The sequence below is a fragment of the Sutcliffiella tianshenii genome, assembly GCF_016908565.1.
GTDB classification, from domain to species: domain Bacteria; phylum Bacillota; class Bacilli; order Bacillales; family Bacillaceae_I; genus Sutcliffiella_A; species Sutcliffiella_A tianshenii.
Genome location: NZ_JAFBED010000001.1, coordinates 1 through 115,343 on the forward strand (window position 1 = coordinate 1; position 115,343 = coordinate 115,343).

Here is a 115,343-nt window from a genome sequence, read left to right on the forward strand (position 1 = left end):
CAGATTTGAAGAAAAAAGTCCATGGAAGCTTCGCCAAAAAAATAATAGGGTTGAAATCATTGCCTGCAATTTTACACAATAATCAGGACTTGACTCTTTTTCCATCGATAATCACATTGAAAAGTCCTTTAGACCCCTTCTATTGGCCTTTTCTACCGACAATCCCTTTGAAAAGTCCTTTAGACTCCTTCTATTGGCCCTTTTTCCTCAGACAATCACCTTGAAAAGTCCTTTAACCCCTTCAAAAGCTTGCATAAAAAAAAGCTGCCAAAAAGTGAGTGCTAAATCACTTTCCAACAGCTATCCGGTGATTAATGCTTCAAATCATTAAAATCCGAAATGCACGACTGCACCAGTGTCACGGACTGGCTCATTGCTGCTCCGCCGCCGAAAGCCGCTGTCACACCGCATACTTCCAATATCTCTTGTTCTGTAGCTCCTTGATCAAGGCAACCCTTCGTGTGGTACACGATACAGTATTCGTCCTGAGAATAGACACTCACACCAAGCGCTATGAGCTGCTTCTGCTTTCTGTCCAGCACACCTTCCTTGAAACAGGCTTCCGTGAATTCATTATAGTGATGTGCAAGCTCCGGCATTTTTTCGGTAAAGACACCTAAACCCGCTTTATAGTCATGAAGTGCGCTTTCTGCATAGTTCTTCGGTTCATATTGTTGTTCCATTTGTAACAACTCCCATCCTGATTTTTCACAGTGTTAGTATTTGTTCAGGAAGGAGGAATGTATTCATCGACATGACCATCCGATAAAAAAAGCGCCCGATGAAGGACGCTTTTTCAGCTACCATCACTCCCCAGCAGGAATGACAGTGCCTTGGTATTTTTCTTCGATGAACTTTTTGATGTCTTCGGATTGAAGAACTTCCACCAATGCTTTGATCTGCTCATTGTCTTTGTCTTCAGAACGGACAACTACAAGGTTCACATATGGATTGTCTTCAGGTGACTCAAGTGCAATCGCTTCTTTGGCAGGGTCGATATCGGCACCAAGTGCATAGTTCCCGTTAATCAGAACTGCATCGCCATCACCATTCAAGTATGCTTGAGGAAGGAAAGCAGCTTCGAATTGTGTGTTGAACTGTAAATCTTTCGGGTTCTTCTCAATGTCTTCCACAGTTGCTGCTGTTTTTTCCACACCTTTTTTCAAGGTGATCAATCCTTTTTCCTGAAGCATGGAAAGAATACGGCCGTGATCGGCAACAGAGTTACTCATCAGGATTTCCGCGCCTTTTGGAAGATCTTCCAGGCTATCATGTTTTTTGGAATAAACACCGATTGGCTCGATATGGACACCACCGGCACTTTCAAACTCATAGCCGTTATCTGCGATTTGAGATTTCAGGTATGGCTCATGTTGAAAGAAGTTGGCATCAAGATCCTTATCTTTTAAAGCCTGGTTAGGAATTACATAGTCAGAGAATGTTTTAATTTCAAGTTCGATTCCTTTTTCCTCCAACAAAGGTGCTGCTTCTTCAAGAATTTCAGCGTGAGGTACATTTGAAGCACCTACCACCAACTTACCTTCTTTAATACCTTTACCATCGCCTGAACCGTTCCCGCCGTCCCCATTGGAACCGCAAGCAGCAAGTACTAGAACCAATAATGAAATGACTGCAAAGCTTAATAATTTTTTCATCTGTAAAATCCCCGCTTTCTTATCGTTTGTCTAATTTAGCTGTTATAAAGTCACCAATGAATTGGATAACAAACACAATGATTAAAATGATGATGGTACATACAAAAGTGACATCCCAGTTATTACGCTGGAATCCATCAAGGAATGCCAGGTTCCCCAGCCCGCCGGCTCCGACAAAGCCAGCCATTGCGGTATAGCTTACAATTGCGATGGCTGTCACCGTGATCCCAGAAACAAGTGCTGGCATCGATTCCGGCAACAAAACTTTCCATATGATCTCTGAGGTTTTCGCACCCATCGAACGGGCCGCTTCAATCACACCTTTGTCAATTTCCCTGAGGGCGATTTCCACCATGCGTGCGTAGAAAGGGGCTGCCCCGATAATCAATGCCGGCAAAGCTGCATCCGCTCCGATAATGGTACCCAGTATCGCCCTTGTAAAAGGAATCAACAATACAATCAGGATCACGAATGGAATGGAACGGAATATATTGACGACAGCTGCTACCAATTCATTGATGAATCTGTTTTGCCATATGTTTCCCTTAGCCGTTAAAAATAATAGAAGTCCAAGAATAATACCTAAGAAAAAGGTAATCAGCACCGAGATACTACTCATATAAAGTGTTTCCATCGTTGCATCGTACATCTTATCCCAGTTGACGCGTTCAAACATTCGTCATCACCTCCAACTCCACCTGCTGTTCACGGATGTATGCGAGCGCCTTATCCACTTCTGATTCTTCCCCGTCCAAGTGGACAAACAATGTGCCATATGCCCCGTTTTGGGTTTGAGAGATTTTCCCTTGCAGGATATTGACGTCTATTGCAAACTTGCGTATCAAGTTCGTGATGATCGGCTGTTCGGCAGATGCACCGACAAAAGTGAGTTGAATGACTCTGCCCTGCGGGAACTCGGCCAAGAGATGCTCTATCGTCTCCTGTGTTTCCTCAGGCTCAGTGACCTGTTTTACAAAGCGCTTTGTAATCGGTTGTTGTGGCTTACGGAAAACGTCGAGTACATTTCCTTGCTCCACGATTCTTCCTGCCTCCATGACTGCTACCCGGTGACAGATTTTCCTGATAACATGCATTTCATGCGTAATCAATACGATTGTCAGCTTTAATCTCTTATTGATATCCACCAGCAGCTCCAAAATGGAATCTGTTGTTTGTGGATCAAGTGCCGAGGTCGCTTCATCACAAAGAAGAACCTTTGGGTTATTTGCCAACGCCCTGGCAATACCGACTCTCTGCTTTTGACCTCCACTGAGTTGGGCTGGATAGGAATCCTCCCGTCCTTCCAGACCGACCAGCTTTACAAGCTCCGCTACCCGCTTGTTTCTCTCTTCACGATTAACGCCTGCAATCTCCAGTGGAAAGGCAATATTCTCTTTTACCGTCCTTGACCACAGCAGATTGAAATGCTGGAATATCATGCTGATTTCCTGACGTGCCTCACGCAACTGTCTTCCTCTGACTTTTCCTAAATCACGGCCGGCAACATCCACCACACCGCTTGTTGGAGTTTCCAATCCATTCAGCATACGGATCAATGTGCTTTTCCCTGCACCACTATAACCGATGATGCCAAAGATTTCTCCTTGATTAATCGATAAATCTATATCATCCACAGCAGTGACTTTTCCATTTCTCGTTTGAAATACTTTCTTTACACCCTGTAATGAAATCATACGAACACCTTCCTTCTAGCCTGCTTCTCTTAGCTTACCCACACCTGTCAATAGAAAACAAAAAATCCTTTCCGCAGCAATGAGCAGAAAGGATTAAATATTAAAAGAGTCCTTTCTCTCATCTATCAAAGCACATAATGCTTTGTGTGAATTGGCACCATTTCAACAATTCCTTGTTGACGGTTGCCGGGTTTCATCGGGCACGTCCCTCCACCTCTCTCGATAAGAGATTACAATATTTAGTTAAGTATTTGGGTAAATCAGATTATTTTTTAAGTAACGAGTGTTATCGTATCACGGTGATATTGGTCTGTCAAACAAAAAAATCATAAAATATGCAAAGCTTCTTTTTCCACCGTAAGTGCAATTGGATTATGTGCTACAATCTCCCCATCACACTGGATCACCAAATCTTTTTCAGGAGTTATAAAAATGTCTTTCCCTTTTAGCATCGTGACATTTTTATGAGTGATATGACTGCCTGAAAATGCACGAGGAAAGACCATCAACAGTTCCCATCTATTTACCCCATGCAGGATACAGATGTCCAATAAGCCATCATCAGCTATAGCATCCGGGCAAATTTTGATGCCCCCTCCATAAAAGGGAAGATTGGCAACGGATATCATCCACACTTCCGAAAAACGATGGATCCTTTCATCGATTTTTATTGTCAAAGTGGTAGGTTGATATGTAATAAGAACTTTTATCAGGCTATATATGTAAGATAAACTCCCCAAACTCATTTTATTAAGGAGCTTCTTCATCTTGGATTCATTTGTCACCTTGGCAACCTTCCCATCAAACCCTATCCCGGCAATGGTGATGAAATATTCCTGCCCGACCTTTCCAAGATCCATCGTTTTAACCTTTCCTGTAAGGATTCTATTTAAGGCTCCTTCATGATCCTTTGGTATTTGCAGACTTCTGGCAAAATCATTTCCTGAGCCTGCAGGGATGATCCCCAAAGGGACATTTTTATAGGCAAGCGCATTTGCCACCCCATGGATCGTCCCATCCCCCCCGATTACGACCACGGCTGTACATTCCAAACCAATTTTGCTTTCGACAAGCTTTCTGTCATTCTCGGTGCCATCTGTAAACAAAACCTGATATTCAACCCCTTTGGCTTTCAGGAGCTTTTGAACCTTACTCCAGACATTAGCGCCTTTTCCATTCCCCGAGGTCTTGTTTACGATAAAATAATACATAGGTTACCACTCCGCTCTGCTTCTCTTTATCTGTAAACTACTATTTCGCTAGTATGAAAGCATTATCCTTTTTTTCGGACAGATGAGTGGGACCTACCGTTAAGTGGCGGATTCCTTAGTTAGATTCAGAAGAGAATCCAAAAGCAGAAATTGGCGGAAACTTCCCCGGAAAACTAACTTTTCATCGGTAAGCTTACCAGCCCCGCTAAAGAGTTGACATAGGATTTCTGATGGACCTTCGACTTTTATATCCAAGGAATCATACTTGTCAATCAACTCTATCCTGCCTTTGCTTATGATGAATGCCGAACGCTCATTTTCTGAAATCATACAGCAGGTAAGTGAATAAGTAGGCAAAATTTCAAGAATATGAGTTTTCGTTCTTACTCTATCTAGAAATGGTTCTAACATGCTCCTCATTGTTTCTCCCCCTTTTCATACTAGAGATATTCATGAATAGAAGGGGGGAATCCTGCAATCTTTTTCCAACAAATATCGCACGAATCCACTTTGAGGGTTTCATTTCCCAAGAAATATGTCAGTCTATGATGTCTTAAGTCTGGCTTTTTGATAGGATGCCGTCGATTTTCCTCTGAATGCCAAATAAAAGTAAGTGGAACTTGTCAGATATAGGACAGCAGTAATGCTGAACACGATTGCGTAGCCCCAATATTCCCCGTACATCAATACAATGGTCATCGATACCGGTCCCATACTTGCCCAACCCAGCGAAAACACCATCTGGCTTATTGAATTCGCAAACCCCTTCAGCCTGTCATCCACTTTTTCCATCATCATGGAGGAAATGATCGGGTTGGCCGCGTTCATCAGTGCCTGACGGAATAGGAATCCGAGTGCGGCAAGCCAGAAGCTATGTGTAAATGCAGTGATCATCATAAACGGCAGGGATAAAAGCTGAAGAATAACGACTGCACGTATATCCCCTACCCGTCTCACCAAAGCCGGCCCGATGATCATCGCTACTGCGGTCACCGCCTGACCCAATGACAGTACTAGCCCGATGGATGAATTGGAGGTATCAAAACGATCTGCAAAGTATAAGTTGAGATATGGTATGACAAGCCCCGAACCAAATCCAATGAGAACCTGTGCTGCGGCAAACATGATGATCAACTTTAATTGGCCTTTTGGCATCGAGGTGAAAAGGCCTTTTAAGGAAAAGCTTGCTTTCTCCACTTTCCTTGGAGTTTCAGTTGTTTTTAAGAGCGGGAATATCCCGATGAAGAAAATGATGCTTCCTATCAATAATGTGAGCCTGACGCTCCATACAGGACTTAATCCGAAAAGGTGCAGGAACGAGTCTGTCAGCGTTCCTCCCAAGAGGTTGCCGACTACATTCGCCCCCATCATCACTGCAAAATGGTAGCTGAACAATTTGACCCTCTCGGACTTGGTGGAGATCTCTGCTAGCCACGGAACCCCTGTCACCTGGATGAACGCCATCGCAATCCCTGAAATGAAGGAGCTGATCAGAAGGAGTGACTGCAGTTCAAATATGCTTCGAAAAAGCATGAAGATGCCTGTGAACAGCACTCCATATATCATCATTCTCCGCCTGCCTAGCTTATCGCTCAAAATCCCGGCCGGAATGAGGACAATGGCCGCCGCCAGGGAAGCCATCGCAATCATGCTTCCATTGACTGTCTCGCTGTACCCCAGCTCCCTGATGTAGAAATTATAAACGATCATGAAAATCCCAAGCCCTATCTGGGTCAGGATATTTACCATAAACAACAATTGGATATTACGGTTATATTGTTTAAATGACTGAAGCCATCGTAAGTTTTTCATCATGTTCCCCTTGTTTCATTATTTCGTATCCCTAAATAAATTTACTCCTTTTTCTGAAAAATGGCAAGAGAAAAATTACTTGATTCACCTCGTTTATTTCGTCCAAAATAAAAAAAGACAGGAACATTTATCTGTCCTGCCTGCAACCTTTTTATCTGATTGTCTCATAATGCATTTCTGCAAATTGCTTATAGCGTCTTACATCCAGTAGTTTTAACCTGTTTTCATGATCACCTGGCATGAATAAGGGAATACCGCGACCAATGATGGATGGGGCAATTTGAATGATGAATTCATCCACCATTTTTTCTTTAAGAATCGGGTCCAGCACCTCTCCGCCACCGACTAACCATATTCTCTTACCCTCTTGACTCTTCAGTGTTCGGGTGAATCCTACCACATCTTCGTTGATGAAAGTAACATTCTCATTGGATCCGTTCATCGTCCGGGAAAATACATAACATTCCTTCCCGGAATACGGAAACTCGTCCGGTGATAGAATCTGGATTTGTTCATACGTTTTACGCCCCATCACGATGATATCTATGCTGTCGTAGAATTCCTGATATCCCGTGCTCTCCTCCCCTTCCGTTCCAATCAGCCAATCCAATGAATGATCCTCACGTGCAAGATATCCATCGACACTGATGGCTCCATAAAAAAAGATTTTGCTTTGGTTGCTCATTTATTAATCCTCCTTGAATGCATAGAACTCTGGAAAAAATTCACACCCTTAAAATTCCACGAAAACCCCTCGCACCATAATAGGAGTCTGCCCCGTTATGATAGACGAAAACGTGACCGAAGCGATAATCGCAAAAAAGCGCACCGCCTAGCTTCCTGATATCAGCTGGTGTCTGTACCCAGCTCGAAGTTTTCATATCGAAATTCCCTAGTTTCTGCAACGCCCGATATTCATCTTCCGTCAAAAGTTCGATGCCCATTGATGTTGCCATGTCCATAGCGCTATTTTCAGGTTTATGTTTTTTCCTTGCCTCCAATGCTTCCCTGTCATAACAAACACTTCGGCGTCCTTTAGGACTTTCAGCTGAACAATCACAAAAAATGTATGCATCCGCTTCTTGATCATAGCCCACAACATCCGGTTCGCCGCCTGTCCTTTCCATTTCATTGAGGGACCACAGTTTTTCACTATTGGCATTCAGCTTGGCATGGACCTTTTCCCATTCAAGTCCTTCATGGCGATCCATGTTTTTATCGAACCTTGCTTTTAATACTGTTAGTAATTCCTCAGTTTGTTCTTGTGACAGTTCTTTTTTAGCTTTGAGTTCACCTGTCTTGGTCAATTTACTTCCTCCCCTTACTTGATTGATTGTAAAACTAACTATTTGTTCTATTTCTGCATTTTATCCCAGAAACCTTCTTCAATCGATCATTCTTCCCTAAGCATGTAAAAAGCACTGCAAAATGCAGTGCTTGGGCATTTCTATTATACCTCTTTATATTTTTGAAATAACAAGAAGAGATGCTCGACCGAGTGGAAAGCGTATAATTTTTCTTGTATGACCCCGTTCCTGAAAATCATCAGGCAGGGGACACTTTCTATTTCCCACTGGATTGCAAGCTCCCGGATGTAATTGACGTCTAGCATACCATAATGAAAGTCAGGGAAAAGCTCTTTTGTCACCTCAAGCATCCGCTTTGCCACTTGGCATGTTCCGCACATGGGAGTGTAGAAGTATACCACTGAAACTTGGTCTTTCTCCATCTCATCTATTAGCTGTTCTCTTGTCCAATCCTTCATTTCCTCATCCTCAATGCATATTGCTTATTATAAATAGTGTGTATGAATATCGATATTTGCACTTAGAAGGACAGTCGCAATATGCTGATACGGCGCACTTGCCACTTCCCGATACATCCTATCGATATAGAGATGCTCCGCTTCCGGGAATTCCCGCTTGAAAAGCCTCCGGAGTTTGTCGCCGGAATCGTCGGAGTCCACCAATATATACACTTCCTTGTCATATAGGTCTTCCATCAGTTCGTCTAAACGCGTCACACTTATTGTGCCATTCGTACATATGATATGAACGGGTTCGTTGATAATCTGCTGAATCCTCTTTTTATCCGATTTCCCCTCGACAATGATGATTTTATCGACATCGATCAATTCCATACCCATCACCTGTTCTTAAAAGTGTATAAAGCAGCCATTCTTTATACTATTCATATTCTCCTTACTATGAATGTTCCCCTTTTTATTGAATATAAGTGCAGTTAATAGAAAAAAGGGGCGGAACTTATTAAGGTCCCAACCCCACCGATGGCTAACACCATCCATTTTCGTAGTCGCAATCTACATATTTGGCATCTTTTTCTGACGGGACTTGAACCTGTTGGAAAATACGGCTTCCTTCCTGTTCATACCCGTTCTTCAAGGAATATTGATTCCCTTGTTCCGTTAAGGTCATGCTACCGATGGATTCATTCTCTACATAGAGATTGAAGCCCTGATCGGACATCTTCCCGACAACTCGGTCTGTAATATCTAGTCGTTTTTTATCCAAAGTCATTCCATATCACCCTTTTAGACTGTATTGGCAGCTAAATTTATGGTGCCCGGAATGAGGATTTGTTATTAGTCTTCTTTTGTCATTGCCTCATACTGCTCAGCAGTCATAAGCTGGTCCACTTCGCCTGCATCTGTCGGCTCAACCACGATCATCCATGCTTTCTCGTATGGAGATTCATTTACGAACTCAGGGCTGTCATTCAAGTCTTCGTTCACTTCTACCACTTTCCCACTGATAGGAGTATAAAGCTCAGAAACCGTTTTAACGGATTCTACACTTCCAAATGGCTCATCTGCAGAAATTTCATCTCCAACTTCAGGAAGTTCCACAAATACGATATCTCCAAGCTCGGATTGTGCAAAATCAGTGATACCAACGCGTACTTTTTCGCCTTCTACCTTTACCCATTCATGTTCTTCGGAATAGCGCAATTCTTTAGGTGTGTTCATCATTCTTAACCTCCATAAAAGTGATAGTATTTAGAACTCATACCGCATAACGGTAAGAAATGAGCTTTCTTATTTCCAGGTGTCTTCAAACTGCTTTTCATTGTAGCCAACAGTCACTTTGCTGCCGTCCGTTGTGATCGGGCGTTTGATCAGCATGCCATCTGTTGCCAATGTATCCAGCATTTCAGCTTCAGACATGTTCTTAAGTTTGTCCTTCAAGCCAAGCTCGCGGTATTTCATGCCGCTCGTATTGAAGAATTTTTTCAGTTCCAATCCGCTTTTCTTGTATAGCTCTTCCAGCTCCTGGCGGGAAGGCGGATTTTCGACAATATGTACTTCATTCAGTGCTACATCATGCTGCTCCAGCCACTTTTTTGCATTCCGGCAAGTGCCGCATTTCGGATACCAGTAAAATGTCACATTCATTGCGTGTTGCACCACCTTACATACATGAATTTACTCATATATTGTAGCACAAAGGAGAAGATTACTCCTAATTTTCAACACGCTATTTTGTATTATTCGACCTATTTTGCATAAATCCTTCTTCAAATTATTTAACACAATACACCGCTGTTGATATCCGCACTAGGCTGCAGATTCCTTCATCTAGGATCAAGAGCGCTCGCACTTATTCGTTGGGAGATTAGGTTAGGTACTAGAGCAGATAAATAGACGGAGAAATTCCGCTTAATTTGTAATTACCATTAAAAACGGCAGTCAATAGACGGAGAAATTCCGCCTATTGACTCCAAAAATTCAAAAATGGATGATTTTGTTGTACTTAAGCGGAAAAACTCCCCTTATTTCTCCTGAAACAAGCTACATTTTGCATTTAACCGGAAAACCTCCGCTTATTTTACTTTTGCTGGCTCTGCGATAAGACAAGACATTTTAAATAAAAGATTAGGACGAATCGAATCAGTATTTATATTCATAATAAAGAAACTCGCCAATTCCTACGGCGAGTTTCCCTTTTTTGTATACCAATAATGATGACCAAACGATTTTCATTTCGGCACATATATTTAATTAAGCTCCTCAAAAAGGAACGGTTTAGAATTCCAAGCGCCGAATTCAAAAAATATTATACCGTATATTTCTGTGCATCCAATACGGATGCAGCGATCTCGCGTTTTTTGGCAACCACATTGATTGGTGTGTGGCGTGTGAATTTGCGGAGTGCGGAAAGCATCATGCGCAGTGTGTCTCCGGTTTCTGCTGCAATCAAGGTTTCTTTTGCATCCGCTTCGATCTGATTGAATGCTTCCTGGCAGAATACTTGCGTGTAAAGGATCTTTTGCTTGTTTTTCGCTTCACCGGACTTTGCAATCGCTTTTTCTGTACGAAGGACTGCAGATTCCATGGAGTACACATTGCTGATGATGTCAGCGATGTTGACAAGCAATTCTTGTTCTCTTTCCAACGCCTTGCCATATTTTTGTGCAGCCAAACCTGTCATCAGGATGGCAATCTTCTTCGCGTTCTTTACAAGATATTTTTCCTGCTCCAATACGCCATCGCCAACTTCCTCAGGCATGAGCATCATCAGTTCTTCCTGCAGGCTTTGCGCTTTTTGGATCAGTGGAAGCTCCCCTTTGAGGGCTTTTCGTAAAAAGGTGCCTGGCACCAATAATCGGTTGATTTCGTTTGTACCTTCAAAGATACGGTTGATACGGGAGTCACGGTACATTCTCTCCACTTCATATTCAGCCATGAAACCGTATCCACCATGGATTTGAACCGCTTCGTCCACAACATAATCAAGTGTTTCAGAACCGAATACTTTATTCAGGGAACACTCGATTGCATATTCAGCCACTGCTTTTGCAACTGCATTCGGATCTTTCTCTTCTTCCTTCGTCAGACGGCCCATGCTGTCTTCAAAAAGACCGACTGTACGATAGACGGAGCTTTCCGTTGCATATGTTTTTGTTGCCATGTTTGCAAGCTTCTCCTGGATTAAGGAAAACTTTGCAATCGGCGTTTTGAATTGCTGGCGCTGGTTGGCATATGTTGCCGCCAACTCGATCCCACGCTTGGATCCGCCTACAGTCCCAACTGCCAATTTGTAGCGTCCGATATTCAGAATATTGAATGCGATAACGTGGCCGCGTCCGATTTCACCTAAAAGGTTTTCTTTAGGAACCAAAGCATCTTCCAAAATCAGTGTACGGGTGGAAGAGCCTTTGATACCCATTTTCTTTTCTTCCGGTCCTGTGGAAACTCCACCAAACCCGCGCTCTACGATAAAGGCTGAGAAATGCTCGCCATCCACTTTTGCATAGACAACAAATACATCTGCAAATCCAGCATTCGTGATCCACTGTTTTTCACCGTTCAAAACATAGTGGGTGCCTTCTGCATTTAATTTAGCTGTTGTTTTTGCTCCAAGTGCATCGGATCCAGAACCTGGCTCTGTCAATGCGTATGCAGCCAATAATTCACCGGATGCAAGCTTTGGCAGATACTTTTGCTTTTGGTCTTCATTTCCGAAGAGGACGATCGGCAGGGAACCGATACCTACATGTGCCCCATAGGATAAGGAGAATCCGCCAGCTCTTGAGAATTTTTCCGTGATGAGGGAAGAACTGATCTTATCCAACCCGAATCCGCCGTATTCCTCTTGTACATCCGCTCCCAATAGTCCAAGCTCTCCGGCTTCCTTCAAAAGCTTTACAGAGATATCGAAATTATGGTGTTCGATCTGCTCCAGGTTCGGAACCACTTCATTTACCACAAACTCCTCTGTCGTTTTGGCAATCAGTTTATGCTCATCCGTGAAATCCTCCGGTGTGAACACTTTTTCAGCCGCAATATCATCCAGTAGAAAGCTTCCGCCTTTGACTACATTTTCTAATGTATTTGACATATCATTTTCCTCCTTGAAATGGTTTTTCTATGCTAATAATTCGAATACGCCTGCAGCACCCATACCGCCGCCGATGCACATGCTGACAATCCCGAACTGCTCATTGCGGCGCTTCATTTCGTGAAGCAGGGTCAGTGTCAATTTAGACCCCGTACACCCTAGTGGATGTCCGAGTGCAATGGCTCCACCATTTACATTCACCCTGTCTTCATCAAGCCCAAGCTCGCGCATGACCTGGATCGCCTGGGAAGCAAATGCCTCGTTCAGTTCAAGCAATCCGATATCGGAAAGCTCAAGGCCAGCAAGCTTCAATGCTTTAGGGATCGCAACCACCGGTCCGATACCCATCACTTCCGGTGGTACACCTCCTACTGCAAAGGAGCGGAATTTCGCAATCGGCTTCAGGCCAAGTGCTTCTGCTCTTTCCCTTTCCATCACAAGTACTGATGCCGCTCCATCACTTGTCTGGGAAGAGTTACCCGCTGTGACTGATCCTTTTACATTGAATGCAGGTCTGAGTTTCCCTAACACATCCATTGTCGTTCCTGCTCTCACACCCTCATCCTGACTGAAAGTAAAGTTGGATTCCTGGAGCTTGTGATTGGCACCTACTTTACGTACCGCTACATCAACCGGAACGATCTCGTCGACAAACTTTCCTTCCTGGATCGCTCTTGCCGCCCTCTCATGGCTTCTCACTGCAAATGCATCCTGGTCTTCACGACTCACGCCATATTTGATCGCAACCTGCTCTGCCGTGTGACCCATGCCCATATAGTACTCCGGCGCTGAATCTACGAGTCTTGCGTTCGGACGCACCGTGTGACCGACCATCGGCACCATGCTCATGGATTCCGCTCCTCCTGCCAGGATGCTTTCAGAATGCCCAAGCATGATGCGCTCTGCTGCATAGGCGATCGTTTGTAGTCCTGAAGAGCAGTATCTGTTGATGGTTATGGCCGGGACACTGGAAGGAAGTCCTGCCAAGCCACCGATATTCCTTGCCATGTTCAATCCTTGCTCCGCTTCCGGCATCGCACATCCGAAGATGAGGTCATCGATCGGACCATCGTAATTGCCGGCTCTTCTTAATGTTTCTTTTACCACCAATGCTCCTAGGTCGTCTGGACGTACTGTAGCCAAAGATCCTTTTTTCGCTCTGCCTACTGGTGTTCTAGCACCAGCAACTATCACTGCTTCTTTCAAAGTGCTCCCCTCGCTTTTCTAGTAGTTTAGTATTCTATGAAAAATTAGTTGCGTAATGGTTTTCCTTTTACAAGCATGTGCTGCATCCGCTGCTGGGATTTCGCTTCACCGACAAGGCTCAGGAATGCTTCGCGCTCAAGATCCAACAAGTACTGCTCATCAACTTCCGTGCCGTATGGTACATTTCCGCCAGCGATGACATATGCCAGTTTTTTGGCGATCTTCAAGTCATGCTCGGAGATGAAGCCTGAATACTGCATGTTATGGGCACCAAGCATCAATGTGGCATAGCCTGTTTCCCCGGTCACCGGAACCTTTCTGCGTACTGGAGGTGTGTAGCCTGCTTCAAACAAATGAAGTGCCGCCTGCTTTGCATCGTGTATGAGATGATCGCCGTTAAAGCTGATCTGATCTTTATTATTCAATAGGTGCAGGTCTCTTGCTTCTGCAGCTGATGTGGATACCTTTGCAGTCGCGATCTGCTCGAACACCTTGTTCGCCACTTTTTGCAGGTCATAGTCCAAGCCCTCTGGCATGCTGTTCAAGTGTTTGATATACAGTTCTTTGTTTCCGCCTCCGCCAGGGATGAGTCCGACACCGACTTCCACAAGACCCATATACGTTTCGCTTGATGCCTGCAGCTGGCTAGTAGGGAGGCATATTTCCGTACCGCCGCCGAGTGTCATGCCGAATGGTGCAGCGACTACCGGTTTTGGGCTGTATTTGATTTTCATCATCGCTTGCTGGAAGTGCTTCACAACCATATCGATCTCGAAATAGTTGTCATCCTGTGCTTCCATCAGAATCATCGCAAGGTTGGCACCTACACAGAAGTTCTTGCCCTGATTCCCGATTACAAGCCCTTTATAATTTTTATCCACTTCATCAATCGCGTAATTGACCATTTGGATGATATCAAGGCCGATTGCGTTGTTTGGTGATGTGAATTCGAGTAGTGCAACATCGTCGCCAAGATCAATCAGGCTTGCACCGGAGTTCTTTTTGATGACACCCTTCGTTTCTTTCAATGTTTTTAGGTGAATGACCTTTTTATTCACATCCATTGCTTTGTATGTGCCATTGTCATAGTAGCAAGTGGTCCCATTGTCTTTTTTATAGAAAGTGCGGTGGCCATTTGCCAAAAGCTCATCCACCCACTTTGGAACCGGGATTCCGTCTTCCTTCATTTTCATGACGGACTCTTCGACACCTATTGCGTCCCATGTTTCAAAAGGTCCATGATCCCAGCCGAAGCCCCACTTCATCGCCTGGTCGATTGCCACAATATCATCCGCTATTTCCCCAAGAAGTTCTGCAGAATAGCTCAGGACCGGCGCCAGGATGCTCCAAAGAAGATTGCCTGCACGATCGTCCGCGTATACAAGCGCTTTCATTTTATTGCTGTAGCCTTTTGCCTGCTTGCTCATTTCGAGAGCCGGGGTCTTCAATTTCTTTCTTTGCTCATATTCAAATGTCTCAGCGTTCAGCTCGAGGATCTCTTTTCCCTGCTTCAAGTAGAATCCTTGCCCGGATTTGCTTCCAAGCCAGCCGTTCGCCTGCATTCTTCGCATAAAATCAGGTACTTGGAAAACTTCTTTCTCCGCACCTTCCACCTTGTCGAATACATTGTTCGCAACATGGATGAATGTATCAAGTCCGACAACATCCAATGTGCGGAATGTCGCACTTTTCGGCCTGCCGATTGCCGGGCCAGTCACAGAATCCACTTCACCGACGCTGTAGCCGCCTTCAAGCATCTGCTTCACCGTCACAAGCAGCCCGTATGTCCCGATTCTGTTGGCAATGAAGTTAGGCGTGTCCTTCGCAAGTACAATTCCTTTACCGAGGACATCTTCGCCAAAAGTCTTGATGAAGCTTACGACCTCCGAATCTGTATCCTTTGTCGGGATTACCTCCAACAGCTTCAAATAGCGTGGCGGATTGAAGAAGTGCGTACCAAGGAAATTCTTCCTGAAATCATCCGAGCGTCCTTCTGCCATCGCTTCAATGCTAATACCAGAAGTATTGGAGCTGATGATGCTGCCCTGCTTACGATGGGCATCCACTTTTTCAAACAGTTGCTTTTTTATTTCCAGATTTTCCACGATGACCTCAATTACCCAGTCACATTCTGCGATTTTTGCAATGTCATCTTCGAGATTGCCTGCCTCGATCAGTTGAAGGTTTGATTTGGTTGTCAGTGGTGCAGGTTTTTGTTTTAGTAATTTTTGCAGGGCGGTGCTCGTATATTTATTACGTACCGCTTTATCTGAGAGTGTTAAGCCCTTCTGCTCTTCATCACTCGTAAGTTTGTTAGGAACGATATCTAACAGGATTGTAGGAATACCAACGTTTGCTAAGTGTGCTGCAATTCCGGACCCCATTACACCGGAACCTATGACAGCTGCCTTTTTAATACTATGTTTCATTCTTCCTCCCCCTTGATAGTTGAATTTCACTTCATTTCACTTGTTGAATGAATACTCATTCATTTTTACCGCAAAAAAATATCTCCTTTGCAAGAGTTCCTTTGATTTCAATAATAAAGTATTTATAGAATTTTCGCAATAAATAAATAGGGATTTTCCATTTTATTTTAATCCATCAACTGCATGTGTTTTTTATTGAGGGTAAAAATATGGATGACGGAGGTGATAATGATGGCAAAAATGAAAAAGCAACCCTCTCATGCAGCTAAAAGTGCTGCAAGCGTGAAAGGAAATGCGGGGCCGACGAACGAGATGGATTACCGTGGAAAGAAGACGAGCAACAATCAGCAGTATGGGAAAGCGAATATGGAGGACTGAGTAGATCCTCTTATTTTAAAAGCCTATCCATTTCCCGAATGGATAGGCTTTACTATTTAATAAGCAACTTAAGAACCGGGTATTAACCCGGCCTGCCTCCTCATATATTTCATTTGGAGGTGGGAAAATGAAAAAGCTGAATCCCGAAAAACTTACTGTGGAATTCAGGCCATATGTGACACCTCTCGCGCCGATTTGTCCCAGGGTCTATACGCTCACCCATTCCGATATAACAGCTGAGCTTTTTCTGACTATGGGATCTTGGATTGCGTATGATAAAGTGACAAGCATGAGAGATGAGGTTGTAGGCAGTTGGAGAGTGGAAAACAATTGCTATTACTTCAGTGTGTATGTGTATATCGGGAATTTCGGCCAAAAAGAAACCCATTTGCGTGATGCAATATTCAGGCGTGAACTCCCCTTGGCCCTTGAGGCTATCTTTTATGGGGACCGCCAATTCCTGCTTGCTCACCCACCCTTGGCCCAGGCACCAATATGGATTCATTTTGATTCAGAAGACCCCGCATTCAACAAATGGGAGTACTGGGGTAAGCCGTTGGAATACTCCTTTTAGCGAAAGAATGAAAAAGAGGAAAAGCATCGCTGCTTTCCCTCTTTTTTAATGTTATTTTTTGATCATGCCCTTCAGGACGAATGCCACGTTTGCAGGTCTCTCTGCGAGGCGGCGCATGAAGTAGCCATACCAGTCCGTACCGTATGGAACATAAACGCGCATTTTGTAGCCTTCTTTTACTAGCTCCAGCTGACGCTCCGGACGAATGCCGTATAGCATCTGGAATTCGAATTGGTCATTCGGGATATTGTGCTTTTTCACCAATTCTTTTGTAAACTCGATCATTGCATCATCATGTGTGGCTACAGCGGTATAATTACCGTTCAAAAGATGCATCTCGATGATTTTTTTGAAGTTGTCGTCTACATCCTTCTTTTCAGGGAAAGCAACATTCGGTGACTCCTTGTATGCTCCCTTTACTAGACGTAGATTTGGGTTGTATTGATTCAGATCCTCGATATCTGCAACTGTACGGTAAAGGTAAGACTGGATGACCGTTCCGACATTGTCGAACTCTTCCTTCAGCCTTTTGAAGATTTCAATGGTCTTGCCGCAGCGGGAATAGTCCTCCATATCAATGGTGACAAACACATTGTTTTCCTTCGCTGCAGTCAGGATCCTGCGCATATTATTCATGACAATCTCGTCTGAAATATCAAGGCCCATGCTTGTCATTTTTAATGATAGCTGGGAATCAAGCTTTTCCCTACCGATGGCACGGATCGCTTCGATGCTGTTATCTGCCATCTCATTTGCTTCCTGTTCCGTATCAATGAACTCCCCAAGATAATCAATGGTCACACACAGTTCTTTTTCATTTAATTCCTTGATGCATTGAACCGCCTGATCGATTCTTTCCCCGGCTACAAATCGCCCTGCTCCGAATCGCAAGCCATATTTTCTTGCCATTTTTGTCAGCGCTTTATTCTTTGATAAAAATAAAAACGCATTACGCATAACTTGTTCCATGATGTTGTTCCTCCCATTGCTTCTAGATGTTCTCTCTATATATCAAACTTAGCTACCAGCCTAGTAGTATCGTGATGCAGTAAACGCTTTCATCGCTTGCAAAAATTTAAATTACACCCTCATTTTATCACCTTTTCAAATATTTGAATACAAAATATTTGTCGGGAAATAGTTATTTTTGTCGCTTTTCATTTGAGATATCCTTCTACAAGAAGGTGACAACAACATACATAGAAATACGGTACTTGGGGATGATACAAGTGATATTGAAAAATCAGGAGGTCGTTGTATGCAACAACAACAGCAACAGCAGCCATCAACTGCACAACAGACAGGCTATCATCCGCAGCCCCCAGCCATTGTCACTGTCAAAGACTCATTATATTTTGCAGATATGCTTTCCTGGAATCTGCTTGCGATGAAAAAGGCACATTTCTTTGCAAGTCAATGTCAGGACCAGGAAGTGGTGCAGGCCATAGAGAAAGCCGGCCAAATGCATCAGCGCCATTACCAAAAAGTACTATCCCATGTTCAAGGGCAAAACCAAATGCAACAACAACAAACGCCACTTCAATAAAGGAGGGGAATCTGAATGAACCAGCAGAAGATTCAAAACCCGGAGACCCAAGTTGCAAAAACACCACAAATGAATGACCGTGATTTCATCAATGATATGCTTGCAACTGAAAAATACATGACCGCTTCCTACAGCACAGCTTTGAATGAAGCTAGCAATCAGCAGATCTATACGGATTTACTGGCAATTTTCAATGAGACGCAGAACTGCCAGCGTGAATTGTACAACCTGATGTTCCAGAAGGGCTGGTATGCGTTGGAGCAGGCTGACCAGCAGAAGCTTCAACAAGAATATCAGCAATTCCAGGGCTATACGAACCAGTTTCCTTATGGAAATAACGGGATGATGCAGTAGATGGGGAAAAGCAGCGATGTATGCTGCTTTTTTCTATGGAGATTTTTATATCAACAAACAGAAAAGAACCATCTCCAAAAAAGGAAGACGGTCCTATTTCTTCGCGCTGCCCGCACGATGAGCATCATTCAATTCTTTGATTTCTTTGATCAAGGTCATCATATCCTGTTTGGCATCAGGATATTGCTCGTTCCAATGCTTAACGAGAGGTGGCATGGACTTTGCGATGTAAGTATAGAGTACCCAGGCTTTGACGTTTTCCTTTTGTTCGTCCGTGCACTCCCCTAAAAGAAGCTCCGTATATTTTTCAAGCAATCCATCAAGCTGTTTTTCAAGTTTTTCATTCATAGAAATTCCCTCCTTGTCATGCTTTCTAGACTTTGCATTCGAGTGGACAGGTTGAACATCGCGATCCTGACGCATTTGCCTGATAGTAGAAGCAGCATGTCGATCTCACCCGTATTTCTGCCTGCTGCTTTTCCACGTATATTTTATCACTGTAGAATGAGGCTGCAGGATTTCGGTTCATTCCAAAGAATGATGCCGGTGCTTCCAGAAGTGCCAGAAAATCCTCCTCGGCATATTTGGTTTCACCAATCTTTGGAAGGATCGTTTCATATAGCCAGTACACATAGAGCATGACGTTTTCCCATAGGGTCTGCCTCGAAACCTTCGCATCTTTTGCAATCCGCTCAATCAATGGCATATACAGACCCTTGAACAGAGAATAAAAATGGCGTGTTCTCCAATCATTTCGATCTATAGCTGGGGCCGCCTCCACCTCAAGTACGCTGAAGCGGATTTTCGGCAGCCACGTCCCATTATCCATGGAGGAATCAATCCAGATGTTCCCTGAATCTATTTTAAAGGTTTTATTGTATGCAGACATGCTCATAAGGCAGTTGACCGCAAGAAAACCGAGCCTTTTCATCAGTAAGGATGCAGCTACATCATTTTTATCTGTGCCAAGATCTTCGCGGATCGTTGCCAAATAGGAACATACCGCACCCTCTTCCAATAAAGAGGCAAGCTTCACCGAATTCTGGGATGACGCTGAGCCTACCACCAAACGGCCATTCTCTTCCAAAAACCTTTGTTCAGCGTGGTTTAAGCTTTCAGTTTCTAACCTCATGCCCTTAACCCTTCCAGATTGGGCACGATGCATCGGCCCCTGCCGTGTGGGATACATAATGGTGTACCGAAAAGTGGATCGGTTGTAACCTGGCAGCTCATATCAAAGACATTTTTCACAAGATCACAGTTGATCACTTCCTCCGGTTTCCCCTGTGCATAAATCTGCTTATCACGGATGGCAACGATATGGTGGGCATAGCGGCAAGCCAGATTCAGGTCATGCAGGACCATGATGATTGTGCGGTTTTCTTTTTCATTCAACTCAAATAAAAGATCCAGTATTTCTATCTGATGTGTCATATCGAGATAAGTGGTCGGTTCATCTAGCAGGATGACATCCGTTTCCTGTGCAAGTGTCATCGCAATCCACGCTCTTTGGCGCTGTCCGCCTGACAGGGAATCGACTGTGCGCTCCGCCAATTCTTCCATCCCTGTTGCACGAAGGGAATCCCATACGACTTTTTCATCATGATCGGACCATTGCTTAAGCCAAGACTGGTAAGGGTATCTTCCTTGCTTGACGAGCTGAAGGACGGATAACCCTTCAGGTGCGACCGGACCTTGTGGAAGAATCGCAAGCTGTTTGGCGATTTCCTTTGTCGACTGCTTGGATATAGCTTTTCCTTCCAGTAGCACATTACCTTCAGCAGGCTTTAACAAACGAGCTAATGAACGAAGTAGTGTGGACTTCCCGCAACCATTTCCTCCGATGAAAACGGTAATTTCCCCTTTTGGGATTTTCAGGTCCAATTCCTCGATAATAATGGAATCACCATAGGATAATGTCAGGGACTGAGTTTCTAATGCGTTCATGTTTTTTCCACCTTTCGTTAAGCATTTCTCGTTTTATAAAGCAAATAGATAAAGTATGGTGCGCCAATGGATGCTGTAAATACCCCGGCAGGAATTTCAAGTGGCGAGAACATTGTCCTTCCGATCAAATCCGCCAGCATGACAAGGAATGCACCGATCAAAGCTGAGGTGGGGATCAATACCCCGAAAGAGGATCCCACGAGCCGGCGGGCAATATGAGGTGCCATCAAGCCGACAAATCCGATTCCCCCTGCAAAAGCAACCGCGCCTCCGGTCATTGCGGTACTCAGAAATAAAAGGCCCATCCGGTGTTTATGGACCGCTCCACCGACACCTGTGGCAATTTCATCACCAAGCTCTTGAATATTCAAATGTCGTACTACCATGATGCTTACTATTAAAAGCAGCAAGGTCCATGGAAGAAGTATTTTCACATGATCCCAGTTGGAACCGTAAACAGTCCCGGTGATCCATATATTTGCCTGGCTTGCGCGGTAGATCGGGCCAAGTATCATAAATAATGTCGTAAGCGCCTGCATCAGGGTGGAAATTCCGATCCCGATCAGTACTAGGCGAACCGGAGACAAACCATTTTTCCAAGAGAGGGTATATACCACGATCGCTATTGCCGTTGCACCGATAAAAGCGCTCAGTGGCAGCCATTGAATGCTGACTGTCAATGAATTGTTTTTATCACTGAAAAGTGCCAGAAAAAGGACAACCGCAGTGGATGCGCCCCCTGTAAGGCCTATAATATCAGGAGATGCAAGCGGGTTCCGAATTATGCCTTGTAAAATGGCCCCGGCAACCGCGAGAGATATTCCGACCAACAGGGCGATGATGATTCTCGGCAACCTGAAAGATTGGACGACAAGTGTCTCCATTTCGTCTCCATATCCAAAGAACACCTTGACCACATTCCAAGGGGAGATTTTCATGTCCCCCATCCCCGTGCTGATAACAAACAGTGCAATCACCGATAAGGCTAACCCCACAATGGCAAGCATTGCTTTTTTATCAAGAAAAAATGAAATCGAACTTTTTCCAAGCCTGAATGTTTTATACTTTTTCATTTGCCATGGAACCCCCTTCTAGCTATATAGATGAAGAAAGGAGTACCGATGATGGCAGTCATGACCCCAACAGGAACCTCTTGAGGCATGATGACGTAACGTGCCCCGATATCGGCCACCAACAGTAGGATCGCCCCTAAGATTGTGCAATATGGAGCAAGCCAGCGATGGTCCGTTCCAACAAAATATCTTGCAACATGCGGGATGACGATTCCAATGAACACGATCGGCCCTGCGATTGCGACCGATCCCCCTGCCAAAAGAATGATGACGACAGCAGCAACAAGCTTCACCAGGCCCGTTTTGACACCAAGGCTTGTCGCTACATCGTCCCCCATTGCCAAGAGGTTCATTTTTTTGCCTATGAACAGGGAGGCGATGAACGCTACGGCAATATAAGGGCCGACTGCAGTGACCACATCCAGTTTGCGACCTTGGACAGATCCGGCCAGCCAGAACAGCACCTGATCGAGTGCCGTTTCATTGACCACCAATAGGCCCTGCGTCAGGGATGAGAACATCGCGGCAAAAGCGGCGCCGGCAAGCGTCAGCTTCATAGGGGTCAGGCCCTCGCGCCCGATCGAACCGATAAAATAAACCGCGAAGGCGGCAACGGACGCTCCGAGGAATGCCAGCCATGTGTATGTCTGTAAAGATGTGACTGAAAAAAAGGAAACCGCAACGACAACGAAAAAACTCGCGCCTGCGTTGATTCCGAAAATCCCGGGTGATGCAAGCGGGTTTTTCGTCAAGGCCTGCATCCACAATCCTGAAACAGCGAGGCTTGCCCCGACAATTGCGGCGATGACGGCCCTTGGCAGCCTGACGGATTGAACGATGATATGCTCATTCGATCCATCGAAATTCCTGAATGCATCCAATGCCAGGCCAAGGCTTGTATCTGTATATCCATATATAATGCTTGCAACAAAACAGAGAAATAATAGGATGGAACCTACCAGCAACCCTATTATTTTTTGACTTGTTGTGCGTAATAACATAACGAGTACCTTCTATCTATATACCATTTTTATATCCACTATAAGTTTAGGAGAATACACCCATTGTGTCAATGACTTTGAAAATCATTCTCAAAAATATATTGACAACCATTCTCATTCCCAGTAATATCATACTTGTAAATGAAAATCATTATCACTATTAATGGGGGAAATACATAATGTTTAAGAACAAGAAGATCTTTACCTTATTTTTATTAAGCATCATTACTTCATTGTTACTTGCTGCATGCGGAAATAACAGCGGAAACAATAATGCAAGCAAAGATAACGAAGGTAACGGGGATGCGCCTAAAGAAGAAACTTCCTACACAGTGGAACATGCCATGGGAACAACTGAAATCAAAGGCACACCTGAGAAAGTGGTTATTTTGACAAACGAAGGAACTGAAGCCCTTCTTGCAATGGGAGTCAAGCCTGTCGGAGCGGTTCAATCTTGGTTGGGCGACACTTGGTACGATCATATCAAATCTGATATGGAAGGCGTAGAAGTTGTTGGAACGGAGAGCGCAGTTAACCTTGAAGCGATCGCTGCTCTTAAACCGGATCTAATTATCGGTAACAAACTTCGTCAAGAGGACGTTTACGAGCAACTGAATGCCATTGCTCCTACTGTTTTTGCTGAGACGTTAAAAGGTGACTGGAAAGAAAACTTTGCTCTATACTCTAAAGCATTGAACAAGGAAGAAGAAGGAAAGAAAGTGATGGATGACTTCGATTCACGTGTTGCAAGCATGAAAGAAGAGCTTGGCGACAAATTGGAGCAAGAAGTATCTGTCATCCGTTTCACAGCAGGTAACGTCCGAATCTATCAAAAAGATTCTTTCTCTGGAATCATTTTGGACCAATTAGGTTTTGCACGTCCGGAATCTCAGAATGTAGATAGTTTCATGGTAGAAGCTACAAAGGAAACAATTCCTTTAATGGATGGAGATATCATGTTCCACTTCTCCTATGAAACAGGTGATGGGGAAGCGACTAAGGTGAAGGATGAATGGTTGAAGGATCCTCTTTTCCAAAACCTTGAAGTGGTTAAGGCTGGTAACGTTCACGAAGTAAGTGACGCAGTATGGAACACAGCTGGAGGCGTTCTTGCAGCTAACCTGATGCTTGATGACATCGAAAAAATCATTCTTGAAAAATAAGAAACGATTCAAAAAGGAGACAGCGCTGGCTGCCTCCTTTTTTTCTATCATTTACACAAATTCTTTGATATCGTATACCCTTCCATTCTCCATTCCATCAGACCTAATCAAATCCAGCATCTTTTGCGCGACAAAGCCTGGTGAACGCAGCTCCCCTTTTTCGTGGTAGTTCTTGAAAACCTCTACATTGGTGAAGTCTTCCTTATCAGCTTGCCTGATGGTCCCCTGCATATCCGTATCCATGATTCCTGGTGAGAATGAGATGATGGTTGCGGGATTGGTCGCCGTCCCCTGCTCATGTCCGACAGATTTTGTGAACATATCAACCCCTGCTTTTGTCGTACCGTATGTATTCCAGCCGTAAATAGGACGATTGGCCGCCCCTGAGCTGATGTTGACTATCACTTTTTTACAATCCCAATCTCCCGTCAGCTTTAAAAATTCGTTTGTTATGAGCATAGGTGTGAGGAGGTTTAAGTGGATACTTTTCGTCATAAGTTCCGGGTCAGATTTTCCTGCAGGTTTGATGGGATCAACCATTCCGGCATTGTTGATGAAAAATACACTTTCCGCCTTTTCTTTATTGATGGAACCTATGATACTCTTGACCATGCCAGGGATCTTATTATGATTGCTAAGATCTTCATTAAGAAAACGCAACGATACTCCTGCTTCTTTAGCGTGCCTCACCAACTCTTCGTTCTCGTTTCTTGCGATGAGGATCAACTCGTTGTTTTCCTTTAGAAGAAGCTGCGCAGTTGCTTCCCCCAAGCCTTTGGAGGCACCTGTTATGATAAAAACGTTCAATTTTCATTCCCCCTTATTTTTACCAGTCTATATAATGATGTGGCTATTTGCCAGCCATCCGACCTGCGATTGCCCATTTTAAAAGGAACCAGATTTACCAAGCCGACCCAAGAGCTAAATAGGATAAATAAATGCAATAGTAGAAAGTCATATTCGCTTAGGAGTGGAAGCACCATAAGAATGGAGGCTATATTGAACAATGGACCACCAAGCGAAATGAAAGCAACTTCTACAGGAGACAGCACCCCTTCCCTGCTATTGGTCGAATATCCTCCGAGGAATACAAGATAATGAACTCTGTAACGGATGGAAGCATGAGAAAAATGGAACCACTCCGGCCCGATCCCGAGAACGATTTCCGTTTCCTTGATGCCGAACAGCTTGGCAAAAAGAACATGTCCCATTTCATGAATCAGATGGACGATTGGAACTATAAATAAGAAAAACAGCACAATTTCCCACATCAAATTGATAACCCTCTTTATTAAATGCCTTTAGTTACATTTATTATACATGACTTGATGATGAAGTTTGTGATGGGATGTGAATGAAATAAGAAAAAACCTGACCAGCAACTGCCGGTCAGGCATTTTATCATTTTTAAAGAATATCCAACCAGATCTTCACGGTTGTCGCTAAAATCAGAAGTGCCAATGTCCACTGCAGCACTTTTGTGTTCATCTTCTGCCCAAGCTTTGCGCCGATCGGGGCAGCAATGATACTTGCAACCACCATCACGATTGCCGGTATCAACAACACTTGACCTGTAGTGATTTTCCCCACTGTACTGCCTATGGAGGAAATAAACGTAATGGCAAGAGATGTGGCGATGGTCATCCTTGTAGGGATCTTCAGCACCACAAGCATGATCGGAACGAGAAGGAACGCACCAGCCGCTCCAACAATTCCGGAGCCGATCCCGACAATGAATGCCAGTATTGCGGCAACGGCCTTATTGAATGTCACCTGATCGAATGGAATATCATCTATACCTTTTTTAGGGATAAACATCATAATAACAGCAATCAGAGCTAATATTCCATACACCACGTTAATAGAATCCTCATTCATAAAGCCGGAGCCATACCCACCGATGAAGCTTCCGAGCAGGATGCTGACACCCATATAGATGATCAAATCCTTATTCAGGAAGCCGCCTTTTCGGTATGCCCAAACACCCGAAATGGTTGCAAAGAACACCTGAACCGCACTCACACCTGATACCTCATGGGCCGTCAAAGCGGTCAATCCTAGCAATGGTGGAATATAAAGCAGCATCGGATACTTAATGATCGACCCGCCAATCCCGACCATCCCGGAAACAAATGATCCCACAAACCCAATCGCAAACAACGTCACAATCCACATTAAATCAAACTCCATCATTCATTCCCCTCCTTCTGTTCGAGCTGTACGAGATGATGCATGAAATTCCTGCCGGGGTCTGGCCCCTCACAGGAATTTCATCTCATTGTCATCACTCTGTAATCTTATCCGTGTACGGCACAGCGGTTTGGACCGATTTCCATGTCGCGCTGTTCGTCGTCTGATGGGTTGATTTTACCCATGTTAAGTTCACGGATTTGTTGGTATGCATTCGGCTGTGGAGGAAGGTTTTCGGAAACCAGCTTGCGGAATTCCTCTTCGTCCTCGATGTTCAATCCAGCGTTGTTTGCAAACAGATCGCCTAAGCGAGCTGCCACAAGACCGCCTTCGCCTACTTCTGACATGTTCCCGAAGTGTGCAGGTAGAACCACCAATTCCTCTGAAAGCTCTTTATAGCGTGCATATAATGTTTCACGAAGATCTGCCACCCAGTCCTCCGCTTTCCCTGCAAGATCAGGTCGGCCGATGGATTCCACGAACAGGATGTCCCCACTTAATAGGAAGCGGTCATCCACTACAAAGGATGTACTTCCGATCGTATGGCCCGGTGAGTAGATAGCTTGAACCGTCACTTTGGTAGAACCAACAGTAATTTCTACACCGTCTTCCAGCTTTTCATAAGCAAATGTCACTTCTTCTGCATCTTTCGGAGGCAACCAGTATGTTGCATTTGTTGCTTCACGAAGCAAACGTCCACCAGAAATGTGATCGGCATGTAAGTGAGTATCCGCAACATGCACAAGCTTCAACCCTTTTTCTTCGATGAAAGATACATATTGATCAACCATGCGAGTGGAATCGATGATCATCGCTTCTCCATCAGACTCTACAAGGTAGGATAAGCAGCCTTTTCCGATACGTACGAATTGATACAATGTTCCGCCGTCAGCCAAGTCAGCCACCTTCACCGGCTCCAAGTACTCACTCCAAGCCTTCATTCCGCCTTTTAGATAGGATACATTCTTCACTCCGGCTTCCACGAGCATTTCACCAACAAATACAGAAGAGCCTTCTTTTGCACAAACTACAAGAACATTCTCAGCCGGAATATCTCCTAAGATTTCTTCCACGCCTTCCATAAGATCGAAATAAGGAATATTCTTATGCTTTACAGAAGCGCCTTCGATTTTCCAATCAGCAAATGCATCTTCATTACGTACATCCAAAATAAATAATGGCTCATTGTTTAAGATCTTCTTCGTTACTTCTTTTGCAGTCATTGCGTTTAACATGAGTAAATACCCCCTATGGTATAATTTTAGTTAAAAAAATTTATGCAGTAGGACCTTCCCACTTGGACATCCCAGGAATGACATTAATAACATTAGTAAAGCCTTTTTCTGTCAACTTTTGAGCAGCCAGATCACTGCGGTTTCCTGTACGGCAAATGATAAACGTTTCTTTTGTTTTATCTAAGCTTTCCGCTAACATTTCCAATTCACCAAGTGGCATGGAAACAGCACCAGGAATATGGCCGAATGCATATTCTGCAGGCTCGCGCACATCAATGACTGTTACATCATCGTTTAATTTTGCTTGTAGCTCATCATTGCTTGCTGTATGCGGGTGCTTCTGTTCCTCTTTTTCTTCTTCAGAACGTGCCTTACGGATGTAATGCTTCAGCACATCGCCTTCTTCCATCGTACCTAAATACTGATGGCCCACTTTTTCTGCCCAAGCAGCAATATCCGCCTTGGAGCCTTTATCTGTTGCCAATACTTCCAAAACTTCTCCAGCTTCTATCTGGTCGATTGATTTTTTTGTACATACGATTGGCATTGGACATGCCAATCCTTTTGCATCAAGCGTTAAATTTACTTTCATCTATAAACAGCTCCCTTGCCAGAATTATTTTACTTCGCCTTCCCAATCAAGCATACCGCCAACCATGTTCGTAACATCAAAGCCATGTGCTTCCAAAAACATCGTAGCTTGAGCGCTTCTGCCACCTGAACGGCAAACGATGATATGCGCTTTCGTTTTATCAATATCCTGCGTGCGGAACTCCAATAAGCTTAAAGGGATGTTGGTTGCTACAGGGATCTTGCCTGCAGCTACCTCTTCCGCTTCTCTTACATCTATGATTGAAACTTCCTCACCGGCAGCGAGCTTTTTTTCTAATTCTTTCGTAGAAATTTGCTTCATGACAGTTTCCCCCTTTATTTTTTACCAGGCGTTCATGCCGCCCTTTACATTTGCAACCTTTGTAAAACCAAGCTTTTTCAGCTTTTTGACCGCTGCATTGCTGCGCATGCCGCTTTGACAGATGACCACTACCTCTTTTTCTTTAGATAGCTTACCTGTCTCTGTGTGCAAGGTAGCGAGCGGGAGATTCTTGAACTGCTTAATATGATTTCCCTTGAACTCCATCGGTGTGCGTACATCAATGAATTGCTTGTTCTTATCGTTCAGTTCCTTTTTCAGATCAGCCGTTGTAAGCTGCCTTACTCCGGAAGCTGGTTTCATTTTCAATATAATAAATACTATGATTGCTCCAATCAGAACGTATTGAATGATTTCCATCGAACGTTTCACATCCTATATGAATAAGTTGACATTACCTTCGGATGCATCCGCTAAATATGCTCCTACTCCTGCATACTCAATTCCTTCAAGCATCTCTTCATGCTTCAAGCCTAATAAGTCCACTGTCATCTGGCATCCAACCAATTTCACGTCCAGATCTTTCGCCAATTCAATCAAGTTAGGAAGAGACTCTACATTATGCTTTTTCATGATTCCCTTGATCATTTTTGGACCCATTCCTGCCATATGCATGTTGGACAAACCTAATCTGTTAGCTCCACGTGGCATCATCTTGCCGAACATTTTTTCGATAAAGTTCTTCTTCACAGGCACAAGCTCATCCTTACGCAAGGCATTCAATCCCCAGAAAGTATGGAAAATCGTCACCTCATGATCGTATGCTGCTGCACCAGTTGCAATAATATAAGCGGCCATTGCCTTATCATAATCTCCACTGAATAATACGATGGTTGTTTTCTTTTTTTCGATTGTCATAGGTTAAATTCCTCCTTAGGCTTTCTTGATATAGAATGTGAATACGTCTTGCTCTTCTTTCATGTCCACTAATTCGTTACCTGTAGATTTGGACCATGCAGCCAAGTCTGTTTTAGCACCTTTATCTGTTGCAATCACTTCCAAGATCTCACCAGAGTTCAATTCGTTTAACGCCTTCTTTGTTTTTACTAATGGCATCGGGCAAGCTAATCCTTTAACATCTAATACTTTGTTTGCATTCATTTTTAATTTCCTCCTTGAGTGTTGGTTTAATATTTTCACCCATATACCTAGCGGGGTATATTTCTGATTAAAAAAATATAATTGCTTCGAATACCGCCAGGGGTATTAAAGCTTGTAAAAAAAATATCTTGTGTACATTGTATACCCCATAGGGTATTTTGTAAAGCAAAAAATTTTACCATCTCGTTATACCCTGTTGGGTATTTATCAGGGTAATAATATACCCGTACAGGTATACTATCAAGCATCTATGCTTTTGTCAACATGTTCGTTGTTATCTGCTTTTAATAAGAAGATCTACGGCTTGTTTCACAACTTCACTAGTATCTTCACCGTTGATTACATTCTGGCGGACGCATTGTTCAAGGTTTGTGCTGACAATGACGCCAATCGCACGGTCAATCGCCGTTTTAGCTGCATTCAACTGCGCTACCACATCGCGGCAATCCTCGCCCTGCTCCATCATATGAAGCACCCCGCGAATCTGGCCCTCAGCCCGCTTCAAACGATTCTTCACTTGGGAGTTATACTCCATAATCCTAACACCTCCTATATAACCTGAATGAGGTATGCCCTCACTCGCAGCTTCCATGTCCTTATAATATACCCCCATAGGTATTTTGTCAACACCTGAGATTTGATTCCAGTAAGGAAGCAAAATAGGGAGTGAACTTAAGGAGTGAAAGTAAGAAAAAATAAGGGGCCAGACCCCGGCAGGGATTTTGATTTACACGTCGAACGCTTTTTGTTATTTTGGATGTATGTTAGTTGTTTTATGTATGGAGGCGGATGTATGAAGTATAAACGGAATGAGCCGTTTCGATATGAATTTTGGATGCCGGTGCGCGTTAATTTTTATATCAGCAGGATCAATGGAAAAACGACCGCCTCTTCCGAAGGGGAGGGCAGGGTGCTCGATATCAGTCCGAGCGGTTTAAGGATGCAGACTTCCCTAGACATCCCTTCCAATCAGGATGTTGAGCTGACGATGCATATGACCATAGGCAGCAGGGAAATCGCCCTCATCGGTAACATTGTCTGGCAGAAGAAAGTCTTCCCATCTTTTCAATATGGGGTGGAAATGATTTCAGATGCATTTGAAGACCAGATCATTTATGCGTTAAAGGAATTCCAGAAACAGCACCGATCTAATAATGGTAATGATAAATAAGAAAGAGCGTCTCCTCCATTTCAAATTGGAGAAAAACGCTCTTTTTTTATTTTACCTTAACCACTCCAGGTATCTGTTCCAAAAAACGCTTGGCCATCAAGATTCCCTCTTGCGTCTTTTTCAGATCTCCGCCCCAAATCGGGTCTTCATGCTCGATACTGATTACACCGTCATACCCCACGTCCTGAAGCTCTGAAATGAACCTGTTCCAATCAAGCTCCCCAAGTCCGGGAAGGCGATATCGCCACCAGCTGAAGTCGGTGAGGAATCCGACTCGCTTCAATCGGTCCGCATCTATTTCCGTATCCTTTGCATGCACATGAAAGATTTTGCTTCCGAACACTTTAATAGGAAGATAAGGATCAATAAACTGCCAGATCAGATGGGAAGGGTCATACGCCAGCCCGACATATGGTGAGTCCAACCGTTTAAAAAGCTGGCTCATCAGCTCAGGTGAAATCGCGATATTCCCCATCAACGGACAGTTTTCAAAAGCGATTTTGACATTTTCCCTCTCCGCCAGCTCCACAATCTCTTCGAAAAAAGCTTCTACTCGATCTAAGCTATTCTCAGGCTTGGAACGGATGGCGTCGTAGCTATCATAGCGATCACCTTTGGCACTGTCCGAAATTCCGGTGGAAGTGACAACCGTGGGAATACCGAGTTCCCCCGCCTTTTTTATTCTTGTCATCAGTTCCTTGCGATGCCCGGCAGCAATTTCTGCATCTTCACTTAGGAAATTCCGGCAGTATGTCAAAGCGGCGATATTGATATTCCCATCTGTAACCACCCTCTCCAGGTGGTCAAAAGGAATGTTCGGTCCTATTTCCAGATGTCCGATTCCTTGCTGCAAGGACCATTCTACTATTTTGTTTATATCTGTTATCCCATGATGCACAATCGAATTCGTCAAATAACCGAGTTTCATCTGATCATCACTCTTTTTCTTTTTTTGACTTTCTAAACACCGCTGTTGATTTCCGCACTAGGCTGCGCTTTCCGCGGGGCGGTGCTGGAGCCTCCTCAGGCTTCGCCTTGCGGGGTCTCCAGCCTACCGCTATCTTCCCGCAGGAGTCTTCGCCTATTGCTCCAATCAACAGCTAGACGTAAAGGCGTTTTATGATAGCACCTATTACTTATTTATCGAAACAGTAAAGATGCTCTCCAATAAAGCGATGCTTGCAGCACCTATTATTCCTTGCTGATCTCCTAGAGCGGTGGTGGTGATTTCCACCTTCCTCTTTCTTGCCAAAAAGGAGTCGGCATTGGCCTTTTCCCTGATTTCCAAAAGCAGCGGCCCATCTTCCCGGGCCATGTCACCACCAATGACAATCTTCTGGACGTGAAACATATTAATGAAGGAAGAGAGTACTACCGCAATTTTCCCTCCTGCCGAGCGAAGGGCTTGCACTGCGTCGGCATCACCATTCCGGCATGCCTCCAACACACTGGTAATCGAATCCATGTTAAGCTCATGCACCACAGCTTCCTCTGAGGCATAACGCTCCAAGCAGCCTTTGTTGCCACACCAGCAAGCTTTCCCACCCGGCTGATAGGTCATATGCCCGAATTCACCTGCACCTGTTGTTTCACTGCGATAGAGCTGATCTCTTAGGAAAAGTCCCGAGCCTATCCCTTGTCCGATGTAAACACATAAGAAGTCCGATTGGTTCTTACATGCACCAAACATTTTCTCCGCTAAGGTCATGGCGCGGACATGGTGATCCACATATACAGGAAGATTGAAAGACCTAGAGAGCAGTGCCTCAATATCAACATTCTCCCAGCCAAGATGCTCCGCTTCCAAAATCCTTCCACTTTCATAATCCACCAGGCCGACAGATCCCACGCCGATGCAGGAAACAGGGAGTGCTTTGTTCTCTTGCAAAAAGCTCTCTAATTCCTTCGTCAAAAGCTCCAAAAAGTCGTCCTGACCAATGGTTGCAGGGAGATCAAAGCTTGTGGACTTCAGCACTTTGCCTCTCAGGGTAACAATGCCGAGTTCCACACGGTCACTTCTGATATGTACACCTGCGACCCTTTTTTTCTCTTCATTTAATCCGAGGACAACCGTTTTGCGTCCCGCCCTTTTCAGTTCGCTGACACCATTTCCAAGCTCCACCACATAACCGTACTCCATCAGCTCGTTGACGATATTGGTGATGGTGGCAGGCGTCAGCTTGGTGAAGGCTGCGATTTCCTGTCGGGTTGGCGCCTCGAGCCTCAGAAGTGTTTGGAACACGAGCGTTCTATTCAATTGTTTCGTTCTTAACGTATTCTGACCGATAAATGACATTTTCTAAATCCCCTTTTCCTTGGTAGCTCAGGTGTCAGGTAGGATTGTACGGCAAGGAGGATGCTCCTGCACTCTTACTACTCAGGGGTTTGAAAAGTTAACCTGCCAAGTATGGTTCCTTCTATAATCCTACCTTACATAATCGAAGTTCATGCGCCCCGTCTGCTCTTGTATATTCATAATAATACCATATATGTCCGTCATGGATAATGGCATCCACATAGCGCACAGCCTTCTTCAAGTTCGTTTCAAGGACAGGCCCCTCCACATTTATTTTTGCAAAAGTCTTCAGGTCGGCAGTTACAGCCAGAGCTACCTTTTCCTCGTAATTCTGCTCGACCCCGACACTTCCATCCCAAAGGACAGTGTAGGTACCTTCAAAAGGAATGATTGTGGTCACCCGGGATTGGTATTGATCCCATCCAGCTTCACTTACAGGGAGCACTGTATGCTTCCATTCAAAGTTCAATCCATCGCTGCTTACTGCAAGTCCTGTAGGTGCAACGGCAAGCCCGGTATTATGGACGTCGCCTGTACCATGCATACCGTTTTCCTCCGCTCCCTTCAGTCCTTCGGCATAAACGAAATACATATAATACATTTCCTCGTGCTTCATGATATAAGGATCTTTGACACCCTCCACTCCCTCTCGGTCGGAAGCCGTCAATACTTTCTGGCGTTTTTCCACATCAAAAGATGCAGGCGTCTCAGCTTCCACTACGTCTATTCTCCAGCGGTTGTCAGCCGGATCGACGTAGCTGATATACAGTCTGTATAGATCATCCTTCACCTTAACAAGAGAGGAACGCTCGATCGAACTGGAATTTAATTGCTTTTTATGCAAGCTCCACACATCCGTGAAGTTTTCGCCGTCCTTGCTGCTTGCTATCCTCACTTCAAAGCCACGCTCGTTTTCCCCATGGCCTCGCGGGTTTCTTAAGCGATAGTATAAATAGAAGGTTTCATCCTTTTCATCAAAAAGAACCGTCGGAGCTCCTGCCCAATAGCCTGTTTCGTTTCCAAGAGGTGACACCACTGCCTTCCCTTCCTCGGGATTGAATAGTGGAGCCAATTTTATTTGATTTGTCATTACTTCTATTTTCGTCATTCTTCATTCTCCTCACTGTCATTCTTTTATATTTCTGATATCTTAACTCTTCTGCCCTGCTCGCTCGAAAGGACTGCTGCATCAATGACCCGTGCCATTGCTGCCCCATAAGCGAAGGAAAGCTCGTGTTCTTTTCCAAAGGCTATTGCCTCAAAAAACTCCTTGTACTGTTTTCCACGGGCCAAACCGGAAAATTTGTGCTTTCCCTGAAAATCCACCCGTTCTGCTTCGGCAGCCCACGAACCGTCTTCTGTCCTGTTTCGGAAAAAGACTTCTCCCTGCTGATTCATCGAAACTGCACCTTTTGTTCCCACGATTTCCAGCCCGTCTCCTTCCGGCGGCAAAAGTCGTGAATTATTCAGTGTACAAATAGCACCATTTTGAAGCTTTAAAATGACAGCAGCGAGGTCGTCATTCGTGACAACCCCTTTTCCTTCATCAGCCTTGCGATATGGGATATATGTCGCAAGCTCAGCCTGGACCTCCTGGATTGGCCCACAAGCTTCTTGCAGGAAAAAGTGGATCAAATCCACTTGATGGATGCCAAAATCTGCGACTGCACCAGGTCCCGAAGTCTCCTTGTTCATACGCCATTCCATCCCCACATTGGGGTTTCCGATCCTCCAGCCCCCGAGCTTATGCCGATAGGAAAAGATTTCGCCCAATCTTCCGTCCTCGATGATTTCCTTGATAAGCTGTGCATAAGGATGATAGCGGTATTGCATGCCCATATAATTTACAATCCCTGCATTTTTTGCTTCCTCGGAAAGAATTCTGGATTCGTGATAATCAATCGAGAGCGGCTTTTCGCATAAAACGTGTACCTTCCGTTTCATTGCTTCCCTTGCAATGATTCCATGCGATAGATTGTCGGTGCAGATGGTGATCGCATCCACCTTTTCAAACACTTCCTCCAAGCTAGAACAGATGATGCTCTCTGATAGATTGTTCCTTTCCGTCCACCGTTTGGCATTTTCATACTTGATATCATAGATTGCCGTCAGTTCCCACTCCGCAACTGCCTGAATCCCTTTAAGGTGGTCCGTCGCCACTCCAATTGTTTGGCCTGTCCCAATAATCCCAATCCTTAAACCCATGACCATTCACCTCAATCCTCATGACTTATTAAAATATACATAATTGATTAATTCATTAAATTTATTTTAATTCAAACATCTCATTTACTCAATAATAATTTTATCTTATTTCCCTCTCCACTGGTTATCTATGGTTATTGATGATGAAGATACATTTCAATAAAAACGTTTCAACAACAAATGAAATATGATACTATTACTCTGTAAATACCCAATTAAATACTATGTAATAAAAGGAATTATTTTCTGTACTATTATCAATGTTAAGCGAAACGTTTCAACTTCTTTCTTTTGTAAGCGCTATTATTAGGGTGCCACATTCGGGGTCAGAGTGTGATACGGAAGAAATATATCTTTTTTGAGGGGATGAGAAAAAATGATTGAAATTAAAAACAAGCAGATCATCATCGATGGAAAACCTGTATTGATCATGTGTGGCGAAATTCATTACTATCGTCTGGAGCGCAAGGATTGGCAGGACCGGATTGATAAATTGAAGGAAGCGGGCTGTAATACAGTTGCCACTTATGTTCCTTGGCTTTGCCATGAGCCAGTGGAAGGCCAGTACGATCTGGATGGCCATACACGGCCAGAGCTTGACTTAGGAGCATTCATCGACCTTTGTGAAGAGAATGACCTGTATTTCTTTGTTCGTCCGGGTCCATTCATCATGGCTGAAATGAAAAACGAAGGAATCCCTTACTGGGTCTACGAAAAGCATCCGGAGATCATTCCTGTTGGATGGGACGGCAATGACGCAACCACCCCGACAATCGACTACCTGGCTCCAGGATTCCTGGAGGAGACCAAGAAATGGTACAAGGCTATCATGGGTGTCATCGCACCTCGTCTATACACCAATGATGGGAACATAATCGGTGTGCAGCTCGATAATGAGATCGGCATGCTTTCATGGGTGAGCAACTGTCCGGACTTGACGGAAAACGTCATTGAAGACTTTTCCGGATGGCTCAGGGAAAAATACGATGCAGCGACATTGGAATCCCGCTATCCATTCGACTTATCAAATCATGAAGTCTGCGTATCGAGCTTCCGCTCCCCTTCTGAAGAATATGCGGCCGAGCTGATGCGCGACCTTGGATATTATATGAGAAACCGTTTTGCACGTTATGTTGCAGTCTTGCGTGATTATGCAGAAGAATATGGTGTGAAGGACGTACCTTTCATTGTCAATATCCACGGAACTGGCGGAGGACGCGGCTTGACCTACCCGATCGGAATCAGCCAGCTTTACGAATCCTACACACAGGATGAGGGCTATATTTCAGGGTCAGACATCTATTTCGGCGACTTGGATGTTTCCACCTTCCAGGACCTTTATTTGATCAACGGCTTCATGGATGCTGTCCACAATCCGGATCAGCCCCTCACCTCCGTTGAATTCAACTGCGGGGACGGAAACTTCGGTGAGACGTATGGCGGACGCTATGATGTTTCCGCAGCGGATTTCAAGACGCGTATGTGTGTTGCACAAGGTAACCGCCTGATCAACTACTATCTTTTCACAGGCGGCTATAACTATCAGATTGATGAGGCAAAAGGAGATGGAAACGGGCGTATCGCTGCAACAGGGGAGCGCCACGGTTTTGCAGCCCCTGTCAACCCGGAAGGAAAGCTGAACTACACCTTCCCTAGGATGGCTAGATCCATCAAGACGATGATGGCCGTTTCAGATAAATTGGCAGCAATGGATGAAGATCGCGATGCGGTATCCTTCGCCTTCATTCCTGACTACTATATGACCGAATACCGTTATCCTTCCAGCACAAAAATGAAGAGCATCATCGATAACATCACGATGCACCGCGGTGCTGGGGCATGGGAGATCATGGCGCGTGCCATCCTCCTTGGAAGCTATCGATTCGGCTCAGTTGATATCCAGAATAAAGAGTTGAATCCTGAAGTGACTCCTTCCATCATCGTTCCTTCTGCAAGATACATGGATAGAGAGGTTCAGGAAAAGCTTGTGAAGTATCTAGAGTCCGGTGGCGGAGTCCTATTATATGGCGAGGTACCGACGTTCGATATGGAAGGTAAGCCATTCCAGGCACTTGCTGATGCTCTTGGCGTGGAACCTGGTGAAGTGAAATTCAACCAGCACGGCCATAACATGTCCCTTACAGCAGACGGATGGGCAGCTCCACGTCCGGAGATCCGCACATATTTTACACAGACATTCAAGGTCGATGATGCCGTGCAGCCGATCATGCGGGTAACCGAAACCGAAGAAGTTTGCGGCTTTGATGTGAAGGTTGACAAAGGGCGGGCGATCGTTTTGGCTACGGCATACCGTTGTGACCTGGACCTGTTCAAAAAAGCTTTGGAGCATCTTGGGGCAACAGCCGGTTTGACGCATGACTGCGAATACCATGGTATTTTCTCTACTTCGGTTTCCAATGGGGACGAGCGCTTTATCCACCTGTTGAACCTCGATGGGTTTGATAAGGAGATCCATTTGACATATGATGGCGAGAAGCTGTTGGATGGCCGCACCTTTACCTTACAAAGCAAGGATGGTGTGATGCTTCCTCTGAATGTGGCGTATCATGGAGTAAACATTGCATATTCCACTGCTGAGATTATCGATGTGGCTGCTGATGCGATCGAGTTCAGATTGACACAGAGTGCAGACACGATTTGTCTTGTTACGGATCGTACTGTAGTTGAAAGTGATGATTATACGGTGGAAAAGCGTGGGGATCGCACGTATGTGACGTCGAAAAAGCATGCGAAAGTGGATGACAAGTTAGTTGTGAGATTTGATTGATATTATAGTAAGATAAAACCGGGTCGTGGCTATGGATGCTGCTGCCTGTTTTTTTTGTATATAGCGTTATGTGAAAATTACGGAAGTTTTTCTTCTTCAGTGGAAGCATTCGGGGTATGATGAGCTTTTTGACCAAATCTAACAGGCAAAATGCCCTTCATACAGGTTATGATGAGCTTTTTGAGCAAATCTAACTGGTGAAATGCCCTTCATAAAGGTTATGATGAGCTTTTTGAGCAAATCTAACTGGTGAAAAGCTCTTCATAAAGGTTATGATGAGCTTTTTGAGCGCATTTAACTGGTGAAATGCCCTTCATCACTCCTGCGATTGTCTTTTGATCAGCCTCCACTTACAAAAACCTATCACTTAAAAAATCTCCATGATGAGCTAACTGAACAAAATGATAAAAAGCCTCCAAAAGCCGGATCAAACCGGTTTTCAAAGGCTTTTCATTCGAGATTATTTCATCTCATCTATCACTCTATGCAAATTATTGATGCTCACTCTCAAGCTGTCCAACGGATTCCCCGGACATTCATCCTGTTCCACCGCATACCACTCGATACCGTTTGCTTCACCCCAGCGTAAGATCGGTTCAAAGTCGATGGACCCGGTCCCAACCTCTGCAAAGGACTTCTGCTCGTTCTTCGCCATGTCCTTCAAGTGGATGATCGGCATTCTGTTCGCATAAGGCTCCAAGAAGCTGACAATCTCCTTGCCGCCCTTTTTAACCCAATATACATCCAGTTCCGCCAATAGAAGATTATCTTCTGTAGGCTCCAACAGGTACTCCAGTGCATTCACACCGTCAATCTCCGTTTCGAATTCAAAGTCATGGTTATGGTAGCTGATGCGGTAGCCGTCCGCTTGTACTTTTCTTGCAATCTTGTTGAGCTCCTCTTTCACGAAAATATAGTGCTCAACTGTTCGTTCCTCTTCCCCTAAGTAAGGAAGGATCAGATCCTTTGTTCCGAACATGTCCGCCTGTTCCAGTAGATTCGGAAGATCATGTTGAAGGCTATGCATATCGACATGCATCCCTGCAGCTCCCAGTTCAAGCTCTCTCATCAAAGCTGCGATTTCCTTTGGATCGTGGCCGAACATTCCGGAAATCTGCACTCCTGCATATCCCATTTCCTTCAATTCTTTTAACACGCCTGGAAAATCATCTGTTAATAAGTCACGCACTGTATATAGCTGAGCAGCAATTTTATGCTTCATCCTATTCACGCCTCTCCGATTTTATAATCTTACCTCATGGCCAGTTTCAGCAGATTTGTAGATTGCATCCAAGATCTTGATCATATCGACACCTTGTTCCGGTGTAAAAATCGCTTCCGCTCTGCCCTGAACAACGTCTACAAAATGGTTGATATTGTTGGCATGGTCGCCAGTATGATGGTTCCCGATTTCAGGCTCCACATTCCATAGCTTTTCTTCCACTTCGGTGAATATTTTCAGCTTTCCGTTTTTGAAGCTTGCTCCCGCCTTGGTTCCGCGAAGCTCGTAAAAGTTCACTTCTTCTTCAATGTTGGAAGCCCAACTGAATTCAATCTGCAGGCTTGCTCCATTATCAAAACGGATGAAGCCTGTTGCAAGGTCCTCGACATCAAATGTACCATCGTCCTGCTTTGTTCCGAATTGGCTATGAACGGAATCTGCTAAATCTGTGTCGGCAAATTTTGTGTATGTAGATCCAACAACTGATACAGGTTTAGGATTGCCCATGATCCAGATTGCCAGGTCGATGAAGTGAACGCCAAGATCGATCAGAGGTCCGCCACCGGAAAGTTCCTTTGTCGTGAACCAGCCGCCTTTACCTGGGATTCCTCTTCTGCGGATCCAGCCACAGCGACCTGTGTAGATGTCGCCCATATGGCCCTTCTCCACAAAGCGCTTCATGTAGCCTGATGCTGCACTGAACCGGTTGTTTCTCATGACCATCAAGGTTTTCCCGGATTTTTCAGCAGCCTCTGCCATTCTTTCCGCTTCTTCCGGGCTTACTGCATCAGGCTTTTCGCAAAGAACATGCTTTCCTGCTTCAAGCGCTGCAACAGAATACTCTGAGTGGAAAAGGTTTGGTGTACAAATGTCGACGATATTGATTTCTTCGTGAGACAATACATCCTTGTAGTCTGTGTAAACGTGTGGAATGTTGAATTCTTTTGCTACTGCTTCCGCTTTTTCGCGGTCAATATCACAAACTGCCACGATTTCAACATCTTTGTTGTCTTTCCATGCCGGTGCATGCACGTAACGAAAAATGTTTCCTGCTCCAATTACCCCTAATTTTAATTCAGCCATCTGTTTTTCCTCCCCTATGTACCTTTTATTAATTAAGTAGTTTAATTAATTTTACCTCGACGAAACCTATACTTATAGAAAAACAGCTAACCAAAAGAGGCAACCTCAGGCCCCTTCTGGTCAACTTTGTAGACTTACACCCACCACAATTCTGCTGGTTGTTCTTTGATCAATACTGATTGTAGGTTTGATACCGCGCGTGCGAAGCCTTCTTCGATGGACATGATCGGGTCTTCGTGCTCGATGCTTACCACATAGTCGTATCCGTATGTGCGGAGTGCGCTCATCATGTCAGACCATTCCTGGACGCTATGTCCGCAGCCTACAGAACGGAAGCTCCATGCACGTGTCTGGATTTCTCCATATGGCTGCATGTCTGTCAGTCCGTACATGTTGACATTGTCCTGATCGATGTAAGTGTCTTTTGCATGGAAGTGATGGATCGCTCCAGCTTTTCCAAGGATCTTGATCGCTGCCACCGGATCGATTCCCTGCCACCAGAGATGACTCGGATCAAGGTTTGCACCGATTGCAGGAGAAGTCAGCTCACGCAGCTTCAATAGCGTATGAGGAGTGTGCACTAGGAATCCGCCATGAAGCTCAAGGCCGATTTTGATGTTGCGCTCTTCTGCGTACTTTCCTACTTCCTTCCAGTAAGGAATCAGTTTTGTTTCCCACTGCCATTTAAGTACGTCTCCATACTCGTTCGGCCAAGGTGCTACAGGCCAGTTAGGTGCTTTCGCAGTCTCGCTGTCCCCGGGAACTCCTGAGAAGCAGTTGACCACTTCCACACCTGTGAGTGCTGCAAGATCAATCGTCTTCAATAGTGTGTCATGGGAATCCTTTGCAAAAGCCTCATCCGGTGAAATAGGATTTCCATGACAGCTGAAGGCGCTGATTTGAAGGCCGCGGGAGTGGATTTCCTCCATATACGCATTACGTGCACCTTCATCTTCAAGAAGTGTGTCAAGTGGGCAATGGTTGTTGCCAGGATAGCAGCCTGTTCCGATCTCGACTGCATCAAGTCCTGCACCTTTCACATAGTCCAGCATTTCCGTAAATGATTTATTGGCAAAAAGTACTGTAAATACACCTAGTTTCATTGAGGTTCACCTTCCCTTAGTTCAAGTCGTTTTTAATGTTGACGATTTTCTTCGTTTCGTTTGATTCCAGTGCTCCAAGGATGACCATTAATGAATTCTTACCTTCGTTTCCGTCTACAAGCACTTCCGTGTCTTCGATGATGCTCGCCACAAAGTGGTCGATTACATGAGAACCTGTTTGCCCGCCGCTCTCGTTGCTTTGGATTCTTCCTAGTTCATAACGGACTGTTTCTCCTGTTGCGTACTGGACTACCAAGGAATGAGTCGGGTCGTCCTCAAGGCGCAATACCGCTTTTTCCGCATAGATGATCGTGGAGTTGTCCTCTCTCTTATAGGACCAGCTTGCTGCAAGCGTTCCAACGATGCCGTTTTCCGTTTTCAGGACACATACTGCAGTGTCATCCACATCGGTGTTTTGTTTTGCGGAAGTTTCGATGAAAGCTCCCACTTCCACGATTTCTTCTCCAAGAAGGTAGCGCATAAGGTCTGATTTATGGACACCAAGGTCACCCATCGCACCAATGAACGCTTCCTCTTTACGGAAGAACCAGCTGTCCTTGCCGTCTACGCTCCAGCCCTCAGGTCCAGGGTGGCCGAATGCTGTACGGAAGCTGTAGATTTTTCCGATTTCGCCGCTTTCGATAAGCTGCCTTGCCTTTTGGTGGGAAGGAACAAAGCGCTGGTTGTGCGCGATCATCAGCTTTTTGCCAGCTTCCTTGGCCGCAGCAATCATTTCATCCGCCTCTTCCTTGGAAGTTGCCATCGGCTTTTCGCATAGTACGTTGACGCCCGCTTTGGATGCGTAAATGGAGACAGGTGCATGCAGGTAGTTAGGTGTGCAGACACTCACGATATCCAGTTCCTCGCGGTCGATCATTTCCTTGTAATCCGTATATACTTTTCCTCCACCGTAGTGCTCGGAAGCATGTTCAGCGCGCTCCTGTACGATATCGCATAGTGCTACAAGCTCTACATTCTGGTTTGCATGGTATTCAGGTAAATGGCGGAATTTTGCGATGCTTCCGCAACCTACCACTCCAACTCTCAATTTTTTCATGGATGAAATCCTCCTAAATGATATGTTCTATTTATTTGCTTTTGATTTCTTCTAATGGTTTTGCATTGCCGTAGTAAACAGGTCCGCATTCTGTCGGCTTCGCCCATTTCACTGCATTGCTGATCACTTTTTGCACTTTCTCATGGTAGTACGTCGGGTATGTTTCATGTCCGGGACGGAAATAGAATACCTTTCCTTTTCCACGCTTGTATGTGCAACCGCTGCGGAATACTTCGCCGCCCTCGAACCAGCTGACGAATACTAGCTCGTCCGGATCTGGAATGTCAAAGTGCTCGCCATACATTTCTTCTCTTTCAATATCGATATGTTCCCCGATGCCTTCAGCAATTGGATGACCTGGAGATACAACCCAGATTCTCTCCTTCTCGTCTGCTTCTCTCCATTTCAAATCGCAAGTCGTACCCATCAATGTTTTGAAGATTTTGGAGAAGTGACCGGAGTGTAGGACAATCAATCCCATGCCGTCCAATACTCTATTTTTTACACGAGTCACAATTTCATCACTCACATCGTCATGTGCCATATGTCCCCACCAAACGAGAACATCGGTACTGTTAAGAACTTCCTCAGTCAAGCCATGCTCCGGCTCGTCAAGGGTTGCCGTTCTTACTTCAAAGTTGTCTTCTTTCAGGAAAGAGGCAATGGCACCGTGGATTCCCTCCGGATAGACCTCCCTGACCTTTTCATTCGTTTGCTCATGACGGTTTTCATTCCACACCGTAACTTTTATCATGATAAAATTGCTCCTCTCTTATATGCTACTTGTCTACTTTTTTTGGAAAATATCTAACTATCATTTGGGAATATGAGAACGTTTCCATATACTGCTCCACGAAACGTTTCAACAATTACTTCTCTATTATAAATGGATATAAAAGCGTTTTCAATGTTCTTCTCCGAACTGGATAGGATAATTCCGACTTTTTCTATGAAATGGTGAAAAAAAAGAAGCCTCTTCCTTCTTCATAAAGTATCGGAAGAAAGGGTGGCTCCTAAGTATGTTTGACGGAATTCCTTGAAATCAGTTCGGTTGACAGCTTGTAGTATTGCTCCATTTTTTCTTTGGATAACGCCTGGAAAACGACATGGACGGCCAATGCACCTACTTCATATTTCGGCTGTCTGATGGTCGTGAGTGGAGGACTCACGTATTCGGATAGCTGAATATCGTCATAGCCGATGATGCTAATGTCGTTTGGTACGCTGATCTTATTTTCCTTTAATGCCTGCAGGCCGCCGATCGCCATCTCGTCATTGGCATAGAAGAATGCTTGTGGCAGATCACGTTGGGCAATCAGCATCTTGGTTGCGCGGTAGCCGCCTTCACGGGTAAAATCGCCGAAGACTTTCCATTTGGATTGATATGGAATGCCATGGTGGTTTAATGCTTCCTGATAACCTTCAAAACGCATTGCATTATCGTGGGAATCGATCGGTCCGCTCACAAACGCAATCTCTCGGTGACCTTTTTCGATAAGGTGCTCGGTGGCAAGATACCCGCCATGGAAATTATCGACTTCCACCCCAAAAACAAATGGATGCTCTATCTTACGGTCAAGTACGACAATCGGAAAGCCTTCCCTTGCAGATTCGAGAATGATATCGTCACTGATGTTATGTGCCAGGATGATGGCACCGTCCACGCGCTTTTCCTTCAGGAATTTAACCGCTGTGGATTGAGCGCCCCCGACAGAGCTGCAGGCGATCAGATCATAGCCGTTTCTGATGGTGACCTCTTGAACACCTTTGATCAGCTCGGAATAGAAAGGTCCGGATAAGTCCTTCAGGATCAGCGCGATTGTATTGGTCTTGGTCCGCTTCAAGTCGGAAGCAAAGCCATTTTTCATGTAATTCAGTTCACGTGCGGCCTCCTGCACCTTTTTCATGGTGGCAGGGCTTACCTTGTTAACATTATTCAGTGCATAAGAAGCTGTAGAGACCGCTACTCCAGCTAGCTTTGCAACATCTTTGATGGTTGCCATCTTCTTCACATCTCCAATATATTTTCTGCATCGCCCATTTATCATGGCGGCTGGGGAGCTCAAGTTTAAAACCTCCCCGAACCACCTTTATTTGAAACGTTTCAATACTCTATCTATAGCATAATGTAAACACTTTCAATAATCAATAGATATTGATTTTACTTGTCAAAAAGGTCCTGTCTGTCCTGGGAGAATCCAACAGGAAATGAGGCTGGTCGCTCACAAGCATGCTGGATTTCCATATGCTTTCCAGCCTGAGAGGATTCATGGATGGCATGCATCGTCTCTAGCACTTGCAATGCCAAGTGACCGCTTGCGCGATGTGGACGTCCGCTCCGGATTGCGTGTGCCATGTCCGCTGCACCGACTCCCCGGCTGTTTTCACTGTATCCATATGCCAAAGGAACCTCCGTAAATTGGTTTTTCCCCGCTCTTCTGATGGTGATCGTCCCGCCAAAGTTATTCGGGTCCGGGACACTTAAGGTTCCAAGTGTTCCGTAGATTTCCATACAAGGGAGACTTGTCCCTCCTTTTACATCGAAACTTGTGATGAGTGTTCCGACCGCTCCGCTTTCAAAGTCTAGGATGCCTGTCACATGTGTCGGAGTCTCCACAGGAATTTTGCGGCCATAATCCTCGGCTCTTGTTACCGTTCTTTCCGGGAAAGAGATTTGGACAGAACCTGTCACCCTTTTGATTGGTCCAAGCAGATGGATCATGGCTGTGATATAGTATGGACCCATGTCAAACATCGGGCCGCCGCCTTTTTGATAATAAAAATCAGGGTTAGGATGCCAGCCTTCAGGACCTGCGCCAAGCATGAAGCCTGTTGCTGCAACCGGTTGTCCGATCCAGCCGTCGTCGATCAGCTTGCGGCATGTCTGCAAGGAGCCTCCTAAAAATGTGTCTGGTGCACAGCCGACTCTCAATCCTTTTTTCTCAGCGAGCTCAAGGACTTTCCTGCCTTCTTCGACTTCGATTGTCAAAGGCTTTTCCACGAATACGTGCTTGCCTGCTTCCAATGCATCCATTGTCACCTGCATATGCGCTTTTGGAATGGTCAGGTTGATGATCATTTCTATTTCAGGATCTGCGAGCATTTCCTCTACGGTATACACCTTTTCCACTTGATATTCTGCAGCTTTTTCCCGTGCTCTTTCCTTATCAATATCGGCAACTGCCACAATATCTAAAATCGAGAATTTCTTTGGTGCTTCGAGATAGATGCCGCTTATTGTACCTGTTCCGATGATTCCTACTTTTACTTTTTCCATGGCCTAAAACTCCTTAAATTTTATATCAGAAATGAATGGATTGATAGTTTTATCGATACGTTTCGATATTCCAATTATACTTCACCTTGAAATCGGTTACAATTCTTTTAGCGTAAATCTGCTCTGTCCTTTCTAGATTTCATATAATCAAAAAAAAAGGCTGACTCCGCCATAAAATATGCGGGTCAGCCTTTGAATATTAAATATATACCTCTACAACGTTCTTTCCATCCACCAACACATTCGCAAGCACAGATTTACCTATTGTAAACCCTCCTTCACGATATCTGTTGGATAGCGGAGCCGCTTCGACAGCCTGGCCGTTCACCAATACCTTTTTCTCATCCTGGTTCAGGTGGTAGACGAAGTTTACGTCATGACCATTCACCTTGAATTCGAAGTTCAAACCGTCCAGCTTTTCAGGAAGGACCGGGTCGATGACAAGGTCGCCTCCGTGCTGGCGGATGCCCAGGCAGTTGGAGATAAGCTGGTTCATGTAGATTCCTGGGCCGGAAGAGTAGATTCTCCATCCGCCTTTCACCTTCACCGAACCGTCGCGAAGCTTATCAAAGCCTTCTTGTGCTTCGTAGCGCGTATTGAATTGTCCGTCTGAGGAGCTGAAGTATGCGTTGCTTTGACGGCGTTCCGCATTTGGCACAGCATTCTGGATGCCGATCGGGTTGATGACATTCAAGCCGTTCCATGCTTCATCCGTTTTACCAAGCTTCGCCATCGCTTCCACGAAACGAATATGGGCGTGTACGTATTGCAATCCGATTTCACGGCCGAAGTTTGCTGCCTGCTCGGCACGTTTGAAGTGGGTGCTCACTCCGCCTGCGTAGTTTGCCGGGCGGTTCATCAGTCTTACTCCATCAGGGCAGAACAGTTTTTCCTTGATGACACTGTAGTGTGCTTCCGCTTGCTCTGGTGTCAACAGTTCACTGATCATGCTGCGTGTCATCGGTAATAGGCGGTAGTGAATCCCCGTTTTCGTATCCTGTGGATGTACCATCAATTCAGGCTTTCCTGGCTCTTCCATGTAGACGAAACCTGGAATCACATCATTGCCAAGCATATATTGGTTGAAGTCCTTTTCGATCCCTTCCGCTAAGCCTTTTAGTTCGGCAGCTTCTGTCTGATCCACTTCTTCCAATGCCTTGGATAATGTGTTCAGCACCTGGTAGGTCAAAGAAACGGTCCAGCTGCTCACCATGTACTGTTTCAATTGTGCGTTGGCTGGTTGAAGCGTATCATCCCAGTCTCCATCACCGTAAGAAGAAAGATACGTATCATGAAGGAAGTTGTCCTTGATGAACTGGATTTCTTTCTTCGCATGCTCATAAACAGTTGCAGTATTTTCAGTGAACTGGTAAGCCTTACGGATCGTGTAAGGAACCTGTTCCTGCAAAATGCTATAGTCCTTCGTGATCGTCAGATAGTCACTTAAGACTTTCAACGGCCAGACGATGATATCGCCATGGCTTTCATCATGCTGGATGCGGAAGTATTTATCGAACATGAACCATTGCGGCCAGTTTCCTGTATCCTCATATTGATGGGAGTAGACCTTCTTGATGATTTCCTTCACGCTGTCATATTTCTGTGTAGCCATGAAGTATTCCGTCGGCCCCTGGCACACGTCACGGGTACCCCAAGCTGCCCCGCCATACTGCTCAAGGCCATGTGGTACTGAGTAATGGACAAGCATATTGTGGGTGTACCACCATGCCAATGCATTCACTTTTTCCAGCTCTTCTGTTGCTTCGCCATTCTGGGAAAGCTTAAAGCCGTTCATGACATTTCCGAAAAATTCACGATAACGGTCGATTTCCGTTGAAACCTCACGTTGAACCAATGGCAGCTCTTCTCCGTAAAGCAGTCCTTGAACGGTCATATTCCACTCGGAAGCTGCCCCAAGCTCAAGCACTACAAGGGAAGCTGAATTTGGTGCGACATTTTGAGCAAGCTTGCTCTCGTTCTCCACCGTAAAGTCAGTACCATCGATCGTCAGCTTGTAAGCAAGGTCCGGATACGTATGGATCGAATCAGACCCTTCAGCCGCATGGAAGGATAGTGTCTTTCCATCAACTTGCATGCCGAACTCTCTATCAAGCTCATTATTGTTCATGCTGATCTGATTTGTTACAAGATAGCGGTATTCTTTTCCTTTTTCGGAACGGAAGGTCATATGGACTTCAGGTGAATCTACCACTGTATAGTTCGTGATGACAATCGTATCATCCGCTGTCTTGTAGAACCAGCGTGCATAGTTGAAGCCGATTTCAAATGCGGATGGCATGGTCAACAGCTTATAGCTGCCTTCCACCTCCACATAGATGCGCTGACCGGATGTTTTCATGACGTTCAGGGCATTTCGTGCATTGGTCATCATCTTGTTGAAGCTCGTGTTCCCGACAACAAGCTGGGAGTTGAAAATACCGTACATATACGATGTGGAAGTGATCACGTTATCTGTCATTTTATCGTTGTTACCAGACATGATGATGTGGCCATGCGGGCGTTCCACATACTGTTCCTTCTCTTTGAGCACCACATGCTCATGCGTTTCCGTGAAGAAAGAAAGCAATGTATTTCCTTCCCATTCCTCCTGATGGCGGACAGGGTAAAGTGCGTCCACTTCCTCTTTTGTTAAAGAAGCTCCAGAAAGCGTATCTCCGATTGAAGGGAGTATGCTTACCTTTTCAAAAGACTGCAGTCCAGCTGGCACACTGATCTCCTGCCAAGCCTGTTCCACTTCTTCTGTAAACTCCAATGAGGTTACAGCCTCCGCCTGATTTTCCTTGAACAGACCGTAGAACACAAATCTCTTGCTGCCTGCCAGTGTCACCTTTTCGGATTGTAATCCTGTGTAGGCGAATTCGTATTGATATACTTCGTTTGGAAGAGATGCTTGTGATAAGATCTCTGGCTTGTCCGTTTCTTTATAGGAAAGTCCAAAGAATTGGAAGCCGTCCGTTGAATAGCCAATCGCTTTTGTAAGAGAACCCTGCTGCAGATAAGGGAAGCCTCCCGGCTGCGGCTGGTTCTGGCGGGAGCATACAACATAGCCTTTGCTCTCATCGTTGAACACTTTATGGTCTATATATTGTGATAGATAAGATTCATTGGAACGGATCAAGCCTTTGCTGCCGATTCCTACATCCTGCCCATAAACTAGGTCGACTGCCTGATTTTCACCTTCCAAAGTCACGTCCCAGAACCAGATGCCTTTATCGGATAAGTGGAAAATCACCTTGTAGCTCACATTCTCGATGCTGCCTTCCCATACCACATGGGATGCGGAATAGCTCACCTTGCTTGTAGATTTAACACCTAAAAGAGGGAATGCTTTAATCCCATCCTCCTGATGCAATCGGAGATAGAGATTGTTGAGCGCCCCATCCACCGGGTTGGACATCCACTGGTTGATCATGATTTCCTTATGGGTAGCCTCGAAGATATCGCCGCTGTTTAAAAACGTAAAGCGGTAGTTTCCTGCTTCAATATTGATTTTAGCGTCATTTCTTGTTTTTGTGTGCATGGAAAGTCCTCCTTATAATCCTTCTATTTCTCTAATCTGAATGAAAGAAGCGTGAGCTCCGTGCTGTTCGGTCCGATCATGGCATGGAATTCTCCATTGTCGCTCGTAAATTCCAGGTTGGAATGGAAGTAGCGCAAGGCTTCCTCTGTAATCGTGAAGCTTACTTCCTTCGTTTCACCCGGCTCGAGCCAAACCTTTTTGTAGCCTTTTAATTCCTTTAAAGGACGGACAATCTCACCGGCAATATCGCGGACATAGAATTGGACAATCTCCTCGCCGGCCATTTCGCCAGAGTTTGTCACTTGGATGGACGCAGTGATTTCCTCACTTGGTGTCAATGTTTTACTAGAAAGGTTCATCTCACTGTAAGTAAAGCTCGTGTAGCTTAATCCATAGCCAAATGGAAGAAGCGGCTCATTCGGTATATCCAGGTACTTGGATACGTAGTGATCAGGCGCATCCGGTCTGTTCGGTCTTCCTGTATTGAAGTGGTTGTAATAGACAGGAACTTGTCCCACAGAATAAGGGAAGCTCATCGTTAGCTTTCCGGATGGGTTTGCATCACCGAACAGCAGGTCTGCAACGGCTGCACCGCCCTCTGTTCCCGGATACCAAGCTTCAAGCAATGCATCCACTCTATCGATTACACCGTGAAGATCAAGTGGTCTTCCGTTGAAAAGTACAGTAACGATCGGTTTCTGCAATTCTTTCATTCTGGCGATCAGTTCAAGCTGTGCCTGCGGCAGGCGAATGTCAGCGCGGCACTTGGCCTCTCCGCTCATATCCGCTCTCTCCCCGACAGCAAGTACGATCACATCTGCACCCTCAGCAGCACTAACTGCTTCCTGAATCTGCTCTTCTGTAATCGTTTCAATGTCGGAGCCTTTTGCAAACGTTAAATTGGAGGCATCCATTTTCGTTTTGAAAGCAGCCTGGAGCTGTACCGCATCCTCCTGTCTGCCATGCCAGGACCATGCACCCATGATATCCCCGCTTGACGCAAACGGTCCGATCAATGCTATTTTCTGCTCCTTTTGAAGTGGCAGGACATTTTCATTTTTTAATAGAACACAAGATTTTGTCGCAAGTTCCCTTGATACTTTACGATGCTCCTCTGACAGGATGACTTCCGCCTCCAGCTCTTCTGATGCACCGCGATATGGGTTTTCAAAAAGTCCAAGCTTTTCTTTTAATGTCAGGATGCGAAGTACCGATTCGTTGATCGTTTCCTCGTTTACTTCGCCGCTTTCCACAAGCTCCTTCAAATGCTTCGGATAGCAGGATGTCATCATTTCGATATCAACACCAGCCTCAATCGACTTTTGTGCACATTCTTTTTCGTCTGCTGCCACACCGTGGAAGATCTGCTCCTTCACTGCGCCCCAGTCGGAAATGATGACACCATCAAAGCCCCACTCATCGCGAAGAAGGTCTTTCATCAGCTTTTTGTTTCCTGTAGCAGGAATGCCGTCCACTGTATTGAATGCCGTCATGACCATTTCACAGCCTTCATCCAACGCAGCCTTGTATGCTGGCAGGTAGGATTCACGAAGCTGTCTTTCGGACATGTTGACGGTGTTATAGTCACGGCCGCCTTCCGCAGCACCATAAGCAGCGAAATGCTTGACGCAAGCAGCGACACGGTTAAGGTCGTTTGTCAGGTCCTCACCTTGGAAGCCTCGTACGAACGCCCTTGCAAATTCACTGTTCAGATAAGGATCCTCACCAGTGGATTCCATCACCCGTCCCCAGCGCGGGTCACGGACAAGATCCACCATCGGGGCGAATGTCACATGGATACCTGAAACTGCTGCTTCCTTTGCCGCTATTTCCGCGCTCTTTTCAGCCAGCTCCATGTTCCAGGAACACCCGATTGCGAGTGGTACCGGGAAAATCGTTTTAAATCCGTGAACGATGTCAGCCATGATAAGCAAAGGGATCCCTAATCGATTTTCTGCCAAATGCTCTTTCTGGATGTTCTGTACTTCTTTTGCACCTGATGCCCCCAATACGGAGCCGGTATTTGTTACAACGTCCTCATCTATTCCCATATCGGCCATCGGACCGGTAATTTCGCCTTCTCCGGCAGCACCTTTGTAGAAAAAAGTAGCCAATTGCAACAGCTGTGCTATTTTTTCATCCAGTGTCATTTGTTCTAAAAGAGCTTTTACGTCTTTCCCCATTATGGTTCCCTCCTTGGCTTACATGTACTGAAACGTTTTTATTCATATAAACCTATATTTATTAAGATGAATTGTGTAAATTCCTGTTATTTTGTCGAAACGTTTCTATAAAAAGCTATAAAGTGCCCAATTAGATTGAGCTCTCGGTTTGTTTCATGTATGATTTTACGAAGGTTTTAAACACCGCTGTTGATTTCCGCACTAGGCTGCGCTTTCCGCGGGCGGGTGCGGAGCCTCCTCGGCTTGCGCCTGCGGGGTCTCCCCTACTCCGCTTCTCCCGCAGGACAAGGAAGGCTTCGGCAGCGATACATCGCACGAAGAAAATGCTCGCATTTTCGAGGAGTCTTCGCCTATTGCTCCAATCAACAGCTAGCGGCCTTGAAATCAATAAAAACCTGTGGCAATGATTTTCTTGCAAAAGATTTACGCTATGAAAATGAAAATTCAGTGAAGACGTTATGCGTTACTTGTTGCCCCTGTTGATTGGAGTGCAAGGCATGAGACTCCTGCGGGAGCAGCGTGTCAAGGGAGACCCCGCAGGCGCAATAGCGCCGAGGAGGCTCCCGAGGCCGCCCCGCGGAAAGCGAATGCCTGGAACGGAAATCAACAGGGAGTTCAAAGCATCAAAATCTATTCCCCAGCAATACCAGAACGGTCCACGCCTTCGACGAACCATCGTTGTGTGACCAGGTAGACGAGCAGCATAGGCAGGATCGTCATGACGGTTCCGGCCATTTTGATGCCCTCATTGATCTCAGAGGAATCCCCTTCCTGAGGGAACATCTGCTGGTAGGTGGCAACGAACTTCTGCAGCTCGAGCGGCAAGGTCGTCAAGGCATTTCCGAAATAGATCGAAGCTAGGTACGTCTCATTCCAATACCATACAAAGGAGAAAAGGAATGAAATGATGATTGCCGGTCCGGCCATTGGAAGCGCAATGGTGAAAAAGATGCGCAGAAAGCCTGCTCCATCAAGCTGGGCAGCCTCTTCCAGAGCCTTTGGCAGCATTTTAAAGAATTGATAGAATATCAGAATGAAAATGGCACTGTTTATTCCCTGCCCAAGCAGTGCAGGGAATAGGAACGACTGGATGCTCCCCAATATCCCGAGCTCGTTAAAAAATACATAACGAGGGATGACTGTCACTTGAGGCGGAATGATGAATGTAGATAGGACCAGGACAAACATCGTACGCTTGAATGGAAAGTCAAAGCGGGCAAAGCCATAGCCGATCACGGCACAGACCGCTGTTTGTACAATGGCCGGAATCGCTGTGACATATAAGGTTTCAAGCAAGGTCGGAATGAACTTCAGTACAGAATAGGCCGCTTCATAATTATCAAGATATAATTGTGTCGGCAACCAGTTCACCAAAGGATTCAGGATGTCATCCAGGCTCTTCAAGCTATAGGATGTCATGTACAAGAGCGGATACAGGTAAACGAATCCGATCCCGACCAAAAGGCCGTAGATGAAAAGCTTGTACAGAAATCCGTCATTCCCTTTGACTCCGAAAGTCATTTTCTTCAGCTTCGTTGCATATGGATGGATGCTTTTTTTTCGATTAGTTGATAGCCAGCTTGCCATAGATCTTCCCTCCTCTATGCATATTTTTTCTTCCCTCTGAATGTCAGAAGACCTACTGAAATGGCAAGTGCTGCCGCAATGAGCAGGAAGTAGATCCAAGACAAGGCGGAGGCATAGCCGAAGCCAGTGTCAATCTGGAACATATTTGTCTGGATATGTTCAATGACCGGATTAAGAGAAAAGATGGAAAACATTACAATTGTATAGACGGTATTGACGACGATCATCGGGAAGATGCTTGGCAGGGTAACCTTCCAGAAGCACTCCCAGTTTGACGCGCCATCAATTTTAGCCGCTTCATATACCTGTTGGTCGATTTTTTGCAGTGCAGCCAGGAATATCAGGAACTGTACGCCTGAGAACCAAAGGATGATGATCAGGTTATCCATCAGGTACAGGAGGACGGTACTGAAAAATCCTTCTGAGGAAAGCATCGATTCAAAGATCGCGTATTCCTTGATGGATGGTATGCTCGTCACTCCCTGGGCGATCAGTTCATTGATTACCGGTCCACTCGCAATGATGACTGGCAGGAAAAAGATCGTTCTGAAAAAGTTCCTGAACTTGATCGGCTGGTTGAGCAATAGCGCGATGATCAACGAGAATACGATGATGATCGGCACCGACAGGACCAGCTCCTGTAAGAAAGTCAGAAGCTTTTGGGTAAACACGGCATCCACTGTGAAGGCATATTGAAAGTTGTCGAATTTCACAAATTTCGTCTGGATTCCCTGTGTGGTGATTTTTACTTGCTGAAAGCTTAGAAACAGCGAGTAGAAAAGGGGAACCGCTGTGAAAATCAGGAATCCTAAAATCCATGGTGAGATAAACATTAAGCCTGTTAGTGTATTCTTTGATTTCATGGACATCTGCTTCATGCTTATCTTCCCCCCTCTACTACTTCAAATGATGTTGCTTCCACTTCCACACCTTGTACGCTGAATGGTGCTTCAGTGTAATTGACAATGATGGATACGCCGTTTTCATACACCACTTCGACCACTCCCTTTTTGTGGACAATGCGATCGGTGATGGTCATGTTTTCAACTTCCCCAAGGCTTTCCTTCACTGCCTTGTATTGAGCGATGACTTGTTCCTTCCAGACATCAAACTCGGAAGTGTATAGACCTCTTGATGGAGTTTTCAAAAGCTCCTGGGAGGATTCCGTCGTCAGATAGAAAGATGGATAAGCACCGAATTCAATCATTCTCAGCACTTCCTCTGTCGGGTTATGCGAGAAGTTCGAGAAGCTGGCATAGTATGGCTTGTAACCCTTCAGGACGATTTGCAGGAATGGCACCGTATCTGTCACAAACATATAGCTGGACGAATACATCGGCATATCAAGGTATTTGTCCATGTATCCCCAGGCATAATCGTTCGGCTTATAGAAGGATAATCCTCCCATTTGCTCCTGATATAGCCCGAAGGTTTCTTGATATGTCTCGATCATCTCACTTCTCGTGCTCTTCATCCCTTTGTTGTAATCAGAGAAAAGTGTATAGCCTGTCGTATCTACTGCCAGGTTTGACACACCATGCTCCTTGAAATCTTTTTGATCCTTTTTGGCGATTTCCAATGTCTTCTCCGGACTGAGATAGTAGCTCATTTTGCCGTACTCTCTCTGTGTCATCGGCTGCGCATTTTTCTTTTTCGCGACATCCTTGCTTCCGGAGAAACCTGATGCACCTTCATAGGCTTTTGTAAAATCTGTGTAGAAATAGAAAGGAATATCTTTATCCTTCAATTTTTTCATCGTTTCCTCATAGTCGGCATCGCTACCAAGCTTGCCTTCAAGCGGGAACTTCTCAGGCAGGGTGCCTGTCAGACCGCCTTTTGTATAGCCGCGGTAGACGACATGCATGTTGTCTACTTCATTTTTCTGAAGCTCTTCCACATAACCTGGAATCTCATTCACTTTTGTCATAGGAAGTACCGTATCCCATAGCAGGCCTTTTTTTGTCTCTCCCCCCAGGAATTCAAGGCGGACATCGACTGCATCCTCTTCTTTTTCAAGGCTTTCAGTCTCCACCAAGCGTTCCTGGTAGCGTTTGGCCATTCCTACGTAGTCTGCTTCTTCATCCTCAAGGATCATGACACGTTGCTTGATGTCAAAGGAGTTTTTTTCCTCCTGATAGACATTGAAGCCACCCATGCTTTTACTTGTAGGCTGATAGTAGCTGAAGCGGTACTGATACTGGGAGGTTACCCAGAAAAAGTCGGTGGATGCGCCGGAAGGGTAAGCAAGGATGCTTCCATAGCTTTGCCCCTCTTCAATGGCGGTGATGAATCCATTTTGCTTCACACCATGAACTGCACCATAGACTGGAACTGAAATTTCCTGTGTCGGATAAGTATAGTCATCCTGGGAAGCTATGTTACGGGTGAAGCCTTCATCTGTTCCATAGATGTTTCCAACGAAAGGAGTGTCGGAACGGAACGGGCTTTTTTCAAATCTCATCAAAGCGCCGCTGCCATCAGGGATGAACAGGTAGCCGCTGATGTCGTCCTCATTGGCCGCTCCAAGGAAAGGGTATACCTTCATGGAAACGATCTTGTTGTATTTTCCATCTTTGATCCCTGCATCGGGAACATGGATGACGACATCGTCTTCTTCAAGGCTCACCTTCAGCTGGACATCGATACTGGAATTCTTGAATTCGATATCAGCCTTAAAGCCGTTTTCTTCCATCGTAATTTCAGATTCCGATTCGGACGTCAGGATACTTTCCGTTTTCACGTTTCCTTTGCGGTCCAGGTAATCGATCGTGATGGCCGATTGGACCATTTCTGTCCATGTATTGTTCAGTCGATAGTTTTCAGGCTGATCCAATCCGGAGTTCCAGATATATCCCGTGCTCTTGTTCTGGATCTTGATGGCGAGGGATGCCCTGTTTACGTAAAGAGCAAGCTCTTCGTTTTCCGTAACCTTTTCAAAGCCTTCCAAGGAACCTTCCGGAAGTGGCTTGTTTTCCTTTTCTGTTTGCGTGAATTGATTGGAATCAAATCGCAGGGTCTCTTCCCCAAGCTCCGATTCCACCTCAATCTCTTCCAGCTCGTCCTTGTCTTTGAGGGAATCCGCAATAACATGGACGGGAAGCATGGCAATCAGAAGGAACAGGATAATCTTTTTATACACGGAGAATCACCTCCTGAATGATCGCTGTGACAAAGTCTACTACTTGATCCATTAATACATAAATGATAAAGCACACGAGCACGATGATGATCATGCAGAATATCGTGATCAGGATGTTTCTTACTGTTTCAAAGAATTCATAGGCATGTATCTCTTTTACCATGATGAACAGGATGACGAGCGACCAGCCTATCATGACCTGCATCGAGAAGGTATATAGGAATGCCTCATTCAACGTCAATGCATTGGATAATATCGTGACTGGGATGATGAACATCAGATAAGGAGCCAAGCTATAGATGGTTCCTATGTAGATGTCCCGGAATCTTCCCTCTCCGTCACTGATCGTACTTACGAGATAGTTGGATACGATAAACAACAGGATCGGCAGGAAGAGTGTCACAAGTTCGAATGCAAAATTGATTTGGTCTGCGTTAGACCCTCTGAATATAAAGCCTGTGAAATATTTCATGATGAGATATTCCAGGAATAGAACCAGGTAAAGAATGGTGGCGGAAACCAGGGATACCTTTCTGACACGCTTTACATAATAGAAGCTGTCCACCGGTTTTTTCAGGAAGTTCACAAGGAATAAGAGCTCTGAGACCAAGGTCTTTGCTTTGATCCTCTTCCATCTTTTCCGTGGTTCTTTGAGAATGCCTTTCTTTTTATCCACATACAGGACAGAAGCGCGGATGGCGAATAAGCCGATGATGACTGCAAATACCTTGCTTAAGTGCTCCTGCATCCAGATGTTTCGTATCTCCCAGAAGGAATTGGAGTATCCTTCCTTGCTGTTGACAATCTTGAAAGATTCCAATGCTTCTTCATATTGCTGTTGCTTGTAGTAGGCTTCCCCCATTGCAAAGTGGGCAAGGCCGATGGACGAGTTCAAGCGAAGGACCTCGCTCCAGTACTTTCCACTTTCTACATAGAGCCCTTCTGCATATAAGGAGATCCCGCCATGCATCATTTCCGCGAATGCGGTAGGTTCAAGCATCTGGATGGTTCCTCTTTCACGATCTGTTACAAGAAGCCGGCCAAGATTATCCACGCTTATCCCTGTTGGATCCTTGAACAGGCCAAGACGGTTTGTCCCGTCATCCTTGCCTCCGAAAATGAAAAGAAGATTTCCATAGCTGTCATATTCATAGATGCGGCCATTGTTTTCAAGAACAAAGAAGTTCCCGAGCGGACCTACAGTTATATCCCTCAGATTGGTAGTATCCGAGATGTCAGATGGGAGTATGTTGCTCCCGGCAATATTGAGCTTTCGTATCACTTCAAATTTTGTACCGGCAGTGACGGTGAATACCAGCCCTTTTTCATCGATGGCGATATTGGTCGGCGCCGGTGGTACCTTTAGGAACATCCTTGATTTTTGACCTTCTGTCGTTAGTGCTTCCTGTACGACAGACATGAGGGACGATTGTGTCCGGTTCACCCCGAAGAATCCAAGGAATGTGCCGTCCTGTCCGATCTGGATGATACCATTATTGGAGCCTTCCCCGATGATGTAGAGGTTACCGCGCTTATCCACGGTCACTTTTTGCGGCTTAAATGGTGATCTTGTCCCAAACAAGGGAGAGTCAGGTCTACCATACTCCTGGATCATCTCGCCTTCCTGCGAATAGCGGAATACCTTTTCATTCTTATAATCCGCTACATAGATTTCCTGATTGTGGTCAACATAAACGCCAGTCGGCTGTGCCAATTGGCCTGCTCCGACCTCTAACAGCTTTTTGCCGTTTTCATCGAATTTTGTGACCTTTTTCGTTCCTGAATCCGCTACATACACATTGTTATTTTCATCAATGTAAACATCTTCTGGATTAACAATCTCACTGTTACTCCCAAAGAGACTGACAGGGATATAGGCTGTCTGCGTTTCGATTATATCCCCCTCGGATGAAACCGTCTCCGTTTTGTAAGGAACAGAAAGCGCAGCAGAGGATTGTGCTGGAAAGAGTATCAGTAGCCAAACACATAGTAAGCCGATGAAGATTTGCTTCATTTTCTTTCCTCCCCTTTACTTGATACCTGAATGCGCCATCGTGTTCATTACCTGGCTTTGTAAGATGATGAAGATGATCAAGTTCGGAATAAACATGATCAGTGATGCCGCCGCTGCCATCCCTTGACCGGCTACCGTATTTCCTGTAGTCGCGGATGAGAGGGTGGACATATAAAAGGCGAATGTTTTCAAGTTTTCATTGTTTACGAATAGCTCGGATGTTTCTGTATTGTTCCATACCACCTGAAACGACAGGATTGCGATAGTGGCAATGGCCGGTTTCACGAGCGGAATGATGATCTTGCGGAAAATCTGGAAGTCAGTTGCACCATCCATCTGGGCCGCTTCAATCAGCTCGTTCGGTATCTGATCGATGAACTGCTTTACAAGGAACAGCCCGATCGGCATGGCAATCAGTGGAAAGATGTGTACCACGAAGGTATCGAGCAATCCCACTTTTTCAATCAGCAAATATCTCGGGATGACTACTGCCGCTGATACGAACATCAAGGCCAGTGTATTGATTTCGAAAATCGTCTTCTTCAATTTGAAGCGTTTTTTCGATAATGCATATCCTGCCATCGTACTGATCAAAACAGTCAAGAACACCACAATCAGCGTAATGGCAATACTATTAAAAAGGTAACGGGACATCGGGACACCCGATGCACTCGTATTATTCATCAAGTCGATAAAGTTTTGAAATGTTGGCTTTTCCACGAAAAATCGGGGCGGATAGGCAAAGAGCTCGTCTATCGGCTTAAATGCGTGAGAAAAGACAAACACTATGGGCATTGCCATAAAAACGGCAAGAGGAATGAGAAAAAGATAGAACTTTAACTGACTCCGGTGAAACCGGTCTGGATTTATTTTCGTTCCATGAAATGCCGACACATCGTTCACTCCTTACATATTGAAGATTAGTAGACGTCTTTTAATCCTTCTCCCCGAATAATCGCCAAGCAACCTTCGAGAATATATAGACAACCAACAGCAGGATAACGGAAATGGCAGCTGCATAGCCCATCTCATAACGGATGAACCCATAATCCTCCAAGTGATTGACCATCAATTGACCCGCATATTGCGGCGTCGGGTTGGCGCCTGATAAGGCAACCCCGATCGCCCCGGCCTGGAAGGTACCTACAACAGCCATTACTGCTCCGAATAACATTTGCGGCTTCATCGATGGGATGGTGATATAGATGATTTCTTGGAATCTATTTTTAATTCCATCGATATAACCAGCTTCATAGATTTCTTTATTGATATTCAGGACACCTGACAGCATCGCCAGGAACCCTACTCCCATGCTTCCCCAAAGTGTCACGACAATCATGATCGTCATTAGGTGATCAGGTGATTGCAGCCACTGGATCGGTTCGAACAGAATCCCCATCGTAATGAGAAGACTGTTAAGATAACCTGTCTGGTCCCCACTGAAGATGATGGTCCATACTACCGCCATCGCTATCCCTGCTGTCATGGAAGGGGAATAGATGATAAGCGCCAGGATGGTCCTTGGTACTCTGGAGATCTGAGCCAGCATCCAGGCAAGCAGGAAGGAAAGGATATATCCTCCTGGTCCTACAATGACGGCAAAGGTAAGAGTATTAGGCAGAACCTTCTGCATAAATACCTGATCCTGCGTCAGTACACTTACATAGTTTGCAAGTCCGATGAAAGTCGGCATTTCAATTGCGTTAAAATACGTAAAGGATAGAAAGATCGCAACCACGACCGGGATAATGATAAAGGTAAAGAAAAAGATAAGGTATGGTGCAAGAAAAATAGATGTTCCTGCATGCTTTTGGACTTTATTCATCATTCTCTTCCACCCAGCTTTCCACTTGTTCAATCGTCGGTATATGGTACGGCTTGATGAGCTTGCCATCCTTCATATAACCGAACTCCTCCATTTTCCTGCGCATCTCACGGTCGATGGTGACCACTGCATCATCCACCGCAGATCGTGTATTTTCCCCGTCAAATACAACACGGTTCCATACATTACTTATTTCACGTTCGATCATATACGTGTAAGGTGTTTTAGGAACCTCCATCAGCTGCTCCCATTGCTCCAGTATCACTTCTTTATGCTCTTCCGGCCATGGAAGCTGTGCAAATGCTTCCAAATTGGAGGTATTCCACATATAAGAAGGTCCATACATGATTTGAAGGGTTGTTGCAAAATCGGTCTGGATCTCGGTTGAGGTCCACCATTTCAGCAATTCCCATGCCTGTTCTTTATTTTTACTTCCGTTAAAGATCATGCCAGCCTGGCCTGATCCGGTTGCCCATCTTGAAACGGTGCCATCCTCCTGCATCACGCCAGGATGAGGTGCGATATCCCACCAACCCGAGATTTCAGGTGCAGCAGCAGTCAGTTGGACGTACGTCTGGAAGTTGGAAACCCCGATCGGCAAAGTAGAATATCTGAAATGGTTATAGAAATTCGGCACCTGAAGCGGCGTACTGTAAATCGTATTCAGGTCTGTCATGAACTGAATGCCCTTGATGGTTTCATCACTGTCAATGGATGTCCCCATCCCGTTCTCCACGTACAGATCACCCTGGTTCTGATAGATGAACGGTGCAGTCGCCTGGAACGGTTTGAATGCGACAGCTCCGGCGATAGGTGTGTAATAGTTCAATCCGAAGCGTTGCAGCTCTGGGAGAACCTCCACTACATCATCCCAAGTATCCGGTACTGGTACATCCAGCGCATTCAAGATATCTTTTCGATAGAATTGCACAAAGAAATCCTGTGTTTCCGGCAGTGCATAAACCGAATCATCAATGATCATCGGAAGGAATGCACCCGGTGAGAAGCGGCCGACCGTTTCACCGAAATCATCAAACTGTCTAAGGTCATAGGCAGCTCCACGGATTGCCAATTCATATGGCAGCCATGTACTGATCCCCAGTGCAAGATCGGGCTGGCTGTTCGCTGCATTTGCCAGGATAAGCTTCTGCTCCGATGGCATGATCGAAAATCTCACTTTGATCCCTGTTTCAGGAGTGAATTGCTGATCAGCCATGTTCTGCATCAATTCCACATACTGTCTTGGTCGATTCACCCAGATATCCACGACATCATCTTCCACATCTTCCGTGGCAAGCGTGTTGGATTTGAAGGAATGGAAGAACTTCAAGACAGATTCCTTTGTTTTTGCAAAAAATCCTAATTCTGCTTTTGGTAATTTTTCATCACCATGAATATATATTCGATCCATAAATAATGGCTGTTTTTTCAAGTCCAATATTGCATTTCCAAGAATCTGTGCAACAGAGCTGGAACCCTCAGATAGCTGTGTCAATCTGGAAGGTATTTCATCCGGTGATTCTGCAAGCGAACGAAGCCTTTCGGATGCAATGTTCAAAGACACCACTTCCACCGCTTCCTGACCTTCACTCAGTTGGAGCAAGTACTCACTTTCCTTGTCCAGAGCGTCAGCCCAGTTCAACAGGCGGTCTTCGATATCCGGCAGATACTCGGTGATTCTCCATCCACGTGAACGGTCTTGGCTATTACCTGTTAATTGTTTGATCGATAAGGAAAGCTCTTCAATACCCTGCATGACCTGATCGATTTCAAAAAGTGTACGATTGACGGGTGAAGCATCTACCTTAAGGGTCAGGGTATTGCTCCCTTTTTCCAGATAAAATCTGTATGCTTCTCCATTGTCATCACTCAGCGTTTCATTCTTCCAGTTCTTTTCCTGCTGGAAACCGTAATGTTCCACTTCTTCAAATGGTACTTCCCCATTGATCATGACGGTACGGTAAACCGGGAAGCTTGTCTGTTTTTCCTGTAATACCTTTAAACTTATGTTGTAATATCCTGACTCTTCAACTTCAATATTCCATGTTGCACTTTGCCCGCTTTGCTCCCAGGACTCCCCGCCAATCACATTCAATAGGCGGCTATCTCTTTTATAAGGAACAACCGAAGCGTCCTGTTTATTGACAGGTCTGATGAATGAGCTGTTTTTCTTCGCTGGATGCTCGGCTTCAATAGTCACCATTGCATCATCTACAAGCTCACCCTTGTTTTGTTCTAAGTATTTTTCATAAGAAGGTATCGTTCCCACACTGTCCACATAGACGTTTCCTAGAAGCATTTCCCCTCTGAGGTTGGAAAGTTTGATCGTGTTCTTCCCTGCTTTCAAATGGAACTTCAATGGCCTTGAGTGCAGATAACTGGAATCCTCCGCTTTTACATAATGCCATTCTTCAATCGGAACCTGTTTTGGAATGATTTCATCCCCAAAGCGGTCTTTCTCAAACTTCGTTGATGCACTTTTCCAATCTTTCGGGAAAAGAATGCGGCGACTTTCATAATATGGATAGCTGCCATTCACTTCGATGGAACCTTCTATCGGTACAATCCCTTCTCCTAAAGGAAAATAATCAAAGCCAAGTTCATATAGACCTTCTTCTTCTACATCCACTTCAACGGTGATTGATTTTTGATCTTTCCAGGAGAAAACTTGATCCTCATAACCCTTGCTTTCGTTCAAAGGCACTAAATCACTTTCAGGAACGGATAAAAAATCAGTGGGACTGATAGCACGCTCATATGGAGACGCATTATCGATTCCCACTTCTTTCCACTGTTTCAGGATATAAAGATAGCTAGGTTCAATGACTTGTTCGGCCAATTGTTCAGGAGAATTCTTTTCATCGGCGAAAGCGATATGATTCGGAATCAATAAAAGCAGTAATAGCGGCCAGAACAACATCTTACGTTTCATATCATTTATCCCCCTCAACAGTTATAAGAAAAGCGCAAGCGCATTGGGAGCATGGTTGTTCCGCCCCCACATTTGCTGCGCCTTTCTATGAAAATTTTAATTATTGACCAATCGCTTCTTTACCTTCTTGCAGCTTTTGGTTTGCCAGTTCATTGATTTGAGAGATGTAATCCTCAATCTTGATTTCCCCTCTTACACTTGCATCAATGATACCTGCGATGTTTGCGTTCGGGTTGTCACCGATTGCTACACCAGTTGGAGCTTCCCATCTTGATTGAACATAGCCAGGAACCGTCTTGAATGGTTCGATCACTGCATTGTCCAAGTTGTCATACGCTGTACGAAGACCAGGAATATCCGTGATTTCAAAGTATGCATCCAATACTTCTTCGTCATTGATGACAGGAAGGTTGTTTACTGCTTTTTCGTTCTCTACTGCGATATCAAGGCGCTTCATGTAACCCTCTTTACCAAAGCCCATGAATTTAGCGAATTTGTAAGCTTCTTCTGCATGCTTAGTAGATTTAGAGATTCCCATGAAGTCGTTTACTACAACTGTTCTTCCACCAGGAGTACCGATGAAATCCCATTCAAACTCAAGGTTATCCGTGAAGTTCGTTACAGCCCAAGTTCCATCCCATACAGTTCCAAGACCGCCTGAAGCCCAAACCTCACCAGCGTTTTCCCCGCTGAAGTTTGCTTTTTGCTCATCTGTCAGGTTTTCATAAGAATAACCGTTTGTTACGATATTGCTTGCAAGGTTTACCCCACCGATAAACTCGTTGCTGTCAAGGTTGTAGCCTTCTTCACTGTATGTGTACCAACCAGCAGTCTCACTTACAGAAGTCGGGTACCAGTCAACAATTGCAAATGGATTGTTCATTCCGACAACACCATTGTTTACATTGGAGATGGAGCGAACCGCTTCAGTGAAATCCTCAACGGAAATTCCATACTCAGGAACATCCAGGTTAGCCTGGTTGTAAAGGTCTTTATTTACATAGTAGCCCAAGAAATGCTGTGCACTTGGGATAGCGAATACTTTTCCATCATAAGTAGCAGACTCTTTTACTACATCTGCAATCTTTGCGAAATCTTCATCTTCAGTCGTGAATTCCGTAATATCCAATAACCAGTCGTTTGCTAGTCCAGTTGGAACCTGTGCAAGCATGAATACGTCCGGCATTGTCCCGGCACTAGCCGCTGCAGATAATGCATCGTTCCAGTCACCTGTGATACTCTCATCGATTTTGATCTTTACGTTCGGGTTTGCATCTTCATATTCTTTAATAAGAAGACGCTCGATGTTTTGCTCTTCTTCTGTACCTAATGCCCAGCTAGCGAAAGTAAGTGTCACTTGCTCTTTGTCTGAAGCTTTATCATCTTTTTTCTCATTTGAAGCATCATTGCTGCAACCGACTACTAACATAAAAACAGTTAAAATTGCGATCCAAGGTTTTAACAATTTCATCACTTACACCCCTTATTGTTTTGTTGTATTAGATAAAAACTTTTTTGATAAGTTTAGATCCCAAATGCTATTGCTTGTCCAACAGATTGATAGGTTTCTAGAAGCTGTGGTAACCGGACATTTCCTATAGAAGAAACAACAACCCCTTTCCCAATTTCGAAACGTTTCAATTTCTTTTCAAAAAATAAAGTGAAGAATTACCTCCTTGGCAACGTTATCCACTCCATAACATCTTCCAATTGATACGTTTCACTAAAGTCATTATACTCCACTCTGAAACCGATTACAATTCCATTTTTAAAGAAATTTATCGGATTGTGTGGAAATAGTGGGAATTCTCAGAAACTCCTGCATGAGCAAACGTTTGCCCATTATTCATCTGTCTCAAAAACTAAAAAGAAAGGAAGGAAATCTTATAGAATCGATTCGATTCATGTAAGATTTTCTTCCTTTACTTCCTATATCCAATTTTACTTAATATGCACTGAATTACCAGTTTTTGCACTATCATAGATTGCAAGAATGATTTCCAGGGCGTTCCTTCCATCCTGAAGGGAGATTACAGGATCCCTGTCATCACGGATCGCTTGAATCATATCATCGATGATTGGATAGTGACCTTCCTGCCCAGCTTTGTCAGTTGATGATGCTTTGTCTTCGTGCAGGAAATGCCAGCTTTTTATTTCATCCAGGTATTTTCCTCCGACAATTGCCGTACCACTTGTACCGAAAAGGCTCAATGAGGCTTCAAGGTCCGTCGGATAGATGGCGGTCGATCCCTCGATGACGCCGAGCGCACCACTTTCAAATTCAAGGACCGCGACACCTGTATCCTCCATTTCCATCGTATGCCGCCTAGTCGCTGTAAAACCTGAAACCCTTCTGACCGGCCCCATCATCCATCTTAGCAGATCAATATTATGGATGGACTGATTCATCAGTGCACCACCATCCATCAAGGCCGTGCCCCGCCACGGATCCTGATCATAATAGCTTTGGTCCCTATACCAGCGGACCGAGGTCGTTGCGTGCATCATCCTGCCAAAGCTGCCATTTTCGAGCTTTTCCCTCATCTTCAGTATCGGCCGATTGTACCGTTTCTGGAAGGCTACAGCCGCTTTGACTTTATATTTGTCGGCCGCAGCAATTACCCTGTCCGCATCTTCCATGGTGAGGGCGATCGGCTTTTCGATGATCACATGCTTGCCCGCTTCGAATGCTTGGATGGCCATATCGGCATGCAGTCCGCTTGGGGTGCAGATGCATACAACATCTATGGAGGGATCACTGAGCATCTCCTTATAATCCGTAAAAAACGTCTGGATGGAATGCTGTTTGCGAAACTCCTCGCCTGTTTGCGGATTTTTATCGCACACTGCTGTAAGTCGCGCATCCTTGTGCATGTTTATGGCCCCGGCATATACAGGTGCTATGGCTCCCGCTCCCACAATGGCAAATTGAATCATAGCTGCATCCTCCTAGTCCGCAAGAGTGATTGGTTTTCCTGTTCTTGCGGATTCATAGATTGCAAGAATGATTTCAAGCGGTTTAAGCCCTTCCTCCCCGTTTACGAGCGGTTCACGGTCCTCTTCGATTGCCATCATCATATCTTCTATCTGAATGCGGTGTGCACCGCCGAAGATGGCCGTAGGATCACTCGCACCGGTTCCACTGTCTGTTTGTTCAGTATTGGCCAGGTTTTCCACCTTGCCCCCGCTGTACCATTCACCTTTGCTATCCTGTGTCTTCTGGAAGTGATGTGTCAATCGGTCATTTTCAATAACCGCGGATCCCTTTGTTCCAAATACTTCGAGACGACAGCTAAATCCAGGGAATGCACTGGTCGTGCCAACTATCGTGCCGAGCGCCCCGTTCTTGAAGGTCACCGTCGCGACCGCCACATCCTCGACCTCCATCCGCTCATGTGCAAGGGTGGCTGTTCTGGCAAACACACTTTCAACCGGCCCCATCAAATATTGAAGCAGATCTATCGTATGGATCGATTGATTCATCAGCGCCCCTCCGCCATCAAGCGCCCAAGTGCCACGCCATTCGCCGCTATCATAATACTCCTGTGTACGGTACCAGTTAACCGCACATTCACCAAGGATCATGCTGCCGAAATTGCCCGCTTCCACTTCCTTTTTCACTTGGATGGTGGCAGTGTCGAAACGGTGCTGGGAGATGACCGAAAGCTTGACTCCGGCATCCCTGCAGGCTTTGATCATTTCCTTTGCTTTATGGATGGAGATGTCCATCGGTTTTTCCGTGATGACATGCTTTCCGGCTCTAGCAGCATGTATGGCCATGTCAGCGTGCATGCCGCTTGGGGTAAGGATGTTGACTATGTCTATATCGTCTCTCTGGATCATTTCGTGATAGTCGGTATAGAAGTCGGTGCAGTATTTGTCCGCGAGCGCTTTTGCACGGTCCTCTTCTACGTCTGCAACGGCTACTAATCTGGCATTCGGAATCGCATTAATCTGTTCTGCATGCGTGGCGCTGATGGATCCGCAGCCGATGAGGGCGAAGCGCATTTCTTTGGTTTGGGTATTGGCATGTGGCATGGGTGGTCCTCCTTTTGGTTTGAGTTTGGTTTTAGTTTTGATGCGGTGCTGGGATTTTTCTGTGTGATTTTTATATAAAGAAAAGTAAATGCTGAACAAAAACATTGCATAGAGCGTGTCATTTCTTTATTTTGCACTGTTGTGAGTGTTTTTTGCTTTTCACAACGGTCAATTTACTAGTTTGATGGGTATTTTTTGACTCGATTCTAACAGATTTCATGAACATTCTAACAATTCTTCCGATCATTCTAACAAAATTGCAAAACATTCTAACAAATTCGCCTATCTTTCTAACAATTCGACTTCGATGAACTGTTCACAGGCATCCCCACTTCCTCAAGCAGCTCCTTGAACCGCTCGACAGCCGTGACAAATAAATCCGGGCCACTGAATCCCGAGAACGGACCGGCAGCAGCCAGATGAGGCTCCATGGAAGCGAATCCGACAAAACCCCGCTCAAGCAAAGCCTGATACAATGCCTTCATTTCGCCATCTCCATCACCTGCTGGCACCACATGGCCATCCGCGAACCTTGCATCCTTTACATGCATATATTCCACAAATTCTTTCAACAATGGATATGCCTCCGTGAAAGGCTTCACCCCGCATTGTACGAAGTTCGCCGGATCGAACGCAGCCCGAAGATTTGGAGATTGGCAGCTTGAAAGAATATCAAGACAGCGCTCTGCATTGTCCCCATATATGTCCTTTTCATTTTCATGCAGCAGCACCACATTCTCCTCTTCTGCGACCCGGACAAGTTCTTTCATCCTTCTCAGCACTTCGTCCCGGTAATCACCAGGGTTCTCTCCTTCAGGGATGAAGAAGGAAAAAATACGGATGTACCGCGACCCAAGTACATGAGCGGCTTTCACCACCCGCTGGAAATCTTCCATATGTACTTCAAAATCCTCCAGCACACCTATTTTACCGATCGGGGAACCAATGGAAGAAACCGAAAACCCCTTATAATCCAAAGCTCCCTTGATCGCCAACAGTTCCTCATCAGACAGATGTGCAACATTCTTCCCCCATACACTGCGGAGCTCAAGATGCCGGATGCCCTGTGATTCCAGGACATCGAGCTGCACATCCAGTTCGGGGGAGATTTCATCTGCAAAGCCGGTCAATGTAATCATCCAATCCCTCCTTTAAATGACTTTACTCAAATGCTTGCGGCTTGCGGCATCAAGGGACTCGATATCCTTGATCTCACAGCGCTTGCCTTCCATGTCCGTTATGATCAGTCTATTCACCCCGATCATCTGGATATGCTCATGAATGTTTCTCATCAGGAGCTTGAGATCTCCGCGATCCGTCTTCACCTGGAAAGTCCAAAGGCCAGGCTCCTCTTTGATGGAATCAATCCTGGTCACAGCCGGGATGATATAGCGGAGTTTCAGCTCTGTCACCAATTCTTCCCGGCTTTCTTCATCAAACTCCTCGATACTGCGTATGATCCCGATTTCTTTGTCATCCTTTGTCCAGACAGATAAATATTCATAAGGTTTTGTCATCGGGTAGGTACGTCTGACCGTTATTTCGGGAAACAGCTCCCTGTCCGTTTCCATCCTCAGCATTCCGCCGGCACTTCTTGTAAAGGATGTATCAGCTGGATCGATATAGGTTATTTCAAATAAATCACTCATCCGACCTCTACTCCTTTGATCTGCGACATTTCCTTTTGCGCTTCCACAAGCTTATAGTAGATTCCTTTTTGAGCAAGAAGCTCTTCATGTGTCCCTATTTCTGCGATCTGACCTTTATCGATTACGACAAGCCGGTTGGCATTTCGCAAAGTGGAGAGGCGGTGCGCTATCGCAAAGGTCGTACGGCCCTGCACGAGCCTGCTGACCGCTTCTTGTATCTTGTGCTCGGTTTCTGTATCAACGGATGCCGTTGCCTCATCGAGAATCAGGATCCGTGGGTCATGAAGGATGGCACGTGCGATGGCAATCCGCTGCTTCTGTCCGCCTGACAAGCGGTGGCCGCGTTCGCCGACCTGCGTTTCATAGCCATCTGCCATTTTCACGATGAACTCATGGGCATTCGCGATTTTTGCAGCACGCATGATGTCATCAGGCGTTGCATCCTGATTGGAATACGCGATATTGTCAGAGATGGATCCATCAAAAAGGAACGTCTCCTGCAATACGACCCCAATCTGTTTGTGAAGGTCTTCCTGTCTGATATCCTTCAGGTCGATCCCATCAATTGTGATCGTTCCTTCTGTCGGATCATAAAAACGGCTGATCAGATTGATCAAAGTGGATTTTCCGGCACCAGAATGACCGACAAGACCGATCATCTCCCCAGGCTCCACTATGAGATTCAGGTCCTTGATGACAGGACTGTGCTTCTCATAGCCGAACGTCACATTCGAGATTTCCACCTTTCCTTCCATATCGTTGACCGTCACGGCGCTTTTGCTATCGGGCACTTTCGATGGGGTATCCATGATTTCGAAAATCCTGTTTGCAGATGAAATCGCACGACTGACCCACGTGATCATCTGGTTGTACCATTGCAACGGGCCAAAGAACATCCCCAAGTAAGCCACGAATGCCATCAGGGTCCCAAGGCTCAAGTCATTGCTGACAACAGACATGCCGCCGAAATACCAGACAAGCAGCATCCCCGTTCCTGTGATGAAAGAAAATATCGGGAACACGCCCTGCCACATGCCATCGGTTTTGATCGTCTGCGACATGAGGATGTCATTTCCCTTCATATAACGGGATTGCTCCTGTTTTTCCTGTCCAAAGGCTTTTACCACCCGGATCCCTTGCAGGGTATCCCCCACTACCATGTTCAAACGGTTGATGGCCTGCCATTGCTTGTACCACATCTGATGGACCCTCGGCCAGATCATGACAGAGAAGAGAATGACAATCGGAGTCGGCAATAGGGCAAAAAGGGTCAGCTTCCAATCAAGGCTTAACATCATGACAAGGATTGCGACCAGCATCAGGGCCTGGCCTACCACCCAGAGGACACCGTCGGTCAAGAACTGGCGGGTATCCTCCACATCCCTGTTTACACGACCAATGAACTGCGATGTCTGCCTCCGGTCGAAATAACTTAACGATAGTCTCATCAGCGATTGGTAGACCTCTTTTCGCAAATCTCCCATCACTTTGCTTCCGATCCAGACACCAAGGACTCCCCTGACTATCTGCATCAGGGCAAGGACGATGCTCGTCACACCAAGAAGTGCCACCCAAAGCAGCAGCCCTCCGCCGATATCCTGAGGCTCGAGCACCTCATCGACCAGAATCTTGGTGATATACGGTGGAGCAAGCTCCAAGAGGGTAGCTAAAATCAGCATCACCATGGCAAACAACATTTGCAGGCGATATGGCTTGGTGTACCCAAGCAGTCGCCCGACCACTTTTTTTCTATCCACACAGACAGAGCATGCATTGGTCCCTTCCTGAAGCGGCCGCTCGCAGTTCGGGCACTGGCGCGGCAAGTCATTTTTCGATAATACAGGCAACGGCTTCCCGTTTATCAGATTCTCTATCACTTTTACCGCAACAGTGAACTTACTTGTCAACGGAGCGGAAAAACGTACAACCACCACTCCCCCATCTTCGCTTTCGACTACCAGGGAACCGCCGCCTATATAGGAATCCAGCTTCGCTCCCTTCAACTCTGATATTCCCAACGATTTTAAAACGCTTCCATTCTCTGCGTAGACAAAAATATGATTTTCTGTAACTCCGAGCCAACTGTCTACAAAACTACCATTCTCATTCATGTCCGCTTTTGCAAAATACAATATGTCCCCCGCCGGCATGATAATATCGGGAATCTTTTCTACTAATGACATATATGTCTTACTCCACCTTTACGGTAAATTTTCGAAACCTCGTATTAATTAATTTATTGTTTGAATTTATTTAACATTATAATTTATCTCCCCTCGTTTACAAGGGGATTTAAAAATTAATTAGGATTCCATCTTCTATTATTTGGGAGATGCTATTGAACACCGCTGTTGATTTCCGCACTAGGCTGCGCTTTCCGCGGGGCGGTGCTGGAGCCTCCTCAGGATTCGCCTTGCGGGGTCTCCAGCCTACCGCTTCCTCCCGCAGGAGTCTTCGCCTATTGCTCCAATCAACAGCTAGATTCTTATAAATACAATCCAATCTTTAACAAAGACTTTATTTTTTGTATTGATATTTTAAGGGTTTGTCATCTATAATTAATTAAAACATTTAATTAATTTGATTGAAAGGTAGGTTCCAAAAATGAAGATTTTATATATTGATATTGATTCCCTTCGTCCTGACCATTTAGGATGCTACGGGTACCACCGTGAAACCTCGCCAAATATCGACTCTCTGGCGGAACGAGGCGTCCGCTTCACCAATTATTATGCATCAGACGCTCCATGTGCCCCATCGCGCACGGGACTTTTCAGTTCGAAATACGGTATCCACACAGGTGTTGTCAATCACGGAGGTGTGCAGGCGGATATGCGTCCAATTGGAGCAGACCGTCCATTCAACTATCACCATACCGAACATCAGGCATGGGTGGAAGCACTGAGATTTAAAGGCCATCACACTGCCATGATCAGCCCCTTTCCTGGCCGGCATGCAGCTTGGCATGTTCAACAGGGATTCCTTGAAACGTATGATACCGGCAAGCATGCAGGTGAAACGGCTGGTGATGTTTCCAAGGATGCTCTACGCTGGATCAAAGAGCGAGCAACTGAAAAAGATGACTGGTTCCTTTACCTGAACTTCTGGGACCCTCATACTCCTTATCGGACCCCGGAGGAATATGGGAACCCATTTAAAAATGACCCTGCCCCGGACTGGCTGACAGATGAGATCATTGCCGAACAGCGGGAAAGCTATGGCCCGATGAGTATACGGGATCTCCCACGCGGCAACCAATGGGCTGGCCTTCCGAGTGAAATCACCTGCCGGGAGGACTTCAAGAGCTGGATAGATGGCTACGATACTGCAATCCGCCATGTCGATGATCATGTCGGGAAAATTCTCGATGCACTTAGAGAGCAAGGTATTCTCGATGAAACCATCATCATCATTTCTGCCGATCATGGCGAAAATCAGGGAGAACTCAATGTCTACGGTGACCATCAAACGGCCGACCATATTACAAGCAGGATACCTTGTATCGTTGCCGGACCTGGGATCAAGCAAGGACACGTGGATGAAGACTTCCACTACCAGATTGATTTCGGACCTACCGTTTCCGAATTGGTTGGCGCAAAAGCAAGCGGGAAATGGGATGGCCAGAGCTTCCTTCCTGCACTGACAGATGGCGAATCAGCCGGACGACCATATCTGGTAGTGAGTCAAAACGCATGGAGCTGCCAGCGCTCTGCCCGTTTTGAAAATTGGATCCTGATCCGCACATACCATGACGGCCTGAAGGAATACCCGGAGCTCATGCTGTTCGATATCGAAAACGACCCCCATGAGACGGTGAATCTTGCAGAAGAGAGACCGGAAATTGTTGCAAAAGGGTTGCGACTGCTGGACCAGTGGGTGGCAGAGCAGATGAAATCCTCCGATTCACCGATCGACCCGATGTGGGCTGTCATCCATGAAGGCGGACCATTCCATACCCGCGGTGATGCGCTGGACACCTACCTCGCTAAGCTTCGCAAACAGGAACGACACGAAGCGGCAGAGAGATTGGAAAGTCGTTATCGTCCTGAAAAATTAAAAGGATAATAGATGGGCAGGCTCGAGATTGATGAGCCTGCCTTTTTAACGTTGATGCAAGAATTCGAGAACCGGCTGAATATGCTTGTCCCAATATCCCCATTCATGGGACCCGGGCCCATCCTCAAATGTGCTCTCGATTGATAGTTTTTCCAGGTGGTCCCGGAATCTTAAATTAGCCTGGTAGTTATGATCCTCCGTTCCACAGCAATGGTATAATCTCGGTTTCGGTCCATCAGATTTGGCCAGGTTCTCAGCTACATGAAAAAGGTCATCCTCGCTCCCTTTAATTGGCCGATCTCCAAAGATATGCTGGAAGTCACGCGGAAAAGCAGGAATCCTGTCCACAATATCCAACGACCCTGAAAGGCTCGCACCTGCTGCAAATCTTTCCGGATTACGCATCACCGTTTTCAGCGCACCATACCCTCCCATGGATAGCCCTGCTACAAAATTTTCCTCCCGTTTATCGGAAAGGTTAAAAAAAGACCTTGCTATCTGGGGCAGCTCTTCGCTCACATATGTATAATAATCGTAGCCATTTTCCATGTCGGTATAAAAGCTTCTCCCGGCAGCGGGCATCACTACCGCAAGCCCTAGAGGCGCGACATATCTTTCTATGGAGGTAAACCGGGTCCAAATTGTGTGATCGTCCGACAAGCCATGCAGGAGATATAATGTCGGGTGCTTCTTTTGTTCCGCTTTGGATTCCACTCCGATATGGGAGGTTGTCTGCGGCAATATGACTGTCATCGAGGTCGAGCATTGAAGTGCCTCGGAGAAAAAGTTGCATTGGATAAGTGCCATTTTGAATCACATCCTCATTATTTATATAGAGTTATTGAAACGTTTCGAATATTAATAGTATAAAGGAAGTGTGTATCCGCTTTCAATATTTTTATCGATACGAACAAACGTTCTTTACTTTTTATAGATATTTATTTTATAATTGAGGTGTTGGAATTAAACTTATATTTAAAGGAGTGTTCAAAATGAAGCAAGTAACACCATACTTATCTTTTAATGGAAATGCTAAAGATGCACTTGAGTTTTATAAATCGGTTTTCGAGGGTGAAATTGTTGGGGTCCAAACTTTCGGAGAAGCAGACTTCCCTACTCCCCCTGAAGCGGACAACCTCATCATGCATGCCCGATTCGAAAAAGGCGACTTTGTACTGATGTTTTCCGATGCCTTCCCTGGACACTCCGTTGAAATGGGCAGCCAAATCTCCCTGACAATCGAGCCTGAAAACGAAGAACAGATCCAAACGCTATACAATCGTCTTTCCGATAACGGTACAGTCGTGATGGAGCTTCAAGACACATTCTGGGGCGCACGCTACGGAAAAGTGAAGGATCAATTTGGTATCACATGGGACTTGAACCTGCAAAAATAATAGTTAAAAGAAGCTTCCGATTGTCGGAAAGCTTCTTTTTTGATTAATGCTCGTATATCATCTTTCGGGTCATCCCGCCATCAACTGTCAGATTCTCCCCGGTCACAAAATCATTTTCACTGTCTGTCAGGTACAGGCACGCCCTTGCAATATCCGATGGTTTCCCTACACGGTTGGATAGATGCTGCTCATGATCTACATCCCGTAATTTTTCATAATCCCCTGTTTCAATCCAACCTGGTGAAATAGCATTGACTGTGATGTTATCCGCGCTGAAGGAAGCTGCCATCGCATGGGTGATCGCCACAATGCCGCCTTTTGATGCTGCATACGCCTCAGAGTTCGGTTCCGACATCGCTGCACGGGTGGAGGCAATGTTGACGATCGAACCTCCATTTTCATTCTGCCTCATATGCTTGGCAGCTTCCCGCGAAGCAAGAAACACACTGCGAAGATTTGTCTGGATGACATTATCCCAGTCCTCGATTGTCAGTTCATATGGGGACGTGAATGTTGAAATGCCCGCATTGTTGATCAGGACATCTATTTTCTGAAACTGTTGTACCGTCTTGTTGATGAGGTGGACGATATCCACTTCTTTGCGGACGTCCGTCTGGATGAAGAGGGCTTCTGCGCCTTGTGACTTCAATTCCTTTTCAAGGTCTGCCCCTGCCTTTTTCTCCATATCTGCAAGAACCACCGTTGCCCCTTTTTGGGCGTAATCCTTGGCGATCCCTTTTCCGATCCCGTTTGCTGCACCTGTTATGATGACGACTTGGTTTTGGAAGTTCATGGTTTTATGCCTCCTCTTTTTTTATAAGTTGAGAAAAGTATACAGGGTGGGATGCGGGAATACAAAAGAAGCGCTTCCTACAAACACATATATCACTAAAAAAGAGACGCACTTCAATTTAGAAGTGCGTCTCTTAAAGACTTTTATTCGGCTGATTCTTTTCTTCTGAAATAGAAGAATGATCCAGTTCCAAGACCCAACATTAGCATACCGATAAGTAACAAGTTATAGGTGTTTGTTGCCGTATTTGGCAGTTTTCCACCGTTGTTGCCACCATTGTTGCCTCCGTTGTTGCCTCCGTTACCATTACCATTGCCATTGCCATTGCCATTGCCATTGCCATTGCCATTGCCATCGCCATCGCCATCGCCATCGCCATTGCCATCGCCATCGCCATCGCCATCGCCATCGCCATCGCCATCGCCATCGCCATCGCCGCCACCTGTAGGGGTAGCTTCCACTTTGATTCTTCCTTCCACAACTGGAGAGATTACCTCGAATTGTGCAATGTATGCCATTACTGCTTCGTCCAGCCCTGCATATTCGTTCAAGATTGGATAGTCAGCAAACATGGAATACTCATCTCCACCAGCAGCCATGAAGTCATTGGTTGCCAATGTGTACATTTTCTTCATGTCAAGTGCCACACCGTTAATCGTAACAGAGTGCACTCTTTCTCCTGCAGGTTTGTCCTTGTCAATAGAGAACATAATTCCTGCTACGTGGGGGAATGCACCTTTTGGATTCGGATAGTCACTTACACCGTGCTCAAGTGCTGCCTTGATGTCCGCACCTGAAACTTCTTTCGTCACAATGTAGTTACCGAATGGCAATACTGTGATTACTTCACCTATAGTAATTTCACCGACATCGATGGAATCACGGATACCACCACCATTAGTAATGGCGACATCAGCACCTGTAGCTTCCAGCATTGCGTCAGTAATCAGGTTACCTAGGTTTGTTTCATGGACACGTACCTGCTCGCGCGCACCATCCAGATGAACTGTTGTTTCACCAATCACTTCACTCAGGATTTCTTCCTGTTCTTTATTAATCAAATCAATTACAGCCTGCACGTCCGGATCAGCTTCAATGCCTTCCATGTCCGCTTTCGTGATAAGATCTCTTGTTTTGCTTACAAGCTCTTTCCCCTTGAAGCTTAATTCAACCACACCAAGATTTTCCGTGTATTCACCGGCACTTACAATCAATGTTCCGCTTTCGTTGATGTTATCGACAGTATGACTGTGGCCATCCACGATTACGTCAATGCCAGGAGCACCTTGTGCAACCTTGATGCTTGTTTCTGTACTGGAAGCATCTGTCCCTAAGTGGGAAAGTGCAATGATAACATCCGCACCTTCAGATTCCAGTTCAGCTACCATATCTTTCGCAGCCTCAACCGGATCTGTAAAGGTCAAGCCCTCTACGTTCTTCGGATGCGTTTTGTAATGTGTTTCCGGAGTGGATAATCCGAAAATACCTACTTTGATTCCATCTACTTCCTGCATCATATATGGAGGAAGCAGGTAATCACCAGTTTCATCTACAATGATATTTGCACTTAATACTGGGAAGTCGGCCATTTCAGTCAACTCAAGGAGTCTATCATATCCGTAGTTGAAGTCATGGTTACCAGCAGCCATGGAATCATAGCCCATCGCATTCATGATATCCACAATACTCTTACCTTCTGTCAGTGTAGCAAAAGTCTGACCATGGAAAGTATCCCCTGCATCTAGAAGCAAGGTATTGCTATTATTCTCTCTGTATTGCTTCACTAGTGTGGAAAGCTTTGCAAATCCGATGGAAGAACTGCTTTCCGTTACACGTGAATGAGAGTCGTTCGTATGAAGAATTGTAATATTGGTGATTTTCTCTGTAATTTCCATATCCTCTGCAAAAATGACACGGATTCGGTTACCATCGGCACCAGATGATGCGATACCAGATACAGAAATGTAGTCACCAACTTTAAAGCGTTCCACACCTAATGGAAGATATCCATCAACATGAATTCTTGCATCATTTTTGCCGTCATTGACAATCATGAAGCTTCCTTCATCATTGATTTCTTTAACGGTACCTTTCAGTTCCACCAATTGGCCGTTGAAAGTGCCATCGATAATCTGTTGTGCAGTTACTTCTTTTGCTTCTACCGGTTCTCCAGGACCGACATAAAGGATTTCCATGTCAAAGTTCTCATATTCGAGCTCCAATTCCCCTTCGAATGTCGTGATCCCACCTGTGGCAATCACAACCGTTCCGACCGGAAGATCTCTTCCTTGTGCACCGAATAATGAAATACCGCCAGTTTCATCTTGTATATAGATGGTATCAAAGAATTTGTTTGTAGGTGCTGTTACCACACCTTTAACTGTTACGATGTCGCCGTCTTGTGCATTTGCACGAACATCCGAGATGGACTGAATACGTTCGTGATCAGCTAACCAATCCATCAGAGTCAATGTAAATGACGTGTTACTAACATCGTTTACGATTTCAAAGTCAGAGTAGAAGTGTCGACCAGCTACTACGATTCTTCCTTCACCAACATACTCTTTCGCGATTAATGGAATAGACTCACCATCTGGTCCGGACGTTTGGTCCGCATCATTTTCTCCACCTATTGCTTCATTATATGTGTGGTAACCTTCTTCTACATTATAGTTGTAGGATGTTGCATTTCCTGCCACTAGAATTTCCAATCCTGTTTCAGGGTCATTCGTCAGTGCGCTAAGATTTTCGTCAACCAGTGATGCACCACTGAAATAACGGATGGCATCAAGGTTTTCATTCAAGCCGCTTGTTGTAGCCGGAGCAGTATGCGCATATACAGACCACTTCATTCCACCACTGAACTTATCGGATGTGTTTGGCTCATAGACATTATCAGAGTTGATACGAATTCCTGAGCCCATTTTTTCCAATAGCGGATTCAGCTTTTTGTTATCAAAGTTGAAGTTCGATTTGGAAGCAAGCATCAAGGAACCACCAGCTTGTACCCAATCATTGATGGCTGTCATTTCCGCATCTGTAAATACCTTGTTAGGTGCGTTAATGACAAGAACATCATATCCTGCCAATACTTCAGCTGTGTAAGCCTCTGAATTGTACTTTGCGTGATATCCACTACGGCGCAATAGTTCCATGAAATTGTTCATGGAGCCAGGAACATCTGCGTTGCTGTGTGCAGAGTCAACAAGCACTTTTTGCCCGTTGGATTCTACTACTTTAATAGATTTTGTAATTTCAGTAACTGTTGTAACACCAGGAATTTCTGTCAATACAGCAATAATCTTGTCCTGACCGGATGCAGTCGGAATCCATGTAGTTGTTGCATCAGCACGTTTCCCTGGTCCGATATAAGGAATGTTACCTGTACCTATGTGATTCTCTTCGCTGACAGAACCATGATAAAATTTCACTTCCAGGTTTTCTGCAGAACGTACACCCATGTTACTTATAGTTGCAGTTAATTCTGTTTCAGATCCTGGAACACTTGGATCTGGATTCACTTGAAGAAGTGTCAACTTAACATCACTTTCTCCACCGGAAGTGTAAATTGCGCTTGCTGTTGTCCATTTACTATCTGTATGGATAACCTTTACAACATACCAGTTTGCACCGCTTCCGTCCTGGATGGTAGGAGTCCATGCAAATTCGGTCTTTTCTCCGACCATAACGGAATCAAGAACGTTTCCGCCATTGGAGATGATTTGGATTTCACTGATCGGATTATCTGAATCCTGAACCCAGATGTCAAAATTCAAATCCGTTCCATCTTGTACATCCACTGTGCTACCCATCCAATATCCGTTCGCTTTTACACGAAGCTTTGTGTCACGGGCTTCTGTGGAGTAGACACGGCGTGCTTTCAATGCTTCCATGAAGGACTCATTGGATAAATCTTCTGCTACGACTGCAGTCATGTTATCAGGAACGCCCCAGTTTGCGGAGTGGTTGTCCTGTCCATTGATTGCACCAACGTGCCAGCCGTTGTCCATCGCACGGAAGAAATGCTCTTCAGCACGTGCATAGCTGTAAGGTGGTGCACCGTTACCTACCTCGATCATCGCCATTAAATGGTCGATTTCTGGAACATATGCAAGGTCATTGAAAGAATCACTTGGCCAGTTAGGGTGATTGAATGCAGCAACGGCATTTTCCTCCGTTGTTAACCACTCATAGAAATCACCAAGCTCTACCACCGTTTGTTTTGCTTCCACGTAATCATTGGTGTTGGTTACGTTTATGTGTCCCCAATTTGAGGATGTCATTTCAAATCCACGCATCGCAAGGAATTCACCTGAGTGCTCGGAATTGAAAGCATTCATCTGTTCTTTCGTTGCATGCCATTCAGAGCCGACTTTTTCCACAAATTCTTTACGATCGGAAACATATTCATCCCCATCCAACCAGTTGGAATGGTCCGTAACGATCAAGTAGTCCAGATCATTCTCATATGCCATCTCAAAGGCTTCAGCTGGAGTACCTTTCCCATCGGAATAGCTTGTATGAGCATGCGGTACACCGAAGTAGAAGTTGTAGTCACTGTCATCCTTCGCTTCCTGGATGTAGAAATAAGAAACATAAGAGGTTTTAGCTCCAGCTACGTCTGTTACCTCTACAGAAATGCTATGTTCTCCTAATGCCATGTCAGTTGCTGGGGTATAGCTGAATGTAAATGCAGACTGATTAACTGTCGTTTCAGTCGTTACATCCACACCATCCACCAAAAGCTTGAAGCTTGTCCAGTCAATCTCTGCATCAGCTTCATCGATTTTCCCTGAAATTTCAGGTTTGTATTCGTTGATTGTTACCATTTTTGCAGGTTTTACACCGAAAATAATCGGCAATTTTGCCGTTTCTGGTGCATCCTGCTTCACCAAATCCGCCCCGAAACGAAGCTTCAATTGTGGGTCTTTGAATTTTGCCGCGATACCAACAATACTGTAGTATTCGCCAGCTTTATATGCTGTTTTTGTAAAGTTGTCCGCTCTGCTGTGATATAGCTTTGTTGTATTTTTGGACATATCTTCGATGATGAAGCTGTATTGATCGGATGTAATATCCTTAAGCTGCGCCAATTCCACTTTTACAAGCTCACCTTGATGAGCATCAATCTGATCAAGTGTAATAACGGCTGGAACAGGCAAAGCCTTTGTTCCAAGCTTCGTGATTTTCTCGGCAGCTTCCACGCTGATTTGGATTTCTCCATTGTATACGGAAGTCTTACCTACAACCTTCAGTTCTTCACCCTCCACAAAATCGGAAAGTGATACACCTTTACCGGTTGTATTGATTTGCACCCCGGAAGTTGCATCCTGGATGTACATTGCAGTGCTGGATTCAGCATGCGTCACGACACCTTGGATAGTTACTTCTGTACCAGCAGTTTGAACCTTTGCATCCGCAATCGGGGATACCTCCGGATCAACCGGCCCTTCAGGTACAACTGCAATGTCATCAGGTGTACGAAGTAATACGTGATAAGTGTCCGGTCCAGTCCCTTTTTGTTCCACCACACCTACTACGTTTACAACATCGCCTACTGTAACAGATAAATTTTCCGCTTTGAATCCTGTTCTGCTGTCCAACTTAACTGCAGCAGTATTAGTCCCATTTGATACTGTAATATTTGCGTTATTATAGCTATCAGAAGTAAGCTCAGTAATTGTTACACTCTTCAAATCAACCAGCTGAGCTTCTTTTGCTTCTGCCACTTCCTCGACTGTAACAGTCTTAGAAGCAGGTTCACCAGCTGTAGGATTTATTACTTCTACAGCACTAGGAATAATTTCAAACTTCCCTTTGAATTCATCCGTTGAACCTGTCACTTTTATCTTAGAACCAATGGCAACATCAGCGTATTCATTACTTGTATATACCATTAATCCACCGGTTGCATCTTGCATGTAGAAGGATTCTCCGCCAAATCCACCAGGAGCGGTAGTAACAATCCCTTCAACAATTACATCTTGCTGTCCTTTTCCTCCCAATCTGACATCTGCAATCGTGGATATAGATGGATCTGTTGGGTCAGTTGGATCAGTTGACTCTCCGTTTGGCTGTTCAGCCATAGATGCAGCGTTTTGTGGAGCAGGAGTAGCCTCTACAAAATCCGCGCTGTTATCGTTTGTATCATAGCCGTTTCCTGAACCAGGAGTGTAGCCATCTGCATTGCTTTTACGGGTTAGGCTTTTTCCGGATACATCTACAGCAGGTGTACCTTCACCTACAGTGGATGAACCATCGCCTGTACCATATTCAAGACCGTCTACAGGGTTCCCGTCGGCATCTTTCAACACGATACCGTCAGAATTTCCATTTTGCCAGTCTCCGCCTTCCCTAACCAGATCAGGCACAATGTCTGTGCTGCCAAAGTCTCCTGAATTCAGAGGACTGACCTCCCCGATTAAATAAAAACTGTATGGAGCAATCACAGTGCCATCCGGAATTGTTACCGTATTGGACTGTAACTGGCCAAGTTGGTTATAATGCTCGAGCTTCCACCCTGAAATATCAACAGCATTTGCTGTCGGATTATAAAGCTCTAAAAATTCATTGTTATCTGTCCCATTAGTAGAAGATTTTTCATCATAGAAAAACTCACTGATAACAATATGATCTGCAATATTCGTCTGCGCATTTGCCGGCTTCATCGGAACCATTCCCATGAGCAGGACAAAAATGAATGCTAACGAAAACCATTTCTGATTCTTGCGAACTAGCTGGTACATCTTTTTCCCCCTTAAAATTGTTTGTTTTTACTAGATTCACAGAATGGAAGCGCTTTCTATGTAAAAATCAACTATGCTAAAATCCCCATTTTCCCCCATTTGAAAAAAATAAACCTAGTAAAGTAGTACATTATTAATTTAACAGAAAACATTGCAGAAAAATATCAATTTTCTATAAATTTTTTGTAAAATTATCCGATATTTTGAATTATTTCTAAAAAAGACATGGTATTCTATTAATGGTTAATACAAGTACACAAAAAACTTGGGGGTAAGCGCTTTGAGAAAATTAATAAATATCATTTTAGTGGGACTAATAGTATTCCTGCCATTTTTACAGCCAACGGCTTCTCATGCACATGCGCTAAGTGCAAGCTTCGGGAAGATTGTGCTGGAAGAGAGTCAAATTACCTATACATTTTCCATTGATGATTTGTCGGTTATTGAAAATATCCAGCTTGACCAAAACAATAATGCCACTCTATCGCAGGAGGAAGTAGATAACGGAAAAAGCTCCATCGAGGAATGGATCGGTCAAAATTTGACCATGCAGGTGGATGGCGTGGCACTCCGTCCAAACACAGGTGAAATGATCAGCGAGCAGCGCAACGACAAAAACGTGGTAACCACCACATTGACATATCCGCTTGCTGATGAAAGCAAATCTATCACATTAGTGGACAACTTCTATAAAAATACCAATGACAATACAACATACACACAGCTTTTGACCATTGAACAGGATGGCGACTTCTCGGAGAAAATCATCAAAGGGGACGAACGTACATGGGAAGCGGATCTGACAGTCGAAGGAGCAGCAACAGCCGGTACCAGCTGGTGGGAGTTTTTCGTTTTCGGGATGGAGCATATCCTTACCGGGTATGACCACCTGTTGTTCTTATTTGCACTTCTACTAGCTCGACAAACCTTTAAGGACCATATCAAGGTGGTAACCGCCTTTACGATTGCCCATAGTATCACAATCACGCTTGGCTACCTGGAGATCATTAAATTACCTGGACTGCTCGTAGAATCTGTTATTGCTCTCAGCATCGTCTATGTGGCGGTAGAGAACATCTTTAGAAAAGAAGTAAAAAAACGTTACATCCTAACATTTATGTTCGGACTTGTTCACGGACTTGGTTTTGCGGGATTGCTATCTGAAATGACCATTCCAAAAAATCACCTTGCAGTATCACTGTTGAGCTTCAACCTAGGCATTGAGGTCATCCAAGTGGCATTGGTCGCATTAGTGCTTCCGTTCCTGACAAAGCTTCAAAAGCTGAAACAATATCCAAGCACACTGAAATACGGATCTGCAATTATCATTTTTATCGGTGGATATTGGGTAATTGAGCGAGTGTTTCAACTATAAAAAAAAGGCTGCTACGGCAGCCTCTTTTTTTATCTAATTTGATATGGCTCTATCGAGTCCGCCTTCAAGCGGAACATGCTAATCAAACCCGTTATCGGATCCACTTCTTCTCCAACCTCTAGCGTACCATATGCCCATAGCCCTTCTTCCGTAAACTCCAACTGTTTCCCGTCCGGCGGGAACACGGCAATGGCTTCAATGTATTCCGGGTTATCCGAAGAACAGAACGGACATGCCGCACCTGCCATCGGGACTAAATACACAAAGCCGTATTCCAGTGGAGTGATTTCTGTCATATAGCCCTTGATTCCTACCTTCTTGCCTTCAAGTTCCAACATCTTGTCGGTAATTTTTCCGTCTCCTGTATCCGACTGGGTAAAAAAGTCATCAAATGTGATTTCTGTTAGTGTTCCTTCATTAGATTGTCCCGCTTCTTTTTCCTTGTTTGTATCATCCGCAGCGCCCTGTGAGGAGCATGCTGTCAGCACAACCAGCACTAGAGTAAGTAGCATTTTCTTCCACATATTAAAACTCCCTTTTTCGATTTAGTAGATAAGATGGCAGTATTGGCAACAGTGCGATGCTTGTTGCTCCCACAAATACCAGGCCAGCATAAAGTGCATATTCAACCGGTAATCCCACATCACCAAGCTTCAGCCCGAATTGCGAAAGACTGATCATTTTCAATCCTGCAAAAATGAGGTAAGCAAACACGATGCCAAGAATGGTCCCTGCACCGGATAAAATGAATGTTTCAAGCAGGAGATTGGCCAGAATCTTATTTCTGTTTACCCCAAGCGACCTGAGAATGGATGTTTCCTGTTTTCTTTGATGGATGGAGCTGATGATGGCAAAGACAATAAACAGTCCAGCCAGAACAATGGACACTCCCGTCAGCAAATACGCGAGATTCTTCCCATAGTCAAACGTTTCGAGAAGCTGCCTGAATGTACGAACCGGGAAAATCGCCTGCACCTCATGAATGGAATCCATTTCCTCTTTCAGGCTTGGAATATGGCCAATCTGCTGAGGCTTTAACATTAATGCTGTAATTTCCAGTTCATCTTCTTCATGTTCTTCGTCGTGTTGCTCCTCTTCGTTGTCTGAAGCAGCATCTTCATGCTCCTCGTGCTCTTCTTCATGCACAAGCCACACACTTTCAATAGGTGTAAAAATCCCTTTATCATCAGCGGTCCCGGTCGGCTCCAATGTACCAACCACTTTATAAGTAAAACCACCGTGCTGGTCACCATTTTCACCTAAACCATGATTACCGGTGAAAGTATCACCAACTGAAAGATTCGCTTCTTTCGCGACAAACGAACCTAGCACCACGTCCCCAGGCTCTTCAAACCAAGCCCCATCAGCTAAATGGAACCGTTCGGCCAAACCTTCCCGATACGGAAGAAAGAAATCCTGGGTCGTCCCAACAATCGGCAAACCGTAATAAGAATCTCCCAATGCCAAAGGGACAGCCCTAAGTATTCGGTCATCCTCTTTCATATCTTCATAGATATGATAGGGGATATTGCCGATTGGGGCATCGAGGTACATCACGCTGTTCAAAACAAGCTGTGTTGGACTTCCCTCTGCCCCTACTATCAAATCATAGGTGGCAGACTGCTTTTTGATTCCTTGTTCAATACCTGAAGAAAGCATGATAACAAGGAAAGTGAGGGTAACTGCCAAAGTGAGCGCTACAACCGTGAATGCTGCATTCAGCTTTCTCCCTTTGATGCTGAGAAGAGTATATTGGAGGATGTTCATCGCAATACCTCCTTCAACACACCGGAGTAGGATTTATTGATTTCTTCCATTGTGATCATTCTGGTAAATCCATTGGCTATATGTACATCATGTGTAACCGTGATCAGTGTTGTTCCATTGGTTCTACTGATATCCTGGATCTGATTCATGATATGGATACCTGTTTTGATATCAAGATTGCTTGTAGGCTCGTCTACCAGCAAGATTTGTGGATTATTCAGAAGAGCCCTGGCTATTGCAACTCTCTGCTGCTCTCCTCGAGACAACTGCATTACTCTGTTCTGCAATCTCTTTTCCAGCCCCAGTTCCCTAAGCAGAGAGACGGCCTTTTCCTTGGCATACTTTTTATCCAAACTCGAATTCGCCAGCTGCTGAACAAGAACATTTTCAACCGCTGTCATTGCAGGAAAGAGCTGAAACTCCTGAAACACCATCCCGATATTCCTGCCGCGGAATTCATCGCGCTCTTTTTCCGTTTTACATGTGAGCTCCTCACCCAGCAACTGAATGGTTCCACTTGCAGGCAAAACCAAACCAGATAACAACCTCAATAAAGTGGTTTTTCCTGATCCGCTTGGACCCATAATCGCCAACTGATCCCCTTTACTTACAACCAATGAATCTATATTTAGTATTTCTTCCTTTTGTTTATTCACCCGTACATCATAACGAATATTTCGACAAATTATAGCATCTTGCAACTTTCCGTTCTCCCCCTTTGGTGTTCTATTACTGATTCTACCATTTAATTGTTAAGGGGAAATATAATTTTTGTTGAAAGATAGAATTTTCTTGAAACAGACTTTTTATGGTTTCTCTGTTTAATTGCTGTGGTTTTTTATCCGCACCCTAATTATGAAAAATAAGGACCCATCTTCCATGAAGATGGGTCCTAAAGTCTAGCTGGTTATTCGATTATCTTTTCCAGTGATGCTGCAATAGCTGCACTTACTGCTGATTGCCCACCAAATATAGTTACTTGCTTGACTCCTTGTTCTGTCATATAACTAGAAACTACACCTGGAACGTCATCACCAACCAGTAAGATAGAACTGTTATTTTTCGAAGCTAAAACAGCTCCAGTCAATGCATCAGCAAATCCTTTTCCAGTAGCAACATACATATGCTTACTGGATACCCCGAATGCTTTCGCTACTTCTATATTTGTTTCATAGCGGTCTCTTCCGCGTAAGCGGCTAGCCGAAGGTAGTTGATCTGCAATCTCTTCAGGGATCATCGCATATCCACCAACTACAATGCTTTCTGATGCTCCTAACGCATCGATTGCATCCTTAGTATATCCAGATAAGCTCTCAGCTGACGTTAATAAGATTGGCAAGCCTTCTCTTGCTGCAAAGCTAGCAACAGAAAGTGCATCTGGGAAGTTTTTACCATTTGCTATTACAACTGTATCCGCTCCATTTGGAGCTACTTGCTCAGAGATTAGTGCTGCAGTATGATATCTGTCAGATCCAGCAATTCGAGTTACCTCTAGACCTTCATTTTCTAGTTGGGAGGAGATATCATGACTTACCGCACTGCCTCCACCAAGAATTATCACCCTACCAGCGCTCAATCGAGTAATTTCTTCCATTGTCTCACCTGGTAATTGATCGCTTCTTGTAAGCAATATCGGCGCTCCCAGTTTATGGGCTAAAGGCACCCCAGCTAATGCATCTGCATAGTCATCGCCTCTAGCTAGCACTACAGTATCTGAGGTTGTCCAGCCGTTTCTGCTAGTTTCAACTGCAGTTTGATATCTTGTCGGACCGGAAATACGTTCTAACTGCTCTTGAGAAATAAACAGTTTACCAGCGGCTTCTTGTACAACCTTGTTCCCAGCCACATCTGTTAATTCCACTTCAATAATGGCACCTTGAAGGTCTACATTGGTCGGAACGGTCCATGTTCCTTTGTATACCCCTGGTTCCACTTCTTCCATTTCATTGCTAGAAGAAGACTGAGTAGTGATTTGGGCAGGAAGCTTAATGGAATAGCTTGCAGTTCCGCCTTCAGATTCACTTCTAAAGGATACTTCCACCTTATCTCCTGGTTTTACATATAGATCCGAAGATGGCGTTAATTCTGTAATCACCGGTGAACTTAGGTTTACTGTTACCGTTCGTTCCACCGTTGTCACATTTCCTACTGAATCTAAAGCTTCCACTTTAACCGTATGTGTTCCTTCTTCTAGAACGATCCGAGTAGAGAACGCTCCATTCTCATCCACAGCTACTTCTTCACCATTTACTAGAATTCGACCTAAATTCGCATCTGTTGCAGTACCATTTACATCCACCACTTCTTTACCGGTTACCATGTTATCAACAGGAGAGGTTACTTCAAGCTGCGGTCCTTCAGTATCCACGATAACAGTAACCTTCTTATCAGCAGTAACTTCACCGGCAAAGTTGTTGGCTTTTAGAACAAGCTCATAACTGCCATCTTCCAAATCTTGTATCTCTACGCTGAAAGAGCCGTCCTTTTCTGGTAAAACTGTTGCAAGCACTTCTTCTCCGTGAAGAATCGCGACAGTACTTCGATATTCTCCTGTACCAGTCAAGGTCACTTTTCCATCCGTGGAGATGATTTCTTCTTCATCTGCTACCGGTGCTGCCGGTAATTCTTGCACTCCATCTCTTGCCCATTCGATTGCCTGAAGATATAACTGCTTCCCTTGTTCAGTCCAACCTTGTTTCGGGCTGATCATATTGTTTACAGCGTATGTGGAGAGTAATAGATGCATATGATTCTTACTTTGGAAATCGTAAGCAATCGTTGCGCCTTTATCCTCTTCATCCACAATAAGATTTGCAAGTGTAATACCTTCATAGTTCTCAAATGTTGCATAAGGGCTCTTCTCACTATGAATTTTGATTTTTTCTTCATCTAATCCTGTGAAGATTTCATGGTCCTTTTGTACATCTACATAGACAGCTCCTTCGTTATAACCGTGTTCTGCACGAACAGGACTACCAAATGCTTTTTCCAGTAGTTGTATGGAGCCATCAACACCCCAAGTATCTACAAACACCAAGCTCGTTTCATTCTTGTTACTTTCATCAATAAGTTTTTGTAGCTGCTCTTCCGTTCCGGTATTTGTGTTGACGATAATTACTTCATAGTTATAAACATCGTCTACAATATCCCATTCACGTTTTTGTGCAGCTAGGCCACTCTCTTCAAGGAAGTCCGTGATGGAAGTTTGAATATCTCCCAGTACGGCAATGTTGAAGTCACTTAGCTTAATGTTTAATTCAACATTTTCCCCATCTTCAATCACAATCTCTTGTGTGACTGTTTGATAGCCATTTACTTCAATTTTAATTTCATATTCACCCGCAAGGAGTTCATCGAATTGATAAGCACCCGCTTCGTTCGTCTCAACTGTTTCTTCATAAAGACCGGTCTTCTCTGTCAGGGTAACTTTTGCCCCTTCCAGCCCATTGCCTTCTGTATCTGTTACTTTACCGGTGACACTCATGCGGTCTGTCTTTTCCATTTCAAAGTTCAATTCGACTGCTTGGCCAAGTTCCTCGATTACAGCAGTTCCAGTTTGAGGAACAAACCCTGGGATTTGAACTTTCACTTCATGGCTTCCTACCCCTACGCCTAGACGATATTGTCCTTCTCCATTGGTCTCTGTGCTCAACCCTTGGCTTTCAATGGATACGGTCGCACCTGGAATAGGATTTCCTTCCTTATCTTTGACTGTACCAGTTATTTCGCCAAGACTGGCTGCTATTGCCCAGTCAACCGCGTTTGTGAAGATCCGTGTTGTATCATCTGTCCATAATGTCTCAGGATTCCCGTACGCCCCGGCATGTATGCTGGATAATAAAATGTGAACATTGTTGGCGGTTCTAAACTTATAAGCGACTCCTCCACCAATGGTTCCATTTGTATCATGCGTCAGATCAGCAATGGTTGTCCCGCTATACTCGGAGAAATAGGACCATTGTTGATTTGCGTCACCCCTGTCAAGGATGCGGATGACATCTCCGACTTCATAACCAGCAAATATCGGATGTTCCTGCAGTACAGTGTAATTTACATGTCCCGGTGAGAAGCCTTGGGTGACTGTCACTGGGTCTTGATAAAAGTCACGTAAATCACGGATTGTTCCACTTGAGAATTGGCTTGTGAAAATCATACTTATTCCGAAGCTATCTGCTAAATCTACAAACTCTTTAAATTTAGCTTCAGGCATTCCCGAATAATGTCGATCATTAAAGATTACAAGCGCATATTCACTTAATTCTTCCATTAATTGATCTGTTTCGGTATTAACCCATGGTATGGCTTCGTACCCTTGCTGCTCCAATACGGTTACGAACCTGCCAGCATTAAGGCTTGTTCCGACTACAGCAATCTTTTCGGAAATACTTAATGTGAAGTTTAACGTTTTCTCTTGATCAATTTCCACTTGAACAGGTACTACTTGAGGAGTATATCCGTTAGCAGTGACCCGCACCTGGTACTCTCCAGCTGGAGCTTGTAGTTCATAGTAACCATCCTTATCCGTTGTTGTCTGTAAAGGAGTTCCATCCAACTGGATTTTCGCGCCTTCCAGACCACTGTTCGTATCTTCTGCTTTTACCTGCCCTTTAATGAGGCCAGCATTGTCAGATGTCAGTACGAATGTCTGTTCCTTGCTTTCTCCGCGCACCACATCCACGACAAACGTTTCCGATTCATGTCCGAAAGCATCCACATTCAATGTGTACGTTCCTGTATCGAGCGCCAGGAAGAATGAACCATCCTGTTCCGTTTGGAATGTATATCCTGTTTCCTGTACGGTAACGGTAGAGAAGACACTGCGGTCAAAATTGTTATTCACTTGACCATGTATTTCCCCGACTAACGGCTCTTTATTATCGAGGGCCCAAGTCAGAGCGTTATTTACGATACGCCCACGATTTTCATCCGGATCGCCGTTCTCAGTAAAGCCATACCCGAATGTCATGTTGGATAATAGGACTTCCACACTGTTCATTGTACGTCCACCATAAGCCACGAAACTTCCAAGTTCCCCTTGGCCAGGATGGGATACTGTCGCTACTGTTTTCCCAGTATATCCTTCAAATCCGTGATAATATCTGCTTTCAAATTCGAATTGCCCATTTTCATCCGTTTTGACACCATCCAACAATGGGTGGTCCTCAATAACCTTTACAGTCGATGCCTTCTGTGAGGACGGTGTACTGCCCATATGCTCTATAGCCGGATCTCCCAAATAATCTACAAGGAAACGAATACTTCCTCTTGGACCTCCATTACCAGTCCAAATGACAGGAGTTTCAGTCCGGTCTAATTCTTTTAAGAAGTCTAGGAATACCTGCTTTTCAGGATTTAAGTTATTGTTATAATCCGAATTAGCAAATATCAGATCATAATCAGCGATTTTGTCCAGGTCTGTATAATAGAGATCCTCTACTATATATCCTCTTGGAGTTAAATACTCCTTCAAATCAATAACTGAAGAAATCTGCCCGTCAACAATGACTCCGATTGTTGGAGACGGCTTCATTTTACGCTCAAAAACGGTTGCTTCCTTCGCTTTGATTTCTACATCGAATTCTTGAAGGACATATCCTTCCTTTTTTACAACCAGAGAGTAGGTACCAGGCTCCAAATGCTCGATAGTAAAGGTTCCGCTGACATTTGTAGTCGCTTCTCTCGGTAAACCTTCTACCTCAATGTGGACACCCTGGATTCCTTCTAGTGTGTTTTCATCGAAGAATTTCCCTTCTAAAGAGCCGTTGTTCTCCTGTGAAGCCATTTCTACTGTAAACTGCTCTAAGTTTTCATCCAATGTCACAGACTTTATTTGAGTTTGATAACCGAATGATTCAATTTCCAATTCATAGGTACCGTCTAATGCTGCAATACTGAAGAAGCCTGTTTCAGGGTCTGTCCAAGAACCTAACCCTTCGCCCTTCACTTTGACATTTGCATAAACAGGGTTCCCTTCCTCATCCGTTACATACCCTTCAATTGCATTGTATTCAACGTAAGCTGCCCACAATAAGGCTTTAACGAATATATCCTTTCCATTTTCCGTGTAATGCCTGTTGTCATGAGTAAAGGAAATACCATGCCCACCCATGAGAAGTTCCATACTTGAAGCTGTTCTTGGTTTATATCCAATACCTAATCCATGAACATCTTCATGTGCTTCGTGTTTGATATAAGCTAAAGGATAGCCTGAATAGCCCTCAAAAGAAGCAACATCACTGCGGTTCGGTAAGAGGATGTCAACAAAATCCCCTGGCTTCAAGTCTCCAAAAATAGGATTCTCTTCAATTACTTCGTAACCTGCCGAGCTATTATAATCTCGATGCTGTGTACGTGATTCCGGATCCTTGAATCTGTTCACAAGATGATTCAATCCTGATCCAGACCAATAATTATCACCGAAAATAACACTTACTTCATGCTTGTCTGCTTCTGCAAGGAATCCTTCCAATACTTCCAATGTGACACTGCTTGTGGATTGATCATTAAAGAATACGACATCCAAGTTAGGCAACTCGGATAAAATGTTACTGATAGACGAATAGTTTGTCGCTTCGATTCCATCCTCTGCCAGTAAATCTCTCAGGGATCCAAACGATCCATCCCCAATGATCCCTACTTCAGGTGAAGGGTAAATTTCAATATCCAACTGAATAGGTTCACCTGCAACACTTATCGTTTGTGTATAGGTTACATGGTCTCGCAGCACTATTTTCAGCGTATATGCCGCTTCATTCAAACCTGTTATTTCATAAGCACCATTGATGGAGCTTACTTCTTCTGCAACGAGGTTGTTTTCTTCGTCGTATAAGTTGATTTCAACATATGGTATTGCCTGACCAGTAATTTTATTCGTAACTTGTCCGGAAACTGTACCACTGTTAGATACTCCCATCGTTACATCTTTTATTACCGGCTCTCCATTTTTGAACTCGACTGTCGCTTCCTGCATGGCATATCCGGATCTTCGGAATTCAACCGTATATGTGCCTTCATCATGGAACAATTCAAAAGTACCATCGGTTGATTTTGTGGATACACCAGTTTCCACGACCTCTACGGTTACTTCCAATGGATTTCCTTCTGTATCGACAACAGAACCGGAAATTCCACCAAATTCAGCATCCATCACATAATTGATTCCGTTCAATAAGATTTGCTGTTGGGTAGGCAGCCAACCATTGAATGGAGATACCCATGGAGAAGCTGCATGTGTCGAAAGAAGTAAATGTGCACTGTCTTCTGTAACGCCTTTATACGCTACACCCGACCCTACAAATCCGATTCTCGTGCTTCCGACTGTTGCCAAGTGACGTCCGGAATACTGGTTAAACCAGGCAAAATCTCCGTTAGAGTGAATATCGTAATTGCTGTCTTTCTCCAAACCTGCCATTATTGGATGCTCTTCATCCACACGTAAGCGGATTGTTGCACTTTCGTAATCTGAGTTATATTGTGCCGGATCATTCCTGAACTCCCATAGGTGTCTCAAACTTCCATAACTCATGCCCCAAGTATCGGCAAATACAATGCTGACTCCCTTTTCCTCTGCTGCGGAAACGAGTTCCTCGAATGCTTCTTCTGTAGGTCTTTCTCCAGAAGTAGTATAGGCACCATTCATGTACAGAATCTGATAGCTGCCAATTTCATCGATGACATCCCATCCACGCTCTTCAGCAGGGATGTTATTATTATTAAGGAATCGCACAATTTCTCCATTGTAGTCATCCAAAACGACAACATCCACAGGTGTCATTTCGAATGGTACAGCTGTGTTTTCCCCTCCCTTGACTGTTACTTGAATGACTTGTTCCACATATCCGGCCAAGGAGAATTGCACATCATACGTTCCTTCATATACTTCTGAAAAACTATATTTTCCGTCTTTATCTGAACTAGCTTCAAGTGGTGTGTCATTCACTTTAATGGATACACCCTCAAGAGGAAGTCCAGATCTCTTATCTTTAATGTCACCTGAAAATGATCCAAGTGCTGCCGGGTCAAGCTTAAAGTCTTTTTGAATGTCATAGCCTGTGACAAATGTAACTTTTTCTACAATCTGCTTGAGTCCGTAATAAGCAACTTTTACATCATAGGTACCTGGCTGCATGTTTATCGCATAGTTTCCATTTTCATCTGCTTCAGTTGACTTTCCTGTTCCAACGATGGTTATTTTTGCTGGAACCCCTTCGCCGTCAGCATTAGTAACAGAACCGGATAACAAACCAGGCGCTTCAAAGCTCGATACACCTGTATGATCTGCTACAACTATCTGGCCATCTGTAATTGCTACCCCTGCTGTACTAGTGTTTTTCAGATTATAGGTATGCACCTTTTCTCCTGAAAACACATCGAGCACTTGGAGATTGGAGGATAGATCTGTGACAAATAGATAGCCATTTCCAGAAACAGCTCCACTATTAACCGTCATACTGCCAATATCCGTTTCCCAAACAAGCTCACCGGAAGTTTTGTTAAACGCCTTGATGACTGGTTTTACAGAAGAGCCGATGATGACAAGGTCATCATATACAATTGGAGCACCAGCCTGGGTATCACCTATATCTGCTGCACTCCACAATTTATTACCTGTGGCAGCATCAAAGGCATTTAATGTACCTGATTGATTATTGAAGTTTACACTTACTGCATAAACGACCCCATCCACATAAACCGGACTCGATGCGAACCCTTCTTTTTCCAAAGTTACTTTCCACTGCTCAGAACCATCTGCAAGGGAAAGGGCAGTTAAATCCTTAGATTCATACGTTCCGACATATAACAACCCTTCACCTATGGCACCGCCGAAGAACGATCCATCACCTATAGCTTTTTCCCATACCTTCTCACCAGTTTCCGCATCAAGGGCAACTGTTTTTGCGTCTGCTTCCATGTAAGAAGTGATGTATAGGATCCCATCATGATAAATCGGTGCTTCATAAATTGCAGGAAAATCAACTTTAGCTGTCCATTTTGTCATACCTGATTCTAAATCAATGGCATAAATCTTACTATCCGAACCACCTGCCACATAAACGATGCCGTCGACAACTGTCGGAGTGGAACGGTTTGTATTACCAGTCCTGATGGACCATAATTCTTCCCCGGTGCGCTGGTCCACAACCTCCACATATCCGCGGTCGGTGGTAAATACTACTTTACCTTCCGCAATAACAGGTGAACTGAATAATACTTGTCCACTTGATTCATAAAACCAGGAAGGCACTAATTTCTCTGCATCGACTTCCGCCGAGGTCACCGCGTTCCTTGAGAAATTATTTTTGGAAGTAGCCCAATCATCCAGTGCGGTGATCTTCGTGGAAGCTACCTCAAAATTAACCGTTGTATTTTCATTTACGGTAATTGTTTCTGATTTTTGCTTTATCCCTTGACCGTTCACTACGATCGTATATTCATTCTCCGGGACACTTTCAATCAGAAACTTTCCTTCTGAGTTTGTCCTTACTGTTTCCAGAGGCGTATCCAATACGCGAACATAAGCATAAGGGACAGGTTCACCATCTGTATTTTTGACGGTTCCCTCTACGTTGAATCTTTCTGCCTTTTCCAGTGCCCATGCTTTATCCAGCACCTCGCCTTTTTTCACTTCCACGGTTTCTGTTATCGCATGGAACCCAAAGGAATCGACTTCCACTTCATGCGTGCCTTCGCGAACCTTGAAGCTGAATTGGCCATCCTCTTTTACTTTTATGCGCAAGTCTTCTTCTGGCATGAAGATCTCACCTGCAATCGGATTGCCATCTTTATCTTTCAGGGTCCCTCGGATTTCTCCCGCATACGCTGCTTCTGTCACAGCCTGGTACACGTTGACAATTCCATGGCCAAAATTATCATTTGGGAGCGTACCCATATGACTTTCTGTCCGTGCTGTCCTTTCCAGAAGATCAGCAACTTCATCAATGGTCAAGTCAGGCTGGCTTTGCAAGATAAGTGCAATCGCTCCAGTAACATGAGGAGCTGCCATGGATGTTCCACTTATTGTGTTATAGCCTCCACCTGGCCATGCTGAATATATTTGGTGACCCGGAGCTGTCACCTCAGGCTTAATGTATCGCACTTGTTCTCCATTTTCATTTGGCCAGGAAACTGGACCTCTACTTGAGAATGAAGCAATCTGATCATTTATATCGGATGCCCCGATCGCAAAAGCTTCGGGAAAGCTTCCCGGAGATCCTATCGTTTGAGCGCCTGGCCCTTCATTTCCTGCAGAAAAAAGAGGGAATATTCCAGCTGCGACCCATGCACGTACCCCTTCTAAAAATTCAGTCCGATAAGTATCGGCACTTCCCCAAGAATTATTTACCACATCAGGCGCTTTACTTGGATCACCACCAGGAGCTAAAAACCATTCGAATGCTTGGTGAATGGCGGATGCAGTTGTCCCGCCTGAATCGTTGAAGATCTTGGCAGCTATCCACTCAGCACCCGGGGCGACCCCGATCGGTTCACCTGCTCCACCACCAACTGCAGACCCGGCAACATGCGTTCCATGGCCATGGCCATCTTTCGGGGAAGAGTATTCAGAGCCTGATAAATCAATCCAGGAATATTGATGGTTTCCATCACGGCCACGGTAGTTATGCTGGAGCGCTTCATGCTCTCCCTCAACACCAGTATCCATGATACCAACCACAACACCTTCACCCTGGAGTTTATATTCCCCCCATACTTTTGGAGCAAATATTTTTTCCAATCCCCACTCCGGAAGTCGTGGAGGGGAATCTTCCATTAAAACTTCGGGAACCTGAAACTCTCTATCCAAGGTTATCCGCTTCACGTCTTCTCTTTGGGCAATGGTCTCCAATGCCTCTTTATTCATGGTGGCGGAGAGTCCGTTGATGACCCAGAACGATTGGATATTACTTACCATCTTCTTACTCTCTAAATCTTGCATTTGCTGCAATAGCTTACTTTGAGAAACTTTGGCAACACCTTTTAACTCATCAATGACCGTACCTACGCGATCCGTTTTATTATCAAGCGCAGAAACAGTAGTCGATAATTCCTTCATATCAACAGATTCCTTTAAACGGATAATGACATTGACCGTTCCCTCAGAATCTAGTTCATTGATAATATCTGTTTCTACTTTCCCTTCCATTACAAAATCATCTTCATCATATTCAGGTTCAGAAGATAGGTTAATTCCATCTAACAAGCTTGGAATCCCATTTTTTGAAACTTCACCATTAGTTTCTTCAGTATTATTAAGAACGCTTTTCTCTCTTTCCTTTTCTAATTGCTTTTCTTGTTCGACAGTCAACCTGTTGGATTCATTAGGAATTTCTGCTCCTACGATGTTCGGTAATAATAAACTGGAAATAAGCAGAAAAATCATGAAAAGTGAAATAGATTTCCGTTTTTTCTTCGAGTAATATGTACTCAAGTCTTTCGCACCCCCATTTTTTTCTAAAAGAAGACTAGACTCCTGCATCCCCCTTTCCATCACTCAGCTAAACTAAAACAGTTAATCTCTTATGAGCTCTTAGTTGATTGAAAGGAAGAATGATGACAAATCAGGATGTAGAAACAACTCTTCATTTGTAGAAAAACTTTACATGGTGAATGCTATAAGGAATAACATACTCATCTCAACTTGTTATTTCGACAACAGAAAAGAATATCCTATTAAAAGTTTACTAAATATTTAAATTATTTAATAAATGGTAAATTTGGATTATAAAAGGAAAAAGCGTACTCCATCTTTAGGAGCACGCTTCTACTTTTATCTAACTATATTCCTCAATTCTTCCACTACTTCTTTCGAAACTGCAGCTTCTCCACCAAAGATAGTGAAGCGACTAATTTCATTCTCTTTTATATACTCTTTCGTTAATGAAGGTACATTTTCGTTTACCAGTATCACTCCGCTATCATTCTTTGCCGCCAAGGCTGCACCCGTTAAAGCGTCTGCAAACTGTTTACCAGTCGCCACAAAGAAATGATTTCCCCCAACGTTAAAATGTTCAAATACTTTAATATTTGTTTCATATCGATCGCGGCCTCTCACTCTTATAGCGTTTGGCAACATATTTTTAACTTTATCCGAAACGGCCGCTGTTCCACCAATTACTACTGTATCAGCAACTTTATATTTCTCCATAACCTTCCTTGTCGCAGCAGGCAATTCATCTGTACGCGTTAACAGTATCGGTGTGCCTTCTTTAGCTGCAAAGGAAGCTACGGAGAGAGCGTCCGGGAAGTTATCACCGCTTACCACCACCGCTTTTTTATTGTTTGATTCTAGATGTTCTGCTATTAAAGCAGCAGTATCATACCTGGTTGGCCCTGAAATTCTATCCACCACGATCCCCATTTCCTCTAACTCTTCTGCAATACTTTCGTCGAGAGCTGACATCCCTCCTAAAATTATTACTCGTTCCGCTCTTAAACGTTCTATTTCTTCCTTAGCAGCCGGAACTAAGCTATCGGTTTCCGTTAATAATATAGGTGCTCCAAGCTTATGGGCTAAAGGTATACCAGCTAGTGCATCAGCGTAGAAATCACCTCTGGCCAAAAGGATAACATCCGCCGACTCAAATCCTTCTTTACTAATTTCCACGGCTGTTTCATACCTGGTTTTACCTCTTAGCCTTTCCACTCTCTTATGATTCAGGTGAAGTGAACCTTCAGCTGTAACACTGGTTCTATTCCCGGCAGGATCATCATGTTTTATGAAAAATGCAGCATTGGTGAAGGTTGCATCAACCGGAATCAACCAATTCACCTCATATACATAAGGCTCCACTTCCTCCAAGTCCAGCTCCCCGAGAACATTATTCGTTTCATCTTTAATGACCAAATAGGCAGTTCCGCCTCTTGTGTCACTTGTAATCGAAATCATTACGCTATCTCCTGGATACTTATAAATGTCTTCCGAAGGCCTTGTTACACTTATTACAGGTGCAACTGTATCCAAGTGTACTTCAATTGACCCCACCTCATCATTTCGAGCTAAATCCCTTGCTTCCACAACAATTTCGTTCAATCCTTCATTCAATTGCACTTCATGATTAAAGCTGCCATTTTCATTCACTGTTACCTCTTCACCTTGAATAAACACTTTATCAAGGTAGGTATCGGTTACAGAACCGGTTACAGTAATGTTCTGTTCATTTGTTGACAATCCACTTTTTGGTGAATCAATAGATATGGTTGGCTTTGTCACGTCTTTAATTATTGTTAAAGTGTTAGAATGGGAAGATTCCACCTCACCATTCGTTAACGTCGCGGTAATTTTATTTTCCCCTTCATTAACCGGCACTTCCAATTCAAACGATTGATCAACTGCTTCTGTCGTTCCTACCAAGGCGTCATTATTATAAATATTCACCACTCCATCTTCTTCAACAGAACCAGAAATGGCATACGTATCTTCATTGACAAACACGTTTTCGGAATCTCCATTGATTGTAGGTGCATTTAAAACATAATACAGGTGGGAACGGATCATGAAATTCCCATCTGATAAACCTAACTTCGAAAACACACCGGTGTTATCCATTTGATAAGAACGATCTGCCGAAGGTGAACTTTCATCGACTCCTACTCCCGGGACATTTGGAAAATCACCTGTTTGAAGAACGACTACAAAATAATCCTTGTCAGTCTGATATTCGAATTCGCTTAAATCAACGAAATTCCATTGACCCCTTTCACCAGCGACCGTTTTCGGGGCAATCACCCTTTTTCCTGGATTCCCGTCTTCATTACTTTCATGCACTGCAACGGAGAATTCATTACCTCCGGGCATTGGCCAGTTCGCCTCCCATAAGTAAACGCTGATCCCCGCTAATTCTGCTAATTTCTCTGGTGTCATCCTTGTAGCAAATCCATACCCTGCACTATAGTAAGCCTTCGCATTTTCTGCCGATCCATCATCATAGGAAATAGCGACCCCTGGGAATGGCGTCATTTCCACCGGCACAATGGAACTTTCCCCTCCACTTACTTCCACAGTGAGACTCTTATGCTGGTAATTCGGTAGGGATAAACTTAATGTATAGTTACCTTCCAAAACTTCCTCGAAAGTATAATTTCCATTTTCATCAGTCTCTGCAACAGGTAGCCTGCCATCCTCCATAACTTTCACTTTGACACCTTGTATCGGTTCCTGTGTCCTCACATCTTTTACATTCAGTGAAATTTCCCCTCTAGGTATCTCAGCCAATAGGAAGCTCTTCTCGATTACCTCTTCATCCTGCAGAACAAAATCCTCCTCTTGCTTGTAATAACCATAAGACTCTACCCTTAGCGTGTAGGTTTCTCCATCAGGTGTAGGTCGATGCAGAATATGATAGGACCCATCCTCCAAACTCGTTTTGACGGTTCTTCCGGTTTCTACAACGGTGACATATGCTTCAACCGGCAAACCACTCTGATCAGTAGTGACGGCCCTTTGTTGTTCCGCCTTTTGGGTTGCTTGGAATTCGTCTTTATCTACAGTTATTTTTGTATCGGACAGCACTGTTGCTTCAACAACCGTATTACTTGTGATGGACAGCTCATCAATATACCACCCTGCATGATTGATCTTATCATCAGAAGTGAATAGTAGAGCTACAAACACTTGATTTTCAGAGCCGGCAAAGCTATTTAGATTTACCGCCATTTCTTCCCATGTTCGTTCCCTTCCAGTAAATGTTGCTGCTTCATGCCATACGTCACTTTCAATATCGTTTGTCACCAACACTTTAGCATTGTCATAGGTATACTCAATATCAAACCAATGCTGGAAAGAAAGCGAAGCAGTTTCTGCGTTCCTTAGGTCAACCGGCGGAAACTGCAGTAAGCTATCGGAATGATCAGAGTAGTTGCTTGTCAGTTTAGTCGCAACCAGATTCTCCCCGCTCCTTGGGGTTGTACCAACAGTCGGGGCTCCCCACTCCCAATCACCATAAAGCAACATGCCATCTAAATTGTTTTCGAAATTAAATTCAAACGGTTCTTCCGGATTGATACCGAAGCTGATTTCCACGTCGAATATTTCCGTTTCAGCTTCATTCCCACTGAAATCCACCGCTTTTATCATATATTGAAAGCCTGGATCCTTCACGAATTCCCTCGGTACTTCCACTTGATAATTTCCATTCATGAAGTCTCCGGTCGTTCGAGTATGCTCTACAATTTGCCAATCTGATTGTTCATTTTCTCTTACGTATAATTCTGCCTTGACCACTGAAACATTATCGGTGATTTGTGTATCAAGGACGACATCCAAACCTGTATAACCAAAAGTGAAAGGCTCGTGCGTGATTGACGGAGCTTCCTCATCCACTCCCTGCTTCAAAACCTGCCCCGTAATGCCACCTATTCCGGAAGCAATAGAAGCAACCGCTTCGTACGCATTTACCAAGCCATTTCCGTAACCGTGGTTTGGCGCCGTCGGATACTGGTTGTCTGTAAGCGGAATAGCCGTTTCATTGATGATATCTTCAAGTTGATCTACCGTTAAAGAAGCGTCAACGGAACGTAAAAGCGCAGCAACACCTGAAATATGGGGAGCCGCCATGGAGGTCCCATTCCAACCACCTTCATACCCTGTCGGAACGGAGGATCTAATGTTAACTCCCGGTGCAGCAATATCCGGCTTAAGATCATCTGCATAAGGGCCGGCTCCTACACTCGAGAAGCTTCCTCTTCTATTCTGGCTGTCCGTAGCTGCGACAGCATAGCTTTCCGGATAGTTCCCAGGGGCACTTACTTTATTTGGATACGCATTTCCTGCTGAAAATACTGGCAGGATACCTGCATCTCTCCAGGCCTGGACCATTGGACGATACCATTCATCCAATCCAGCTCCGCCTCCCCATGAATTGTTGACGATATCAGGAGCCAAGCTAGGATCCCCATTCGGGGCCAACATGAACTGTCCCGCGGCCAGCAGCCAAGATGCCTGACCACCTTGTTCCGTAAATGCTTTAGCTGCAATCCACTTGGCACCCGGAGCAACACCTATTTTATTATTGCCGGCAGGATCCTGACCAAGTATAGTCCCCATAACATGACTGCCATGCGGGATGCTAGCAGCATCATAAGGCATGCTTTGATTTGATACAGCATCAAACCAATTTCCTATAGGGTTTGGGTTATTCGGATCCAAAGGATCATACCCACGCCACTTCTCTTTTAGGGCTTCGTGGGACCAATGGGCACCAGTATCGATCATCCCGACGACCACACCACTACCATCAATGCCAAATTCATTCCATACTCTTGGTGCTTCCACTTGGTTAATGTTCCACTCTATACTGCTATCGTCCTCCTGCAGGATACTCTCGCCCATAACTTGCTGAGTACTTCCTTCCGTATGGATTGGAGACATTTCCGGCCAATCGATGTCAATCTTGAAGTCCAATATGATATTTTCAACCTCAGGATGATTTTTCAACTCTTCTAAAATTTCCTGGGTTGCCTTCACGTATACGACATTCATTATGTAAAAGCTTTTCACATCTTTTACATGTTCACTTTTCTCTAGAGATTGAAGTAAGGAATTTTGTGTGATTTCTGCTGTGGATTTTAATGCGTCAACAACTGCATAGCGAGTCTGGAGGTTTTGTTGGAAGGGAGAAACATGTTGTATAGCTTTCATCTGTTCCCTCGCTTGGATTACAACTGCTGTAGTATCTACTTGATCCTTCATTTCAACTAACAATTCGACATATTCATTTTCCTTAAAAACTTCTGTTACCTCTTCACTTACCGTTACTTTGTGATTTCCATCCGTAGACTTTAGAAATATCTCAGCTTCATTCGCACCTCTTGCCCCAACAGTACCAATCATCGTACTAAAAATTAGGAATAAGGATAATAGCGATGCAAACAATGGCTTTCTAATTTCTCTCTTTTGCTTCACTTAACACACTCCTCTATTTTTTCAACATCAATACTACTATTTAGACATTTTTCTAAATTTTCCTTTTATTTTAAATATTTAAAATATAATTAGTAATATATGACTAATTTGAGTCATTTTAAAAAGTTTGAATCAGTTCTTTAGCAACAAAAAAAGGCGTCTAAAATTTAGACGCCAAGCAAAGACTATTAATTATTACTAATTCTTTGCCTTTATTTGTTTCAATACTAACTGTCTTATGGACATAGTATTGAATAGGAGAGCCGCAAGTATATAAACCAATACTCCTGTTATTACTTGAACTATGATCATAACCAATCCAAGTAAATCTCTGATCCACCATAGTGTGGAGACCATCACCAATGTAGATAAAAGTATTTTCATAAAATCTGCAATGGGAAACGGGATTGGATCGATTTGATAATGAACAAGAATCCACGCACTCACTACAGCAATTAGATATGCCACTACTGTTGCAATGGCAGCACCTTCTATCCCCATGAGTGGAATAAGCAAGAAATTCAAGATTACATTTACAACCGCCGCCACAACAACCGGAATTATCTGTAGTGCAGTTTTCTTCTTTAAGTGAAACATAATATCCACACAATATAACTTAAAACCTTTTAACAATGCACCGACCACTATAAATGGAATTAGCTGTAATGCATCCGACCGGAATGCTTCCCCTAACAATAAATCTGCAATGTTAGGTGCTAGCACAATAAATCCACCGGCTGCAGGCATGGCAATGAAGAACAGCAAACTAATATTCTTTTTTACCTGTTCATACGCAGCAGCTTCCCCTTTATCTTCCATCATTCTCATTGCGATAGGAAATGCTGCCAAGTTAATAATCATCATCAACGTAAATACAGATTGCTCCGTCAGATCATACGTTACAGAATAAATTCCAGTGTCACTTGTTGTTAGTAAATATTCAATGATTAGACGATCAGAATTATGTATGATGACACTAAGCAAAAGGGTTAACGTAAGAGGTGTACCATATCGAGCAAATTCTTTAATCATTGATTTATCAAATTCTTTAAAATCCAGCTTAAATTTCCACGTTTTGAATGTAGGAAAAAAGATCGCACACCAGAAACCGAAAATTATCCCCAATAATAATCCATGCTCTCCAAAACCAAAATAAATAAGGGATGTTCCGAAAATAAATCCAAGTAACGCCCGGGTAAAGGCAATAACTCCATATTTCATCGGTTTGAGTTCCGCTCTAGCTAATGAGAGGTTCATGCTATTCCAAGATTGTGACCACGAAAGCAGCAGGACAAAACCCATAAATAAAGGAGATATCTGCTCATTTCCAAAAAACACAAGAGTGAACACAGCTAAAATTGCAGTAATAATCATGATTCCAATAAAAGAAATTTTAATTGTCTCAATCACTTGTGGAGTTTCCCCATACTTCGGGTAAAATCTTAGTAAACTTAATCTCAGCCACTCAAAAACAACAGAATTCATTACTGTTGCTATGGCAAATATCAAAGCATATGCACCATATTGAGCAGGGCTAAGCAAATTTGTATATACCGCAATACTTAAAAACCCAATCAGCGAAGGTACGCCATGGGACAGCAAATACGCAGCTGCATGCTTTGATAACATTATCTGTTCCCCTTTTTATTTCTTACTTAGAACTCAGTCTCTTTGCTAACGTTCGAGTTGTGATGAGTATATTTTTGGGATCCAGCACAATACCCGCCAATGTCCAAGGTACTGATTGAATGGCAAGTCTCCAATTTTTCGCACCAAGCGCATTTAAGAAAAGCTGCGATCTTACACGGTGGTGTACCTTAGGCAGCTTATGAATATCCTCTTTGTATTTACTGTAAAATTTGAGATTCCCCGATAATTTCTTATCAAAACTCTTCGATATATTATCAAGATTATCTACTCGATATAGAGTCAGAGATTCAGGAATGTATTCCACTTTGGCTACTTCAGTTATACGTACATACAACTCTAAATCCTGATAAGAAGAAAAGTCTTCATCCAGCCCGTTGATACTATGTAATAAATCTGTGCGAACGGCTACAGCACTATATGTTCCAATCCAATTGGTATACAAAAGGTCATTACGGATCCAACCAGTCTTCCCATATGCATTTGTTTTGAGTTCTACCTTATTATTAAAATCATAATACGTAAATGCAGAGTAAATTAACCCTGTTTCACCATCAGACTCTTTAATCTTTTTATAAAATAATTCGAGTTTATTCGCTACCCATACATCATCGTCGTCTAGAAAAGCTACCCATTCGCCTGTTGCGGTAAAGATGCCTTCATTTCTAGCTCCTCCGCCACCCTTTTTCCGAGTATTCTTTTTATAGATGATCCGGTCGTCACCAAGTCCCCTTACGACAGCTTCAGTATCATCTGTCGAATGATCATCGATAACAATTATTTCAAAATCATCATATGTTTGTTGAAGAACACTTTCAATTGCTTCTTTCATAATATCTGAACGGTTATAGGTCGGAATAATAACCGAGAAGAAAGGTTTCGCATTCATATTATTAGCTCCTTTTTTCTGATTCCCATAGAAACACATTATACAGGGTATTATTTTGATAATCCAATTTTTCTAAATGATTGACTTAATATAGGATTATTATCATAGCTACGAACATGGAGAATGGAGAATTAGTTTAAGTTTTCTCCAGACTTTAACAATCTATGCTAGATGATGGAGACGGTAGGCGATAAAACACGAAAAAAGACCCCACCGAAAGTGAGGTCTTTGCTATTTTTCATAAATATGGAGACGGTGGGAATCGAACCCACGTCCAGAAACATCGCCACTTAAGCGTCTACGAGTGTAGTCAATATATTAGTATTTCGCTGGACATTCCGCCTATTGACTGGCATCCTGGCAGCTAGCCTGATTGTTCTCTTCCTTTGACCTCAGACGGCGATCTCCGGCGTAGCCCACTTAGAGTGAGTCCCTGATCCTACCACATGGGCGATGGAGGGAGGAACCGCTATAGACTGTTATTAAGCAGCTAAAGCGAAGTTGTTGTTTTCTTTGCCAGTTATTATTGGCGTTGACGTTGATGACGAGGACGATCCCCCCGACTCGCAACTCAAGCTCGAACTATCCCTGTCGAATCCGTAACGTCCCCTCGATATAAAAGTCTGTTGAGATTTTACGTCAACAAACAACGAGGTTCTACGGGAAAGATAATGAGCTAACAAGTTAGCTATTCAATTATCAAAGTGCCGCCGTTTCAGCGACAACCTTATTATAGCATACTCACATAACTTTGCAATTGTAAGTTACTGTAAAATACCCTATACTATTCCTTCTGACGCTCACGGAATGCCCGCTCGATGTCACGTTTTGCTTCTTTCTTCTTCAAGTCTTCACGCTTATCATACTTCTTTTTCCCTTTACCTAAACCGATCAACAGCTTGGCATAGCCATTTTTCAGATAGATTTTTAAAGGGACGAGCGCATATCCCTCTTCCTTCGTCAATCCGATCAACTGGTTGATCTGTTTGCGGTGAAGAAGTAGCTTTCTTGTACGCAAAGGTTCATGGTTGTAGCGGTTCCCTTGCTCGTATGGACTGATATGAAGATTGTGAAGGAACACTTCGCCGTTTTGAACGCGTGCGAATGAGTCTTTCAAGTTGGCGCGTCCTGCACGCAGGGATTTGATTTCTGTACCCTGCAGAACCATGCCGGTTTCATATGTCTGTTCGATAAAATAATCGTGGTTGGCTTTTTTGTTGGTGCTGATAACCTTGCCTTCCCCTTTTGGCATAGCGTTCTCCCCCTTCTTGCGGTAGTGAATATTTTACCAAAAATGCTGGTTATGTACAAGAAGGAAGAGCCGTGTTGCGGGCTCCTCCTTCTTTAAAGCTTATTTCTTTTTCTTTTTGGTACGTTTCTGCTTTGGCGCATTCTCAAAGAACTGCTTCTTATTCTTCTTTTTGTTGTTGCCACCGCCGCTACCGCTTGGCTTCTGCGTGCTCCAGCCGATTTCGAACGTATAGTCTTCGATGTCGTTTTCCTGCTTGCGTTTCTGGCTTCTGCCTTTTGCAGGCTTTTTGCGGTCTCCGCTTTGGATGACCCTTGGCGCGGTCTTTGTATCTGGACGGCGGGTCCCCTTCATTCCGACCACTTCAAAGTCGATGGAACGCTCATCCTTGTTCACGTTCACCACACGGATGGATATCTCATCCCCGATTCGGTACACCTTGCCTGTACGTTCGCCGATCATTGCATAGTGGCGCTCATCATAACGGTAATAGTCATCAGTCAGATAGCTGACATGGACAAGTCCCTCGATCGTATTCGGCAGCTCGACGAACATCCCGAAGTTGGTGACAGAGCTGATGATCCCATCATATTCTTCGCCGATTTTATCAAGCATGTATTCCGATTTCTTCAGATCATCCGTCTCGCGCTCGGCATCAACTGCACGGCGCTCCATGTTGGACGAATGCTCCGCGATTTCCGGCAGCTTGTCGCTCCATTTTTCCTGTGTCTTCTGATCAATTTTCTTTTGAATCAGATACGTACGGATCAGACGGTGGACAATTAAGTCAGGATAACGGCGGATCGGTGACGTGAAGTGGGTGTAGTATTCGGTGGAAAGACCGAAGTGACCCAAGCTTTCCTCATCATATTTCGCCTGTTTCATCGAACGAAGCATGACTGTCGATACAACCATTTCCTCCGGTTTGCCTTGCACCGCTTCGATAACTTCCTGAAGGGCGCGCGGGTGGATTGCATTGCCTTTCCCTTTTACCACATAGCCGAAGTTTGTGATGAATTCAAAGAAACGTTGCAGCTTTTCTTCCTTCGGATCCTCATGGACGCGGTAGATGAACGGTACATTCATCCAATGGAAATGCTCGGCAACCGTTTCATTGGCAACAAGCATGAATTCTTCAATGAGCTTTTCCGCAACAGAACGCTCACGAAGGACAACATCAGTCGGAGTTCCTTCCTCGTCCACCAATACCTTGGACTCTTTGAAATCAAAGTCGATTGCACCGCGCAGCATCCGCTTTTTGCGAAGAACGGCTGCCAGCTCTTCCATCAACTGAAACATTGGAACCAACGGCTCGTAACGTTCAATCAATGCTTCATCCTTGTCGACCAGGATTTTATTCACATCCGAATACGTCATTCGTTCCGTTGTCTTGATCACACTGTGGAAGATTTCGTGTTTGACGACTTCCCCAGCGTTATTCAATTCCATTTCACATGAGATCGTAAAACGGTTCACCTGAGGATTCAATGAGCAGATCCCATTGGATAGACGGTGTGGAATCATCGGGATTACACGGTCCACGAGATACACACTCGTTCCGCGCTCCTGTGCTTCCTTATCGATTGCCGAGCCTTCAGTCACATAATGGGTCACGTCCGCGATATGGACACCCAATTTGTAGTTGCCGTTATCAAGCTTTGTGACGGTTACCGCATCATCCAGGTCCTTCGCATCTGCACCATCAATCGTCACGATCATCTGGTCGCGCAGGTCACGGCGATCACCTATATCTTTTTCGTCAATTTCATCCGGCGTCGCATTCGCCTGATCAAGCGCTTCTTTTGGAAACTCCTGTGGCAGGCCATGCTTATGGATGACAGAAAGTATGTCCACTCCAGGGTCATTTTTATGCCCAAGAATCTGGATGACTTCCCCCTCAGCACTTAATCGCCCTTCCGGATACGTTACAAGCTTCACGACCACCTTATGGCCTTCCACCGCTCCGTTCGTTGCACTTTTCGGGATGAAAATATCATTGGCAATCTTTTTATCATCAGGAATCACAAAGCCAAAATTCTTGCTTTCGGTATATGTACCCACAATCTGTTTGACGCCCCGCTCGACTATACGGATGATGGTGCCTTCCTGACGGGAGCCCCCATCGGCTTTCCGACTGACCCTCACAAGGACAATATCCCCGTGCATCGCATTGTTCAACTCGGTTGGCGGGATGAATACATCGTCCATGCCCGCTTCCTCAGGCATTACAAATGCAAAGCCCTTTGAATGGCCGATTACTTTACCCTTTATCAGATTCATTTTCTCCGGCAATCCATAGCGGTTGCTTCTCGTACGCACTATAAGCCCCTGGTCCTCCATATGGACAAGTGCCTTCACGAAATTCTTGAACTCCTCGGAATCCTTGATCCCAAATGCCTCTTCCAGCTCCTGGGTCGTCAATGGCTTATATGCCTCTTCCTTCATATAGGATAAGAGCTTATCCACATGCTGCTGAATTATTTCTTCCATATATATGTCCCTCCTTTATAAAATGGTCTGTTAAACACCGCTGTTGATTTCCGCATTAGGCTGCGCTTTCCGCGGGGCGGTGCTGGAGCCTCCTCGGGCTTCGCCCTGTGGGGTCTCCAGCCTACCGCTATCTCCCGCAGGAGTCTTCGCCTATTGCTCCAATCAACTGCTAGATTCTACTAAAAAATGCATTCGCACTTTTCTTCCCTACTATTAGTATTACCAATCCAATGATTCCAAAAACTCATATACATCCTCATGCAGCTGATCGCGCTCTTTATCGAGTGTAATCACATGCCCGGACTCCTCGTACCATTTGATTTCCTTGCTATCCGATTCCACTTCATTGTAGATGATGTTGGCGCTGTCGGTGTTGATCATATTATCATGACGTGCCTGGACCACAAATGTCGGAGAGTAGATCATATCTACATTATTCCGCACCTCGGCGATCAATTCCTGCAAGGCCTTCAACGTGCCCATCGGCGTTTTCTCGAATTCCTTCATCTCTTGTTCGATCTGTTCAGGGGATTTCCCTTCGCGTCGTTTCCATTCTTTTGCGTACTCCAGAACACCGCGATACATGATCTCTTCACTCTTGATATACATAGGCGCACACATAGGCACAATACCCTTGACAGGAACAGTGTAACCTAATTTCAGAGAAAATACGCCTCCCAGGGAAAGACCCACGACCGCAATACTTTCATGCCCGCGATCCTTCAGGTATTGATACGCCTCCATGACGTCCTTCCACCAATCTTCCGGGCCAGTATGAACCAATTCTTCCGGTGGCACCCCATGCCCTTTATATTGCGGTGCATGGCATGTATATCCCCGCTTCTCCAGATAACGCCCCATCATCCGGACATCCGCAGAATTCCCTGTGAATCCATGCAACATCAGTACAGCACGCTCGCCACCCTCAAATGTAAACGGCTTCGGCAACTTTATATTCATTTAAAACCTATCCTTTCTATGTATACTATCTATAGTATGCTACTGTAATTAAAAAAACAGATACATTTGGTCTAGAAAGAACATTTTACCATAATCGGGTGTGAATAGCTTTTGAGGGGGATTGTTATACGATTATATGAAATCGGGAGTGCATTCGAACCTTCACATGATTTTTAGAGGGTATGTCAAAAACAAATGTTCAAAATGTTTGTTTTATTCCCATTTTCGACAGAAAAAGTAAATTTAAATTATTTTTCTACTTTAAAAACCACACAGTTTTACTATACAAATTCATTGTTTTTTCCTCCTATTTATTGTAAATCATTGATTTTATTCCTTTAAGAATTTTTTTGAAATAATTATCCCTTTTCGACATCAATCAGCAACATTCCAAAAAAAGTTAATTTATAATAAATTTGGAGTATAGGAAGGACAACGGTCATAATACGAAAGTTGTATATCAAAACAACAGTCAAAGGCAAACTTGTTGAAAAACAAGGACGCAAAGTCAACAGATCTAATGTAGTTGTGTAACTATTATGATGGCTGGGCTGCCTGAAATACCAAAGTATTTTAGGAGGGAAAAGGATGGAGAAGGTAGCGTTTAATTTAACTGAAAATTTAGACAAGGAGTGGGTGGAACTGATCGGCGATGCCCTTGAAATGGGTATTAGTACGGAAGAAATTAGAGATTTTCTACATAATAACACTAACTCTTCATATAAAAACCTCTAATTAGTAGGAATTATTACGTAATTTTGTTCTAAATATCTAACAATCCCTTCGTTATATGCTATAATAATGCATGATAGGAAGGTGAAAGCCATGATTGGTGAACGAATTAAAAAATATAGAGAACAAAGAAAATTATCTATGTCAGAACTAGCAGATCGCGCTGGCGTAGCAAAGTCATACTTAAGTTCCATTGAAAGAAATTTACAATCGAACCCATCAGTTCAATTCTTGGAAAAGGTGTCATCAGTTCTGGGTGTGTCGGTGAATACCCTTCTGCATGATAATGATGAAAAAGAAAACCTTGATCGTGAATGGGCAACATTAGTTAGAGAAGCAATGGATTCCGGAGTAACAAAAGATCAATTCCGTGATTTCCTGGAATTTAATAAATGGAAGATTAATCAGGATAATAAAAAGTAAGTGCCCTTCAAAATGGCACTTACTTTTTTGATGTAAATGTAATAACATTCAATTCCGATGTATTAAACAGCCTGAATTTCATGAAAGGCAGTGTATCACTGCTCCCCAATCCGGTACTGACATATTGCTTGATCCCTTTGTATTCCCAAAGCCCCTTCACCCTATCCTGAGGCGGAAAGAGCCCATTTCTATCGTAATAGGCTTCAGGTATAAAAATCGCACCATAAAAAGGAATTCTAAACTGCCCACCATGATAATGACCAGCTAGAAGCAAGTCAAATTCCCTCATGTTATAGTTTGGATCACTATTAAGCAAATCGATCCTGCGATCTACTACAGGATAATGATTCAGCGCAATCAGGAGATCCGTGTCCCCTTCGTCCAACACCATATTTTTATTAAAATTTCCCAACTGCATTCTAATATATGGAGAGTAATCTCCATCCACATTTGTATCCCTATATGACGCGATCCTTTTCTCACTAATAATGGAGCTCTCGAAATCCACGATCCGGATAACCGATTCTCCAAGGTGAATGGCATAATTACTCTCAAGAAACTGGACGCCTCTCTCCTCCATTCCCATGATAAACTCGTCTTTAACTATTTCGCCTTGTTTTATAAGATAGGGAACCGGATCCGCATTACCAGGGACAAAAAGGGCGTGTTCTTTATTTTCTATTCCTTCAATCAGTTTATAATAAGGGGCATAATTGCTACTTTTCTTGCTGTTTAGCATATCTCCTGTAAAAACAATGGCATCATATTCTAAAGAGTTGATTTTATCGATCAGCCTTTTTTGATTATTTCCGAATTCCTTCTCATGCAGATCTGTTACTTGAAGGACAGTAAAACCATCGATTTCCTTTGCTAAGGAATCTACTACAATTTCTTCATGTACAATTTTAATCCGGTTATTATCAAAAACTATATACACAATCAGAAAAACTATTAATAGTAATATCACTTTCTTCCTATTAACCCTTTTCATAACACCTCTCCAATAAGGTTACTTCTTCCGAAATAATCTCTCTCTACCATAGCCCATCCAATTTACTACCTCCCGAACTGAATGATGCGTTTTATCATAGCTGAGAAATTGATAGTCAATAAAATCCAAGTATTTTTTCATTTTGTTGGGTTGAGTATCCTTTACAACTGGGTGGGCATCCCACCACATAAACATTCTTCTCTTCGGAAGTGAAATGAAATGATCCAAATTTGGAAAATGAAAAGAAACGATTGATAAAGTACGGATTATTCTCTTCATGGTTTGATGTTTTTTTGCGACAGTCAAAAGTTCTTGATAATCCATCTCATTATCTAACACTTCAGCCACCTTGATTATATCCAGAAAATATTTTGGTGAATCCATATTATGTCTCCAACCGTGGAGGCAGATGAAATAAAATGTATGAAATCGCGATAATTCTTTCACATACCGATTCCCCTCTGATGGAAGCGCATGATTCCAGAATCCGTCGATATCTATATTTGAAGTCTTCTTCCAAAGAAGATCCCAGTGCAACTCAACGGTCAAGGGAATGGATGATCCAGGTACAGCTTTACTTAAACTGATGTGAAAGTGGTCACTTATTTCCTTCTGTTCCATGCAGAATCCTAAAGATTTCACAATTTGGACTGCTCCAGTCAAGTCCTGTACTTTTATTAGCAGATCGATATCAGATGTTGCTCTCGCCCCAAGATCTCCATAATATTTTTCCGCAAAGAGAGTTCCTTTTAACGGAATAACCTCAATACGGCTCTCTTCAAAGCACTCCAGGATTCTCGTTTGTTGATTTTTGATATACAAGTTTAAAAATAAACTCTCCTGATAAAGTTGTCTTAATCCTTCCTGGAAGAATATCGGGGTGTCCCCCAGAAAGCCTCTTTCTTTTAATAAGTAATATACCTGAGGGGAGACACCATCTTTTTCTATCACACTTAAAGTGTTTTCGTAGTTTCCCTGGTCAGGCAACGGAAGATTGTTTCCTTCATATATTTTCTTTATAAAAGAAATGCTCAAGTTTCTTCCCTCTTCCTATACTAAATGCAAATCTTTTGATTCCTCTTTAAAAGAGTGATTAAGCTTTTTATACAAACCAGGCTCATCCAACAGCTCCTCATGGCGACCATATTGGACGATTTCACCTTGATCCATTACTAGTATTAAATCTGCATGCTGGATGGTGGATAAACGATGGGCAATCACAAGCGTGGTCCTGCCCTCCATCAGCACATCCAAGGCAGCCTTTACCTGATATTCCGTTTCATTATCAAGTGCAGAGGTAGCTTCATCCAACAAAAGAATCGGCGCTTTTTTCAACACAGCCCTCGCAATGGCAATCCGCTGCTTCTGGCCGCCGGATAATTTAATTCCCCGCTCCCCGATTTCCGTATCATAACCTCTCGTTAAGGATTGGATGAACGAGTCAATATTGGCAATCCGAGCTGCCTCTTCCATTTCCTCTTCTGTCACATCTGGCCTTGCAAGCATCAGGTTTTCCCTGATAGTCCCCTGAAAAAGAAAAGTATCCTGGGATACATGGGCAATTCGACTTCTTAGCTCCGCAATCGTAAACTCTTCAATGCTTCTTCCACCAATAGAGATTTCTCCGGATTGTGGTCTATAAAAGCATTGTAAAAGATTAAACAAAGTGGATTTACCCGCTCCCGATGGTCCAACAATAGCGATCACTTGCCCAGCCGGTATATGCAAATTGAAATGCTCAAACACTTTTTGATTTTCATCATAGCTGAAATGGATATCTTTGAATGTGATAGCTTGCAAACCCCTATCGTCTGGCCTCAAGTAGGTTGGCAGTTCTTCACAATCTGGCTTTTCCTCCAAAACCGTCACAACACGTTCCACTGCAGAAATAGACCTTTGGAAACCGGCCCATTTCCCTGCCAGCTCTGTCAACGGATAGACCAGATGATTCACAAGTGTCACAAAAATCAGCAATGAACCTACCGTCATGACACCCGTTGATACGAAATAGGCACCCACACAAAGGGTAGCTATATATGTTAAAGAACTTACTAACTGTGAGCCGGAATGAAACCAGCCCCTTAGCTTGGCATTCTTCATTTCCAATGAATACAATTCTTGATTTTGTTTCCTATAATTCCTATACAACAGCTTTTCCAATGTAAAGGACCTGACAGTTAAAAAGCCTTGAAAGGATTCATTTAAGAAGCCGTTCATTTTGGCAACTAAATGATGAATCTCCCTGCCATTATTCCGTAGCAATATGCCAAAGAAGGCACCGGAAACAATTGCGGCCGGGGCAACAAGCAAACTGATCATAGACAGCTGCCAATTGATCTGGAATAAAAATATAAAAACGGTCAAATAAATTAATGGAAGATAGATAAAATTGATTATATTACTGCCAACTACACCATCAATACTATTAATATCATTTGTAAAATGGGAAACAAGTTCTCCGGAAGAACGGTTTGATGCAGTAGAAGCCGGAAGCCGTAATACATGTTGAAATACATGATTTTTCAAATCCTTTTTTACTCCATATGTTGCAATCGCTTCAAAATAAATATAAATGAATCCCGTAACTATACTAATTAACGTAATGGAGATTCCTATCGGAACCAACCATCTAATATCATTAAAATTGCTTTGCACTGCTGCATCTGCAATATTTCCGAAAAACCATGCAAATCCGATGGTCAACCCAATATCAACCAAAAGTAGACTAAGCAGAATCATATATGCTTTCTTATTTTTTTTGATAAAAGGGGACAAAAGTACAAATGTTTTTTTGATATCATTCACCGAGAAGTATTGGCTTTTTAGTTCCATTAACCTTTGTTTATAACTTGCGATCATCACATCACTCCAAATCGGGCAGCGGTTTTGTGCTTCAAATATAGTCTGATCACAGTGGAGACAACAGGGACTGACTGAACGAAATGTCCCCAAACTTTCAAAGAAAAATTGTCAAGATGTATATTCTTATCGTTTCTTTTTATATACATCAGCTTTCCTAAAATGTGGGTCTGTTCAATGGGAGGATCAAATCCAAGATTACCATCACCCTTACATATAACACGAGTATTATCCATTTGAATTAATCGATGAGCAACAAAGCTATTGGAAGGGGTGGAAAAAAGGATGACATCCCTTTTTTTCAGCTCGGAAGGATTACAAGAGGAGAATCTGCAAATGTCTCCTTCTTTAATGAGTGGATACATGCTCGTACCGTGCGAGGGAAGATCGATCCACCCTTTTTTAAGCAATACCTCTCTTACAATGGAGACGATCCTTTCATCTTCAGGAAACATTCCTGATAACCCCACAATTCTCAAGCTGCTTGATAAAGTCCTCTATTTCCTCTTTTTGCACGACACCTGAACTATGAAAGTGCCTTTCTACAGAGTCCACGATACTCTCCACTGTCTGAGCTTCACTTAGGATGGACCAACAGAACCCACCAACCTGATTTATTTTCGTTACCGTAAAATTCTCCGTATTTAGAATGATCCACTCATCATCTAATTCGGTGGCTTCACAACCACTACTTTGAATATATTTCCTGCTCAAGAAATCACCTCCCAGAATTTATCGTTCTTTTGAAAATATAAGTGATGAACAGGTGTCAGTTTTACCAATTTTTTTAACAGCGCTATTATTTTTTTCGTATCCTCTGCTTCCCGTGACCAATAAAATACCTTATCCATCAGCTGGAGGAAGGCATCTGATTTTTTTATGGCATGCTTGTGAATATCATGGGATTGGTGGAGCAAATATATCCCCTCGACAGGAGAATATTCCGTAAGATTGGTAGGCTTAATCTCACTTCGGAAGGGAGAATGATAAACTGTCGATACCCCCTTATCAATTTTTACGATGGCAGCTTCATCCGAAAGGATGGTTCTCGGCATAGACAGCATTGCGGAAGTCGATTTACCGGCCCCTGACTGTCCCGCAAAAATAAAGCCCTTACTATCATTGACTACGGCGGATGAGTGTATCAACAACCCCCAATTGTGATAAACAATGAAAGAACTATATAGGTTCATCATGGCATGCTTCAAGGCGAGGTCATCGTGGAAGTAAAGTTTTGCCACCTTATAATCGCTGTCCACGGTTATTTGATAATCTGACCGACGGAAAGTGATTTTTCCATTTTCCCGAAAGTTATCCACCTCATAGTTTATAAACGATGTACCATAACCACTTTCAAGATAGATCAATATATCCGGTTTGACTCGTTTGTTCCCCTTTAGAATCTCATACTCTTCTTTGAACTTAGCTAGAATATGCGTATATGGACTGAGAAGTTTCATGTGGTGCTCGCCAATTTTCACCTGCAATGTTTTCATGGTTAAGCCGCCTTTTTGAAATGATGTCAGAGCCAAATGACAAATTGGCTCTGATTGTTTTACTCAACAATTACCTTTCTTTTGCTGCCCAGGAGGACATCCACCACT

90 protein-coding genes, 1 other RNA gene and 2 riboswitches are annotated in these 115,343 nt (G+C 44.2%); of the genes, 12 read left to right on the forward strand and 79 right to left on the reverse strand.

Going from position 1 to position 115,343, the window contains the following annotated elements; genetic code table 11:
* Window positions 1-311 precede the first annotated feature (311 nt).
* The 17 genes from JOC95_RS00005 to JOC95_RS00085 all read right to left on the reverse strand — a co-directional run bounded on the left by JOC95_RS00005 (window position 312) and on the right by JOC95_RS00085 (window position 15,865).
* Entirely contained in the window at window positions 312-683 is a 372-nt protein-coding gene (locus tag JOC95_RS00005) for a carboxymuconolactone decarboxylase family protein (protein WP_204412300.1), read from the reverse strand.
* A gap of 123 nt (window positions 684-806) precedes the next feature.
* Window positions 807-1,655: a MetQ/NlpA family ABC transporter substrate-binding protein gene (locus JOC95_RS00010; protein WP_204412302.1), complete on the reverse strand. Its 849-nt coding sequence runs from the start codon at window positions 1,653-1,655 to the stop codon at window positions 807-809.
* A 19-nt stretch (window positions 1,656-1,674) separates the two neighbouring features.
* Window positions 1,675-2,331, reverse strand: coding sequence for a methionine ABC transporter permease (locus tag JOC95_RS00015; protein WP_204412304.1), 657 nt, complete (start codon window positions 2,329-2,331; stop codon window positions 1,675-1,677).
* Complete coding sequence (locus JOC95_RS00020; RefSeq protein ID WP_204412306.1) at window positions 2,324-3,349, reverse strand: methionine ABC transporter ATP-binding protein; 1,026 nt, start codon at window positions 3,347-3,349, stop codon at window positions 2,324-2,326. Before JOC95_RS00020 ends, JOC95_RS00015 begins: the two co-directional genes overlap by 8 nt.
* A gap of 115 nt (window positions 3,350-3,464) precedes the next feature.
* Window positions 3,465-3,578: riboswitch (SAM riboswitch) on the reverse strand.
* A gap of 97 nt (window positions 3,579-3,675) precedes the next feature.
* Window positions 3,676-4,560 carry a diacylglycerol/lipid kinase family protein gene (locus JOC95_RS00025; protein ID WP_204412308.1) on the reverse strand — a complete coding sequence of 295 codons (885 nt, stop codon included), beginning with the start codon at window positions 4,558-4,560 and terminating at the stop codon, window positions 3,676-3,678.
* Between the two features lie 99 nt (window positions 4,561-4,659).
* A complete protein-coding gene (locus JOC95_RS00030) occupies window positions 4,660-4,980 on the reverse strand; it encodes a hypothetical protein (RefSeq protein ID WP_204412310.1) in 321 nt (106 codons plus the stop codon).
* Between the two features lie 123 nt (window positions 4,981-5,103).
* Entirely contained in the window at window positions 5,104-6,375 is a 1,272-nt protein-coding gene (locus JOC95_RS00035) for an MFS transporter (RefSeq protein WP_204412311.1), read from the reverse strand.
* A gap of 148 nt (window positions 6,376-6,523) precedes the next feature.
* A complete protein-coding gene (locus tag JOC95_RS00040; RefSeq protein WP_204412312.1) occupies window positions 6,524-7,057 on the reverse strand; it encodes a dihydrofolate reductase family protein in 534 nt (177 codons plus the stop codon).
* 40 nt (window positions 7,058-7,097) lie between these two features.
* The gene (locus tag JOC95_RS00045) at window positions 7,098-7,679 is read right to left on the reverse strand and encodes a DUF4256 domain-containing protein (RefSeq protein WP_204412313.1); all 582 of its coding nucleotides are present in this window, start codon (window positions 7,677-7,679) and stop codon (window positions 7,098-7,100) included.
* A gap of 143 nt (window positions 7,680-7,822) precedes the next feature.
* A complete protein-coding gene (locus JOC95_RS00050) occupies window positions 7,823-8,137 on the reverse strand; it encodes a thioredoxin family protein (protein WP_204412314.1) in 315 nt (104 codons plus the stop codon).
* 27 nt (window positions 8,138-8,164) lie between these two features.
* A complete protein-coding gene (locus tag JOC95_RS00055) occupies window positions 8,165-8,512 on the reverse strand; it encodes a toprim domain-containing protein (protein WP_204412315.1) in 348 nt (115 codons plus the stop codon).
* 151 nt (window positions 8,513-8,663) lie between these two features.
* On the reverse strand, window positions 8,664-8,909 hold the full coding sequence (locus JOC95_RS00060; protein ID WP_204412316.1) for a YusG family protein: 246 nt from the start codon (window positions 8,907-8,909) through the stop codon (window positions 8,664-8,666).
* A 65-nt stretch (window positions 8,910-8,974) separates the two neighbouring features.
* Window positions 8,975-9,358, reverse strand: coding sequence for a glycine cleavage system protein GcvH (gene gcvH, locus JOC95_RS00065; protein WP_204413368.1), 384 nt, complete (start codon window positions 9,356-9,358; stop codon window positions 8,975-8,977).
* Window positions 9,359-9,427: 69 nt separating this feature from the next.
* Window positions 9,428-9,784: an arsenate reductase family protein gene (locus tag JOC95_RS00070; RefSeq protein WP_204412317.1), complete on the reverse strand. Its 357-nt coding sequence runs from the start codon at window positions 9,782-9,784 to the stop codon at window positions 9,428-9,430.
* 661 nt (window positions 9,785-10,445) lie between these two features.
* Window positions 10,446-12,230 (reverse strand): acyl-CoA dehydrogenase family protein, encoded by a 1,785-nt coding sequence (locus tag JOC95_RS00075; RefSeq protein ID WP_204412319.1) that lies wholly within the window; start codon window positions 12,228-12,230, stop codon window positions 10,446-10,448.
* A 27-nt stretch (window positions 12,231-12,257) separates the two neighbouring features.
* A complete protein-coding gene (locus JOC95_RS00080) occupies window positions 12,258-13,436 on the reverse strand; it encodes an acetyl-CoA C-acetyltransferase (RefSeq protein ID WP_204412320.1) in 1,179 nt (392 codons plus the stop codon).
* A 44-nt stretch (window positions 13,437-13,480) separates the two neighbouring features.
* Entirely contained in the window at window positions 13,481-15,865 is a 2,385-nt protein-coding gene (locus tag JOC95_RS00085) for a 3-hydroxyacyl-CoA dehydrogenase/enoyl-CoA hydratase family protein (protein WP_204412321.1), read from the reverse strand.
* A gap of 231 nt (window positions 15,866-16,096) precedes the next feature.
* Here JOC95_RS00085 and JOC95_RS00090 point away from each other — a divergent pair, with 231 nt between their 5' ends.
* The gene (locus JOC95_RS00090; RefSeq protein ID WP_204413370.1) at window positions 16,097-16,243 is read left to right on the forward strand and encodes a YuzL family protein; all 147 of its coding nucleotides are present in this window, start codon (window positions 16,097-16,099) and stop codon (window positions 16,241-16,243) included.
* Window positions 16,244-16,370: 127 nt separating this feature from the next.
* Window positions 16,371-16,817, forward strand: a complete 447-nt coding sequence (locus JOC95_RS00095) for a staygreen family protein (protein WP_204412322.1) — start codon at window positions 16,371-16,373, stop codon at window positions 16,815-16,817.
* Window positions 16,818-16,868: 51 nt separating this feature from the next.
* On the opposite strand, the gene JOC95_RS00100 is transcribed toward JOC95_RS00095, so the two are convergent.
* A complete protein-coding gene (locus JOC95_RS00100) occupies window positions 16,869-17,786 on the reverse strand; it encodes a proline dehydrogenase family protein (RefSeq protein ID WP_204412323.1) in 918 nt (305 codons plus the stop codon).
* Between the two features lie 289 nt (window positions 17,787-18,075).
* Between JOC95_RS00100 and JOC95_RS00105 the strand changes: the two genes are divergently transcribed.
* Together JOC95_RS00105 and JOC95_RS00110 are read left to right on the forward strand one after the other, a co-directional pair.
* Window positions 18,076-18,363 (forward strand): hypothetical protein, encoded by a 288-nt coding sequence (locus JOC95_RS00105; RefSeq protein WP_204412324.1) that lies wholly within the window; start codon window positions 18,076-18,078, stop codon window positions 18,361-18,363.
* Window positions 18,364-18,378: 15 nt separating this feature from the next.
* On the forward strand, window positions 18,379-18,717 hold the full coding sequence (locus JOC95_RS00110; protein WP_204412325.1) for a spore coat protein: 339 nt from the start codon (window positions 18,379-18,381) through the stop codon (window positions 18,715-18,717).
* A gap of 93 nt (window positions 18,718-18,810) precedes the next feature.
* Here JOC95_RS00110 and JOC95_RS00115 read toward each other — a convergent pair whose 3' ends face one another.
* Genes JOC95_RS00115 through JOC95_RS00135 form a run of 5 tightly spaced genes read right to left on the reverse strand, consistent with a single transcriptional unit; the run spans window position 18,811 to window position 22,738 of the window.
* Complete coding sequence (locus JOC95_RS00115) at window positions 18,811-19,065, reverse strand: YusU family protein (RefSeq protein WP_204412326.1); 255 nt, start codon at window positions 19,063-19,065, stop codon at window positions 18,811-18,813.
* 25 nt (window positions 19,066-19,090) lie between these two features.
* On the reverse strand, window positions 19,091-19,849 hold the full coding sequence (locus JOC95_RS00120; RefSeq protein WP_204412327.1) for an IucA/IucC family C-terminal-domain containing protein: 759 nt from the start codon (window positions 19,847-19,849) through the stop codon (window positions 19,091-19,093).
* Window positions 19,846-20,664 (reverse strand): ABC transporter ATP-binding protein, encoded by an 819-nt coding sequence (locus tag JOC95_RS00125; protein WP_204412328.1) that lies wholly within the window; start codon window positions 20,662-20,664, stop codon window positions 19,846-19,848. The genes JOC95_RS00120 and JOC95_RS00125 overlap by 4 nt, the downstream gene beginning before the upstream one ends.
* A gap of 17 nt (window positions 20,665-20,681) precedes the next feature.
* Window positions 20,682-21,737 (reverse strand): FecCD family ABC transporter permease, encoded by a 1,056-nt coding sequence (locus JOC95_RS00130; RefSeq protein ID WP_204412329.1) that lies wholly within the window; start codon window positions 21,735-21,737, stop codon window positions 20,682-20,684.
* Complete coding sequence (locus tag JOC95_RS00135; RefSeq protein ID WP_204412330.1) at window positions 21,734-22,738, reverse strand: FecCD family ABC transporter permease; 1,005 nt, start codon at window positions 22,736-22,738, stop codon at window positions 21,734-21,736. Before JOC95_RS00135 ends, JOC95_RS00130 begins: the two co-directional genes overlap by 4 nt.
* A gap of 179 nt (window positions 22,739-22,917) precedes the next feature.
* On the opposite strand from JOC95_RS00135, the gene JOC95_RS00140 reads away from it, so the two are divergent.
* Entirely contained in the window at window positions 22,918-23,901 is a 984-nt protein-coding gene (locus JOC95_RS00140) for an ABC transporter substrate-binding protein (RefSeq protein WP_204412331.1), read from the forward strand.
* Window positions 23,902-23,952: 51 nt separating this feature from the next.
* On the opposite strand, the gene JOC95_RS00145 is transcribed toward JOC95_RS00140, so the two are convergent.
* From JOC95_RS00145 to JOC95_RS00190, 10 genes are all read right to left on the reverse strand, one after another.
* Window positions 23,953-24,708 carry a (S)-benzoin forming benzil reductase gene (locus JOC95_RS00145; RefSeq protein WP_204412332.1) on the reverse strand — a complete coding sequence of 252 codons (756 nt, stop codon included), beginning with the start codon at window positions 24,706-24,708 and terminating at the stop codon, window positions 23,953-23,955.
* Window positions 24,705-25,172 (reverse strand): site-2 protease family protein, encoded by a 468-nt coding sequence (locus JOC95_RS00150; protein WP_239582671.1) that lies wholly within the window; start codon window positions 25,170-25,172, stop codon window positions 24,705-24,707. The genes JOC95_RS00145 and JOC95_RS00150 overlap by 4 nt, the downstream gene beginning before the upstream one ends.
* Before the next feature lie 136 nt (window positions 25,173-25,308).
* Complete coding sequence (locus JOC95_RS00155) at window positions 25,309-26,091, reverse strand: sulfite exporter TauE/SafE family protein (RefSeq protein ID WP_204413372.1); 783 nt, start codon at window positions 26,089-26,091, stop codon at window positions 25,309-25,311.
* Between the two features lie 107 nt (window positions 26,092-26,198).
* On the reverse strand, window positions 26,199-27,326 hold the full coding sequence (locus tag JOC95_RS00160) for an MBL fold metallo-hydrolase (RefSeq protein WP_204412334.1): 1,128 nt from the start codon (window positions 27,324-27,326) through the stop codon (window positions 26,199-26,201).
* Window positions 27,327-27,366: 40 nt separating this feature from the next.
* Window positions 27,367-27,918, reverse strand: a complete 552-nt coding sequence (locus JOC95_RS00165) for a sulfurtransferase TusA family protein (RefSeq protein ID WP_204412335.1) — start codon at window positions 27,916-27,918, stop codon at window positions 27,367-27,369.
* A 24-nt stretch (window positions 27,919-27,942) separates the two neighbouring features.
* On the reverse strand, window positions 27,943-28,239 hold the full coding sequence (locus tag JOC95_RS00170) for a rhodanese-like domain-containing protein (RefSeq protein WP_204412336.1): 297 nt from the start codon (window positions 28,237-28,239) through the stop codon (window positions 27,943-27,945).
* Window positions 28,240-28,260: 21 nt separating this feature from the next.
* The gene (locus tag JOC95_RS00175; RefSeq protein WP_204412337.1) at window positions 28,261-28,617 is read right to left on the reverse strand and encodes a rhodanese-like domain-containing protein; all 357 of its coding nucleotides are present in this window, start codon (window positions 28,615-28,617) and stop codon (window positions 28,261-28,263) included.
* Between the two features lie 15 nt (window positions 28,618-28,632).
* Window positions 28,633-29,115 carry a DsrE/DsrF/DrsH-like family protein gene (locus JOC95_RS00180; protein ID WP_204412338.1) on the reverse strand — a complete coding sequence of 161 codons (483 nt, stop codon included), beginning with the start codon at window positions 29,113-29,115 and terminating at the stop codon, window positions 28,633-28,635.
* A gap of 15 nt (window positions 29,116-29,130) precedes the next feature.
* Window positions 29,131-29,358 (reverse strand): sulfurtransferase TusA family protein, encoded by a 228-nt coding sequence (locus tag JOC95_RS00185; RefSeq protein WP_204412339.1) that lies wholly within the window; start codon window positions 29,356-29,358, stop codon window positions 29,131-29,133.
* Window positions 29,359-29,632: 274 nt separating this feature from the next.
* A complete protein-coding gene (locus tag JOC95_RS00190) occupies window positions 29,633-29,893 on the reverse strand; it encodes a metal-sensitive transcriptional regulator (protein WP_204412341.1) in 261 nt (86 codons plus the stop codon).
* A gap of 258 nt (window positions 29,894-30,151) precedes the next feature.
* On the opposite strand from JOC95_RS00190, the gene JOC95_RS00195 reads away from it, so the two are divergent.
* A complete protein-coding gene (locus JOC95_RS00195; RefSeq protein WP_204412343.1) occupies window positions 30,152-30,529 on the forward strand; it encodes a PilZ domain-containing protein in 378 nt (125 codons plus the stop codon).
* 46 nt (window positions 30,530-30,575) lie between these two features.
* Here the strand turns inward: JOC95_RS00195 and JOC95_RS00200 are convergent, their stop codons facing one another.
* The 4 genes from JOC95_RS00200 to JOC95_RS00215 all read right to left on the reverse strand — a co-directional run bounded on the left by JOC95_RS00200 (window position 30,576) and on the right by JOC95_RS00215 (window position 35,030).
* Window positions 30,576-31,457, reverse strand: a complete 882-nt coding sequence (locus JOC95_RS00200; protein ID WP_204412345.1) for a sugar phosphate isomerase/epimerase family protein — start codon at window positions 31,455-31,457, stop codon at window positions 30,576-30,578.
* Between the two features lie 204 nt (window positions 31,458-31,661).
* The gene (locus JOC95_RS00205) at window positions 31,662-32,825 is read right to left on the reverse strand and encodes an ROK family transcriptional regulator (protein ID WP_204412347.1); all 1,164 of its coding nucleotides are present in this window, start codon (window positions 32,823-32,825) and stop codon (window positions 31,662-31,664) included.
* Window positions 32,826-32,946: 121 nt separating this feature from the next.
* Window positions 32,947-33,933 carry a glycoside hydrolase family protein gene (locus JOC95_RS00210; protein ID WP_204412349.1) on the reverse strand — a complete coding sequence of 329 codons (987 nt, stop codon included), beginning with the start codon at window positions 33,931-33,933 and terminating at the stop codon, window positions 32,947-32,949.
* A gap of 26 nt (window positions 33,934-33,959) precedes the next feature.
* Window positions 33,960-35,030 (reverse strand): Gfo/Idh/MocA family protein, encoded by a 1,071-nt coding sequence (locus JOC95_RS00215; protein ID WP_204412351.1) that lies wholly within the window; start codon window positions 35,028-35,030, stop codon window positions 33,960-33,962.
* Between the two features lie 376 nt (window positions 35,031-35,406).
* On the opposite strand from JOC95_RS00215, the gene JOC95_RS00220 reads away from it, so the two are divergent.
* Window positions 35,407-37,818: a beta-galactosidase gene (locus JOC95_RS00220; protein ID WP_204412353.1), complete on the forward strand. Its 2,412-nt coding sequence runs from the start codon at window positions 35,407-35,409 to the stop codon at window positions 37,816-37,818.
* Between the two features lie 460 nt (window positions 37,819-38,278).
* Here the strand turns inward: JOC95_RS00220 and JOC95_RS00225 are convergent, their stop codons facing one another.
* From JOC95_RS00225 to JOC95_RS00330, 22 genes are all read right to left on the reverse strand, one after another.
* Window positions 38,279-39,040 (reverse strand): sugar phosphate isomerase/epimerase family protein, encoded by a 762-nt coding sequence (locus JOC95_RS00225; protein WP_204412355.1) that lies wholly within the window; start codon window positions 39,038-39,040, stop codon window positions 38,279-38,281.
* Window positions 39,041-39,061: 21 nt separating this feature from the next.
* Window positions 39,062-40,123 carry a Gfo/Idh/MocA family protein gene (locus tag JOC95_RS00230; protein WP_204412357.1) on the reverse strand — a complete coding sequence of 354 codons (1,062 nt, stop codon included), beginning with the start codon at window positions 40,121-40,123 and terminating at the stop codon, window positions 39,062-39,064.
* 134 nt (window positions 40,124-40,257) lie between these two features.
* Window positions 40,258-41,226, reverse strand: a complete 969-nt coding sequence (locus tag JOC95_RS00235) for a sugar phosphate isomerase/epimerase family protein (protein ID WP_204412359.1) — start codon at window positions 41,224-41,226, stop codon at window positions 40,258-40,260.
* Between the two features lie 16 nt (window positions 41,227-41,242).
* Entirely contained in the window at window positions 41,243-42,283 is a 1,041-nt protein-coding gene (locus tag JOC95_RS00240; protein WP_204412361.1) for a Gfo/Idh/MocA family protein, read from the reverse strand.
* 31 nt (window positions 42,284-42,314) lie between these two features.
* Window positions 42,315-43,037, reverse strand: coding sequence for a ThuA domain-containing protein (locus tag JOC95_RS00245; protein WP_204412363.1), 723 nt, complete (start codon window positions 43,035-43,037; stop codon window positions 42,315-42,317).
* A 259-nt stretch (window positions 43,038-43,296) separates the two neighbouring features.
* On the reverse strand, window positions 43,297-44,286 hold the full coding sequence (locus JOC95_RS00250) for a LacI family DNA-binding transcriptional regulator (protein ID WP_204413373.1): 990 nt from the start codon (window positions 44,284-44,286) through the stop codon (window positions 43,297-43,299).
* A gap of 158 nt (window positions 44,287-44,444) precedes the next feature.
* Window positions 44,445-45,560, reverse strand: a complete 1,116-nt coding sequence (locus JOC95_RS00255; RefSeq protein ID WP_204412365.1) for a Gfo/Idh/MocA family protein — start codon at window positions 45,558-45,560, stop codon at window positions 44,445-44,447.
* A 199-nt stretch (window positions 45,561-45,759) separates the two neighbouring features.
* Window positions 45,760-49,101, reverse strand: coding sequence for a GH36-type glycosyl hydrolase domain-containing protein (locus tag JOC95_RS00260; protein ID WP_204412367.1), 3,342 nt, complete (start codon window positions 49,099-49,101; stop codon window positions 45,760-45,762).
* Window positions 49,102-49,124: 23 nt separating this feature from the next.
* Window positions 49,125-51,284: a beta-glucosidase BglX gene (gene bglX, locus JOC95_RS00265; protein WP_204412368.1), complete on the reverse strand. Its 2,160-nt coding sequence runs from the start codon at window positions 51,282-51,284 to the stop codon at window positions 49,125-49,127.
* Window positions 51,285-51,914: 630 nt separating this feature from the next.
* Entirely contained in the window at window positions 51,915-52,871 is a 957-nt protein-coding gene (locus JOC95_RS00270; protein ID WP_204412370.1) for a carbohydrate ABC transporter permease, read from the reverse strand.
* Window positions 52,872-52,885: 14 nt separating this feature from the next.
* Window positions 52,886-53,749 (reverse strand): carbohydrate ABC transporter permease, encoded by an 864-nt coding sequence (locus JOC95_RS00275; protein ID WP_204412372.1) that lies wholly within the window; start codon window positions 53,747-53,749, stop codon window positions 52,886-52,888.
* Between the two features lie 2 nt (window positions 53,750-53,751).
* Window positions 53,752-56,010, reverse strand: coding sequence for a DUF5696 domain-containing protein (locus JOC95_RS00280; RefSeq protein WP_204412374.1), 2,259 nt, complete (start codon window positions 56,008-56,010; stop codon window positions 53,752-53,754).
* Window positions 56,003-58,024 carry a YIP1 family protein gene (locus JOC95_RS00285; protein ID WP_204412376.1) on the reverse strand — a complete coding sequence of 674 codons (2,022 nt, stop codon included), beginning with the start codon at window positions 58,022-58,024 and terminating at the stop codon, window positions 56,003-56,005. The genes JOC95_RS00280 and JOC95_RS00285 overlap by 8 nt, the downstream gene beginning before the upstream one ends.
* A gap of 15 nt (window positions 58,025-58,039) precedes the next feature.
* Window positions 58,040-58,918, reverse strand: coding sequence for an ABC transporter permease subunit (locus tag JOC95_RS21595; RefSeq protein WP_204412378.1), 879 nt, complete (start codon window positions 58,916-58,918; stop codon window positions 58,040-58,042).
* Window positions 58,919-58,958: 40 nt separating this feature from the next.
* Window positions 58,959-59,852 (reverse strand): carbohydrate ABC transporter permease, encoded by an 894-nt coding sequence (locus JOC95_RS00295; RefSeq protein WP_204412380.1) that lies wholly within the window; start codon window positions 59,850-59,852, stop codon window positions 58,959-58,961.
* A complete protein-coding gene (locus JOC95_RS00300; RefSeq protein ID WP_239582641.1) occupies window positions 59,842-62,781 on the reverse strand; it encodes an extracellular solute-binding protein in 2,940 nt (979 codons plus the stop codon). The genes JOC95_RS00295 and JOC95_RS00300 overlap by 11 nt, the downstream gene beginning before the upstream one ends.
* A 100-nt stretch (window positions 62,782-62,881) precedes the next feature.
* Window positions 62,882-64,252, reverse strand: a complete 1,371-nt coding sequence (locus tag JOC95_RS00305) for an ABC transporter substrate-binding protein (protein ID WP_204412382.1) — start codon at window positions 64,250-64,252, stop codon at window positions 62,882-62,884.
* A 470-nt stretch (window positions 64,253-64,722) separates the two neighbouring features.
* Window positions 64,723-65,718 (reverse strand): Gfo/Idh/MocA family protein, encoded by a 996-nt coding sequence (locus JOC95_RS00310; RefSeq protein ID WP_204412384.1) that lies wholly within the window; start codon window positions 65,716-65,718, stop codon window positions 64,723-64,725.
* Between the two features lie 12 nt (window positions 65,719-65,730).
* Entirely contained in the window at window positions 65,731-66,819 is a 1,089-nt protein-coding gene (locus JOC95_RS00315) for a Gfo/Idh/MocA family protein (RefSeq protein WP_204412386.1), read from the reverse strand.
* Window positions 66,820-67,109: 290 nt separating this feature from the next.
* Window positions 67,110-67,958, reverse strand: a complete 849-nt coding sequence (locus JOC95_RS00320) for a sugar phosphate isomerase/epimerase family protein (protein ID WP_204412388.1) — start codon at window positions 67,956-67,958, stop codon at window positions 67,110-67,112.
* Between the two features lie 12 nt (window positions 67,959-67,970).
* Entirely contained in the window at window positions 67,971-68,468 is a 498-nt protein-coding gene (locus JOC95_RS00325) for a DUF1854 domain-containing protein (protein WP_204412390.1), read from the reverse strand.
* Entirely contained in the window at window positions 68,465-70,651 is a 2,187-nt protein-coding gene (locus JOC95_RS00330; RefSeq protein WP_204412392.1) for an ABC transporter ATP-binding protein, read from the reverse strand. Before JOC95_RS00330 ends, JOC95_RS00325 begins: the two co-directional genes overlap by 4 nt.
* Before the next feature lie 421 nt (window positions 70,652-71,072).
* Here JOC95_RS00330 and JOC95_RS00335 point away from each other — a divergent pair, with 421 nt between their 5' ends.
* The gene (locus JOC95_RS00335) at window positions 71,073-72,533 is read left to right on the forward strand and encodes a sulfatase family protein (RefSeq protein WP_204412394.1); all 1,461 of its coding nucleotides are present in this window, start codon (window positions 71,073-71,075) and stop codon (window positions 72,531-72,533) included.
* 36 nt (window positions 72,534-72,569) lie between these two features.
* Here JOC95_RS00335 and JOC95_RS00340 read toward each other — a convergent pair whose 3' ends face one another.
* Entirely contained in the window at window positions 72,570-73,331 is a 762-nt protein-coding gene (locus JOC95_RS00340; RefSeq protein WP_204412395.1) for an alpha/beta hydrolase, read from the reverse strand.
* Between the two features lie 185 nt (window positions 73,332-73,516).
* Here JOC95_RS00340 and JOC95_RS00345 point away from each other — a divergent pair, with 185 nt between their 5' ends.
* Complete coding sequence (locus tag JOC95_RS00345) at window positions 73,517-73,921, forward strand: VOC family protein (RefSeq protein ID WP_204412397.1); 405 nt, start codon at window positions 73,517-73,519, stop codon at window positions 73,919-73,921.
* 43 nt (window positions 73,922-73,964) lie between these two features.
* Here the strand turns inward: JOC95_RS00345 and JOC95_RS00350 are convergent, their stop codons facing one another.
* Window positions 73,965-74,714: a glucose 1-dehydrogenase gene (locus JOC95_RS00350; RefSeq protein WP_204412399.1), complete on the reverse strand. Its 750-nt coding sequence runs from the start codon at window positions 74,712-74,714 to the stop codon at window positions 73,965-73,967.
* A gap of 143 nt (window positions 74,715-74,857) precedes the next feature.
* A complete protein-coding gene (locus JOC95_RS00355) occupies window positions 74,858-81,460 on the reverse strand; it encodes a 5'-nucleotidase C-terminal domain-containing protein (RefSeq protein ID WP_204412401.1) in 6,603 nt (2,200 codons plus the stop codon).
* A gap of 280 nt (window positions 81,461-81,740) precedes the next feature.
* Here JOC95_RS00355 and JOC95_RS00360 point away from each other — a divergent pair, with 280 nt between their 5' ends.
* Entirely contained in the window at window positions 81,741-82,835 is a 1,095-nt protein-coding gene (locus JOC95_RS00360; RefSeq protein WP_204412403.1) for a HupE/UreJ family protein, read from the forward strand.
* 29 nt (window positions 82,836-82,864) lie between these two features.
* Here the strand turns inward: JOC95_RS00360 and JOC95_RS00365 are convergent, their stop codons facing one another.
* The 11 genes from JOC95_RS00365 to JOC95_RS00415 all read right to left on the reverse strand — a co-directional run bounded on the left by JOC95_RS00365 (window position 82,865) and on the right by JOC95_RS00415 (window position 108,734).
* Complete coding sequence (locus tag JOC95_RS00365; RefSeq protein WP_204412404.1) at window positions 82,865-83,359, reverse strand: hypothetical protein; 495 nt, start codon at window positions 83,357-83,359, stop codon at window positions 82,865-82,867.
* Between the two features lies 1 nt (window position 83,360).
* A complete protein-coding gene (locus JOC95_RS00370; protein WP_204412405.1) occupies window positions 83,361-84,602 on the reverse strand; it encodes an ABC transporter permease in 1,242 nt (413 codons plus the stop codon).
* Entirely contained in the window at window positions 84,599-85,303 is a 705-nt protein-coding gene (locus JOC95_RS00375; RefSeq protein ID WP_204412406.1) for an ABC transporter ATP-binding protein, read from the reverse strand. Before JOC95_RS00375 ends, JOC95_RS00370 begins: the two co-directional genes overlap by 4 nt.
* Window positions 85,304-85,509: 206 nt before the next feature.
* Window positions 85,510-96,027 (reverse strand): carboxypeptidase regulatory-like domain-containing protein, encoded by a 10,518-nt coding sequence (locus JOC95_RS00380; protein WP_204412407.1) that lies wholly within the window; start codon window positions 96,025-96,027, stop codon window positions 85,510-85,512.
* A gap of 339 nt (window positions 96,028-96,366) precedes the next feature.
* Window positions 96,367-101,499, reverse strand: coding sequence for a cell wall-binding repeat-containing protein (locus JOC95_RS00385; protein WP_204412408.1), 5,133 nt, complete (start codon window positions 101,497-101,499; stop codon window positions 96,367-96,369).
* Between the two features lie 198 nt (window positions 101,500-101,697).
* Entirely contained in the window at window positions 101,698-103,128 is a 1,431-nt protein-coding gene (locus JOC95_RS00390; protein ID WP_204412409.1) for an oligosaccharide flippase family protein, read from the reverse strand.
* Between the two features lie 22 nt (window positions 103,129-103,150).
* Complete coding sequence (locus JOC95_RS00395) at window positions 103,151-104,035, reverse strand: glycosyltransferase family 2 protein (RefSeq protein WP_204412410.1); 885 nt, start codon at window positions 104,033-104,035, stop codon at window positions 103,151-103,153.
* 244 nt (window positions 104,036-104,279) lie between these two features.
* Window positions 104,280-104,645: a transfer-messenger RNA gene (gene ssrA, locus JOC95_RS00400) on the reverse strand.
* A gap of 174 nt (window positions 104,646-104,819) precedes the next feature.
* Complete coding sequence (gene smpB, locus JOC95_RS00405; RefSeq protein WP_204412412.1) at window positions 104,820-105,287, reverse strand: SsrA-binding protein SmpB; 468 nt, start codon at window positions 105,285-105,287, stop codon at window positions 104,820-104,822.
* A gap of 99 nt (window positions 105,288-105,386) precedes the next feature.
* The gene (rnr, locus tag JOC95_RS00410) at window positions 105,387-107,774 is read right to left on the reverse strand and encodes a ribonuclease R (RefSeq protein ID WP_204412414.1); all 2,388 of its coding nucleotides are present in this window, start codon (window positions 107,772-107,774) and stop codon (window positions 105,387-105,389) included.
* A gap of 219 nt (window positions 107,775-107,993) precedes the next feature.
* Entirely contained in the window at window positions 107,994-108,734 is a 741-nt protein-coding gene (locus JOC95_RS00415; protein WP_204412416.1) for an alpha/beta hydrolase, read from the reverse strand.
* Between the two features lie 467 nt (window positions 108,735-109,201).
* A riboswitch (cyclic di-GMP riboswitch) is annotated at window positions 109,202-109,293 on the forward strand.
* A gap of 29 nt (window positions 109,294-109,322) precedes the next feature.
* On the opposite strand from JOC95_RS00415, the gene JOC95_RS00420 reads away from it, so the two are divergent.
* Complete coding sequence (locus JOC95_RS00420; RefSeq protein WP_204412418.1) at window positions 109,323-109,469, forward strand: anti-repressor SinI family protein; 147 nt, start codon at window positions 109,323-109,325, stop codon at window positions 109,467-109,469.
* A gap of 90 nt (window positions 109,470-109,559) precedes the next feature.
* On the forward strand, window positions 109,560-109,889 hold the full coding sequence (locus JOC95_RS00425; RefSeq protein WP_204412420.1) for a helix-turn-helix domain-containing protein: 330 nt from the start codon (window positions 109,560-109,562) through the stop codon (window positions 109,887-109,889).
* Between the two features lie 19 nt (window positions 109,890-109,908).
* Here the strand turns inward: JOC95_RS00425 and JOC95_RS00430 are convergent, their stop codons facing one another.
* The 6 genes from JOC95_RS00430 to JOC95_RS00455 are packed head-to-tail and all read right to left on the reverse strand — an operon-like array spanning window position 109,909 to window position 115,235.
* Window positions 109,909-110,880, reverse strand: a complete 972-nt coding sequence (locus JOC95_RS00430) for a metallophosphoesterase (RefSeq protein WP_204412422.1) — start codon at window positions 110,878-110,880, stop codon at window positions 109,909-109,911.
* Between the two features lie 18 nt (window positions 110,881-110,898).
* Window positions 110,899-111,915 (reverse strand): nucleotidyltransferase family protein, encoded by a 1,017-nt coding sequence (locus tag JOC95_RS00435; protein WP_204412424.1) that lies wholly within the window; start codon window positions 111,913-111,915, stop codon window positions 110,899-110,901.
* A 15-nt stretch (window positions 111,916-111,930) separates the two neighbouring features.
* The gene (locus JOC95_RS00440; protein ID WP_204412425.1) at window positions 111,931-113,739 is read right to left on the reverse strand and encodes an ABC transporter ATP-binding protein; all 1,809 of its coding nucleotides are present in this window, start codon (window positions 113,737-113,739) and stop codon (window positions 111,931-111,933) included.
* Window positions 113,739-114,194: a S24/S26 family peptidase gene (locus tag JOC95_RS00445; RefSeq protein WP_204412426.1), complete on the reverse strand. Its 456-nt coding sequence runs from the start codon at window positions 114,192-114,194 to the stop codon at window positions 113,739-113,741. The genes JOC95_RS00440 and JOC95_RS00445 overlap by 1 nt, the downstream gene beginning before the upstream one ends.
* Window positions 114,184-114,453, reverse strand: coding sequence for a PqqD family protein (locus tag JOC95_RS00450; protein WP_204412427.1), 270 nt, complete (start codon window positions 114,451-114,453; stop codon window positions 114,184-114,186). Before JOC95_RS00450 ends, JOC95_RS00445 begins: the two co-directional genes overlap by 11 nt.
* The gene (locus JOC95_RS00455) at window positions 114,450-115,235 is read right to left on the reverse strand and encodes a hypothetical protein (protein ID WP_204412428.1); all 786 of its coding nucleotides are present in this window, start codon (window positions 115,233-115,235) and stop codon (window positions 114,450-114,452) included. Before JOC95_RS00455 ends, JOC95_RS00450 begins: the two co-directional genes overlap by 4 nt.
* Between the last annotated feature and the right edge of the window lie 108 nt (window positions 115,236-115,343).

Coding starts and splice junctions, on each gene's coding strand:
- bglX (WP_204412368.1), bottom strand. CDS start 51,284: ATGGGGAAAGACGTAAAAGCTCTTTTAGAACAAATGACACTGGATGAA.
- JOC95_RS00430 (WP_204412422.1), bottom strand. CDS start 110,880: ATGAAAAGGGTTAATAGGAAGAAAGTGATATTACTATTAATAGTTTTT.
- JOC95_RS00295 (WP_204412380.1), bottom strand. CDS start 59,852: ATGATGAATAAAGTCCAAAAGCATGCAGGAACATCTATTTTTCTTGCA.
- gcvH (WP_204413368.1), bottom strand. CDS start 9,358: ATGAACACACCTAAAGAATTGCGCTATTCCGAAGAACATGAATGGGTA.
- JOC95_RS00160 (WP_204412334.1), bottom strand. CDS start 27,326: ATGTTAAACGCAATGACTGCAAAAGAAGTAACGAAGAAGATCTTAAAC.
- JOC95_RS00300 (WP_239582641.1), bottom strand. CDS start 62,781: ATGAAACGTAAGATGTTGTTCTGGCCGCTATTACTGCTTTTATTGATT.
- JOC95_RS00170 (WP_204412336.1), bottom strand. CDS start 28,239: ATGAAGCAAATTTCTACGAAAGAATTAGAAAAAAAGCTCGCTGCCGGT.
- JOC95_RS00115 (WP_204412326.1), bottom strand. CDS start 19,065: ATGAATGAAAAACTTGAAAAACAGCTTGATGGATTGCTTGAAAAATAT.
- JOC95_RS00180 (WP_204412338.1), bottom strand. CDS start 29,115: ATGACAATCGAAAAAAAGAAAACAACCATCGTATTATTCAGTGGAGAT.
- JOC95_RS00140 (WP_204412331.1), top strand. CDS start 22,918: ATGTTTAAGAACAAGAAGATCTTTACCTTATTTTTATTAAGCATCATT.
- smpB (WP_204412412.1), bottom strand. CDS start 105,287: ATGCCAAAAGGGGAAGGCAAGGTTATCAGCACCAACAAAAAAGCCAAC.
- JOC95_RS00095 (WP_204412322.1), top strand. CDS start 16,371: ATGAAAAAGCTGAATCCCGAAAAACTTACTGTGGAATTCAGGCCATAT.
- JOC95_RS00005 (WP_204412300.1), bottom strand. CDS start 683: ATGGAACAACAATATGAACCGAAGAACTATGCAGAAAGCGCACTTCAT.
- JOC95_RS00025 (WP_204412308.1), bottom strand. CDS start 4,560: ATGTATTATTTTATCGTAAACAAGACCTCGGGGAATGGAAAAGGCGCT.
- JOC95_RS00230 (WP_204412357.1), bottom strand. CDS start 40,123: ATGGCTGAATTAAAATTAGGGGTAATTGGAGCAGGAAACATTTTTCGT.
- JOC95_RS00175 (WP_204412337.1), bottom strand. CDS start 28,617: ATGGAAATCATTCAATACGTTCTGATTGGAGCAATCATAGTATTTATT.
- JOC95_RS00315 (WP_204412386.1), bottom strand. CDS start 66,819: ATGCCACATGCCAATACCCAAACCAAAGAAATGCGCTTCGCCCTCATC.
- JOC95_RS00355 (WP_204412401.1), bottom strand. CDS start 81,460: ATGTACCAGCTAGTTCGCAAGAATCAGAAATGGTTTTCGTTAGCATTC.
- JOC95_RS00055 (WP_204412315.1), bottom strand. CDS start 8,512: ATGGAATTGATCGATGTCGATAAAATCATCATTGTCGAGGGGAAATCG.
- JOC95_RS00155 (WP_204413372.1), bottom strand. CDS start 26,091: ATGGAGTTTGATTTAATGTGGATTGTGACGTTGTTTGCGATTGGGTTT.
- JOC95_RS00125 (WP_204412328.1), bottom strand. CDS start 20,664: ATGAACGCATTAGAAACTCAGTCCCTGACATTATCCTATGGTGATTCC.
- JOC95_RS00445 (WP_204412426.1), bottom strand. CDS start 114,194: ATGTTTCCTGAAGATGAAAGGATCGTCTCCATTGTAAGAGAGGTATTG.
- JOC95_RS00350 (WP_204412399.1), bottom strand. CDS start 74,714: ATGAACTTCCAAAACCAAGTCGTCATCATAACAGGTGCAGCAAACGGG.
- JOC95_RS00190 (WP_204412341.1), bottom strand. CDS start 29,893: ATGGAGTATAACTCCCAAGTGAAGAATCGTTTGAAGCGGGCTGAGGGC.
- JOC95_RS00440 (WP_204412425.1), bottom strand. CDS start 113,739: ATGATCGCAAGTTATAAACAAAGGTTAATGGAACTAAAAAGCCAATAC.
- JOC95_RS00420 (WP_204412418.1), top strand. CDS start 109,323: ATGGAGAAGGTAGCGTTTAATTTAACTGAAAATTTAGACAAGGAGTGG.
- JOC95_RS00090 (WP_204413370.1), top strand. CDS start 16,097: ATGGCAAAAATGAAAAAGCAACCCTCTCATGCAGCTAAAAGTGCTGCA.
- JOC95_RS00335 (WP_204412394.1), top strand. CDS start 71,073: ATGAAGATTTTATATATTGATATTGATTCCCTTCGTCCTGACCATTTA.
- JOC95_RS00105 (WP_204412324.1), top strand. CDS start 18,076: ATGCAACAACAACAGCAACAGCAGCCATCAACTGCACAACAGACAGGC.
- JOC95_RS00195 (WP_204412343.1), top strand. CDS start 30,152: ATGAAGTATAAACGGAATGAGCCGTTTCGATATGAATTTTGGATGCCG.
- JOC95_RS00100 (WP_204412323.1), bottom strand. CDS start 17,786: ATGGAACAAGTTATGCGTAATGCGTTTTTATTTTTATCAAAGAATAAA.
- JOC95_RS00425 (WP_204412420.1), top strand. CDS start 109,560: ATGATTGGTGAACGAATTAAAAAATATAGAGAACAAAGAAAATTATCT.
- JOC95_RS00215 (WP_204412351.1), bottom strand. CDS start 35,030: ATGGGTTTAAGGATTGGGATTATTGGGACAGGCCAAACAATTGGAGTG.
- JOC95_RS00015 (WP_204412304.1), bottom strand. CDS start 2,331: ATGTTTGAACGCGTCAACTGGGATAAGATGTACGATGCAACGATGGAA.
- JOC95_RS00340 (WP_204412395.1), bottom strand. CDS start 73,331: ATGGCACTTATCCAATGCAACTTTTTCTCCGAGGCACTTCAATGCTCG.
- JOC95_RS00035 (WP_204412311.1), bottom strand. CDS start 6,375: ATGATGAAAAACTTACGATGGCTTCAGTCATTTAAACAATATAACCGT.
- JOC95_RS00395 (WP_204412410.1), bottom strand. CDS start 104,035: ATGAATGCGAAACCTTTCTTCTCGGTTATTATTCCGACCTATAACCGT.
- JOC95_RS00455 (WP_204412428.1), bottom strand. CDS start 115,235: ATGAAAACATTGCAGGTGAAAATTGGCGAGCACCACATGAAACTTCTC.
- JOC95_RS00135 (WP_204412330.1), bottom strand. CDS start 22,738: ATGTTATTACGCACAACAAGTCAAAAAATAATAGGGTTGCTGGTAGGT.
- JOC95_RS00205 (WP_204412347.1), bottom strand. CDS start 32,825: ATGTCATTTATCGGTCAGAATACGTTAAGAACGAAACAATTGAATAGA.
- JOC95_RS00325 (WP_204412390.1), bottom strand. CDS start 68,468: ATGAGTGATTTATTTGAAATAACCTATATCGATCCAGCTGATACATCC.
- JOC95_RS00040 (WP_204412312.1), bottom strand. CDS start 7,057: ATGAGCAACCAAAGCAAAATCTTTTTTTATGGAGCCATCAGTGTCGAT.
- JOC95_RS00310 (WP_204412384.1), bottom strand. CDS start 65,718: ATGATTCAATTTGCCATTGTGGGAGCGGGAGCCATAGCACCTGTATAT.
- JOC95_RS00285 (WP_204412376.1), bottom strand. CDS start 58,024: ATGAAGCAAATCTTCATCGGCTTACTATGTGTTTGGCTACTGATACTC.
- JOC95_RS00220 (WP_204412353.1), top strand. CDS start 35,407: ATGATTGAAATTAAAAACAAGCAGATCATCATCGATGGAAAACCTGTA.
- JOC95_RS00075 (WP_204412319.1), bottom strand. CDS start 12,230: ATGTCAAATACATTAGAAAATGTAGTCAAAGGCGGAAGCTTTCTACTG.
- JOC95_RS00415 (WP_204412416.1), bottom strand. CDS start 108,734: ATGAATATAAAGTTGCCGAAGCCGTTTACATTTGAGGGTGGCGAGCGT.
- JOC95_RS00260 (WP_204412367.1), bottom strand. CDS start 49,101: ATGCACACAAAAACAAGAAATGACGCTAAAATCAATATTGAAGCAGGA.
- JOC95_RS00030 (WP_204412310.1), bottom strand. CDS start 4,980: ATGAGGAGCATGTTAGAACCATTTCTAGATAGAGTAAGAACGAAAACT.
- JOC95_RS00050 (WP_204412314.1), bottom strand. CDS start 8,137: ATGAAGGATTGGACAAGAGAACAGCTAATAGATGAGATGGAGAAAGAC.
- rnr (WP_204412414.1), bottom strand. CDS start 107,774: ATGGAAGAAATAATTCAGCAGCATGTGGATAAGCTCTTATCCTATATG.
- JOC95_RS00390 (WP_204412409.1), bottom strand. CDS start 103,128: ATGTTATCAAAGCATGCAGCTGCGTATTTGCTGTCCCATGGCGTACCT.
- JOC95_RS00320 (WP_204412388.1), bottom strand. CDS start 67,958: ATGATTACATTGACCGGCTTTGCAGATGAAATCTCCCCCGAACTGGAT.
- JOC95_RS00365 (WP_204412404.1), bottom strand. CDS start 83,359: ATGTGGAAGAAAATGCTACTTACTCTAGTGCTGGTTGTGCTGACAGCA.
- JOC95_RS00225 (WP_204412355.1), bottom strand. CDS start 39,040: ATGAAGCATAAAATTGCTGCTCAGCTATATACAGTGCGTGACTTATTA.
- JOC95_RS00085 (WP_204412321.1), bottom strand. CDS start 15,865: ATGAAACATAGTATTAAAAAGGCAGCTGTCATAGGTTCCGGTGTAATG.
- JOC95_RS00345 (WP_204412397.1), top strand. CDS start 73,517: ATGAAGCAAGTAACACCATACTTATCTTTTAATGGAAATGCTAAAGAT.
- JOC95_RS00060 (WP_204412316.1), bottom strand. CDS start 8,909: ATGACTTTGGATAAAAAACGACTAGATATTACAGACCGAGTTGTCGGG.
- JOC95_RS00305 (WP_204412382.1), bottom strand. CDS start 64,252: ATGAAATTGTTAAAACCTTGGATCGCAATTTTAACTGTTTTTATGTTA.
- JOC95_RS00010 (WP_204412302.1), bottom strand. CDS start 1,655: ATGAAAAAATTATTAAGCTTTGCAGTCATTTCATTATTGGTTCTAGTA.
- JOC95_RS00200 (WP_204412345.1), bottom strand. CDS start 31,457: ATGAAACTCGGTTATTTGACGAATTCGATTGTGCATCATGGGATAACA.
- JOC95_RS00130 (WP_204412329.1), bottom strand. CDS start 21,737: ATGAAAAAGTATAAAACATTCAGGCTTGGAAAAAGTTCGATTTCATTT.
- JOC95_RS00250 (WP_204413373.1), bottom strand. CDS start 44,286: ATGGCAACCATCAAAGATGTTGCAAAGCTAGCTGGAGTAGCGGTCTCT.
- JOC95_RS00270 (WP_204412370.1), bottom strand. CDS start 52,871: ATGGCAAGCTGGCTATCAACTAATCGAAAAAAAAGCATCCATCCATAT.
- JOC95_RS00245 (WP_204412363.1), bottom strand. CDS start 43,037: ATGATAAAAGTTACGGTGTGGAATGAAAACCGTCATGAGCAAACGAAT.
- JOC95_RS00210 (WP_204412349.1), bottom strand. CDS start 33,933: ATGACGAAAATAGAAGTAATGACAAATCAAATAAAATTGGCTCCACTA.
- JOC95_RS00110 (WP_204412325.1), top strand. CDS start 18,379: ATGAACCAGCAGAAGATTCAAAACCCGGAGACCCAAGTTGCAAAAACA.
- JOC95_RS00370 (WP_204412405.1), bottom strand. CDS start 84,602: ATGAACATCCTCCAATATACTCTTCTCAGCATCAAAGGGAGAAAGCTG.
- JOC95_RS00255 (WP_204412365.1), bottom strand. CDS start 45,560: ATGGAAAAAGTAAAAGTAGGAATCATCGGAACAGGTACAATAAGCGGC.
- JOC95_RS00275 (WP_204412372.1), bottom strand. CDS start 53,749: ATGAAGCAGATGTCCATGAAATCAAAGAATACACTAACAGGCTTAATG.
- JOC95_RS00165 (WP_204412335.1), bottom strand. CDS start 27,918: ATGAAAGTAAATTTAACGCTTGATGCAAAAGGATTGGCATGTCCAATG.
- JOC95_RS00240 (WP_204412361.1), bottom strand. CDS start 42,283: ATGAAAAAATTGAGAGTTGGAGTGGTAGGTTGCGGAAGCATCGCAAAA.
- JOC95_RS00330 (WP_204412392.1), bottom strand. CDS start 70,651: ATGTCATTAGTAGAAAAGATTCCCGATATTATCATGCCGGCGGGGGAC.
- JOC95_RS00235 (WP_204412359.1), bottom strand. CDS start 41,226: ATGAAACTAGGTGTATTTACAGTACTTTTTGCCAATAAATCATTTACG.
- JOC95_RS00120 (WP_204412327.1), bottom strand. CDS start 19,849: ATGAGGTTAGAAACTGAAAGCTTAAACCACGCTGAACAAAGGTTTTTG.
- JOC95_RS00150 (WP_239582671.1), bottom strand. CDS start 25,172: ATGTGGGAAATTGTGCTGTTTTTCTTATTTATAGTTCCAATCGTCCAT.
- JOC95_RS00185 (WP_204412339.1), bottom strand. CDS start 29,358: ATGAATGCAAACAAAGTATTAGATGTTAAAGGATTAGCTTGCCCGATG.
- JOC95_RS00020 (WP_204412306.1), bottom strand. CDS start 3,349: ATGATTTCATTACAGGGTGTAAAGAAAGTATTTCAAACGAGAAATGGA.
- JOC95_RS00070 (WP_204412317.1), bottom strand. CDS start 9,784: ATGAATGTGACATTTTACTGGTATCCGAAATGCGGCACTTGCCGGAAT.